Annotated in this window: 109 protein-coding genes, 6 tRNA genes and 1 pseudogene (2 of these 116 cut by a window edge); 72 read left to right on the forward strand and 44 right to left on the reverse strand. The window is 63.3% G+C overall.

Annotated features, from left to right (window positions below):
* The 6 genes from wecB (HU763_RS07170) to HU763_RS07195 all read left to right on the forward strand — a co-directional run.
* Positions 1-724, forward strand: the 3' portion of a protein-coding gene (gene wecB / locus HU763_RS07170) for a non-hydrolyzing UDP-N-acetylglucosamine 2-epimerase (protein ID WP_186688912.1). The gene continues 368 nt to the left of window position 1, outside the view; only the last 724 of its 1,092 coding nucleotides appear in the window; its start codon lies off the left edge, out of view; the stop codon is at positions 722-724.
* Complete coding sequence (locus HU763_RS07175; RefSeq protein WP_186688915.1) at positions 721-1,947, forward strand: glycosyltransferase family 4 protein; 1,227 nt, start codon at positions 721-723, stop codon at positions 1,945-1,947. The genes wecB (HU763_RS07170) and HU763_RS07175 overlap by 4 nt, the downstream gene beginning before the upstream one ends.
* Complete coding sequence (locus HU763_RS07180; protein ID WP_186688918.1) at positions 1,944-2,534, forward strand: sugar transferase; 591 nt, start codon at positions 1,944-1,946, stop codon at positions 2,532-2,534. The genes HU763_RS07175 and HU763_RS07180 overlap by 4 nt, the downstream gene beginning before the upstream one ends.
* A complete protein-coding gene (locus HU763_RS07185; protein ID WP_186688921.1) occupies positions 2,534-3,163 on the forward strand; it encodes an acetyltransferase in 630 nt (209 codons plus the stop codon). The genes HU763_RS07180 and HU763_RS07185 overlap by 1 nt, the downstream gene beginning before the upstream one ends.
* Before the next feature lie 73 nt (positions 3,164-3,236).
* Positions 3,237-4,415: a DegT/DnrJ/EryC1/StrS family aminotransferase gene (locus HU763_RS07190; protein WP_186688924.1), complete on the forward strand. Its 1,179-nt coding sequence runs from the start codon at positions 3,237-3,239 to the stop codon at positions 4,413-4,415.
* Between the two features lie 158 nt (positions 4,416-4,573).
* Positions 4,574-6,571 carry a polysaccharide biosynthesis protein gene (locus tag HU763_RS07195; RefSeq protein ID WP_186688926.1) on the forward strand — a complete coding sequence of 666 codons (1,998 nt, stop codon included), beginning with the start codon at positions 4,574-4,576 and terminating at the stop codon, positions 6,569-6,571.
* Between the two features lie 190 nt (positions 6,572-6,761).
* Here the strand turns inward: HU763_RS07195 and HU763_RS07200 are convergent, their stop codons facing one another.
* On the reverse strand, positions 6,762-7,343 hold the full coding sequence (locus tag HU763_RS07200) for a hypothetical protein (protein ID WP_186688929.1): 582 nt from the start codon (positions 7,341-7,343) through the stop codon (positions 6,762-6,764).
* A gap of 180 nt (positions 7,344-7,523) precedes the next feature.
* On the opposite strand from HU763_RS07200, the gene rfbB reads away from it, so the two are divergent.
* From rfbB to rfbC, 4 genes are read left to right on the forward strand one after another with little or no spacing between them, the layout of a single operon-like run.
* Positions 7,524-8,594, forward strand: a complete 1,071-nt coding sequence (rfbB, locus tag HU763_RS07205) for a dTDP-glucose 4,6-dehydratase (RefSeq protein ID WP_186688932.1) — start codon at positions 7,524-7,526, stop codon at positions 8,592-8,594.
* Positions 8,591-9,496 (forward strand): dTDP-4-dehydrorhamnose reductase, encoded by a 906-nt coding sequence (gene rfbD / locus HU763_RS07210; RefSeq protein WP_186688935.1) that lies wholly within the window; start codon positions 8,591-8,593, stop codon positions 9,494-9,496. The genes rfbB and rfbD overlap by 4 nt, the downstream gene beginning before the upstream one ends.
* 8 nt (positions 9,497-9,504) lie before the next feature.
* Positions 9,505-10,386: a glucose-1-phosphate thymidylyltransferase RfbA gene (gene rfbA, locus HU763_RS07215; protein WP_170028827.1), complete on the forward strand. Its 882-nt coding sequence runs from the start codon at positions 9,505-9,507 to the stop codon at positions 10,384-10,386.
* Positions 10,386-10,934, forward strand: a complete 549-nt coding sequence (rfbC, locus tag HU763_RS07220) for a dTDP-4-dehydrorhamnose 3,5-epimerase (RefSeq protein WP_186688937.1) — start codon at positions 10,386-10,388, stop codon at positions 10,932-10,934. Before rfbA ends, rfbC begins: the two co-directional genes overlap by 1 nt.
* A gap of 295 nt (positions 10,935-11,229) precedes the next feature.
* On the opposite strand, the gene wecB (HU763_RS07225) is transcribed toward rfbC, so the two are convergent.
* Complete coding sequence (gene wecB / locus HU763_RS07225; RefSeq protein WP_186688938.1) at positions 11,230-12,363, reverse strand: non-hydrolyzing UDP-N-acetylglucosamine 2-epimerase; 1,134 nt, start codon at positions 12,361-12,363, stop codon at positions 11,230-11,232.
* Between the two features lie 529 nt (positions 12,364-12,892).
* Between wecB (HU763_RS07225) and HU763_RS07230 the strand changes: the two genes are divergently transcribed.
* On the forward strand, positions 12,893-13,228 hold the full coding sequence (locus HU763_RS07230) for a ComEA family DNA-binding protein (protein ID WP_186688939.1): 336 nt from the start codon (positions 12,893-12,895) through the stop codon (positions 13,226-13,228).
* 102 nt (positions 13,229-13,330) lie between these two features.
* On the opposite strand, the gene HU763_RS07235 is transcribed toward HU763_RS07230, so the two are convergent.
* Positions 13,331-13,498 (reverse strand): DUF2897 family protein, encoded by a 168-nt coding sequence (locus HU763_RS07235; protein ID WP_186688940.1) that lies wholly within the window; start codon positions 13,496-13,498, stop codon positions 13,331-13,333.
* A 181-nt stretch (positions 13,499-13,679) separates the two neighbouring features.
* Between HU763_RS07235 and pyrF the strand changes: the two genes are divergently transcribed.
* Complete coding sequence (pyrF, locus tag HU763_RS07240) at positions 13,680-14,381, forward strand: orotidine-5'-phosphate decarboxylase (RefSeq protein WP_186688941.1); 702 nt, start codon at positions 13,680-13,682, stop codon at positions 14,379-14,381.
* Positions 14,382-14,510: 129 nt separating this feature from the next.
* Here the strand turns inward: pyrF and HU763_RS07245 are convergent, their stop codons facing one another.
* On the reverse strand, positions 14,511-15,512 hold the full coding sequence (locus tag HU763_RS07245) for an NADP-dependent oxidoreductase (RefSeq protein ID WP_186688942.1): 1,002 nt from the start codon (positions 15,510-15,512) through the stop codon (positions 14,511-14,513).
* 175 nt (positions 15,513-15,687) lie between these two features.
* Between HU763_RS07245 and HU763_RS07250 the strand changes: the two genes are divergently transcribed.
* Positions 15,688-16,449, forward strand: a complete 762-nt coding sequence (locus tag HU763_RS07250) for an SDR family oxidoreductase (protein ID WP_186688943.1) — start codon at positions 15,688-15,690, stop codon at positions 16,447-16,449.
* A gap of 166 nt (positions 16,450-16,615) precedes the next feature.
* Here the strand turns inward: HU763_RS07250 and HU763_RS07255 are convergent, their stop codons facing one another.
* Positions 16,616-17,773: an MFS transporter gene (locus HU763_RS07255; RefSeq protein WP_170028834.1), complete on the reverse strand. Its 1,158-nt coding sequence runs from the start codon at positions 17,771-17,773 to the stop codon at positions 16,616-16,618.
* A 208-nt stretch (positions 17,774-17,981) separates the two neighbouring features.
* Here HU763_RS07255 and HU763_RS07260 point away from each other — a divergent pair, with 208 nt between their 5' ends.
* The 3 genes and pseudogenes from HU763_RS07260 (at position 17,982) to HU763_RS25010 (ending at position 21,436) form a co-directional block, all read left to right on the forward strand.
* Complete coding sequence (locus HU763_RS07260; RefSeq protein WP_186688945.1) at positions 17,982-19,379, forward strand: aminotransferase-like domain-containing protein; 1,398 nt, start codon at positions 17,982-17,984, stop codon at positions 19,377-19,379.
* A gap of 668 nt (positions 19,380-20,047) precedes the next feature.
* A pseudogene (locus tag HU763_RS25005) lies at positions 20,048-20,530 on the forward strand (methyl-accepting chemotaxis protein); the annotation flags it as partial.
* Positions 20,531-20,731: 201 nt separating this feature from the next.
* Complete coding sequence (locus HU763_RS25010; RefSeq protein ID WP_372241565.1) at positions 20,732-21,436, forward strand: methyl-accepting chemotaxis protein; 705 nt, start codon at positions 20,732-20,734, stop codon at positions 21,434-21,436.
* A gap of 143 nt (positions 21,437-21,579) precedes the next feature.
* On the opposite strand, the gene HU763_RS07270 is transcribed toward HU763_RS25010, so the two are convergent.
* Positions 21,580-22,770 (reverse strand): benzoate/H(+) symporter BenE family transporter, encoded by a 1,191-nt coding sequence (locus HU763_RS07270; protein WP_186688951.1) that lies wholly within the window; start codon positions 22,768-22,770, stop codon positions 21,580-21,582.
* 146 nt (positions 22,771-22,916) lie between these two features.
* Between HU763_RS07270 and HU763_RS07275 the strand changes: the two genes are divergently transcribed.
* The gene (locus tag HU763_RS07275; protein WP_170028838.1) at positions 22,917-23,519 is read left to right on the forward strand and encodes a glutathione S-transferase family protein; all 603 of its coding nucleotides are present in this window, start codon (positions 22,917-22,919) and stop codon (positions 23,517-23,519) included.
* Positions 23,520-23,653: 134 nt separating this feature from the next.
* Here HU763_RS07275 and HU763_RS07280 read toward each other — a convergent pair whose 3' ends face one another.
* The 5 genes from HU763_RS07280 to HU763_RS07300 form a co-directional block, all read right to left on the reverse strand.
* Positions 23,654-24,025, reverse strand: coding sequence for a glutaredoxin family protein (locus HU763_RS07280; protein ID WP_186688954.1), 372 nt, complete (start codon positions 24,023-24,025; stop codon positions 23,654-23,656).
* 59 nt (positions 24,026-24,084) lie between these two features.
* Complete coding sequence (gene folE, locus HU763_RS07285) at positions 24,085-24,630, reverse strand: GTP cyclohydrolase I FolE (protein ID WP_186688957.1); 546 nt, start codon at positions 24,628-24,630, stop codon at positions 24,085-24,087.
* 70 nt (positions 24,631-24,700) lie between these two features.
* Positions 24,701-25,261 (reverse strand): Smr/MutS family protein, encoded by a 561-nt coding sequence (locus HU763_RS07290; RefSeq protein WP_186688960.1) that lies wholly within the window; start codon positions 25,259-25,261, stop codon positions 24,701-24,703.
* 215 nt (positions 25,262-25,476) lie between these two features.
* Positions 25,477-25,797: a hypothetical protein gene (locus HU763_RS07295; protein ID WP_186688963.1), complete on the reverse strand. Its 321-nt coding sequence runs from the start codon at positions 25,795-25,797 to the stop codon at positions 25,477-25,479.
* A gap of 52 nt (positions 25,798-25,849) precedes the next feature.
* Entirely contained in the window at positions 25,850-26,440 is a 591-nt protein-coding gene (locus tag HU763_RS07300; RefSeq protein WP_063911663.1) for a cysteine hydrolase family protein, read from the reverse strand.
* A 180-nt stretch (positions 26,441-26,620) separates the two neighbouring features.
* Here HU763_RS07300 and prmB point away from each other — a divergent pair, with 180 nt between their 5' ends.
* Positions 26,621-27,529: a 50S ribosomal protein L3 N(5)-glutamine methyltransferase gene (gene prmB, locus HU763_RS07305; protein WP_186688966.1), complete on the forward strand. Its 909-nt coding sequence runs from the start codon at positions 26,621-26,623 to the stop codon at positions 27,527-27,529.
* Positions 27,530-27,778: 249 nt separating this feature from the next.
* On the opposite strand, the gene HU763_RS07310 is transcribed toward prmB, so the two are convergent.
* Entirely contained in the window at positions 27,779-28,561 is a 783-nt protein-coding gene (locus HU763_RS07310) for a hypothetical protein (protein WP_186688968.1), read from the reverse strand.
* A gap of 65 nt (positions 28,562-28,626) precedes the next feature.
* A complete protein-coding gene (locus tag HU763_RS07315) occupies positions 28,627-29,586 on the reverse strand; it encodes an alpha/beta hydrolase (RefSeq protein WP_186688970.1) in 960 nt (319 codons plus the stop codon).
* Between the two features lie 188 nt (positions 29,587-29,774).
* Between HU763_RS07315 and aroC the strand changes: the two genes are divergently transcribed.
* The 3 genes from aroC to HU763_RS07330 all read left to right on the forward strand — a co-directional run bounded on the left by aroC (position 29,775) and on the right by HU763_RS07330 (position 32,692).
* On the forward strand, positions 29,775-30,866 hold the full coding sequence (aroC, locus tag HU763_RS07320) for a chorismate synthase (RefSeq protein WP_186688977.1): 1,092 nt from the start codon (positions 29,775-29,777) through the stop codon (positions 30,864-30,866).
* Between the two features lie 132 nt (positions 30,867-30,998).
* Positions 30,999-32,156 carry an MFS transporter gene (locus HU763_RS07325; protein WP_186688981.1) on the forward strand — a complete coding sequence of 386 codons (1,158 nt, stop codon included), beginning with the start codon at positions 30,999-31,001 and terminating at the stop codon, positions 32,154-32,156.
* Positions 32,156-32,692, forward strand: a complete 537-nt coding sequence (locus HU763_RS07330) for an oxidase (protein ID WP_186688984.1) — start codon at positions 32,156-32,158, stop codon at positions 32,690-32,692. Before HU763_RS07325 ends, HU763_RS07330 begins: the two co-directional genes overlap by 1 nt.
* 61 nt (positions 32,693-32,753) lie before the next feature.
* Here the strand turns inward: HU763_RS07330 and HU763_RS07335 are convergent, their stop codons facing one another.
* Positions 32,754-33,026 carry a DUF3509 domain-containing protein gene (locus HU763_RS07335; protein ID WP_170028849.1) on the reverse strand — a complete coding sequence of 91 codons (273 nt, stop codon included), beginning with the start codon at positions 33,024-33,026 and terminating at the stop codon, positions 32,754-32,756.
* A gap of 268 nt (positions 33,027-33,294) precedes the next feature.
* Here HU763_RS07335 and HU763_RS07340 point away from each other — a divergent pair, with 268 nt between their 5' ends.
* Positions 33,295-33,819, forward strand: a complete 525-nt coding sequence (locus tag HU763_RS07340) for an ankyrin repeat domain-containing protein (protein ID WP_186688987.1) — start codon at positions 33,295-33,297, stop codon at positions 33,817-33,819.
* Between the two features lie 59 nt (positions 33,820-33,878).
* On the forward strand, positions 33,879-34,409 hold the full coding sequence (locus tag HU763_RS07345) for a hypothetical protein (protein WP_186688992.1): 531 nt from the start codon (positions 33,879-33,881) through the stop codon (positions 34,407-34,409).
* Positions 34,410-34,515: 106 nt separating this feature from the next.
* On the opposite strand, the gene HU763_RS07350 is transcribed toward HU763_RS07345, so the two are convergent.
* A complete protein-coding gene (locus HU763_RS07350) occupies positions 34,516-35,454 on the reverse strand; it encodes a ZIP family metal transporter (protein WP_170028852.1) in 939 nt (312 codons plus the stop codon).
* Between the two features lie 125 nt (positions 35,455-35,579).
* Here HU763_RS07350 and HU763_RS07355 point away from each other — a divergent pair, with 125 nt between their 5' ends.
* From HU763_RS07355 to HU763_RS07370, 4 genes are all read left to right on the forward strand, one after another.
* On the forward strand, positions 35,580-35,771 hold the full coding sequence (locus tag HU763_RS07355) for a PLDc N-terminal domain-containing protein (RefSeq protein ID WP_170028853.1): 192 nt from the start codon (positions 35,580-35,582) through the stop codon (positions 35,769-35,771).
* Positions 35,772-35,911: 140 nt separating this feature from the next.
* Positions 35,912-37,987, forward strand: coding sequence for an LTA synthase family protein (locus HU763_RS07360; protein WP_186688995.1), 2,076 nt, complete (start codon positions 35,912-35,914; stop codon positions 37,985-37,987).
* Positions 37,988-38,202: 215 nt separating this feature from the next.
* Positions 38,203-38,439: a hypothetical protein gene (locus HU763_RS07365; protein ID WP_170028855.1), complete on the forward strand. Its 237-nt coding sequence runs from the start codon at positions 38,203-38,205 to the stop codon at positions 38,437-38,439.
* 175 nt (positions 38,440-38,614) lie between these two features.
* A complete protein-coding gene (locus HU763_RS07370; RefSeq protein WP_170028856.1) occupies positions 38,615-38,947 on the forward strand; it encodes a ribonuclease E inhibitor RraB in 333 nt (110 codons plus the stop codon).
* Between the two features lie 114 nt (positions 38,948-39,061).
* Here the strand turns inward: HU763_RS07370 and HU763_RS07375 are convergent, their stop codons facing one another.
* Positions 39,062-39,862, reverse strand: a complete 801-nt coding sequence (locus HU763_RS07375) for a cytochrome c (protein WP_186688997.1) — start codon at positions 39,860-39,862, stop codon at positions 39,062-39,064.
* A 527-nt stretch (positions 39,863-40,389) separates the two neighbouring features.
* On the opposite strand from HU763_RS07375, the gene HU763_RS07380 reads away from it, so the two are divergent.
* Complete coding sequence (locus tag HU763_RS07380) at positions 40,390-41,121, forward strand: amidotransferase (protein WP_186689000.1); 732 nt, start codon at positions 40,390-40,392, stop codon at positions 41,119-41,121.
* 31 nt (positions 41,122-41,152) lie between these two features.
* On the opposite strand, the gene HU763_RS07385 is transcribed toward HU763_RS07380, so the two are convergent.
* The 3 genes from HU763_RS07385 to HU763_RS07395 form a co-directional block, all read right to left on the reverse strand.
* The gene (locus tag HU763_RS07385) at positions 41,153-42,124 is read right to left on the reverse strand and encodes a magnesium and cobalt transport protein CorA (protein WP_186689003.1); all 972 of its coding nucleotides are present in this window, start codon (positions 42,122-42,124) and stop codon (positions 41,153-41,155) included.
* Positions 42,125-42,315: 191 nt separating this feature from the next.
* Positions 42,316-43,035 carry a lysophospholipid acyltransferase family protein gene (locus HU763_RS07390; protein ID WP_186689006.1) on the reverse strand — a complete coding sequence of 240 codons (720 nt, stop codon included), beginning with the start codon at positions 43,033-43,035 and terminating at the stop codon, positions 42,316-42,318.
* Positions 43,036-43,116: 81 nt separating this feature from the next.
* The gene (locus HU763_RS07395; RefSeq protein WP_186689009.1) at positions 43,117-43,806 is read right to left on the reverse strand and encodes a crotonase/enoyl-CoA hydratase family protein; all 690 of its coding nucleotides are present in this window, start codon (positions 43,804-43,806) and stop codon (positions 43,117-43,119) included.
* A 199-nt stretch (positions 43,807-44,005) separates the two neighbouring features.
* Between HU763_RS07395 and HU763_RS07400 the strand changes: the two genes are divergently transcribed.
* Positions 44,006-44,095, forward strand: a tRNA-Ser gene (locus HU763_RS07400).
* A gap of 85 nt (positions 44,096-44,180) precedes the next feature.
* Here HU763_RS07400 and HU763_RS07405 read toward each other — a convergent pair.
* The 4 genes from HU763_RS07405 to HU763_RS07420 all read right to left on the reverse strand — a co-directional run bounded on the left by HU763_RS07405 (position 44,181) and on the right by HU763_RS07420 (position 49,139).
* Positions 44,181-46,313 carry a TonB-dependent siderophore receptor gene (locus HU763_RS07405; RefSeq protein WP_186689012.1) on the reverse strand — a complete coding sequence of 711 codons (2,133 nt, stop codon included), beginning with the start codon at positions 46,311-46,313 and terminating at the stop codon, positions 44,181-44,183.
* 197 nt (positions 46,314-46,510) lie between these two features.
* Positions 46,511-46,891, reverse strand: a complete 381-nt coding sequence (locus tag HU763_RS07410) for a hypothetical protein (RefSeq protein WP_186677919.1) — start codon at positions 46,889-46,891, stop codon at positions 46,511-46,513.
* Positions 46,892-47,050: 159 nt separating this feature from the next.
* Complete coding sequence (locus HU763_RS07415) at positions 47,051-48,238, reverse strand: MFS transporter (protein WP_186689015.1); 1,188 nt, start codon at positions 48,236-48,238, stop codon at positions 47,051-47,053.
* A gap of 151 nt (positions 48,239-48,389) precedes the next feature.
* Complete coding sequence (locus HU763_RS07420) at positions 48,390-49,139, reverse strand: 3-oxoacyl-ACP reductase family protein (RefSeq protein WP_186677915.1); 750 nt, start codon at positions 49,137-49,139, stop codon at positions 48,390-48,392.
* A gap of 118 nt (positions 49,140-49,257) precedes the next feature.
* On the opposite strand from HU763_RS07420, the gene HU763_RS07425 reads away from it, so the two are divergent.
* Positions 49,258-50,196 carry a LysR family transcriptional regulator gene (locus HU763_RS07425; RefSeq protein WP_186689017.1) on the forward strand — a complete coding sequence of 313 codons (939 nt, stop codon included), beginning with the start codon at positions 49,258-49,260 and terminating at the stop codon, positions 50,194-50,196.
* Positions 50,197-50,383: 187 nt separating this feature from the next.
* On the opposite strand, the gene HU763_RS07430 is transcribed toward HU763_RS07425, so the two are convergent.
* Both HU763_RS07430 and HU763_RS07435 read right to left on the reverse strand, forming a co-directional pair.
* Complete coding sequence (locus HU763_RS07430) at positions 50,384-50,854, reverse strand: GreA/GreB family elongation factor (RefSeq protein ID WP_186689019.1); 471 nt, start codon at positions 50,852-50,854, stop codon at positions 50,384-50,386.
* Between the two features lie 2 nt (positions 50,855-50,856).
* The gene (locus tag HU763_RS07435; RefSeq protein ID WP_186689021.1) at positions 50,857-51,249 is read right to left on the reverse strand and encodes a hypothetical protein; all 393 of its coding nucleotides are present in this window, start codon (positions 51,247-51,249) and stop codon (positions 50,857-50,859) included.
* Between the two features lie 130 nt (positions 51,250-51,379).
* On the opposite strand from HU763_RS07435, the gene earP reads away from it, so the two are divergent.
* The gene (earP, locus tag HU763_RS07440; RefSeq protein WP_186689031.1) at positions 51,380-52,525 is read left to right on the forward strand and encodes an elongation factor P maturation arginine rhamnosyltransferase EarP; all 1,146 of its coding nucleotides are present in this window, start codon (positions 51,380-51,382) and stop codon (positions 52,523-52,525) included.
* 48 nt (positions 52,526-52,573) lie between these two features.
* Complete coding sequence (gene efp / locus HU763_RS07445) at positions 52,574-53,143, forward strand: elongation factor P (protein ID WP_170028870.1); 570 nt, start codon at positions 52,574-52,576, stop codon at positions 53,141-53,143.
* Between the two features lie 212 nt (positions 53,144-53,355).
* On the opposite strand, the gene HU763_RS07450 is transcribed toward efp, so the two are convergent.
* The 3 genes from HU763_RS07450 to HU763_RS07460 all read right to left on the reverse strand — a co-directional run bounded on the left by HU763_RS07450 (position 53,356) and on the right by HU763_RS07460 (position 55,392).
* Complete coding sequence (locus HU763_RS07450; protein WP_170028871.1) at positions 53,356-53,784, reverse strand: organic hydroperoxide resistance protein; 429 nt, start codon at positions 53,782-53,784, stop codon at positions 53,356-53,358.
* 139 nt (positions 53,785-53,923) lie between these two features.
* On the reverse strand, positions 53,924-54,379 hold the full coding sequence (locus tag HU763_RS07455; protein WP_186689036.1) for a MarR family winged helix-turn-helix transcriptional regulator: 456 nt from the start codon (positions 54,377-54,379) through the stop codon (positions 53,924-53,926).
* A gap of 59 nt (positions 54,380-54,438) precedes the next feature.
* Positions 54,439-55,392: a LysR family transcriptional regulator gene (locus HU763_RS07460; protein WP_186689039.1), complete on the reverse strand. Its 954-nt coding sequence runs from the start codon at positions 55,390-55,392 to the stop codon at positions 54,439-54,441.
* Positions 55,393-55,504: 112 nt separating this feature from the next.
* Here HU763_RS07460 and HU763_RS07465 point away from each other — a divergent pair, with 112 nt between their 5' ends.
* Positions 55,505-56,254, forward strand: coding sequence for a sulfite exporter TauE/SafE family protein (locus tag HU763_RS07465; RefSeq protein ID WP_186689042.1), 750 nt, complete (start codon positions 55,505-55,507; stop codon positions 56,252-56,254).
* A gap of 51 nt (positions 56,255-56,305) precedes the next feature.
* Here HU763_RS07465 and HU763_RS07470 read toward each other — a convergent pair whose 3' ends face one another.
* On the reverse strand, positions 56,306-57,157 hold the full coding sequence (locus HU763_RS07470) for a LysR substrate-binding domain-containing protein (protein WP_186689044.1): 852 nt from the start codon (positions 57,155-57,157) through the stop codon (positions 56,306-56,308).
* Positions 57,158-57,253: 96 nt separating this feature from the next.
* On the opposite strand from HU763_RS07470, the gene HU763_RS07475 reads away from it, so the two are divergent.
* On the forward strand, positions 57,254-57,472 hold the full coding sequence (locus tag HU763_RS07475) for a DUF1127 domain-containing protein (protein WP_186689046.1): 219 nt from the start codon (positions 57,254-57,256) through the stop codon (positions 57,470-57,472).
* 114 nt (positions 57,473-57,586) lie between these two features.
* On the opposite strand, the gene HU763_RS07480 is transcribed toward HU763_RS07475, so the two are convergent.
* Positions 57,587-58,933, reverse strand: a complete 1,347-nt coding sequence (locus HU763_RS07480; protein ID WP_186689048.1) for a class II 3-deoxy-7-phosphoheptulonate synthase — start codon at positions 58,931-58,933, stop codon at positions 57,587-57,589.
* 117 nt (positions 58,934-59,050) lie between these two features.
* On the opposite strand from HU763_RS07480, the gene HU763_RS07485 reads away from it, so the two are divergent.
* Positions 59,051-59,806, forward strand: coding sequence for a spermidine synthase (locus HU763_RS07485; protein ID WP_186689051.1), 756 nt, complete (start codon positions 59,051-59,053; stop codon positions 59,804-59,806).
* A gap of 423 nt (positions 59,807-60,229) precedes the next feature.
* Entirely contained in the window at positions 60,230-61,909 is a 1,680-nt protein-coding gene (locus tag HU763_RS07490; protein ID WP_186689061.1) for a DEAD/DEAH box helicase, read from the forward strand.
* 189 nt (positions 61,910-62,098) lie between these two features.
* Here HU763_RS07490 and HU763_RS07495 read toward each other — a convergent pair whose 3' ends face one another.
* Entirely contained in the window at positions 62,099-62,866 is a 768-nt protein-coding gene (locus HU763_RS07495; RefSeq protein WP_186689063.1) for a DODA-type extradiol aromatic ring-opening family dioxygenase, read from the reverse strand.
* A 101-nt stretch (positions 62,867-62,967) separates the two neighbouring features.
* Here HU763_RS07495 and HU763_RS07500 point away from each other — a divergent pair, with 101 nt between their 5' ends.
* Positions 62,968-63,618 carry a thiopurine S-methyltransferase gene (locus tag HU763_RS07500; protein WP_186689065.1) on the forward strand — a complete coding sequence of 217 codons (651 nt, stop codon included), beginning with the start codon at positions 62,968-62,970 and terminating at the stop codon, positions 63,616-63,618.
* Positions 63,619-63,680: 62 nt separating this feature from the next.
* On the opposite strand, the gene htpX is transcribed toward HU763_RS07500, so the two are convergent.
* Together htpX and HU763_RS07510 are read right to left on the reverse strand one after the other, a co-directional pair.
* Positions 63,681-64,568, reverse strand: coding sequence for a protease HtpX (gene htpX / locus HU763_RS07505; RefSeq protein ID WP_186689067.1), 888 nt, complete (start codon positions 64,566-64,568; stop codon positions 63,681-63,683).
* 254 nt (positions 64,569-64,822) lie between these two features.
* Entirely contained in the window at positions 64,823-66,034 is a 1,212-nt protein-coding gene (locus HU763_RS07510; protein ID WP_186689069.1) for a pyridoxal phosphate-dependent aminotransferase, read from the reverse strand.
* Between the two features lie 167 nt (positions 66,035-66,201).
* Between HU763_RS07510 and msrB the strand changes: the two genes are divergently transcribed.
* Positions 66,202-66,597, forward strand: a complete 396-nt coding sequence (msrB, locus tag HU763_RS07515) for a peptide-methionine (R)-S-oxide reductase MsrB (RefSeq protein WP_186689071.1) — start codon at positions 66,202-66,204, stop codon at positions 66,595-66,597.
* 14 nt (positions 66,598-66,611) lie between these two features.
* Positions 66,612-67,100 carry a glutathione peroxidase gene (locus tag HU763_RS07520; RefSeq protein ID WP_186677861.1) on the forward strand — a complete coding sequence of 163 codons (489 nt, stop codon included), beginning with the start codon at positions 66,612-66,614 and terminating at the stop codon, positions 67,098-67,100.
* On the opposite strand, the gene HU763_RS07525 is transcribed toward HU763_RS07520, so the two are convergent.
* A complete protein-coding gene (locus HU763_RS07525) occupies positions 67,090-69,447 on the reverse strand; it encodes a hybrid sensor histidine kinase/response regulator (protein WP_186689073.1) in 2,358 nt (785 codons plus the stop codon). The two genes, HU763_RS07520 and HU763_RS07525, sit on opposite strands and share 11 nt — an antisense overlap.
* A 200-nt stretch (positions 69,448-69,647) precedes the next feature.
* Here HU763_RS07525 and HU763_RS07530 point away from each other — a divergent pair, with 200 nt between their 5' ends.
* Entirely contained in the window at positions 69,648-70,538 is an 891-nt protein-coding gene (locus HU763_RS07530) for an ATP-binding protein (protein WP_186689076.1), read from the forward strand.
* A complete protein-coding gene (locus HU763_RS07535) occupies positions 70,535-71,017 on the forward strand; it encodes a GAF domain-containing protein (protein WP_186689078.1) in 483 nt (160 codons plus the stop codon). The genes HU763_RS07530 and HU763_RS07535 overlap by 4 nt, the downstream gene beginning before the upstream one ends.
* Before the next feature lie 129 nt (positions 71,018-71,146).
* On the opposite strand, the gene HU763_RS07540 is transcribed toward HU763_RS07535, so the two are convergent.
* Positions 71,147-71,914 (reverse strand): hypothetical protein, encoded by a 768-nt coding sequence (locus tag HU763_RS07540; protein WP_186689080.1) that lies wholly within the window; start codon positions 71,912-71,914, stop codon positions 71,147-71,149.
* A gap of 285 nt (positions 71,915-72,199) precedes the next feature.
* Between HU763_RS07540 and HU763_RS07545 the strand changes: the two genes are divergently transcribed.
* The 5 genes from HU763_RS07545 to HU763_RS07565 all read left to right on the forward strand — a co-directional run bounded on the left by HU763_RS07545 (position 72,200) and on the right by HU763_RS07565 (position 72,764).
* Positions 72,200-72,275 (forward strand) — tRNA-Glu (locus tag HU763_RS07545).
* A gap of 4 nt (positions 72,276-72,279) precedes the next feature.
* Positions 72,280-72,355, forward strand: a tRNA-Gly gene (locus HU763_RS07550).
* 92 nt (positions 72,356-72,447) lie between these two features.
* Positions 72,448-72,523 (forward strand) — tRNA-Glu (locus HU763_RS07555).
* A gap of 3 nt (positions 72,524-72,526) precedes the next feature.
* Positions 72,527-72,602 (forward strand) — tRNA-Gly (locus HU763_RS07560).
* A gap of 86 nt (positions 72,603-72,688) precedes the next feature.
* A tRNA-Gly gene (locus HU763_RS07565) sits at positions 72,689-72,764 on the forward strand.
* Positions 72,765-72,868: 104 nt separating this feature from the next.
* On the opposite strand, the gene HU763_RS07570 is transcribed toward HU763_RS07565, so the two are convergent.
* Both HU763_RS07570 and HU763_RS07575 read right to left on the reverse strand, forming a co-directional pair.
* Complete coding sequence (locus tag HU763_RS07570; RefSeq protein ID WP_186689082.1) at positions 72,869-73,282, reverse strand: PA2817 family protein; 414 nt, start codon at positions 73,280-73,282, stop codon at positions 72,869-72,871.
* Positions 73,283-73,372: 90 nt separating this feature from the next.
* Positions 73,373-75,820: an acyl-CoA dehydrogenase gene (locus HU763_RS07575; RefSeq protein WP_186689084.1), complete on the reverse strand. Its 2,448-nt coding sequence runs from the start codon at positions 75,818-75,820 to the stop codon at positions 73,373-73,375.
* A 221-nt stretch (positions 75,821-76,041) separates the two neighbouring features.
* Here HU763_RS07575 and HU763_RS07580 point away from each other — a divergent pair, with 221 nt between their 5' ends.
* The 3 genes from HU763_RS07580 (at position 76,042) to HU763_RS07590 (ending at position 78,519) form a co-directional block, all read left to right on the forward strand.
* A complete protein-coding gene (locus HU763_RS07580; protein WP_186680580.1) occupies positions 76,042-76,665 on the forward strand; it encodes a glutathione S-transferase in 624 nt (207 codons plus the stop codon).
* 145 nt (positions 76,666-76,810) lie between these two features.
* Positions 76,811-77,743, forward strand: coding sequence for an ABC transporter ATP-binding protein (locus HU763_RS07585; protein ID WP_186689086.1), 933 nt, complete (start codon positions 76,811-76,813; stop codon positions 77,741-77,743).
* Positions 77,740-78,519 (forward strand): ABC transporter permease, encoded by a 780-nt coding sequence (locus tag HU763_RS07590; RefSeq protein ID WP_186680575.1) that lies wholly within the window; start codon positions 77,740-77,742, stop codon positions 78,517-78,519. The genes HU763_RS07585 and HU763_RS07590 overlap by 4 nt, the downstream gene beginning before the upstream one ends.
* On the opposite strand, the gene HU763_RS07595 is transcribed toward HU763_RS07590, so the two are convergent.
* Complete coding sequence (locus tag HU763_RS07595; RefSeq protein ID WP_186689089.1) at positions 78,403-79,029, reverse strand: DUF2062 domain-containing protein; 627 nt, start codon at positions 79,027-79,029, stop codon at positions 78,403-78,405. The genes HU763_RS07590 and HU763_RS07595 overlap by 117 nt on opposite strands.
* A 142-nt stretch (positions 79,030-79,171) precedes the next feature.
* Between HU763_RS07595 and HU763_RS07600 the strand changes: the two genes are divergently transcribed.
* The 8 genes from HU763_RS07600 (at position 79,172) to murB (ending at position 86,379) form a co-directional block, all read left to right on the forward strand.
* Complete coding sequence (locus HU763_RS07600) at positions 79,172-81,385, forward strand: DNA internalization-related competence protein ComEC/Rec2 (RefSeq protein ID WP_186689092.1); 2,214 nt, start codon at positions 79,172-79,174, stop codon at positions 81,383-81,385.
* Between the two features lie 456 nt (positions 81,386-81,841).
* A complete protein-coding gene (locus tag HU763_RS07605) occupies positions 81,842-82,477 on the forward strand; it encodes a MotA/TolQ/ExbB proton channel family protein (protein WP_170028901.1) in 636 nt (211 codons plus the stop codon).
* A complete protein-coding gene (locus HU763_RS07610) occupies positions 82,474-82,908 on the forward strand; it encodes an ExbD/TolR family protein (RefSeq protein ID WP_170028902.1) in 435 nt (144 codons plus the stop codon). Before HU763_RS07605 ends, HU763_RS07610 begins: the two co-directional genes overlap by 4 nt.
* Entirely contained in the window at positions 82,908-83,909 is a 1,002-nt protein-coding gene (lpxK, locus tag HU763_RS07615) for a tetraacyldisaccharide 4'-kinase (protein ID WP_186689094.1), read from the forward strand. Before HU763_RS07610 ends, lpxK begins: the two co-directional genes overlap by 1 nt.
* A gap of 43 nt (positions 83,910-83,952) precedes the next feature.
* On the forward strand, positions 83,953-84,138 hold the full coding sequence (locus tag HU763_RS07620; protein ID WP_003247142.1) for a Trm112 family protein: 186 nt from the start codon (positions 83,953-83,955) through the stop codon (positions 84,136-84,138).
* On the forward strand, positions 84,135-84,899 hold the full coding sequence (gene kdsB, locus HU763_RS07625; protein ID WP_186689096.1) for a 3-deoxy-manno-octulosonate cytidylyltransferase: 765 nt from the start codon (positions 84,135-84,137) through the stop codon (positions 84,897-84,899). Before HU763_RS07620 ends, kdsB begins: the two co-directional genes overlap by 4 nt.
* Complete coding sequence (locus tag HU763_RS07630; RefSeq protein WP_186680300.1) at positions 84,899-85,363, forward strand: low molecular weight protein-tyrosine-phosphatase; 465 nt, start codon at positions 84,899-84,901, stop codon at positions 85,361-85,363. The genes kdsB and HU763_RS07630 overlap by 1 nt, the downstream gene beginning before the upstream one ends.
* Positions 85,360-86,379: a UDP-N-acetylmuramate dehydrogenase gene (gene murB / locus HU763_RS07635; RefSeq protein WP_170028906.1), complete on the forward strand. Its 1,020-nt coding sequence runs from the start codon at positions 85,360-85,362 to the stop codon at positions 86,377-86,379. The genes HU763_RS07630 and murB overlap by 4 nt, the downstream gene beginning before the upstream one ends.
* A 173-nt stretch (positions 86,380-86,552) precedes the next feature.
* Here the strand turns inward: murB and rne are convergent, their stop codons facing one another.
* Complete coding sequence (rne, locus tag HU763_RS07640; protein WP_186689098.1) at positions 86,553-89,855, reverse strand: ribonuclease E; 3,303 nt, start codon at positions 89,853-89,855, stop codon at positions 86,553-86,555.
* Between the two features lie 796 nt (positions 89,856-90,651).
* Between rne and rluC the strand changes: the two genes are divergently transcribed.
* The 3 genes from rluC to HU763_RS07655 are packed head-to-tail and all read left to right on the forward strand — an operon-like array spanning position 90,652 to position 93,282.
* Positions 90,652-91,608: a 23S rRNA pseudouridine(955/2504/2580) synthase RluC gene (gene rluC, locus HU763_RS07645; RefSeq protein WP_063911715.1), complete on the forward strand. Its 957-nt coding sequence runs from the start codon at positions 90,652-90,654 to the stop codon at positions 91,606-91,608.
* Positions 91,609-91,611: 3 nt separating this feature from the next.
* Positions 91,612-92,286 (forward strand): HAD family hydrolase, encoded by a 675-nt coding sequence (locus tag HU763_RS07650; RefSeq protein WP_186689100.1) that lies wholly within the window; start codon positions 91,612-91,614, stop codon positions 92,284-92,286.
* 6 nt (positions 92,287-92,292) lie between these two features.
* Positions 92,293-93,282 (forward strand): S49 family peptidase, encoded by a 990-nt coding sequence (locus tag HU763_RS07655; RefSeq protein WP_170028910.1) that lies wholly within the window; start codon positions 92,293-92,295, stop codon positions 93,280-93,282.
* 37 nt (positions 93,283-93,319) lie between these two features.
* Here the strand turns inward: HU763_RS07655 and HU763_RS07660 are convergent, their stop codons facing one another.
* Positions 93,320-93,898, reverse strand: coding sequence for a Maf family protein (locus HU763_RS07660; RefSeq protein WP_186689102.1), 579 nt, complete (start codon positions 93,896-93,898; stop codon positions 93,320-93,322).
* 97 nt (positions 93,899-93,995) lie between these two features.
* Between HU763_RS07660 and HU763_RS07665 the strand changes: the two genes are divergently transcribed.
* The 9 genes from HU763_RS07665 (at position 93,996) to mltG (ending at position 101,557) form a co-directional block, all read left to right on the forward strand.
* Positions 93,996-94,523, forward strand: coding sequence for a YceD family protein (locus HU763_RS07665; RefSeq protein ID WP_170028912.1), 528 nt, complete (start codon positions 93,996-93,998; stop codon positions 94,521-94,523).
* A gap of 13 nt (positions 94,524-94,536) precedes the next feature.
* Positions 94,537-94,719, forward strand: coding sequence for a 50S ribosomal protein L32 (gene rpmF / locus HU763_RS07670; protein ID WP_010223221.1), 183 nt, complete (start codon positions 94,537-94,539; stop codon positions 94,717-94,719).
* A gap of 3 nt (positions 94,720-94,722) precedes the next feature.
* Positions 94,723-95,733: a phosphate acyltransferase PlsX gene (plsX, locus tag HU763_RS07675; protein ID WP_170028913.1), complete on the forward strand. Its 1,011-nt coding sequence runs from the start codon at positions 94,723-94,725 to the stop codon at positions 95,731-95,733.
* Between the two features lie 252 nt (positions 95,734-95,985).
* Positions 95,986-96,924 (forward strand): ACP S-malonyltransferase, encoded by a 939-nt coding sequence (fabD, locus tag HU763_RS07680; protein ID WP_186689105.1) that lies wholly within the window; start codon positions 95,986-95,988, stop codon positions 96,922-96,924.
* Between the two features lie 15 nt (positions 96,925-96,939).
* Positions 96,940-97,680, forward strand: coding sequence for a 3-oxoacyl-ACP reductase FabG (gene fabG, locus HU763_RS07685; RefSeq protein WP_003247160.1), 741 nt, complete (start codon positions 96,940-96,942; stop codon positions 97,678-97,680).
* Between the two features lie 202 nt (positions 97,681-97,882).
* A complete protein-coding gene (gene acpP, locus HU763_RS07690) occupies positions 97,883-98,119 on the forward strand; it encodes an acyl carrier protein (RefSeq protein WP_016715141.1) in 237 nt (78 codons plus the stop codon).
* A 186-nt stretch (positions 98,120-98,305) separates the two neighbouring features.
* Positions 98,306-99,550, forward strand: coding sequence for a beta-ketoacyl-ACP synthase II (fabF, locus tag HU763_RS07695; RefSeq protein ID WP_170028915.1), 1,245 nt, complete (start codon positions 98,306-98,308; stop codon positions 99,548-99,550).
* Positions 99,550-100,365: an aminodeoxychorismate lyase gene (gene pabC / locus HU763_RS07700; RefSeq protein ID WP_186689107.1), complete on the forward strand. Its 816-nt coding sequence runs from the start codon at positions 99,550-99,552 to the stop codon at positions 100,363-100,365. Before fabF ends, pabC begins: the two co-directional genes overlap by 1 nt.
* Positions 100,366-100,369: 4 nt before the next feature.
* Entirely contained in the window at positions 100,370-101,557 is a 1,188-nt protein-coding gene (gene mltG, locus HU763_RS07705) for an endolytic transglycosylase MltG (protein WP_186689109.1), read from the forward strand.
* Between the two features lie 85 nt (positions 101,558-101,642).
* On the opposite strand, the gene HU763_RS07710 is transcribed toward mltG, so the two are convergent.
* The 3 genes from HU763_RS07710 to HU763_RS07720 all read right to left on the reverse strand — a co-directional run bounded on the left by HU763_RS07710 (position 101,643) and on the right by HU763_RS07720 (position 105,736).
* Positions 101,643-103,007 (reverse strand): MFS transporter, encoded by a 1,365-nt coding sequence (locus HU763_RS07710; protein ID WP_186689111.1) that lies wholly within the window; start codon positions 103,005-103,007, stop codon positions 101,643-101,645.
* Between the two features lie 99 nt (positions 103,008-103,106).
* Positions 103,107-104,690: an aldehyde dehydrogenase (NADP(+)) gene (locus tag HU763_RS07715; RefSeq protein ID WP_186689113.1), complete on the reverse strand. Its 1,584-nt coding sequence runs from the start codon at positions 104,688-104,690 to the stop codon at positions 103,107-103,109.
* Positions 104,691-104,791: 101 nt separating this feature from the next.
* Positions 104,792-105,736 (reverse strand): LysR family transcriptional regulator, encoded by a 945-nt coding sequence (locus HU763_RS07720; protein ID WP_170028920.1) that lies wholly within the window; start codon positions 105,734-105,736, stop codon positions 104,792-104,794.
* Between the two features lie 114 nt (positions 105,737-105,850).
* Here HU763_RS07720 and HU763_RS07725 point away from each other — a divergent pair, with 114 nt between their 5' ends.
* On the forward strand, positions 105,851-107,053 hold the full coding sequence (locus HU763_RS07725; protein ID WP_170028921.1) for a fumarylacetoacetate hydrolase family protein: 1,203 nt from the start codon (positions 105,851-105,853) through the stop codon (positions 107,051-107,053).
* A 97-nt stretch (positions 107,054-107,150) separates the two neighbouring features.
* Positions 107,151-108,938: an IlvD/Edd family dehydratase gene (locus HU763_RS07730; RefSeq protein WP_186689115.1), complete on the forward strand. Its 1,788-nt coding sequence runs from the start codon at positions 107,151-107,153 to the stop codon at positions 108,936-108,938.
* A gap of 114 nt (positions 108,939-109,052) precedes the next feature.
* On the opposite strand, the gene HU763_RS07735 is transcribed toward HU763_RS07730, so the two are convergent.
* Positions 109,053-109,889: a deoxynucleotide monophosphate kinase family protein gene (locus HU763_RS07735; protein ID WP_225931934.1), complete on the reverse strand. Its 837-nt coding sequence runs from the start codon at positions 109,887-109,889 to the stop codon at positions 109,053-109,055.
* Positions 109,890-110,066: 177 nt separating this feature from the next.
* Between HU763_RS07735 and HU763_RS07740 the strand changes: the two genes are divergently transcribed.
* On the forward strand, positions 110,067-110,597 hold the 5' portion of the coding sequence (locus tag HU763_RS07740; RefSeq protein WP_170034086.1) for a DNA polymerase III subunit delta'. Its footprint extends 456 nt past the window's final position; only the first 531 of its 987 coding nucleotides appear in the window; the start codon lies at positions 110,067-110,069; the stop codon falls past the right edge of the window.

A 110,597-nucleotide genomic window follows, 5' to 3' on the forward strand; every position in this document is an offset into this window, starting at 1 on the left:
ATTCAACATGGCCATGCCTGAAGAAGTGAATCGGATCCTCACTGATCGCGTATCCCGCTGGATGTTCACTCCAACCACTACTGCTGCAGATCACTTGAAATCCGAGGGTGTCAATTCAGCCAGTATTATTCCGGTGGGTGATGTGATGTACGATGTGGCCAAGTTCCACGGTGATCGTGTCGATGCCAGCGGGCGGATCATGGCCAAGCTTGATCTGAAGGAAGCCGGCTTTGTGTTGGCAACCGTCCACCGAGCCGAGAACACTGATGATCCTGCACGTCTTGCCGCGATCGTTGAAGCCTTCCGCGATCTGTCTACTGACTTGCCAATCGTTTGGCCTGTGCATCCGCGGACCAAAGCAGTTCTGCACAAGCGCGGACAACTGAATGATATGCCCGCGAACTTACATCTGATTGATCCAGTCGGTTATCTGGACATGGTTCAGCTTGAAAAGCATGCCGCTCTCATTGCCACAGATTCGGGCGGTGTCCAGAAAGAGGCATTCTTCTATGGAGTTCCATGTGTCACCTTGCGCGATGAGACTGAATGGGTCGAGTTGGTCGAGTCTGGCTGGAATCGACTGGTATCGCCGAAGTCAGCACAGGAAGTGGCATTAGCTGTTCGTCAGGCGCTGGGTAGTAAAGGCGAGGCAGTACAGCCTTACGGTCAGGGTAATGCAGCAGAGCTTATCATCCGACGCCTTGTCGAGGACCTTGCTGAATGAAGAACGTCTGGATTCTCAACCATTACGCCCAGGAGCCTGGTGGGGCCGGTGGTACCCGGCATTACCAGCTCGCGAAAAACCTGCCAGCATATGGTTGGGAGGCGTCAATTGTTGCTGCCAGCGTAGAGCACCAATCTGGTAGACAACGTCTAGCTGTCTCCGAAACTACCAGGCTCGATCAATACAGCGGTGTTCCATTCCTCTGGCTTAAAACGTCGGAATACAAAGGCAACGGCACCGCGCGTATGCGTAACATGCTGGAATACACTTGGCAGGTGATCAAACCCGGCAAGCTTGCTCCTTTAAAGAAGCCCGATGTCATTATCGGTTCGAGCGTCCACCCGTTTGCAGCGGCTGCCGGGGCAGTGCTCGCCTGGCGCTATAAGGTCCCCTTCGTTTTCGAGGTGCGGGATCTTTGGCCGGAAACGCTGATCGACATGGGGCGGTTGGAGCGTAACAGCTTCATTGCCCGCTCGCTTCGTGTATTGGAGAAGTGGCTATACAAGCGCGCTAAACGTATTGTAGTACTGCTTCCCAAAGCGCACGAGTACATAGTACCCATGGGCATCGATCCAAAAAAAATTGCCTGGATCCCGAACGGTGTTGATCTTCAGGACTTTCCGTGTCCAGCGGATAAAGTGTCGGAGGATGAATTTACGCTGATGTACTTTGGTGCGCATGGTCCAGCCAATGGGTTGGATAATGTGCTACGTGCACAGCAGATCATCGAGCAAAGACCGGAATTGTCCAACGTTCGCCTTCGGATTATTGGCAACGGCCCATGCAAAGCCGAGTTGATCACCATGGCTGAGCAGTTTGGTCTCAAGCGTGTCAGCTTCGAAGATCCCGTTCCTAAAAGGGAGATCCCGGCACTTGCAGCGCAAGCGGATGCATTTGTGTTCAATCTGATCAACGCCCCGGTCTTCAAATACGGTATCAGTTCGAACAAGCTGTTCGATTTCATGGCTGGGCAGCGTCCGGTCCTCTTTTGTTGTGATGCGGGTAACAACCCGATTGAAGATTCTGGGGCAGGATACACCGTTCAACCAGGTAACCCGGAGGCTTTGGCCGATGCGGTAGCTAGGTTGACCCGGTTGCCAAGTGAAGATAGGGCTGCAATGGGGCGTGCCGGCCGGCGCTATGTTGAAGTCGAGCACGGGTTCGACAAGCTTGCAGGTAGCTTGGCGGGTTGCCTCAACGAGGCTTGTGAGTCCAGCAGATGAAAAGAGTCATTGATTTCGCCGGGGCATTGATCGGCTTGGTCGTGTTGTCTCCGGTCATCCTGGTTGTAGCATTACTGATCAAGCGCAGGCTCGGGGGGCCGGTATTGTTCCGCCAGGTCCGCCCGGGGCTAGATGGCAAACCATTCGAGATGATCAAATTCCGCACCATGCGCGATGCCTGCGACAGCAATGGCGTTCCATTGCCGGATTCTCAGCGCATGACGCCATTCGGCAGCTTTCTGCGCTCCAGCAGTCTGGATGAACTGCCCGAGCTGTGGAACGTGCTCAAAGGTGAGATGAGTCTTGTTGGGCCCAGACCATTGTTGATGGAATATCTGCCACTCTATAACGAGAGGCAATACCTGCGTCATAAAGTTCGACCGGGGGTAACTGGCTGGGCTCAAATCAATGGGCGAAATACGTTGGGCTGGCCAGAAAAGTTTGAGCTGGACGTTTGGTATGTCGAGAATCGTTCGATTTGGCTGGACATCAAGATTATCGCTTTGACCATCAAGAAAGTTATAAAAAAAGACGGTATTAGCGCCAGCGGCGAGGCTACCATGTCGAAATTCACGGGCAACGAGTGATGAAAAGACTTGCCATCCTGGGTGCCAGTGGGCACGGAAAGGTAGTTGCGGATACGGCGGAGGTATGCGGCTGGACAGAGGTCTTGTTCTTCGACGACGTATGGCCTTCTCTCACCTCCAATGGCGTATGGGATGTAGTCGGCACAGGGCAAGATCTTTTTGAGAACGCTCACGAGTTTGACGGAGTCGTGGTTGCCATCGGCAATAACGCTATTCGCCAGGCGAAGCTCACAGCTTTGGTCCAACACGGGGCTACACTGGCTACCCTTATCCATCCGCAGGCTTACGTCAGCCTCCATGCCAATGTTGGGGCTGGAAGCGTAGTGTTCGCCGGAGCGGTCCTGAATGCTGGCGCGTCCGTGGGGGTAGGGGGTATTTTGAATACGGGTTGCAGCGTTGATCACGACTGCTTCCTTGCTGATGCTGTCCATATCAGCCCGGGCGCCCGGCTTGCAGGTGGCGTGACGATAGGTCAGTGCTCATGGGTGGGCATCGGCGCCTGCGTTAAGCAACTGATCAGCATCGGTGCAAATGTGGTTGTAGGCGCTGGTGCTGCAGTCGTATCCGATGTTGGGGAGGGGATGACGGTGGTCGGTGTACCTGCCCGGCCGCAGAATAATTCCACGTAATCAATAATGCGGCTGTAGACTGTGTGTACAGCCGTTTGCATGCTTGCCAGCTTAATGAATCAGGATTAATTCAATGCTGAACACCCCCTTTTCCCCATGGCCATCGTTCTCTGAAGAAGAAGCAAACTGCGCGCGTGATGTCATTTTGTCCAATAAGGTCAATTATTGGACAGGACAGGAATGTCGTCAGTTTGAACGTGAATTCGCTGCCTGGACTGAAACTAATTTTGCCGTCGCTGTTGCCAACGGCACAGTGGCGCTGGACCTCGCTCTGTTGGCCCTGGGGATCGGGACCGGTGACGAGGTTATCGTGACCTCTCGTACCTTCCTTGCCTCGGTATCCAGCATTATCAATGCTGGTGCTGTTCCGGTCTTTGCCGACGTAAACGCCGACTCCCAGAATATCGATGTATCTACGATCAGCGCGGTACTGTCCCCCCGCACCAAGGCCATTATCTGCGTACACCTAGCGGGTTGGCCATGTGACATGGACCCGATCATGGCTCTCGCGGCTGAGCATGGTATCCGTGTGATAGAAGATTGCGCACAGGCGCATGGCGCACGTTACAAAGGCCAACCCGTTGGGTCCATTGGCGATATCGGCGCTTGGTCGTTTTGTCAGGACAAGATCATGACCACTGGCGGTGAGGGCGGCATGGTCACCACGAATGATCGCGAGCTATGGTCGAAAATGTGGTCGTTCAAGGATCATGGTAAAAGCTGGGATGCCGTTTATGAGCGTGAGCATGCTCCTGGTTTCCGATGGCTGCATGAGAGTTTCGGTACCAATTGGCGGATGCTTGAAGTACAAGGCGGTATCGGCAGGATTCAGTTGAGGCGCATGCCTCAGTGGCATCAGTCGCGAGTGGAAAATGCTCATCGCATTTGGGATTGCGCCAAGGGCCTACCGGGGTTGCGGGTTCCTGAAATTCCGTCCGACTGCATCCACGCGGCCTATAAGTGCTATGTCTTTGTGGAGCCCGATCAGCTCGCCGAGGGTTGGAGCCGTGATCGCATTCTGAACGAAATAAATTCGTTGGGTGTGCCGTGTTTCTCAGGGTCATGCTCAGAGGTTTATCTGGAAAAAGCTTTCGATGACACTGGCTGGCGACCGCAGCAACGCTTGCCTGTGGCCCGTCAATTGGGCGAAACCAGCCTCATGTTCCTGGTCCATCCCACCTTGACGGAGGCAGAGATCGAAAAGAGTTGCGATGTCTTGATCACGGTCATGCAAAACGCTGCTCGCCGATGAAATCTTGGGGCTTCCACCTAAAGTCTTTACGCGGAACAGGTGGCGCCCTTATTGTGATTTTTTGTTTTTGGTCGGATCACCCGCCAATGGCAAGAAGCTCTTATGGAAAATGTGATAGGAAGGGATCTGGTTTGGTTCGGAATCAGGAGAGTAAGCGGATGACGGATAAGCTGCGTACGGGGATGCTGCTATTGCCCCGACGCTACAAACGCGCCCTTCAGGTCGTAACTGACGTAGTGTTGGTTTGGTTCGCCCTGTGGCTGGCGTTTCTGGTTCGTCTTGGAATAGATGAAATCTATCACCCGTTACGTTTGCACTACTGGTTATTCTTGGCTGCGCCAGTCATCGCTATTCCCATTTTCATCCGATTCGGTATGTACCGTGCGGTGATGCGCTATTTTGGCAATGACGCGCTAATTGCCATTGGCAAAGCGGTATCGCTATCCTCCTTGATTCTAGCGTTGGTTGTTTATTGGCACAGCAACCACACAGCAGTCGTTCCCCGCTCCATCGTTTTTAATTACTGGTGGCTAAGCCTGGTGTTGATCGGTGGTCTCCGCCTGATCATGCGGCAATATTTTCTGGGTGATTGGTTCGCTGCCAGACAGCATGTGCCGTTTACCAACCGTGACAATGGTTTGCCGAAAGTTGCGATCTACGGTGCAGGGGCTGCGGGGAATCAGTTAGTCGCGGCTTTGCGAATTGGTCGTATGATGCGTCCAGTTGCTTTCATCGACGATGACGAGAGTGTTGCAGATCGAATTATTTCTGGCCTTCAGGTATTTCGTGGCAATGATATTCAGAAAATGATCGATGCGACAGGAGCCGAGGAAATCCTTTTGGCTATCCCGTCCGCGAGTCGGGCACGTCGTCGTGAAATATTAGGGTTGCTCGAAAATTTCCCCCTGCATGTACGCAGTGTTCCTGGCTTCATGGACTTGGCCAGTGGTCGGGTCAAAGTTGATGACATTCAGGAGGTCGATATCGCTGACTTGTTGGGACGCGATGCTGTACCGGCCCAAGAAGATTTGCTTGCTCACTGCGTGACAGGTCAGGTGGTCATGGTGACAGGAGCAGGGGGATCGATCGGCTCGGAGTTGTGCCGTCAAATTCTCATGCTCGAGCCTAAAGCTCTACTGCTGTTTGAGCATAGTGAATTCAACCTCTACAGTATCCACGGCGAGTTGGAGCAGCGCATCCGGCGTGAGTCACTTCCTGTGCGATTGGTGCCGTTTCTGGGATCGATTCGAAACCAAAAACACTTGGTCGATACCATGACAATGTGGGGTGTGAACACTGTTTATCATGCAGCAGCCTACAAGCACGTTCCGTTGGTGGAGCACAACATCGCTGAAGGTGTTTTGAACAATGTGATTGGCACGTTGAATACGGCGCAGGCAGCGCTTCAGGCTAATGTGGCAAACTTTGTGCTGATTTCGACTGATAAAGCAGTTCGGCCAACTAACGTGATGGGAAGCACCAAACGTTTGGCTGAGCTCGTCTTGCAGGCTTTGAGCAAGGAGGTCGCACCCGTATTATTCGGTGATTCCGATAATGTTGCCAGAGTGAATAAAACGCGCTTCACGATGGTGCGCTTTGGCAATGTCCTCGGCTCGTCGGGGTCTGTAATTCCTCTTTTTCATAAGCAGATCCAAGCTGGCGGTCCGTTAACGGTTACTCACCCTAAAATTACCCGTTACTTTATGACTATTCCCGAAGCTGCCCAGCTGGTGATCCAGGCTGGGTCAATGGGGTTGGGCGGGGATGTATTCGTTTTGGATATGGGCGAACCTGTAAGAATTGCGGCGTTGGCAGAAAAAATGATCCATCTGTCGGGCTTGAGCGTAAGGTCCGAAAAGAATCCCCATGGTGACATCGCTATTGAATTTACCGGACTTCGGCCAGGGGAGAAGCTATATGAGGAGCTATTGATAGGCGATAACGTCTCTCCTACCCGGCACCCAATGATTCTGACTGCAAGCGAAGATTTTTTGGTATGGGACGTGCTCAAGGATCGCCTGACGCTACTACTCAAGGCAGTTGAAATCGAAGATTTCACTGTGGTTCGTCAACTCCTAAGGGAGCTAGTGAGCGGTTACACACCAGAGGGTGAGATTGTAGACTGGGTGTATCAACAACGTTTAAGAGATATCTGACTGTATTAGGACTAATCAGCATTTTTAAAATGCTGATTATTTTCTGCATCTGTGCTAATCGATGCTAAATATGAAGAAGCGGGAACGCACCAAGGTATATTCGATGCTTATGGTGCGTGCCAATCCTTACCTTGTTTGCTCGCATCGTTTTTTTTGCAGTTGCTTTTCTTCGGACTTACATGCTGTCAACTTACAGACTGGGGCTGTCAGTCGATGGCAAGACCTCGAGGTGGCCCACGTCTGCACCAAGCATCGAAGTCGAAAAAGTAACCGAATACTGGCCAAGATCACTAAGGTTTCGGCCAAAATCAACAGCTACCCCTTCAGAGTTCCACTTATAAACCTCAGCCTCATACGAAGCACCGGACTTTAACTTCACCCAATGAGTCCCGCTAGTCGCCGGCTGCCCAAGTTTATCTGTCAGCAGTTCTTTAACCAGATACAAATTATTCGCATTACCTGTCAATACCAACTGACTAACAGTCCCACCATCCACCGTTGCAAACAGCTTATACCCCGGCGAAATCGGCAGATACGGCAACCCCCGCACTTCGAAGCGTCCCGCCTTCTCTGTAGCTACGCGGCAGGGCTCGGCAGGACGTACATCCCCCTCCACACACTCCGGCACCTCAGTCAAAAAGTCCCCCTGCAGGTCCACCCCGAGAAACGCACTCGGCGTCACCACCCGGTCAGCAAGCTGCGTGGACTGTGCCCAGACAGGCGCGGAAGCAAACAAGGCCGCAACAGCGACCGAGGGAAAAACAGAAGGCATAGACACTCCCTGTGAGCCTAGATGGCTTTTCCTGAGAAGGGCTCGTATTTTGCCCCGCCGTCAACGCCCGAACAACTGTCAAAAGCGTGAACGGTGTCTTACCGCAACACACTGCCAGCGTTCCCGTCTAGAATTGCGCCAACAACACCCATCGACACTCTGCGAGAAGCGTTCAACCCTATGACAATCCTGGTAACCGGCGGCGCTGGCTTCATCGGTGCGAATTTCGTGCTGGATTGGGTAAGCCAGTCAGGCGAAACCCTCGTCAACCTGGACAAGCTGACCTACGCCGGCAATCTGCAGAGCCTGGCAAGCCTGCAAGGCAACCCGCAGCACGTTTTCGTGCAGGGGGATATCGCTGATGGGGCGTTGGTACAAAAGCTGTTGGCAGAACACCGCCCGCGCGCGGTGCTCAATTTCGCCGCCGAGTCTCACGTCGACCGTTCCATCCACGGGCCGCAGGCCTTCGTGGAAACCAACGTGGTGGGTACCTTCCAGTTGCTCGAAGCCGTGCGCGGCTACTGGCAAGCACTAGATGCGCAGGAGAGGGCGGTGTTCCGCTTCCTGCATGTGTCTACCGATGAGGTCTACGGTTCGCTCAAGGCCGGTGAGCCTGCGTTTACCGAGGCCCATCAATACCAGCCAAACAGCCCTTATTCGGCCAGCAAGGCCGCCAGCGACCACATGGTGCGCGCCTACCATCACACCTATGGCCTGCCGGTACTGACCACCAATTGCTCCAACAACTATGGGCCGCTGCATTTCCCCGAAAAACTCATCCCGCTGATGATCGTCAATGCGCTGGCTGGCAAACCACTGCCGGTGTACGGCGATGGCCAGCAGATTCGTGACTGGCTGTACGTCAAGGACCACTGCAGCGCCATCCGCCGGGTGCTGGAGGCGGGGCAGGTGGGTGAGGTGTACAACATTGGCGGCTGGAACGAGATGCCCAACCTGGGCATTGTCCAGCGCGTTTGTGCGCTGCTCGACGAGCTTCGCCCGCGGGCTGACGGTCAGCCCTATGCCAACCAGATCAGTTTCGTCACCGACCGCCCGGGCCACGACCGCCGTTATGCCATCGACGCACGCAAGATCGAGCGCGAGCTGGGTTGGAAGCCTGCCGAAACCTTTGAATCAGGTATCCGCAAGACAGTGGCCTGGTACCTAGCCAACCAGCAGTGGGTCGACGGCGTCATGAACGGTAGTTATCGCGACTGGGTTGCCCAGCAGTATGGGGTAGACCGCGTTTGAAGATCTTGCTGCTGGGGAAAAATGGCCAAGTCGGTTGGGAGCTGCAGCGCGCCCTCGCGCCATTGGGCGAACTGATCGCGCTCGATCGCCAGGGTGCAAGCGGCCTGTGTGGCGACCTGTCCAATCTTGAAGGGCTGGCCGCTACAGTGCGCTCGCTGGCCCCGGATGTAATCGTCAATGCGGCGGCCTACACGGCAGTGGACAAGGCCGAGAGCGAGCCTGCCCTGGCTGCCCGGATCAATGCCGAAGCGCCAGGTGTTCTGGCGCGGGAGGCCGCGAAGCTGGGCGCCTGGCTGATTCATTACTCCACAGACTACGTGTTCGATGGCAGTGGCCAGGGGCAGTGGCAAGAAGATGCCCCCAGCGCCCCGTTGTCTGTCTATGGCCGTACCAAGCGCGAGGGTGAGCTGGCCATCCAGGCCAGCGGTGCCGCTGCCGTGGTGCTGCGTACCAGCTGGGTATATGCTGCGCGCGGGCAGAATTTTGCCAAGACCATGCTGCGTCTGGCAGCCGAGCGCGATGTACTCAGTGTGGTGGCGGACCAGTTTGGCGCCCCTACCGGTGCAGAGCTGATCGCCGATGTCACCGCGCATATTTTGCATCGTCTCTTCCGTGCTCACGATGCGAGTCGCCTGGCAGGCACCTACCATCTCGCAGCAGCCGGTGAAACCAGCTGGCACGGCTATGCCCAGTTCGTATTGGCGCATGCCCGCCGTAGCGGGGTTGCCTTGAAGGTGTCAGCCGAGAAACTGGTCGCTATCAGTACCGAGGACTACCCGCTGCCGGCGCTGCGCCCACGCAATTCTCGGCTGGCGTTGGCTAAACTGGAAGAGACCTTCAATCTCAAGATGCCGCCTTGGCAACAGGGTGTGCAACGCATGCTGGACGAAATCCAGCGCTAGGAATTGTTATGGCACGTAAAGGACTCATTCTGGCGGGCGGCTCTGGCACCCGTCTGCACCCCGCCACGCTGTCCGTGTCCAAGCAGCTGTTGCCGGTATACGACAAGCCGATGATCTACTACCCGCTCAGTACGCTGCTACTGGCAGGCATTCGGGACATCCTGATCATCTCGACCCCCCAGGACACGCCGCGCTTCGAGCAATTGCTGGGGGATGGTAGCCGTTGGGGCATCAACCTCTCGTATGCCGTGCAGGCGAGCCCGGACGGGTTGGCCCAGGCGTTCATGATCGGGGCGGACTTTATCGGCAACGCCGCGTCCGCCCTGGTGCTGGGTGACAATATATTCTATGGCCACGACTTTCAGTCGCTGCTCCTTGACGCGGACCAGCAGCAGAGCGGGGCATCTGTTTTCGCGTACCACGTCCAGGACCCGGAGCGCTACGGTGTCGCCGAGTTCGATGACAAGGGTCGGGTATTGTCGATTGAAGAGAAGCCGAAAGCGCCGAAGTCCAACTATGCGGTCACCGGGCTTTATTTCTACGACAACCAGGTCGTGGACTTGGCCAGGCAATTGAAGCCGTCGGCACGCGGTGAGCTGGAGATCACTGACCTCAACAACCTGTACCTGCAACAGCAGCAGCTCCAGGTGGAAATCATGGGGCGTGGTTATGCGTGGCTGGATACCGGTACCCACGACAGCCTGTTGGATGCCAGCCAGTACATCGCCACCCTGGAGCGGCGCCAGGGGCTCAAGGTCGCATGCCCTGAAGAGATTTGCTATCGCGCGGGCTGGATCAACGCAGAACAGCTTGAACGCCTTGCCCAGCCGTTACTCAAGAATGGTTACGGGCAGTATTTGAAGAACCTGCTTGAAGTGAAGGTATTTTAATGCACGCTGTTCCATTGGCCATCCCTGAAGTGTTCCTGTTTAGCCCAACGGTTTTCGGTGATGAGCGTGGCTTTTTCTATGAAAGTTTTAATAAGCGTGTTTTCAATGAAGTGATTGGCCTACAGCCAGACTTCGTTCAAGACAACCACTCCCGCTCGGTGAAGGGTGTGCTGCGCGGCCTGCATTACCAGCTGCCGCCCCACGCACAGGGCAAGTTGGTGCGCGTGGTGCAGGGGGAAGTGTTCGACGTAGCCGTGGATATCCGCCGCAGTTCGCCCACCTTCGGTCAATGGGTGGGGGCGGTGTTGTCGGCGGAAAATCACAAACAACTGTGGATTCCACCGGGTTTCGCTCACGGTTTCGTGACGCTGAGTGCGACTGCGGAGTTTGTCTACAAGACTACCGACTTCTATGCGGCCGAGAGCGAACGGTGCATTGCCTGGGACGATCCGCAAATTGCCATCGAGTGGCCAATAGACTTCGAGCCTACGTTGTCCGCCAAGGACAAGCTTGGCAAGGCGTTGGGCCAGGCCGAGCTGTTTGACTGATGGGGGCTGTGGGGGCTTGAGAGGTTTGGCGCCTGTGAGATCGAGCGCCGCCCGCGCGGCGCATCGCGAGCTGCGCTCGCTCCTACGTTTGTTTCGGGCCAGTTATTCCTGGGGGATTTGCGCGCGTACGCTTTGGTGCATGACGGGATATCGCGCCGTACCAACCAGGCGGTCGCGCGCGCCTGTCACAGGTGTTACTGGCCCGAAACAAACGTAGGAGCGAGCGCAGCTCGCGATGCGCCGCGCGGGCGGCGCTCGGTCTCACGAACGACAAACATCTCAAGACCTGCGCCTGTCAGCCCAACCCCAATCTCGCCTCCAGCGCCTCGACAATTCGCCCACACGCCTTCCCATCACCATACGGGTTATGCGCAAAGCTCATCTCCCGATACGCCCCCTCATCGGTCAGCAACCTGGCCAGTTCCCCAACAATCGAACCAACCTCCGTGCCCACCAGTTTCACCGTGCCCGCCGCCACTGCCTCCGGCCGCTCCGTGGTATCACGCATCACCAGCACCGGCTTGCCCAGCGCCGGGGCTTCCTCCTGGATGCCGCCCGAGTCGGTCAAGATCACATAGGCGCGGCTCATCAGGTAAACAAAAGGCAGGTAATCCAGAGGCTCGATCAGGTGAATGTTGCTCACATCCGCCAGCAGCCGGTTCACCGGCTCGCGCACATTCGGGTTGAGATGCACCGGGTACACCACATCCACATCCGGAAACTGTCGTGCAGTCTGCACCAGGGCTTCGCAGATGCGTTCGAAACCGCCGCCGAAATTCTCCCGGCGGTGGCCGGTTACCAGCACCATACGGCGGTGGCCGGCCAGGTAATCGAACTGCTGTTCGAACTGCACTTTCAGCGTCGGGCTCTCCAGCTTGCGCACCACTTCCAGCAGGGCGTCGATCACGGTATTGCCAGTGACGAAAATGCTCGCCGGGTCGGTGCCTTCCCTTAACAGGTTGTCACGTGAGGTGGCGGTAGGGGCGAAGTGCAGCGCGGCCAATGTGCCGGTCAGGCGCCGGTTGCCCTCTTCTGGCCAGGGCGAATACAGGTTGTTGGTACGCAGGCCCGCTTCCACATGGGCGATCGGGATTTTCTGGTAATAGGCCGCCAGGCTGGTGGCAAAGGTGGTAGCGGTATCGCCATGTACCAGTACCAGGTCGGGCTTGAACTCGGCCAGTACCGGCTTGATGCCTTGCAAGATTTCCGTGGTCACGCCGGTCAGGTCCTGGCCGGGCTTCATGATGTTCAAGTCGTAATCGGGGGTGATCTCGAACAGGCCCAGTACCTGGTCGAGCATTTGCCGGTGCTGGCCGGTCACGCACACGCGGGATTCGAAGCGGGGGTCGCGGGCAAGCTGCAGGGCCAGTGGGGCCATCTTGATGGCTTCTGGGCGGGTACCGAATACGGTGAGGGTCTTGAGGGGCACGGCGAAGATCCTCTTGCTGGACAGGGGCCGCTGTCGGCCAGTGGGCCGGGCAGGGCAGGTGCGCAAACGCGGGGCAGCTGGACGGGCTTGGTGCGAGGGCGAGCGGCGGGGGTCAGGGTATGCTGCTTCGGTCCTTCAAGCAAACGGCGTCCATACGCTTAAAAATCTAGCAGTCGGGCCGCATGATGTCAGTTGGTGTCGGTAGTTTGGCCGATGGATTGTGCGGTTGAGTGCCCCTGTTCGCTGGGGGCTGTGGGAATAAGGGCGGCCTCCGCTGTGAAGGCAGTCACGGACCAGCAGGGTTTTGCCTACAGGCGATGGGGTACGCTGCCAATGCTATTGGGCCGCAGGCAAAGATGGCGAATGGTGATCGATTTTCGGGTTGGCGAAGTTGAGCCGGTGGCTGACTGATTTGGTAATCATTCGCTGCGGGTGGTAGCTGTTTTGGTCTGGGTTTCGCCGCTAGGGTTGATTGCACAGCCGAAGGAAAACGGCTGCTGGAAAATGACCAACCCAAGGAATCTTCCCCATGCGTAACAACGTTCTGTCGTACCTTTTGCTCCCCCTGTTCGCCAGCCTGTCCTTTTCCGTCAGCGCCGCCCCGGGCAGCGCCACGGCAATGCCCGAGCCGGTGCCGATGGTGAGCCAGCAACCGGCCCAGCAAGCGCAGCGGCTGAATTTGAATACCGCCGATGCGCTGACGTTGCAGAAGGAGCTGAACGGCATTGGCAAGGCCAAGGCCGAGGCCATCGTGGCCTACCGGGAGGCCAATGGGCCGTTTGCTTCGGTGGATGAACTGCTGGAGATCAAAGGCATTGGCAACGCCTTGCTGGAGCGTAACCGGGACAAGCTGATGGTGGAGTAGGCTTGGCAGCAGCATGAGCCTCTCGGCTTGAGCTGGCCTGCTGGAACCTGGGCTGCCGGTGCAGCCCGTCGCGATACAAGACCGCTCTTGGGCGTTGGCCCTTCAGCGGTCTTGCGCATCCTTGGCATCCGCTTCGGCGTTGCGCTCATGCACCTTGCGCAGCTGCTCTTCGGTCAGCGGCAGTTTCTTCGCCGTGTCGCGCAGCAGCATAAGCCCGCCGATGATCGAGCCAAGGGCTATGATGAGTATCAGCCAGGCATACCAGGGCATGGTCGTTCTCCTTTTACCGATGATGGGCAGCGCTTGTACGAATTTTGAGCAATTACCCGTTCCGTTGGTTCAATTATAGGAGCCAGGCCGTGCCGGGCCAATTCCGTGACTTGCGGGCCCCAAAGCCTGCGTCACATCGTTTACAATGCGCGCCGTTTTCGACTTGCCAAGAGACCCTGCCATGTCCGCCTGCCAGACGCCCCTGATCGTCGCCCTGGATTTCCCTACCCGTGAGGCCGCCCTGAAGCTGGCTGACCAGCTTGACCCTGCGCTGTGCCGGGTGAAGGTTGGCAAGGAACTGTTCACCAGCAGTGCTTCGGGCATTGTCGAAACCCTGTGCGACAAGGGCTTCGAAGTGTTCCTGGACCTCAAGTTCCACGACATCCCCAATACCACTGCCATGGCGGTGAAGGCGGCGGCCGAGATGGGCGTGTGGATGGTCAACGTGCACTGCTCCGGTGGCCTGCGCATGATGGCGGCCTGCCGTGAGGAACTGGCCAAGCGCAGCGGCCCGCAGCCGTTGCTGATTGGCGTGACCGTGCTGACCAGCATGGAGCGTGAAGACCTGGCCGGTATCGGCCTGGATATCGACCCGCAGGAGCAGGTGCTGCGCCTGGCCGCGCTGGCCGAGAAGGCCGGCATGGACGGCTTGGTGTGCTCGGCGCTGGAGGCCCCGGCGCTGAAGGCGGCGCACCCGGCGCTGCAACTGGTCACCCCGGGCATTCGCCCGGCGGGCAGCGCGCAGGATGACCAGCGCCGTATTCTCACCCCGCTCCAGGCCCTGGATGCCGGTTCGGATTACCTGGTGATCGGCCGCCCGATCAGCCAGGCCGCCGACCCGGCGCAGGCGCTGGCCGCGGTGGTGGCGGAGATTCGTGGGTAATAAGATGCCTGCCTGAGGTGCTCGCCTTGAGCGCCCTAGTGCCGGCGAAATCGAGCGCCGCCCACGCGGCGCTCGATCTACCCAGCGCTGATCCTCCCAAGGCCTACAGCTGCAAGCCCAACCCCGCAATCAAACCTTCAGCACCAACTTGCCAAAGTTCTCCCCACTGAACAGCTTCAGCAGCGTCTCGGGGAAGGTCTCCAGCCCGTCCACCACATCCTCCTTGCTCTTCACCTGCCCACTGGCCAGCCACCCGGCGATTTCCTGCGCGGCCTTGCCATAGTCCTTGGCATGGTCCATCACCACAAAGCCTTCCATGCGCGCACGGTTCACCAGCAGCGACAGGTAGTTGGCCGGGCCTTTCACCGCTTCCTTGTTGTTGTACTGGCTGATTGCGCCGCAAATCACGATGCGGGCCTTGAAGTTGATGCGGGTCAGCACGGCATCGAGGATGTCGCCACCCACGTTGTCGAAATACACATCGACGCCTTTCGGGCATTCGCGCTTCAGCCCAGCCAGCACGTCCTCGGCCTTGTAGTCGATCACCCCGTCAAAGCCCAGTTCGTCCTTCAGGTACTGGCACTTCTCGGCACCGCCGGCAATGCCGACTACGTGGCAGCCTTTGATCTTGGCAATCTGCCCGACGATGCTGCCCACCGCACCCGCCGCACCGGAAATCACCACCGTGTCGCCGGCCTTGGGCTGGCCGACTTCCAGCAGGGCGAAGTAGGCGGTCATGCCAGTCATGCCCAGTGCCGACAGGTAGCGGGGCAGGGGCGCCAGACTGGGGTCGATCTTGTGCAGGCCCTGGGCATCGCCGGTGAAGTAGTCCTGCACGCCCAGGGCGCCACTGACATGGTCGCCCGGCTTGAAGCCGGAGTGGTTGGACGCGACCACCTCGCCAACGCCCAGCGCTCGCATCACCTGGCCGAGGCCCACGGGCGGGATGTAGGACTTGCCTTCGTTCATCCAGCCGCGCATGGCCGGGTCCAGCGACAGGTACAGGTTGCGCACCAGTACCTGGCCTTCGCCGGGTTGTTCGGCAGGAACGGTCTCGAAGCTGAAGTCGTCACGGCGCACGGCGCCGACCGGGCGTTTGGCGAGCAGGAAGCGGCGGTTGGTCTGGGTCATGGCAGGTCCTTGTGGGCAGTGGAGGAATCGGGCGTTAAATCTACCTTGTTGATGGAGGCAGGTCCGTAACATCACTGACAAGCATGGTAGCCCAACCGGAGGGGTGATGATGCTGCCCGGCCAGACGGTGGCTGACTATGCTTTGCACCCCACCCAGCACTCTCAGGAGCACGCGATGAGCATGACCTTTTCCGGCCAGGTCGCCCTGGTTACCGGCGCTGCCGCCGGCATCGGCCGGGCAACCGCCCTGGCGTTCGCCCAGCAGGGCCTGAAGGTGGTGGTGGCCGACCTCGACGCGGTCGGCGGCGAGGCCACCGTGGCGTTGATCCGCGCTGCAGGTGGCGAGGCGCTGTTCATCGCCTGCGACGTTACCCGTGACGCCGAGGTGCGCCAGTTGCACGAGCGCCTGCTTGGCGCCTATGGCCGGCTGGACTATGCCTTCAACAACGCCGGTATCGAGATAGAGCAGGGCCGCCTGGCCGAGGGCAGCGAAGCAGAGTTCGATGCCATCATGGGCGTCAATGTCAAAGGCGTGTGGTTGTGCATGAAGTACCAGTTGCCGCTGCTACTGGCCCAGGGCGCTGGGGTGATCGTCAATACCGCTTCGGTCGCAGGGCTGGGCGCGGCGCCGAAAATGAGCATCTACAGTGCCTCCAAGCACGCCGTGATCGGCCTGACCAAGTCGGCGGCCATCGAGTACGCCAAGAAGGGCATCCGCGTGAACGCGGTGTGCCCGGCGGTGATCGACACGGAGATGTTCCGCCGCGCCTACCAGGCCGACCCGCGCAAGGCCGAGTTCGCCGCTGCCATGCACCCGGTAGGGCGTATTGGCAAGGTCGAGGAAATTGCCAGCGCGGTACTGTACTTGTGCAGCGACGGCGCAGCGTTTACCACTGGGCACTGCCTGACGGTGGATGGTGGGGCGACGGCGATCTGAACCGCTCTCGCAGGGCAATCACTGAGCGCAGCCATATCCCTGAACCCGGTTGTAGGAGCGGCCTTGTGTCGCGATGGGCTGCGCAGCAGCCCCGGCAATTCATACGGCAATTCATGCTACGAGGAAGGGGCGGCGCTGCGCCGCCTTTCGCGACACAAGGCCGCGCCTACACCGAGCGTGCCGCCTGTGCGGTTTTCACCGAACCGGACAGCAACGCCAGCCCAAGCGCCACACATGCCACTGTCAGTACCCCGCCAAACACCAGCAAGGCCAACCCCGACCCCAGCCGGTCACTCAGCAAGCCAGTGAAGATCACCGGCAAGCTGAACCCCAGGTAGGCCAGCAGAAAGAACCCGGCACTGGCCCGGGTTTTCTCGCTGCCGGCCAGCTGGTTCACCGCCGCCAACCCGCCCAGGTAGATAAACCCGTAGCACGCACTGCTGGCTGCTACCGCCCCCAGCAACACCGCCCCGAGCCTGCCGCTGTCTGCTCCCCAGGCCAGCACGGCATAGCTGCACGGCAATATCAACAGCCCCAGCAGCGTGGCCGTACGGCTGTCCAGGCGCCGCGCCATCGGCTGGAACACCAGCCCGCAACTGATCACGCAAAAGGTCGAGAAGCCCGACCAGACGCTTAGCCCATGTTGGCGCAGGATGCCCGGCAACAAGGCGATGACCAGCCCCGAGCAGGCCCATGCCAGCAGGATGGCCAGGCCATAGCCGACGCTGCCACGCGGGTAGCAAGGCAGGCGCAGCATGCGGGTGCGCTGTGCCGGGCGTGGGTCCGGCAGGCGCCATACCAGCGCCATGGCCACTGCCGCCAGCAGCAGTTGCCAGTAGAAGCTGCCCGGGGTCAGGCTGGGGCCACGCAGCAGGAACAGGCTGGTCAGCGCTGCACCCAGGCCAAAACCCAGCGAGGTGCTGGCGGTCACCCAGTTGGCGGCGCGAGGGCCATGCTCGCTGCCCATCAGTTCGCCCATGTAGGCGGTCGCCGTGGCGGTGGCCAGGGCGGTGCCGAGGCCCAGGCACGCCCGCGCCAGGCCCAGCGTGTGCAGGCTGGGGGCCAGCAGTAGCAGCCCCGTGGCGAGCATCGACAGGGCCAGGGCGGCCAGGATCAGCGGCCGGCGCCCGACCCGGTCGGCCAGGCCACCCAGGGCCAGCAACACGGGCAAAACGCCGAGCACATAGCTGGCGAATGCTACTGCCGTGGCACCGGCGCCCTGGCCGGAAAGGTCGGCGTAAGCGATATACAACGGGGCCGGCAGGTTGACAGCCAGGGTGATCAGGCAGAGGGCGAAGGCCAGGCGGGCCGGAGCGAAGGGCATGGGTTGGGTCCTGGTTTTGTAGTGTGTGTGCCGTCCTCTTCGCCGGTGAACCGCTCCCACAGGGTTCGCATCCAAACCCAAGAGCCGTGCACTACCCGCGAAAGAGCCAGCCCTGCCTACTCTGATGGGCGTCCATTCCACCCACCAGACACACCCTCAGCGCATTTATGCTTAACTGTTCGCTCAAAATCGGCAAACAGTTAACCTCATGCACCTGACCCTCGACCGCACCAGTGCTACGCCGTTGGTGCAGCAACTCACCGACCAACTGCAAACCTGGATCGACCGGCAACGCTTGCGTCCAGGCGCGCGCCTGCCGTCGATCCGTGCCCTGGCCCGCAGCCAGGCGGTCAGCGCGTCCTGCGTGATCGAGGCCTACGACCGGCTGGTTGCCAGCGGCTGGCTGGAGGCGCGGCATGGCACCGGCTTTTTCGTGGCCGAGCGCAAACCCGGCCTGGCCGCGGACGACACCCAGCCCTGGGGGGAAGCCGCAGACGGTAGCTGGCGGCAATTCCGTGAGGGTCATGACGAGCTGCTCAAGCTGGGCTGCGGTTGGCTGCCCAGCAGCTGGCGCCCCACCACCGAGCTGGCCCAGGCGGTGCGCCAGGTCAGCCGCGGCAACCCGCAGGACCTGTTCGATTACTGCCCGCCGCTGGGCCTGGCCAGCCTGCGCCAGCAGCTGCACAAGCGCCTGGCGCAGCAGGGCATTGTCGCCGGCCCCGAGCGCATCCTCACTACCCAGGGTGCCAGCCATGGCCTCGACCTGCTGGTGCGCACCTTGCTGCGCCCGGGCGACACGGTACTGGTGGAGAACCCCGGTTACTACAACCTGTACAACTTGCTGCGCCAGCACCAGGTGCACATGCTGCCGGTGCCCCGTGGTGCCGAGGGCCCGGACCTGGCGACCCTCGAAGCGCTACTGGCCAGGCACAAGCCGCGTTGCCTGTTCATCAACAGCCTGTACCACAACCCCACCGGCACCAGCCTGACGCCCAAGGTCGCCTACCGTCTGCTGGAGTTGGCCCGCGAGCATGACCTGCGCATCATCGAGGACGATATCTACGCCGATTTCCAGGAAGGACCGGCCACCCGCCTGGCCACCCTCGACAGTGAGCAGCGGGTCATCTACATGGCCAGCTTCTCGAAAACCCTCAGCAGCTCGCTGCGGGTCGGCTATCTGGTCGCCGACCCGGCATTGGTCGCGCGCCTGGCCGAGTTGAAGATGGTCAGCGGTATCGGCACCTCGCGTTTTGCCGAGCAGGTAGTAGGGCAGATGCTGGCCAATGGCAGTTACCGCAAGAGCATGCAGCGTCTGCGCGTACGCCTAGCGCAGCACATGGCGCGGTTGCTTGGCCAGCTGGAACTGGCGGGCTGGCAGGTGTTCTGCGAACCCTACGGTGGCATGTTCGTCTGGGCCCGCGTGCCGGGCCGCGATTTCGCCTGCCTGGAGCACCTGGCGCTGCAGCATGCGGTGCTGCTCACGCCAGGTAGTGCCTTCGATTACCAGGGCGCTGCCAGCGCTTGGCTGCGCATCAATGTCGCCTATGGGCAGGACGCCCGCGCCCAGGCCTTCCTTCAGCACGCAGGGCGACCTCCGCAAAGCTGATAGCGACACCGTCGTAGCTATTTGACACTATTCTGACGTCAGGCCCTTGTTCAGTGGCTGGCAACGTTGCCACCCTTGGCCTTCCAGATAACCTCGCCAGCAGAAGGGGAATCGGCATGGGCACGAGCAAGCACGGTGTGCTGGCCAACCTGGGCATGGCCCGCAAACTCAGCCTGGGCTTTGCCCTGGTGCTAGTGCTGACCCTGGCGGTGGCGGCCATTGGCATCGCTGCGCTGTACAGTGTCAGCCAGCGCTTCGACAGCTTGCGCCAGCTAGGCCAGTTCAATACCGACCTGCTGCGCCTGCGCCAGCACGAGCAGGCGTTTGCCCTGCGTTCCGACATACAGCAGGCCGAGGCCCTGCGCAGCGGCCTGCAGAGCCTGGTCGAACGCGCCCGTGGCCTGCCGGCGCTGGCCGCGACGGAAGCCGACCTGACCGCCTACGGGCAAGCGTTCGAGGCCTTTGTCGAGGCGGTGCAGGCCAAGGAGCTGGCACTGGACATGGCCAGCTGGTCGGTGTCCAGCGTGGCCAACAACCTCGATGTGCTGCAGGCCGGCCTGGCCGACGATGGCGTGTACACCCTCAAGCAGTCGCAAGGGCAGCAGGGCGGCGAGTTCCTGGAGCAGGCCGCGCAAGTGGCGCAGGTTTCGCGGCTGATGCTGCAGGCCATGGACGAAGCGCGGGTACGCCTGGAAAAAAGCCGCAAGGGTGAAGAAGGCGTCAGCCAGGAGCGCATTGCCCAGACCGTCGAGGCCGCCAGCCTGGTCGGCCAGCTGCAGGGCGCGGTCAGCGATGCTGGCTACCAGAGCGTGCTGGGCGAAGTGGCGGGGCACATCGGCAGCTTCTCGGAGAAACTCAACGAATACACTGACCAGCTGGCCCGCGAGCAGGGCCTGAAGGCGCAGTTGCAGGCCAGTGCCGAGCAGGTCACCGGGCGCGTCGACCAGGCCTACCTGGGGCAGGAGCAGGCGCTACAGGGCGAACTGCAGCGAAACGCCGTGGCCATTGGCGTGGCGACGGCGCTGGCGCTGTTGGTCGGTGTGTTGGCTGCCTGGTTGATCACCCGCGCCGTGGTCGGCCCGCTCAGGCATGTGATTGCCCGCGCCCAGCGCATTGCCGCCGGTGAGCTGGGCTTCGACGCCCAGGCGCCACGCCGTGATGAAGTAGGGCAGCTGATGCAGGCCATGCAGCAGATGGCCGAGGGCCTGTCGGGCATCGTCAGCGGTTTGCAGCAGGGTATCGAGCAACTGGCCGGTAATGCCCAGGCGCTGTCGGCGGTAACCGAGCAGACCAACCGCGAGGTGGGTAGCCAGAAGGACGAAACCGAACAGGTGGCGACCGCCATGCAGCAGATGACCGCCACCGTCCACGATGTTGCGCGCAACGCCGAGGAGGCGGCGCAGGCGGCCCAGGCGGCGGACGAAAAGGTCGATTCCGGGCAGCAGGTGGTGCGCCAGAGCATGCAGCGCATCGAGCAGCTGGCGGCGGCGGCGGAAACGGCCAGCGCCGGTATCGACAGCCTCAGTGCCGAGATTCACACCATTGGCGACGTGCTGGAAGTGATCAAGAGCGTGGCCGAACAGACCAACCTGCTGGCGCTCAATGCGGCTATCGAAGCGGCCCGTGCAGGTGAGCAGGGGCGTGGTTTTGCCGTGGTGGCTGATGAGGTGCGTGCGCTGGCGCGGCGTACCCGGCAGTCTACCGAGCAGATCGAGACCTTGGTTGCCAGCCTGCGCGGCAATGCCCAGCAGTCGGTGGCGCAGATTCGTGGTAGTACCGAGTTGGTGCGCCTGGCAGTTGCCGATGCATTGCAGACCGAAAGCGCGCTGGGCAGCATTGCTGCAGCGGTGTCGTTGATCCAGCAGATGAACCAGCAGATTGCCGCAGCGGCCGAGCAGCAGAGTTCAGTGGCCGAAGAGATCAGCCGCAGCGTCACGCAGATCCGCAGCAGTGCCGACCAGGCGGCCCTGGCAATGCAGGACAATGCCCGGTCGAGTGTCGAGCTGGCGCAGTTGGGCACCGACCTGAAGGGGATGGTGGGGCATTTCAGGTTGTGATCTGGGCCTGGGGCTTGTGTTGCCTGTACCGGCCCCTTCGCGGGTAAACCCGCTCCCACAGGAATACCACAATGCTGAATATTGTGTGATCCCTGTGGGAGCGGGTTTACCCGCGAAGAGGCCAGTACAGGCAACAAATACCGTCAGACCCTGCGCGGGTTCAGAATCATCAAGGTCAGTACCCCCGCCACAATCCCCCAGAACGCCGAGCCGATGGAGAACAAGGTCAACCCCGAAGCCGTGACCATGAAGGTGATCAACGCCGCCTCCCGCTCACGCGCCTCGCTCATGGCCACGGTCAACCCGTTCATGATCGAGCCGAACAGTGCCAGCGCCGCAATCGACAGCACCAGCTCTTTTGGCAGCGCCGCAAACAGTGCCGCCAAGGTCGCGCCGAACACCCCGGCAATGCCATAGAAAATCCCGCACCACACCGCCGCGGTGTAGCGTTTGGCCGGGTCTTCATGGGCATGTGGCCCGGTGCAGATCGCCGCGCTGATCGCCGCCAGGTTGACCCCATGCGAACCAAACGGTGCCAGCAGCAGCGAGGCAAAGCCGGTGGCCGAGATCAGCGGCGAGGCCGGCACCTGGTAGCCGTCGGCGCGCAGTACGGCCACACCCGGCATGTTCTGCGAGGTCATCGCCACCACGAACAGCGGAATGCCAATGCTGATGGTCGCCGCCAGGGAGAAGCTCGGCGTGGTCCACACCGGCGTGGCAGCCTCCAGGCGGAAGCCGCTGAAGTCCAGCAGGCCCAGGGCGCCGGACAATGTCGTGCCCACCAGCAGCGCGGCCAGCACGCAGTAGCGCGGCGACAGGCGCTTGACCAGCAGGTAGCTGAAGAACATGCCCAGCACCAGCAAGGTGCGGTGTTGGGCGGCCACGAAGATTTCGCTGCCGATCTTGAACAGGATGCCCGCCAGCAGCGCCGACGCCAGCGAAGCCGGGATGCGTTTGACCAGGCGCTCGAAGCTGCCGGTCAGGCCACAGATCAGCACCAGGACAGCGCAGGTGATGTAGGCGCCAATCGCTTCGCCATAGCTGACGCCACCCAGGCTGGTGATCAACAGGGCGGCACCCGGGGTCGACCAGGCCACGGTGATTGGCGTGCGGTAGCGTAGCGACAGGCCGATGCTGCACACCGCCATGCCGATCGACAACGCCCAGATCCACGAGGAAATCTGCGCTGTGGTCAGCCCGGCCGCCTGGCCAGCTTGGAACATCAATACCAGCGAACTGGTATAGCCGGTGAGCATGGCGATGAAGCCGGCGACGATCGCCGACGGGGAGCTGTCCGCCAGTGGCCGCAGGCGAGCGGAAGTGGCATCGGTCATGAACAAAATCCTTGTAAAGGTGTAAGCAGTTTTTTCAGACTACAGCGAGCAAGATTGATCCTTGCCATACAGCGGCCATTGCTTTTAGCCGTACAGTCGCCAACTATTGGGCGCAAATGCACAACTGCTTGGGGAGTGAAGGGGCGATGTACAAGGTCTATGGCGACTACCAGTCGGGCAATTGCTACAAGATCAAGCTGATGTTGAGCCTGCTGGGCCGGCCGTATGAGTGGCACCCGGTGGACATTCTCAAGGGCGAGACGGAAACGCCCGAGTTTCTGGCCATGAACCCCAACGGCAAGGTGCCGGTACTGCAGCTGGAAGACGGCAGCTACCTGTGGGAGTCCAACGCCATTCTCAACTTCCTGGCCGATGGCAGCGAGTTCCTGCCGGTCGAGCCGCGCCTGCGCACCCAGGTGTTGCAGTGGCAGTTCTTCGAGCAGTACAGCCATGAGCCGTACATTGCCGTGGCGCGTTTCATCCAGTTCTACCTCGGTTTGCCGGATGATCGCGTGGAGGAGTACCGCAAGCTGCACAAGGGCGGGTACAAGGCACTGAGGGTGATGGAGCGGCAGTTGCAGATGACGCCGTACCTGGTCGGTGAGCAGTACTCGATTGCCGATGTGGCGTTGTATGCCTATACCCACGTGGCGCATCAGGGGGGCTTCGACCTGGCCGATTACCCGGCAGTGAGGGCCTGGCTGGAGCGGGTCAGCAGCCACCCGCGGCATGTGCCGATGGTGGGTTGACCCGCGCTGAGGCTGTGCCTGCCCGTGAACTGCGGTTGGTGTCGCGAAAGGGGGGCGAAGCGCCCCGGGTTTGCAGCTTCGCCGCGTAAACTGTCGGGGCCGCTTTGCGGCCCTTTCGCGACGCGAGGCCGCTCCTACAGGGCAGCGAACCTCTCGTCCAGGTAGGCAATGATGGCCTTGGACTCATACATCCAGGTCACCTTGCCGGCTTCTTCAATGCGCAGGCACGGCACTTTCACTCGGCCGCCGCCTTCTGCCAGGGCCTGGCGGTGTACCGGGTCGTTCTTGGCATCGCGCAGCGCCACCGGCACGTTCAGGCGGTGCAGGGTGCGCCGGGTCTTGACGCAGAACGGGCAGGCATGGAACTGGTACAGCGCCAGGCCCTTGGCCGCCTGTTCGACGCGGGCCTGGGCGGCGGCGTCGCGCTTGCGCTTGGCTGGGCGGCTAAGCCAGTCGGCGAACACGATGAGCTGGCCGAGGCCAACCCGCAGGGCTTTGACGATCATGGGCAACTCCTGAACATGAAAAAGCCGACCCGCAGGGTCGGCTTGGGGACGGCAGCCAATCACTTGATCAGGCTGAGGAACTCGCTGCGGGTGGCGGCGTTTTCGCGGAACTCACCCAGCATCACCGAGGTGATCATGGTCGAGTTCTGTTTCTCGACACCGCGCATCATCATGCACATGTGCTTGGCTTCGATGACCACGGCGACACCTGCCGCACCGGTGACCTGCTGCACGGCCTCGGCGATCTGGCGGCTGAGGTTTTCCTGGATCTGCAAGCGGCGGGCGTACATGTCGACGATGCGCGCCACCTTCGACAGGCCCAGGACCTTGCCCTTGGGCAGGTACGCAACGTGGGCCTTGCCGATGAACGGCAGCATGTGGTGTTCGCACATCGAATACAGCTCGATGTCCCGGACCAGCACCATTTCGCTGTTGTCGGAGCTGAACAGCGCGTCGTTGGTGACTTCTTCCAGTGTTTGCTCATAACCGCGGCAAAGGTACTTCATCGCCTTTGCAGCCCGCTTGGGCGTGTCGAGCAGGCCCTCACGGGAGACGTCCTCGCCCAGCTGGCTGAGGATCTCGGTGTAGTTCTGTTCCAGGGACATGGATCTACCTGTGGGAAAAAATCGCAAAAACGAAGGGTACGGCGGCGAGGGCGGCGCTGCAAGCGCGGCGTTATTCGTCGCGGCCTTCGAGCATGGTTCGCTTGAGCATCACATACACCGCGCCAGTGCCGCCGTGGCGGGCGCTGCACGAGGCGAAACCCAGTACCTGCGGGTGCTGGCGCAACCAGGTGTTGACGTGGCTCTTGATCATCGGGCGCTTGCCGTCCAGGCGTGCGGCCTTGCCGTGGGTTACGCGTACGCAGCGCACTTCCAGCCTGGTGGCTTCGGCGATGAAGTCCCAGAGGGTTTCGCGGGCCTTTTCCACGGTCATGCCGTGCAGGTCCAGGCTGCCTTCGAACGGAATCTGCCCCAGCTTCAGCTTGCGCAACTGGCCTTCCTGCACACCGTCGCGACGCCACAGCAGTTCATCCTCGGCGCCAACGTCGATGACGAACTGGTCGGACATGCCGTCGATCACCAGGGCCTTGTCACTGCGCACCGTCGCCGCTTGGCGCAGGCCGGCCAGCTGCTGGCGGTCGGCCTTGGGTTTGCCGACTTCGGCGCGGTCGTGCTTGATCGGTTTCACACCGCGCACTTCGGCCTTGAACAGGGAAAAATCGTCGTCTTGCATGATGCCTCCACGTGGGCGGCGTAGTTTACGCGACTGCAGAGCGGTATGCAGCCATGTCGGGCCTGCCTGGCCTTTTGTGGGAGCGGCCTTGCGTCGGGAAGGGGGGCGAAGCGCCCCTCGGGAATCCAGCTTCGCGCTTACATCTGCGGGGCCGCGTTGCGGCCCTTTCGCGACGCAAGGCCGCTCCTACAAAGGCCGCGTACGTAGCGTAGCGGTCAATCGTGCTTTTTCATCAGGTGTGGCGCCAGGTTCAGCTCGCGCCCACGCCGCAGGCGAATGCGGCTGCGGCGCCAGAAGCGCACGCCCAGCCACAGCAACAGCAAGCCAGCCACGCTCAACACGCCGGACAACGGCTTGTTGGCATTGAGTTCCGCCAGGGCAGGGTAGTTGCCCAGCAGGCCGGCGACACCGGCCATTGCCAGCAGCACGCCCAGGGTGGCCAACAGGGCCGCCAGGCCAGCCGCCAGCCGCGCCCCCCAGTTGCGCGGTTCGCGCGGGCGCAGGCGCTTGGCGTCGAAACTGCCTTTGAGCTTCATTCCGCTCTCCTCTGTGGATATCCGGAATTCGACCTGGGGCCCTTTATCGCGTTCAGATCAGGCTGGCGGTAGGGGCCACGCAAGCGAAGTTGTCGGCCATCACGGCCATTTCGCACTGGTGAATCTGCGCGGCCGGGATCACCCCATCCTTGAATGCCAGGTCGCGGGTCGCCGAAGCATCTTCCACCAGGGTGCAGCGGTAACCATAGTCCTTGGCCCGGCGCACGGTGGTGCTGACACTGGAATGGCTCATGAAACCGCATACGATCAGGTCCAGGTGGCCCAGTTCCTGGAGGGTCTCGTGCAGCTTGGTGTTCTTGAACGCGTTGGGCATGCGCTTTTCGATGACGATTTCGCCTTCCAGCGGCTCCAGCCCCGGAATGAACTGGCCGGCCGGCCCCTGTGGGTCGAAGCGGCCACCGACGGTGCCCAGGTGGCGAACATGGATGATCGGACGGCCGCTCTTGCGCGCGGCGTCGAGCAACCTGGCGATGTTGGCCACGGCCTCGTCCATGCCCGACAGCGCCAGGGGCCCGCTGAGGTACTCCTTTTGCGCATCGATGATGATCAGGCTGGCGTGGCTCAGCTTGGCCGGCGGGTAATCGCGGCCAGTGAGGCGGAACATCGTGGTTGGAACGGACATCAAGGGCTCCTTGGATAGGGCTTTTGTATACCTATTCTCCCCTGCCTTGGCGCCAATGGGAATGGTTGACAATGTAAGCGGCATGATTACTGGCCTGTGGCCGGCCGGCAGGCGATCCAAGGGAACAAATGTGCGGTCGGGGCTGTTAGACTTTTGTCCGGTCTGAATTAGGAGTACCCCGTGATCACATCCCGTCTGCGCACGCTGCGCGACTACATCCGCTGGGCGGTCAGCCGCTTCCACGAGCACGACCTGTTCTTCGGCCACGGTGCCGACAACGCCTGGGACGAGGCCCGCCTGCTGGTGCTGGGCGCAGTGCATCTGCCGTGGGAGGTGGCCGACAGCTACCTGGACTGCCGCCTCGAGGACGATGAGCGGGTGCGCCTGCAGCACCTGCTGAAGCGCCGTATCGAAGAGCGCGTGCCGGCTGCCTACCTGCTGGGCGAGGCCTGGTTCTGCGGCATGTCGTTCATCGTCGACCCGCGTGTGCTGGTGCCGCGGTCGCCGATTGGCGAGCTGATCGAGAAACGCTTCGAACCGTGGCTGGCCAGCGAGCCGGCGCGCATTCTCGACCTGTGCACCGGTTCTGGCTGCATCGGTATCGTTGCCGCCGACGTCTTCCCCAACGCCGAGGTGGTGTTGGCCGACCTGTCGTTCGACGCACTTGAAGTGGCCAACCAGAACATCGAGCGGCATGGCCTGGACGGGCGCGTGTACACCGTGCAGGGCGATGGCTTTGCCGGTTTGCCAGGGCAGCGTTTCGACCTGATCCTGTCCAACCCGCCGTATGTTGATGCCGAGGATTTCGACGACATGCCGGCCGAGTACCACCATGAGCCCGAGCTGGGCCTGGCGTGCGGCAACGACGGCCTGGACCTGGTGCGGCGCATGCTGGCCGAAGCGGCCGACCACCTGACCGACAAGGGCTTGCTGATTGTCGAGGTGGGCAACAGCCAGGTGCATGTCGAGGCGTTGTACCCTGAGGTGGACTTCGCCTGGCTGGAGTTCGAGCGCGGCGGGCATGGGGTGTTCATGCTGACTGCCGAGCAGTGCCGCCAGCATCAGCAGCTGTTCAAGGCCCGGGTCTGATTCATTGGGGCTGCGTTGCAGCCCATCGCGACACAAGGCCGCTCCTACAGGGATACCGTCATCCCGGTGCTACGCGGTCTCCTGTAGGAGCGGCCTTGCGTCGCGATGGGCCGCAAAGCGGCCCAATTCCTCCTGCAGGGATACCGTCATCCCGGTGCTACGCGGTCTCCTGTAGGAGCGGCCTTGTGTCGCGATGGGCCGCAAAGCGGCCCAATTCCCACCGAGCGCCAAAGGCCAGGCGGCGCGCTGTCAGCGCGTGGCAATCCAGATCAGCAACCCCGCCTGGAACACCGCAAAGGCCACCAGGCAGGTGATGGTAAAGCGCAAGCCGCTGTCTTCGCGCTGGTACTTGGCAACGCGTTCGTCGCGCTCACGCAGTTGCGCTTCTTTTTCCTGCAACTGCTGGTCCGCCTGCTGCAGCAGGCTGGCCGCATCGAGGATCTCCACCCGCTGCACGTGCTCGCTGTTCCAGGCCCCCTTGAGCTGGCTCACCGTGGTTTCCACGGTACGGCCTTTCAGGTGCTGGCCGTCTTCATACTCCACCTCGATGCCGACCCCGCGCAGGCAGTGGTCGCGGCGCAGGCGCGAGTCTTCGTTCAGCGCATCCTTGCTCGGCAGCGCCATGCCCTCGACCCGGTAATGCGACCACTTGCGCTGCAGCCACTGCACGGCCTGGGCCAGCAGGAAACGGCCCAGGCCACGGTTCAAGGGTTCCAGTTGCAGGCCGGTTTCGGCACCAATGCGTACCAGTCGTTCGCCATGGTCGACGCGGATGTCCAGGCGGTTCTGTTCCTTGTGCACCTTCTGGCCTGGCAGTTTTATTTCCATGCGCAGCAGGCTGTGGGCCTTGTCGTGGCGCTCGGCATAGCCGAACTGCACGAAGCGCAGCGGCCGTGCGCCGGTGCTGCGATCGGTAGGCAGGGCAGCCAGGCGCAGCAGCTGGAAGTGTTCGACGCTCAGCTCGGCCCAAGGCAGGGCCGGGCTTTCCTGGGATTCTTCGGCCGGCTCTGCGGCGGCGGGGGTGGTGGTCATCAGGGCTTGTCCTCGGCTATGCCCGCTGTATCGGCAGGCATACCCGAGACCTGAGCCCGTTTACCTCACGCCGAAGGCAAATGCTGGATGAACGTCACGATCCGCTCACCCAGCTCGCGCGCCAGCGGCAGCTCGGGGTTGAGGTAGCTGTCGCGCTGCTGGCTCATGCCCTTGGGGCTGATGCGCAACATATGGTTCATGCCGTCGATCAGTACCAGCTGGGCATCCGGCTTGGCCGCCTTCAGCCGCTCGGCGTCGTCCACGTCCACCTGCACGTCGTTGCGCCCCTGCACGATCAGTGCCGGCATGGGCAGGCGGGCAAACGCCGCGGCCGGGCTCTGCCGGAACAGCGAAATCAGGTAGGGCTGCACGCTGGGGCGGAACACCTGGCGCAGCGGTGCCGGCACTTCCAGGCTGGTTTGCCCGGCCTGCAGGCGGTCGAGCAGGGCGCTGCCACCGGCCAGTTGCGCTGGCGGCAGGCGCTGGGCCAGCTGTTCGCGCAGCACTTCGGCCAGCGGCCGGCCACTGCCGGCCAAGGTAATCACCGCGCTGGCACCGGCCTGCTCGGCGGCCAGGCTGGCGATCAGCGCACCTTCGCTGTGGCCGACCAGGATCAGCGGGCCAAAGCGTGGGTCGGCCTTCAGCTTGTGGCTCCAGGCGACCACGTCGGCCACGTAGCGCTCCACGCTGAGGTCACGCTCGTCGGGGGTGGCCGGCTGGCTGGCAGCGACCCCGCGCTTGTCGTAGCGCACGCTGGCGATGTGTTCGTTGGCCAGCAGCAGGGCCAGGCGCTTGAGGTTGTCGACCCGGCCCGAGGCCGGGTTGTTGCCGTCGCGGTCGGTGGGGCCGGAGCCTGCGATGATCAGCACCACTGGCGGCGGGGTGGCCTGCAGTGGCAGCAGCAGGCTGCCGTGCAGCACACCCTGGCCGGTATCGAGGTCGATCGGGCGTTGCAGCACGGTGGGGGCGGCCTGGGCCAGGCTGGTGCACAGCAGGAACAACAAAGCGACGAGGCGCGACATCATGCGGTACTACAGTGGGGAGATGTCAGTTTGACCCTATGTCCACGGGAAGGTTCTCGGCCTGTGCAGGGCAGGCTCGGCCTCTTCGCCGGTAAACCCGCTGCCACGGGTTCACGATGCCCAGCACAGGCAGGCAATCCATCTGTATACTGCCGCTTTCGTTCACTTCAGGCAGATCTCGCGGAGCGTCCATGTCCGGCAATACCTACGGCAAGCTGTTCACTGTCACCACCGCTGGCGAGAGCCATGGCCCGGCGTTGGTCGCCATTGTCGATGGATGCCCACCGGGCCTGGAAATTTCCCTGGCCGACCTGCAGCACGACCTCGACCGGCGCAAGCCCGGCACCAGCCGGCACACCACCCAGCGCCAGGAAGCCGACGAGGTGGAGATCCTCTCCGGCGTGTTCGAAGGCCGCACCACCGGCTGCTCGATCGGCCTGCTGATCCGCAACACCGACCAGAAGTCCAAGGACTACTCGGCGATCAAGGACCTGTTCCGCCCGGCCCACGCCGACTATACCTATCACCACAAGTACGGCATCCGCGACTACCGCGGCGGTGGCCGCAGCTCGGCCCGCGAAACCGCCATGCGCGTGGCCGCTGGCGCCATCGCCAAGAAGTACCTGGCCACCCAGGGCATCATCGTGCGTGGCTACATGAGCCAGCTGGGGCCGATCGAGATTCCGTTCAAGAGCTGGGAGTCGGTGGAACAGAACGCCTTCTTCTGCCCCGACCCGAGCAAGGTGCCGGAGCTGGAGGCCTACATGGACCAGCTGCGCCGTGACCAGGACTCGGTAGGCGCCAAGATCACCGTGGTCGCCGAAGGTGTGATGCCGGGCTTGGGCGAGCCGATCTTCGACCGCCTGGATGCCGAGCTGGCCCACGCGCTGATGAGCATCAACGCAGTCAAGGGCGTGGAAATCGGCGCCGGTTTCGCCAGCGTGGCCCAGCGCGGTACCGAGCACCGTGACGAGCTGACCCCGCAAGGCTTCCTCAGCAACAACGCGGGCGGCATCCTCGGCGGCATCTCTTCGGGCCAGCCGATCGTTGCCCACCTGGCGCTGAAACCAACCTCCAGCATTACCACCCCGGGCCGCTCCATCGACATCGACGGCAACCCGGTGGACGTCATCACCAAAGGCCGCCACGACCCTTGCGTGGGTATCCGTGCCACGCCGATCGCCGAGGCGATGATGGCCATTGCGCTGATGGACCACCTGCTGCGCCACCGTGCGCAGAATGCCGATGTGAAGGTGAATACCCCGGTGCTGGGCCAGCTCTGATTCGCCAGTACCGGCCTCTTCGCGGGCATGCCCGCTCCCACAGGTTCATCGCCGCTTTCAGAGTCTGTGGGTTCCCTGTGGGAGCGGGCGCGCCCGCGAAGAGGCCGGCCCAGGTCCCCACAAGGGCATCCCATGCAGCAACCAATCCCCTACTGGCGCCTGTCCAGCTTCTACCTGTTCTACTTCGCCCTGCTCGGTTCCACCGCGCCGTTCCTGGCGCTGTACTTCGACCACCTGGGCTTCTCTGCGGCGCGTATCGGCGAGCTGGTGGCCATCCCCATGCTGATGCGTTGCGTCGCCCCCAACCTGTGGGGCTGGCTGGGCGATCGCACCGGCCAGCGCCTGCTGATCGTGCGCCTGGGCGCGCTGTCGACCCTGGCCACCTTCGCCCTGATCTTCTTTGGCAAGAGCTATGCCTGGCTGGCGCTGGTCATGGCCCTGCATGCGTTCTTCTGGCACGCGGTGCTGCCCCAGTTCGAGGTCATCACGTTGGCCCACCTGCACGGGCAAACCGCCCGCTACAGCCAGGTACGCCTGTGGGGCTCGATTGGCTTCATCCTCACCGTGGTCGGCCTGGGCCGGCTGTTCGAGTGGCTGAGCCTGGATATCTACCCGGTGGCCCTGGTCACGATCATGGCCGGGATCGTCGCCGCCAGCCTGTGGGTGCCCAATGCACAGCCGCTGGAGCAGGGCGAGCGCCGCAGCGCCGGCGGCTTCCTGCAGCAGTTGCGTGCCCCCGGGGTGATCGCATTCTATGCCTGCGTGGCGTTGATGCAACTCAGCCACGGGCCGTACTACACCTTCCTCACCCTGCACCTCGAACACCTGGGCTACAGCCGCGGTGCCATCGGCTTGTTGTGGGCCCTTGGCGTGGTGGCCGAAGTGCTGGTGTTCATGTTCATGAGCCGGGTATTCGCGCGCTTTTCCGTGCAGCGGGTGCTGCTGGCCAGCTTCGTGCTGGCGGCGCTGCGCTGGCTGTTGCTGGGTAACCTGGCCGGCGAGCCGGCAGTCCTGGTGTTCGCCCAGCTGCTGCATGCGGCCACCTTCGGCTGCTTCCACGCCGCCAGCATCGCCTTCGTCCAGGCCAGCTTCGGCGCCCGTCAGCAGGGCCAGGGCCAGGCACTGTATGCGGCACTGTCCGGCACTGGCGGGGCGCTGGGGGCGTTGTATTCGGGCTATAGCTGGAACCTGCTGGGGCCCACCTTCACCTTTGGTATGGCCAGTGCCGCAGCCTTGGCCGCAGCCGTTATCATTGCCTTTTGTTCGCAACCGACCAGGACCCGCCCCTGATGAGCATTCTCAGCGTTTTCTACACTTCCAGCCCGGAACTGCCGAACAAGGTGCTGACCCATCACGATGACATCGCCGCCACCCTGGCCGAACAGGGCGTGCGATTTGCCCATGCCGAACCTGGCCTGCGGGTGCGCCCGGGCTCGGCCCACGAAGAGGTGCTGGGCGCCTGCCGGGAGCACCTGGACCGGTTGATGACAGCGCATGGCAGCAAGGCCTTCGTGGTGCTCAACCGTGACGGTGCCGACCCGGCGCAGGTAGACCTACGCGTTGAACACGTGCATGACGCTGAAGAGGTATTTGCCGTGATCAGCGGGCGTGCCCAGGTTGGCCTGCGTGCGGGCGACTGGGTGTATTCGCTGCTGTGCGAGAAGGGCGACCAGCTGGTGGTGCCGGCGGGGATCCGGCGCTGGGTGGAACTGGGCGATACGCCGTTTTGCCTGGCGTTGCGCCTGTATGCCAGCGAGCAAGGTGCGCAGCCACGTTTTACCGGGGATGAAAGCGCCAGGGCGTTTCTTGGTATCGACGAGTTGTGAGGGTATTACCGGCCCGTTCGCGGGCTAGCCCGCGAAGCGGCCGGTAACGCCAACCCAAGACTCAGCGGTAAGTTGGCAAGGCAAAGCGCTGCTGGCTCTGCAGCATGGAAATCACCGGCAACTCGCTGGCCTGCTCGGCCAGGTCACGGCGAATGGCGCTGATCGCCCACGACAGCTGTTCGGCGCTATGCAGTTGGCCATAGGTCAGCACCCGACGGGTCACCTTGCCGTCGGCCGCGCGCAGGGTCAGCAGGATGCCGCCGTCCGGGCGGGGCTGGGTAGTGACCTGGTAGGCCGGAAATACCGAGACGAACTTTTCCTGGATGAGGTCCATATCAACTCCTGGCAGGTTTGGTAGCAATCGTGAACAGGTAGATTGCAGTGAGCGTGCCAAGAGTTTTGTTTTGGAAAAATCGTTTAAAATCAGAGGCTTAGTATAGTTGTGGAAGCGGTCGGCCGTGCAATCTGCAAGGTCGTGCATTTTGCACAGTGCATTTTGCACGGTGCGCCTGTTGCCTATCGGCTCGATAGAAACTGAACCTTTGACCGGCAACCGGGGCCTGACAAACACTTGGGCAATGTTTGATGCCAGGAGGTTCCCGATGTCCACCCAAACCGCACCCACCACCATGAGCGAAGACGAGGCGGCCGCATTCGCCGAGCAGGTATTCGACCGTGCCCGCCAGGGCGATGCCGACATGCTCGGGCGCCTGCTGGCCAGCGGCCTGCCGGCCAACCTGCGCAATCACAAGGGCGACACCTTGCTGATGCTGGCCAGCTACCACGGTCATCACGACGCCGTGCGGGTGCTGTTGGCACACGGCGCCGACCCGCTGATTGCCAATGACAACGGCCAGTTGCCCATCGCCGGCGCCGCGTTCAAGGGCGATCTGGCCATGATCCGCCTGCTGCTCGAGCATGGCGTGCCGGTGGATGCCGCCGCGCAGGATGGCCGCACCGCCTTGATGCTGGCGGCCATGTTCAACCGCGGCGAAATCCTCGATTACCTGCTGGCCCAGGGCGCCGACCCGGCGCGCCAGGATGTCCGCGGCGCCACCGCACTGATGGCGGCGCAAACCATGGGCGCAGTGGATACCGCAGCACGGCTGCAAGCGCTGGCCGGCTAACCGCAAGGGGGCGTTTGCGGCTATCCTTGGCGACTTTTCACCCGTCGCAGGCCCCTTTCATGAAAACTCAGTTGCTCGAATTCATCAGCCTCATTGGCGCTGGCTGCATGCGCGAGGAGGACATCGAGCGCATCGCCGACGAAGCCGCCCAGGCCTACGCCGACCCGGCTGCCTTCCTCGCCGCCAACCCTGACATCAACTACGACGACAGCTTCCCTATCCCGCTGGGCGAATGGGTGGTGCTGGGCAGCCTGCCGGACACCGTGGTGTTCCAGGCCGACAGCTACCAGGAGCTGTTCGAGCAGATCAGTGCTTCGTTCGACCAGAGCGTACCGTTCACCCTCAAGCCCAAGCAGCTGGCCCGCACCGAGCCGCTGACCGCGCTCAACCGTATCCAGGTGCAAATGGGCGCGCTGAACAAAGAAGCAGGGGGTTATGTACTGCTCAATTTCAGCCAGTTGCTGGATGACGAGCTGCAGATGGTGATGGTGGGGCAGAACGACCTGGCACGGGTGCTGGAGCTGGGGGCGGAAGTGGGCATCAAGGTCGAGCCAGCCCTGGAGGCGTTGAAGGTAGCGGTACACGTCTGATGGCACCTTTTGCCCCTTCGCGGATGAATCCGCTCCTGCAGGCCCGTTGATATCCTTGCAGGAGCGGATTTATCCGCGAAGAGGCCGGCCCAGGCCGCTGATGACTTCAGCCCAGCGCCGTATCCAGAAACATCATCACCGCAAACCCACCCATCAGCCCCAGGGTCGCCGTGGTCTGGTGCCCGTTGCGGTGGGTTTCGGGAATCACCTCATGGCTCACCACGAAGATCATCGCTCCCGCCGCCAGGCCCATGCTGATCGGGTAGGCCAGGGCAAAGCCGGTCGAGATGCCCAGGCCGATCACTGCGCCCAGCGGCTCCATCAGCCCCGACCCGATCGCCACCAGGGCCGCTTTCAGGTTCGACAAACCCGTGGCCCGCAAGGCCAGGGCCACGGCCAGGCCTTCGGGGATGTCCTGGATGGCGATGGCGGTGGTCAGCGGCAGGCCGATGTTCATGTCACCGTTGGCGAAACTCACGCCAATCGCCATCCCTTCGGGCAGGTTATGCAGGGTGATCGCCAGCACGAACAGCCACACCCGGCTGAACCGTTCGGTTTCCGGCCCGGCCACACCGACGCGCTCATGCTCGTGCGGAGTGAAACGGTCCAGGCCGAGCATCAGCAGCACGCCCAGGCCCATGCCCACCACTACGGTAAGGGCCGCAGCAGGGCCATTGCCGGTGATTTCCCGGGCAGCGTCCAGGCCCGGCAGAATCAGTGAGAACGAACTGGCTGCCAGCATCATGCCGGCGGCAAAGCCCAGCATCACGTCCTGGCTGCGCGTGCTGACGTCACGCAGTACCACCGCCAGCACCGCACCCAGGGCGGTCGCGCCGAAGCCGGACAGCCCGCCCAGCGCCGCCAGGTGCAGGTGCTGAGCATGGTCGCCGTGGATCGCGTTCCACAGGCTTGCCCCCAGCAATACCAGCACCGCCAGCAGGCTCAGCGCCAGGCCGGCGCCGACCCACGGGCTGTTGTTGATCTGCTGGCGCCAGGCACTGATGCCTGACGGCGGGACGATGCTGTGGGTGTGTGCGGGTGGCATGGCAACCTCGAAATCAGTGGATGGGCCAGTTTATGCAGTGACCCGCGCAAACGGCCAAGGATTCCCTTCTATCGACGTGATAGCTGGCTATGCTGTGCAGCAAAGCCTTTGACAGGAGTTTTGCCATGGGGTCGATGTTCAACAGCCTGGTCGGGCTGATCATCCTGGCGCTGGATATCTGGGCCATTCTCAATGTAGTCAGAAGTGCCAGCGAGGTGGGTATCAAGGTGCTGTGGATCCTGCTGATCGCCTTGTTGCCGGTAGTGGGGCTGGTGATCTGGGCGATAGCCGGGCCGCGGGGAAATGTGCGTATCTGAGCGCCGCAACGGACAAAACCGGCAACACCCCCGTGACAAAATTTTCACATTGGGTTAAACAGAATTCGCACCCGCACCATGCTGCGTTGGTTCACACCTGCGCCATCTCCGCAAACCGCAATCCTAGGACCTTCCCATTCATGGCCAACCCTGACGCCTTGAAGCAACGGGGCGCGCGAGCGCCGTTCCCGCCGACCCTGAAATCCCACCTGGCCTACACGCTGCTCAGCGGCCTGGTGATCATGCTGATGCTCAGCCTCGTGCGCCTGGCGCTGCTGGTCTACAACAGCGACATGATCGGCGAAACCCCATATGCGACTGTCGCCGAAGGCTTCCTCAACGGCCTGCGCTTCGACTTGCGGGTGGTGGTGTACCTGAGTATTCCGCTGCTGCTGGCCATCCTCAGCCCCTGGGCCATGGCCCGGCGCGGGGTGTTCCGCTTGTGGCTGACCATCAGCGCGAGCGTGGTGATGTTCCTCGGCCTGATGGAAATGGACTTCTACCGCGAGTTCCACCAGCGCCTCAACGGCCTGGTCTTCCAGTACATCAAGGAAGACCCGAAAACCGTGCTGAGCATGCTCTGGTACGGCTTCCCGGTGGTGCGCTACCTGTTGGCCTGGCTGTTCGGTACCTGGCTGCTGAGCCTGCTGTTCAAGGGCATCGACCGCATCACCCGCGGCGCTGGCAACGGCGAAGTCACCCTGCAGCGCCGCGTGGCACCGTGGTACAACCGCCTGGCCGTGTTCATGGTGATCCTGCTGGTGGCCGTGGTCGCCGCGCGTGGCACCCTGCGCCAGGGCCCGCCGATGCGCTGGGGTGATGCCTTCACCACCGATTCCAACTTCGTCAACCAGCTGGGCCTGAACGGCACCCTGACCCTGATCGATGCCGCCAAGAGCCGCTTCGGCGAGGACCGCGCCAACATCTGGAAGCCGGTGCTGCCGCAGGACGTGGCCACGCAAAGCGTGCGTGAGCAACTGCTGACCGCCAACGACACGCTGGTCGACGCCGACGAGGCTGCCATCCGCCGCGACTTCACGCCGCCGGCCGAGCGCACCCTGCCGATCAAGAACGTGGTGGTAATCCTGATGGAAAGCTTTGCCGGCCACTCGGTGGGCGCGCTGGGCAGCCCCAACAACATCACCCCGTACTTCGACAAGCTGGCCAAAGAGGGCCTGCTGTTCGATCGCTTCTTCTCCAACGGCACCCATACCCACCAGGGCATGTTCGCCACCATGGCCTGCTTCCCCAACCTGCCAGGCTTCGAATACCTGATGCAGACCCCGGAAGGCGGCCACAAGCTGTCTGGCCTGCCGGCCTTGCTCAGCGCCCGCGACTACGACGACATGTACGTCTACAACGGCGACTTCGCCTGGGATAACCAGTCCGGGTTCTTCGGCAACCAGGGCATGACCACCTTCATTGGCCGTAACGACTTCGTCAATCCGGTGTTCTCCGACCCAACCTGGGGCGTGTCCGACCAGGACATGTTCGACCGTGGCGCCGAAGAGCTGGCCAAGCACGACGGCAAGAAGCCGGTCTACGCACTGTTGCAGACCCTGTCCAACCACACACCGTATGCGCTGCCCAAGGACCTGCCGGTAGAGAAAGTCACTGGGCAAGGCCGCCTGGACGAGCACCTCACCGCCATGCGTTATTCGGACTGGGCGCTGGGCCAGTTCTTCGAGAAGGCGCGCAAGCAGCCGTACTTCAAGGAAACCCTGTTCGTCATCGTCGGCGACCATGGCTTTGGCAACCAGCAGCAGGTCACCGAGCTGGACCTGGGCCGCTTCAACGTGCCGTTGCTGCTGATTGGCCCGGGCATCCAGGAGAAGTTTGGCGCGGTCAACCACACCGTGGGCACCCAGGTCGATATCGTGCCGACCATCATGGGCCGCCTGGGTGGCCAGGCCCGCCACCAGTGCTGGGGCCGCGACCTGCTCAACCTGCCTGAGGGCGACCAGGGCATGGGCATGATCAAGCCATCGGGCAGCGAACAGATCGTCGGCCTGGTGCAGGGCGACCGCATCCTGATCGAGTCCAAGGACATGACCCCGCGCATGTACCGCTACCAGCTGGGGCGCGAGTTCAAGGCCGAGCTGATCGAAAGCCCGGATCAGCCGGAAATGCTGAAAAAGCTCGAGGCGTATATCCAGACGGCGACCAAGAGCCTGCTGGATAACACCGCCGGTGTAGTGCACGGCACCCCGAAGTAAGGCTGCAGTCAGGGCCGCCTTGCGGCCCTGTTCGCCGGCAAGCCGGCGCCCACCGGTACAGCGCATGGTGCGCAACCTGTGCACTCCCCCGGTGGGGGCCGGCCTGCTGGCAATGGCCCCGCCTCAAACCTCCCCGACTGAACATTCTTCTTGGCCCAAGGTCATTTATTCAGGCATCACACACCTGTGTTCCTTGAATTGAGAGGGCTCGTTCAATGAAAGAGTGGGAAGTCATCTTTGCCGACCAGAAAGGCGAACCGTCCTCGCTGGTGCTGCATGCCGAGCACCGTCCCAGTGAGGAGGACGCCGCCCGCGCGATACGCTCGCACCTGTTCCCGGTGATGGATGAGCTGGACCTCAACGACTTCCAGGACCGCACCATTTCTCCCACTGCCCGCTGGCTCAAGGAGCAGAGCGGCGTGACTATCACCAGTATCCACGAAGCGCCCTGACCTGTACGTTTGCGTGGTGCCGAGGCAGGCACTACGCTGGTGGAAGGTGCCTGTTGTTCCGCAGGTTGGCACCGCATCTCTTCGCGTCTTGCATCAGCTCGAACTGCCCGGCCGCTGCCGGCAGGTGCGTAGTGCACGGAAAGTCTATCCATCGCATTATTCAGGAGGACGATTCATGAGCAGCCAGAACGACGATATCAGCAGCAACGTCCTGCGCCAGATGAAAGCAGGCGGTTTCGACTTCACCCAGATCCACCCCATCGAGTTCTACGCGGTGTTCCCCGACGAGGCTGGCGCCCGTCGCGCCGCCGGCCAGTTTCGCGGCGAGTCCCTCAATGCCCAGGTGAAGGAACTGGACGACGGTGCCTGGCACCTGGAACTGAGCAAGGTCATGTATGCCACCCACGGTGGCATAGGTGACTTCGAAGAGGCCTTCGAGCAGCTGGTCACGCCCTATGGTGGCGAGGTGGAAGGGTGGGGGGTCAAGCAGGAGCGGGTCACCGCCTGAGCGTTCTGTGCTGCCTGCTTCGCGAGTGTGCCCGCTCAACCAGGGAGCTGGCCCGGGGCAATTCACCGGTCATCCTGTGCCAGCGGGCCAGCCGCGAAACCGTGTACGCCGCTCTCAAGGCTTGCGCTTGGCCATGTGCGCCAGATAGGCCAGCAGGCTATCCAGCTCTGCTTCGCTCAACACGCTTTGCGTAAACGCCGGCATCTTCGCCTGCGGCCACTGCCGCAGGCGCTGCGGGTCACGAATCAGTTGCCGTAGATACCCCGGCTGGAAATACTCGGTCGGGTTGTGCGGCACGTTTAAGTCTGGGCCCAGCTGCGCATCCCCGGCACCGTTGAGCCGGTGGCAGGCCAGGCAGTTTTGCTGGAACAAGGCAAAGCCCTGGCGGACCGGGCTGTCGGCCGGCAGCTTGGGGTCGGGCAGCAGCGCCGGAAAGCGCGCTTCGACAGAGGCGAGCTTGCGAATCGTGGCAATCTGGAACGGCCACTGTTCCGGGCGGATGCCGCTTGCCTGCGGTGCAGTCCACACCAGGTAGAACGGCCCAGCACTCGGTTTGCCCTGGCCCAGTGCCGGCCACGGCTTGCCCGGGTCTTCCACGGCCAGCCAGGCCTGTGCCGGCCCGCGCTGCAGCAGCGGCGCGGCGGGCATTTCGGCAGCAAAACCGTCCAGGGCCACCGCCTGCAGATGGTCGCAGGCGTTCACCCCCTCGAGCAGCACGGCCAGCGGCACCGCCCGATAATGCATGGGCCGCTGGTAGGACACGTCCTGGTCGATGCTGATCTCCCGAGCCTGCGGATGCGCCAGCAGCTCGGCACTGCTCCATTGGCGCGACGTGGAGCCCAGTTCAAGGTGCAGTTGCGCCGCCGACAGCGGCAGGCTCAGGAGTAACGCTAACAGTGCAAGGCAGTGGCGCATGGGTAATCTCCAACCATCAAGGCCAGCAGGTTACCTGTGCGTTGCCTGTTGACGCCACAGCGGCAATCAGCCAAACAAGCGTGTCAGGTTCGGCAGGATCAGCAGCAGAGTCGTGGCGAAGAGAATGAGCCCAGCTTGGCGAATTTTCGATTGTCTGAACATGGCGGACCGCCTTCTTGTTGTTATTCCTGAATACCCCTTGGCTTCCCTGTCGAGCTTCGGGCTGATCGCAGTGGCGTGGGTGGACGCCGGTACTGCCTGCCTCTTGAAAGTGGATATACAACCAACAGTAGGGTGTGCGTCATCCATGTTTGAGAACCCTTTGTTCTAACAATTGACGATATCGGTTTATCTGGCTATGAGGCCATGTGCCATCCGGCTGGCATCCTCTCGCTAGACAGTGGCGCAAGTGCCAGCAGCGCGCCGACGAAATGTGACCGTTCGTCAGTGCGCCCTACTTGCTTGTACGTGCCTTTCGCGTCAGTCTCTACAGCAGATTCCCACCTATGTCGTTCAGGACTATCCCTATGTCGTTACGCATCTGCATCCTTGAAACCGATGTCCTGCGACCGGAGTTGATCGCGCAGTACCAGGGCTACGGCAGGATGTTCGAGCAGCTCTTCTCGCGTCAGCCGATCGCCGCCGAGTTTCGTGTGTACAACGTGATGAATGGCGACTACCCCGCCGACGAGGAAGTGTTCGATGCGTACCTGGTGACCGGCAGCAAGGCTGATTCCTTTGGTACCGATCCGTGGATCCAGACCCTCAAGGCCTACCTGCTGAAGCTGTACGAGCGTGGCGAGAAGCTGTTGGGGGTGTGTTTCGGCCACCAGCTGCTGGCGTTGACCCTGGGCGGCAAGGCCGAGCGCGCCGAACAGGGCTGGGGCGTGGGCATTCATCGCTATTCGCTGGCGGCCCATGCGCCGTGGATGGACCCGGAAGTGTCGGAACTGACCTTGCTGATCAGCCACCAGGACCAGGTGACCGAGTTACCCGAGGGGGCCACGGTGATTGCGTCCAGTGACTTCTGCCCGAACGCGGCCTATCACATTGGTGACCAGGTGCTGTGCTTCCAGGGCCACCCGGAATTCGTCCATGACTATTCCCGTGCGCTGCTGGATGCGCGCCAGGAATACCTAGGGGATGAGGTGTACCACAAGGCGGTGGCCAGCCTGGCCACCGAGCACCAGGGGGACCTGGTCGGGGAGTGGATGCTGCGCTTCATCCAGCACCCGATCAGCAAGCACGACGCGGCGTAACGGCCGGGGGCCGCAACGCGGCCCCGGCTTTCTAGAGCCAGCCCGATTTCTTGAAGCTGGCATAGAGCCCGCTACAGCCCAAGCCGATCACGCCCAGCACCGCAAAATAGCCGTAGTGCCAGCCCAGCTCCGGCATGTTCTGGAAGTTCATCCCGTAAATCCCGGCAATCGCCGTAGGGAACGCCAGGATCGCCGCCCAGGCGGCGAACTTGCGCTGCACGATGCTCTGCCGCGACGATTCCAGCAGCATGCCGATCTCGATGGTCTGGCTGGCGATGTCGCGGATGCCGGCCAGGTCCTCCATCTGCCGTGTCACGTGGATCTGCACGTCGCGGAAATACGGGCGCATGTTCTTGTCGATGAACGGGAAGCTCAGGCGTTGCAGTTCCTCGCTCACCTCCACCATCGGCGCCACGTAGCGGCGCAGGCGCAGGATGTCGCGGCGCAGGCTGTGCAGGCGGCGGATATCGTCCTCCTGCAGCGAGCCACCGAGCACGCTCTGCTCCAGCTCCTCGATCTCGCCATGAATGGCCTCGCTGACCGGCTGGTAGTTCTCGGTGACGAAGTCGAGCAGGGCGTACAGCACGAAGTCTTCGCCGTGCTCCAGCAGCAATGGCCGCGCCTCGCAGCGCTGACGCACCAGGGCGTAGGATTTCGAGTGGCCGTTGCGGCAGGTGATGATGTAGCCGTTGCCGGCGAAGATGTGGGTTTCGATGAACTCCAGCTTGCCTTCGTGGCGCACCGGCGAATAGGTGACGATGAACAGGGCGTCGCCGAAGGTTTCCAGCTTGGGCCGGCTGTGCTTTTCCAGGGCGTCCTCGATGGCCAGTTCGTGCAGGTTGAACTGCCGCTGCAGGTTGGCCAGCTCCTCGGCGTTGGGCTCTTCCAGGCCGATCCACACGAAGTGCCCGGGCTTGCGTGCCCACTCGCTGCCTTCGTCGATGCTGATGTTGGTGACCTTTCTGCCGGCGCTGTACACCGCCGATGCCACGACTCGACCCATGGTTGTTCGCTTATTCCGGTTGGACACGACGTACAGCTTGGGCTGTACCTGGCGCAAGAGCAACCTGCAAGGCTGGAGTTGTTACTGGCTTCTTCGCGGGCCTGCTCGTTCCCACAGGATTACCACAGCTTCAGGCATTGTGGGTGACCTGTGGGAGCGGGCGTGCCCGCGAAGGGGCCAGTGCAGGCAACCTAGCCTTTGGCCAGTTCCCCTTCCATACGGTCGATGCAGTGCTGCATCTGTTGGCGGCACTGGTCGATCAAGGCTGGCAGGTCCTGCAGGGTCATGCCGGCCGTGGCGATCGGGGGGAGCGAGCGCACGATCACCGTGCGCTGGCGCCAGCTGTTCAGGGCCAAGCGCCCGGCGTAACGGCTGACGCACACCGGCACGATCGGTACACCGGCCTCGATGGCCATGTGGAACGCACCTTTCTTGAACGCCAGCAACTGCCTGCCAGCATTGCGTGTACCTTCCGGGAAGATCCAGATCGAGGTGTCGTCCTGCAGCACCCGAGTGGTCTTCTGCAGGGCCTTGCGTGCCTGGTAGGCGTTCTTGCGGTCGACCAGCACGTTGCCGCCCAGCCAGAACAGCTGGCCGAACAGCGGGATCCAGCCCAGGCTCTTCTTGCCGATGGCCACGGTGCGCTGGGGCACCACCTGGCCCAGCACGAACAGGTCGAAGTTGGACTGGTGGTTGGCGACGATCACGCAGCCGGGCGGCTGGTCCCACAGCGGGCCGACTTCGGCCTTGACCTTGAGCCGCATCAGCCAGGTGGCGGGCAGGCTGTAGAGGCGGGCGAATACGCGGCTGTTGTCGGGGTTGAACGGGCGGCACAGGCCAATGACCAGGCCCACCGCGCCAACCACAAGAAAATGCAGCGCCAGCAGGAACATGCGAAGGGAGTAGAGCATGGTACGACTCACACCAGACATTCGCCGCGCAGTGTACGGGTGTGCACTGGTCGCGGCAAACCCTGGTGTGAGCCAGTGCGGTCAACCCATGTGCTGCTGGTCCAGCTCGATCGCCTTGTCCAGCGCTTCCAGCAACCCTTTGCGTACCTTCAGCTTGGTGTTCTTGTGCGCCAGCATGTTCAGCTTCTTCAGCTCGCGCGCCGTCGCCAGTGCGGCCTCATGCAACTGTTCGGCAGGCACCACCTTGTCGAGGAAGCCGGCCTCTACCGCGCCTTGCGGGTCAAACACTTCGGCGTTGATCACCGCGCGATGGAAGGCCGAACGGCGCAAGCGGTCGCGGGCCAGCTCGATACCGGCATGGTGCATGGTCATGCCGATCTGCACTTCGTTCAGGCACACCTTGTACGGCCCTTCGACGCCGATGCGATAGTCGCCGGACAACAGCAGGAAGGCGCCCTTGGCCACGGCATTGCCCGGGCAGGCGACCACCACCGGGAACGGGTGCGCGAGCAGGCGGCGGGCGAGGGTGGAACCGGCGGTGACCAGGCTGATGGCTTGTTGCGGGCCGCTGGTCATTACCTTGAGGTCGTAACCGCCGGACAGAATCCCCGGCTGGCCGGTGATGATCACCACCGCGCGTTCTTCAGTGGCGCGGTCGAGCGCGGCGTTGAACGCGGCGATGACGTCTGGCGAAATGGCATTGACCTTGCCGTTGTTCAGGGTCAGGGTGGCGATGCCGTCTTCGGCGTGGTAGGTAATCAGCTCGCTCATGGCAGAGTCCTTTTGTTGGCGTGGCGACGACGTTACCCAGCGCCAGGGGCCAGGTAAAGCAGCAAGGCTGACCGGTCGGTCAGCGTTCGCCGGGGCTCAAATGCAAATGCATGAAAAAATTGAAAAAAATGCTTGCCAAAGGAAAGACCTTCCACTAAATTAGCGCGCCTCGACAGGCTGAAAGGCTTGAAGAGAAAACGGTGAAGTGTCCGAGTGGTCGAAGGAGCACGCCTGGAAAGTGTGTATACGAGAAATCGTATCAAGGGTTCAAATCCCTTCTTCACCGCCACATTCTACGAAGAGCCCCCGCGCTGAAAAGCCGGGGGCTTTTTGTTTTCCGTGAAAAATGGGGCCGCAACGCGGCCCCCCCAGTCTCAGAAACTCACCGAAGCCGAAAGGCGGGCGGTTCGCGGTGCCCCCTGGAACAAGTAATTGTCGCCCAGGTAGTCCCCCACGTCGCGCCAGTAGCGCTTGTCGAACACGTTATCGACTGTCAGCCGCAGCACCGTGTCGTACCCCCCGACCCGCAGGCGGTATCGGCTACCGAGATCGAACACGGTGTACCCGCCAACCTCCACGTTCCCCGCTTGGCTCGCATACTTGCTGGCGCTGTAGCGTGCGCCGCCGAGCAACGCCAGGCCCGGCACCGGCAGGGTGTATTCCGCCTGCAGCGCCGCCCGCAGCCTGGGCACGTTGATCGCCTGGTGGCCCTCATAGGCATCGGTACCACTGTTCTGTACCCGCGCACGTATGGCTGCGGCGCTGGCCTGCACCTGCAGGTTCGAAGTCACCCAGCCGCTGGCGCCCAGCTCCAGGCCGGTGTTCTTCTGCTGGCCTTGCTGGACGTAGGTGTAATGGCCGGTGCCATCCGGGCGTGCATATTGATACGCCTGGCGGATCTGGAACAGCGCGGCGCTGAGGCTCAGGCCTTGCCAGTCGTGCTTGAGGCCGAGTTCCAGCTGGTGCGACGTGGTCGGCGCCAGTATTTCGGCGGCGTTGTCGGCAAACCAGGGGGCTGTGCCTCCGGCCGACAAGCCCTTGGCGTAGCTGGCATACACCGTGGTCTCCGGCTGCGGCTTGTAGATCAACGCGGCATTGGGCAGCAACTGGTACTGGCGGGTATGGCGGCCCGCCACGCCGTTTTCGTCCCAGGTCTTTTCATCCAGACGCACTTCACGCGCGCCCAGCACGGTCTGCCATTGCTCGCTGAAGCTGATGCGGTCGCTGACGAACAGGCCGTACTGGCGGCTGTCCAGGCGGCGTTCGCTGGCGCCGATGGGTTTGTCGGACGGGGCGAGTACCGGGGTACCCGCATGGATGTTGCCGGTGCCTAGCCACTCGTTGTAATACGGGCGCTGATCAAGGGTGCGCCGCTGCGCACTGCTGCCTACGGTCAGGTCATGCGCCACGCCGAGCGCGTCGAAACGCCCATTGAGCATTGCCTGTGCTTCATCGGTGCGGCGGGTATCGTCGGGGCTGCGGAAGTCGTAGATATCGTAGTCGCCGTTGCTGCCGAAGAATGCGCCTTCGCTCGACCCCCAGGCAAACGAACTGTAGTCATCGATCACCACCTTGCTGCGCGAGGCACGCAAGGTTCCGGTCCAGGCCTCGTTGAGGTGGTATTCGAAACGCCCGCCCAGGTTCAGCGAGTCGTTCTGCACCGGCTTGGCCCAATGCTGGTAGGCCAGGCGGTCGTCGGGGTCGATGCCGTGGGGCACAGTGCTACCACCGAGCAGCTGATAGCCCGGTACCGAACGTTGCTCCCGGTGCTGGTATTCAGCATCCAGCTGCAAGGTTGCATCCGGGTTGAGCTGCCAGTCGAAGGCCAGCGAGGCGAAGTCGCGCTTGCCATCGGCGTGGTCGACATGCGAGCGGATGTCTTCATGGGCCAGGTTGGCGCGCAGGCCGAACTGCCGCTCGCTGCCGAACCAGCCGCCCAGGTCGGTGGCCAGATAGCGTTCGCCCTGTTCGTTGGTCGAGACGGTGACGCTACGCACGTCTTCGGCGCGCTTGGTCACGTAGTTGATCAGGCCGCCTGGCTCCGACACGCCGCTCTGCAGCCCCGACAAGCCTTTGAGCAACTCCACCTGCTGCTTGTTTTCCAGGGCCACGTTCTGCTCGCCGGCGATGGTCTGGCCGTTGATGCGGTAGCTGCTGGCCGCATTGAGCTCGAAGCCGCGGACATTGAAGTTTTCGTAGTAACCGATGGGGGCATAGCTTTCGCCCACCGAGGCATCGCTTTGCAGGACTTCGCTGAGCAGGCGTACCTGGCGGTCTTCGAGCAACTGCTGGCTGAACACGCTGACAGCGGCGGGGGTGTCGAGCAAGGGCGCGGGCTGGAAACCGCCCACTGCAGCCTCGCGTGCCTGGTAGCCATCGTTGGCATAGGTGTCGGACACCTGTACCGGGGCCAGCAGCACGCTGTCTTCGGCAAACACCTGTGGGCAATGCAGGGCCAGGCCCAGGCTGAGCAGGCTCAGGGGCAAGCGAGGGGGACGCGGGGGCATGCGGTGGGGCTCCTGGATGCGCACTCCTGTGTCGGCCTCTTCGCGGGTAAACCCGCTCCCACAGGGCAGTCACTACAACCGAGGCAGGTGATTTCACTGTGGGAGCGGGTTTACCCGCGAAGAGGCAGGCACAGGCCATGAAAAAGGCGGCATCTTACAGCCGCCTTCAGCATAAAACGATCCGCGCCCTGCGATATTCAGCCTTTGCCGCCCGGCCGCCGGTGCTGGCGCCAGTTGTCGTCGATCTTCGACCAGGTCTTGCCATCGGTACTGGCCATGAGCTTGCGCCCGTCCTTGAAGGTGGCCAGGAAGGTGGCTTCTTCTTCCTTGCCGCCCAGCCACAGCCCGGCCAACAGCCCTACCGGCCCGGCCACCAGGGCGCCGGCCACGCCCCAGCCCAGCGCGCTGCCCAGGCTACGGCTGGATTCAAGGCTGGCCAGCCGGAGATCGCTGATCCGTGCCAGGGAAATCCGCTCGCCCGGGGAGGGGCTGCGCGGGGTCTTGAGTGTGAGCGATCCGTTGCGATACTCGCCTTCACCTTGCAAGAAATCGCCGGATTGCACCGTGAGTCTTGTCATAACGTTGTCCTGTCAGGGAAAGGGCTTTGACCAACGCTTACTGAGCGCTGCCATGGCGGGCAAGTCAACGGCCAGACGACGGAGGGTAGTGCGGTAGGTTGTCGCCATGCCTGATGGCCTCTTCGCGGGCAAGCCCGCGAAGAACCCAACGCGCGCTTTTCAGGCCATCTGCAACAGCTGCCTGCGCTTGCGCTCGGCTGCCACCCACGCCAGCAATGCCAGCGCGCCAATCACCAGCCCGGCGACCACGATGCCCATCCAGCCCTGGTACTGGAACAATTGCGTGCCCAGCAACGACCCCAGCGCCCCGCCAATGAAGTAGCAGGTGATGTAACCGGCATTCAGCCGCGTCCGCGCTTCGGGGCGCAGGGCGATCACCGCGTTCTGGTTGCTCACGTGCACCAGTTGCACCGCCAGGTCGAGCATCAGCACGCCCAGCAGCAGGGCCAGCAACGACTGTTCGGCAAAGCCCAGCGGTACCCAGGACAGCAGCAACACCACCAGGCCCACGGTTGTGCCCAGTGCGCCCTTGCCCCGGTCGGCCAGACGCCCGGCCCAGTTGGCGGCCAGTGCACCCGCAGCACCGGCCAGGCCAAACAGGCCGATCACTGCATCGGAATAGTGGTACGGGTCTTTTGCCAACAAGAATGCCAGCGGCGTCCAGAACAGGGCGAACAGGCTGAATGCCAGCAGGCCGAGCAGCGAGCGCAGGCGCAGCACTGGCTCTTCCACGAACAGGCGGAACACCGAGCCGATCAACGCCGGGTATTTCAGCCCGGCATGGCTGTGGTGTTGCGGCAGGCTGCGGTACAGCGCCACGGCGGTGATGGCCATCAGCACGGCGGCCAGCACGTAGATGCTGCGCCAGCCGCCCAGCTCGGCCATGAACCCGGCGGCGGTGCGCGCCAGCAGGATGCCCAGCAACAGGCCGCTCATCAGCGTGCCGACCGCGCGCCCCCGCGAATGAGGCTCGCTGAGGGCTGCAGCCATGGGCACCAGGATTTGCGCCACCACCGAGAACAGTCCGGTCAGCGCCGTGCCGAGGATCAACCAGGGCAGGCTCGGTGCGCAGGCACTGATCACCAGGCCCAGGGTGGCAATCACGGTCATCACGGTTATCAACCGTCGCTGTTCGAACAGGTCACCGAGTGGCGCCAGCAGCAGCAGGCCGGCGCCATAGCTGAGCTGCGCGGCAATGACGATGCTGCCCGCGCTGGCGGTGCTCAGGCCAAACTGTTGGGCGATGCTGTGCAGCAACGGTTGCGCATAATAGTTGCTGGCCACGGCCAGGCCAGTGGCGGTGGCCATCAGCAGGATGAGTGCGCGGCTCAGGGTGGGGTTGTGCATGTGGTTCTCGTGGCAGTTAGGGGGAGGGGCAACCTGTACCGGCCCCTTCGCGGGCTTGCCCGCTCCCACAGGATTTTCACCGGGCCGGAGCCAGTGGGGTGCCTGTGGGAGCAGGCAGCCCGCGGAGAGGCCGGTACAGGCAACCGTTGGATCAGGCTGCAAACCCGCCATCGACAGTCAGGCTGGCCCCGGTAATGTACCCCGCCTCAGGCCCCGCCAGGTACGCCACGAAGCTGGCGATCTCGTCCGCCTCGCCATACCGCCCGATCGCCATCAGCGGGATCAGGCTTTCGGCGAATTCACCGCTGGCCGGGTTCATGTCGGTGTCCACCGGCCCGGGCTGCACGTTGTTCACGGTAATGCCTTTGGGTCCCAGGTCACGGGCCATGCCACGGGTCAGGCCGACCAGTGCCGACTTGCTCATGGCATAGGGCGCACCACCGGCAAACGGCATGCGTTCGGCGTTGGTGCTGCCGATATTGATGATGCGCCCGCCCTGGCCCATGTAGCCCGCGGCCGCCTGGCTGGCGACGAACACGCTGCGCACATTCACTGCCAGCATGTGGTCGAAGTCGGCCAGGTCGAACTCGGTCACTGGCGCCACCGCCAGCACGCCGGCGTTGTTGACCAGGATATCGAGCCGGCCGAAGGCCTTCACGGTGTCATCCACGGCCAGTTGTACCGCAGCGGCATCAGCGCTGTCGGCGCGCAGTGCCAGGGCGCGGCCGCCGTTTTCGGTAATTTCCCGCGCCAGTTGTTCGGCCGGGCCGGCAGAGCTCACATAGGTGAAGGCCACCTGCGCGCCTTCACGGGCCAGGCGCCGCACGATGGCTGCGCCGATACCACGGGAGCCGCCTTGCACCAGGGCCACTTTGCCTTCGAGGGTGTGTTGCTTGGACATGTTGATCTCCTGCTGGAAGCCAGGCCGGAATGCCTTGGATGGGCGCAGTATCGGCGCTTGATTACCCGCTGATAAGATGGCAATCACTATCAGCAGAGTAAACCTTTGGTTGCTAATCATGGCCATGGAATCGTTCAACGCTTTGGAGTGTTTCATCCGCAGCGCCGAGGTCGGCAGTTTTGCCGAGGCTGCCAGGCGCCTGAGCCTCACCCCGGCTGCGGTAGGCAAGCATGTTGCTCAGCTGGAAGCACGCTTGGGGGTGCGGTTGTTCCAGCGTAGTACCCGCAAGCTGACCCTGACCGAGGCGGGGCAGCGATTTCTTGGGGAGGTCAGTGACAGTTTCCGCACCATCCAGTACGCCGTGGCCAACCTGGCCAGTGCCGAGGGCCAGCCGGCCGGGTTGTTGCGGGTCAGCATGGGCACGGTGTTCGGCCGTTTGTACGTGCTGCCCCTGCTGGGCGAATTCCTGCGTCGTTACCCGGGTATCACCCCTGACTGGCATTTCGACAACCGCCAGGTCGACCTGATCGGCCAGGGCTTCGATGCCGCGATTGGCGGCGGCTTCGAACTGCCTCCAGGGGTGGTGGCGCGCAAGTTGACCCCGGCGCACCGGGTGCTGGTGGCGGCGCCGGCTTATCTGGCCCGCCATGTACCGGTCACGGAGCCACAGGCGCTGCAGCGGCATGACGGTATCCTGATCCGTTCGCCGCAGACCGGGCGCGTGCGCTCGTGGCCGTTGACCAGCCGCTGGCAGGAGCAGCAGCCCTTGGCGTTGCGTCAGGCGATGACCATGAGCGATTCGGACGCGGCGTGTGCGGTGGCCGAGCAAGCGCTGGGGATTGCCCTGGTGAGCCTGCCGTTTGCGGTACCGTACCTGGAGAGCGGGCGGCTGCGCCGGGTGCTGCCGGACTGGTATGTGGACGATGGGCATATCAGCCTGTATTTCGCCGAGCACAAGCTGTTGCCGGGCAAGACCCGGGCGTTTGTCGATTTTGTGGTGGAGCAGTTTGCCCACCAGGGCCTGGCGAGGCGGTTCGATGCCTTGCAGGCGCTTTGATGGTACTGCGCGGCTCCCAGGCTCGATGCGATCGTTGTAGGAGCGGCCTTGCGTCGCGATGGGCTGCGTAGCAGCCCCCGACTATTCATGCTGGCGCGCAGATCCTGGGGCCGCTGTGCGCCCCATCGCGACGCAAGGCCGCTCCTACAAAGCGACCGCATGTGGCCGCGCCGGGTGGCGGGGCAGCTCAGGCTATCTCGACAATCAACAACGTCTGCGACCCCAGCCGCACCTCATCATCCACGTGCTTGCCCATCAACTGCTGCCCCAGCGGCGATCGCGGGGTAATCACCGTGACCAGCCCATCCCCCTCACCAATCTTCAACCCTGCCGCCGCGGGCCCGAGGAACAGACGCCGTTGCCCGCCGTCTTCATCCTCTAGCGTCACCAGGTTGCTCATCTGCACCCCGCGTGCCGGGTCATGGTCGCGCAGCAGCAATTGCTGATAGGTCTGCAGCGCCGTGCGAATTTCCGCGCTGCGGCGGGCCTGGCCGGTAGCCAGGTACGAGGCCTCCAGGCCCAGGGTATCGTACTTGTTTTCGGCGATGTTCTCCTCGGCGGTGGCCGCTTCATACGCGGTCTGTGCTGCGCGTGTCAGCACGTCCAGGTCACGCTCGAGGGTAGCGACGATCTGCGCCAGCAGGCGGGGCTTGTCCATGGTCAGTAACAGAACTCCAGCACGTTGGCCTGGCTTTTGTCAGTGGGCGCGGTGCGATTCTGCTGCAACCAGAACTGGCATTTGGGGTTGTTCAGGTTGCGCGGGTTGCCCTGGGCGGCTTCGGCGGCCTGTTGCTGCTCCTGCTTGTGCAGGATGTCCTTGTAACGCTCGAACATCTCGGCCTGGCCGTCCGCCGCCGGGGCTGGCGCTGCAACTGGCCGGGCAATGCCAGGCGCCACCGCCTGGGCCAGCGGCTGCACCTGCTCTGGCCACAACTGCAGGGCCAGCCACAGGCTGGCGGCGATAGCCATGGCGCCCAGCCACAGGCCCAGGGCTACGCACAGGATCAACGGTAACGGCTTGAGGGTGATCTTCAGTTCACGGTGGCGGGGCATGGCACTGTCCTGGCAGGGTGGTTCGGGGTGCATTGTCGCATGCGTCCGGGCATTTTTCCGCGCCGGTGCTTTTGTCGGCGACAATTTATCCGCAGAATTCGCGGTTTTCCGTTGGGCGAGGGCAGGGCACATGAAAGCCACCTGGGATATCTTCTGCACCGTTGTCGACAACTATGGCGATATCGGCGTGACCTGGCGTCTGGCCCGCCAGTTGGTGGCCGAGCATGGCCTGGCGGTGCGCCTGTGGGTGGACGACCTTCGTGCGTTCGTGCGCCTGTGCCCGGGGGCCGATGCCGCACTCGACCAACAGTGGCAGCAGGGCGTGGAGATACGCCACTGGCCAGCCGACTGGCAGCCGGTGGCAAGCGCCGACGTTGTCATCGGAGCCTTCGGCTGCCGCTTGCCGGCGGGCTATATCGAAGCACTGGCCGCGCGACCGTCACCGGCGCTATGGCTGAACCTGGAATACCTCAGTGCCGAAGATTGGGTGGAGGGTTGCCACGGCTTGCCGTCGCCACAAGGCAACGGGTTGCGCACGGTGTTCTACTTTCCCGGCTTTACCGCCGGCACCGGCGGCCTGCTGCGCGAGGCACCCTTGCTGGCGCGCCGTGCCGCCTTCGAGGCCGACCCGGCGCAGCGCACTGCGTTTCTCGCCGGGCTCGGCGTACAGGTGCAGGACGGCGCGCGGCTGATCTCGCTGTTCGCCTACGAGAATCCGCACCTGGGTGGCTGGCTGCAGGCCCTGGCCGAAGATGCCCGGCCCAGCCACCTGCTGGTGCCGGAAGGGCGCATCCTCGGCGACCTGTGTGCCTGGCTGGGCGAGCCTGCGCTGCCGGTGGGGGCGGTACGCCAGCGCGGTGCGCTGACCGTGCAGGTGCTGCCTTTCGTCAGCCAGGACGATTACGACCGCCTGCTCTGGTGCTGCGACTTCAACGCCGTGCGCGGCGAGGATTCGTTCGTGCGTGCGCAGTGGGCAGGGCGGCCACTGCTGTGGCACATCTACGTGCAGGAAGAGAATGCACACTGGGAAAAACTCGAAGCGTTCCTGGCGCTTTATCGCCAGGGCCTGTCGGATGCTGCCGGCGAAGCCCTGGTCGATCTGTGGCGCGCCTGGAACCTCGACAGCCGCACGCAACGCGACATGCACGCCGCCTGGGGCGAGGTGCTGGCGCATTGGGACGAGCTGCAGGCGCATGCCCGCCACTGGTGTGCCAAACAGGCCGCTCAGCCGGACCTTGCCATGACGCTGGTACAGTTTTACCGAAATTGGCTATGATACGCGGCCTCGATTTTTATAAATCCATCCAGATTCGGATACTGCGTAATGAAAACTGGTAAAGAACTGAAACCCGGCACCGTACTGCGGATCGACAACGACCCGTGGCTGGTACAGAAAGCCGAATTCACCAAGTCGGGTCGCAACAGCGCGATCATGAAGACCAAGCTGAAGAACCTGCTGACCGGCTACAAGACTGAAACCGTCTACTTCGCCGACGACAAGCTGGACGACGTGATCCTCGACCGCAAGGAAGTGACCCTGTCCTTCATCAGCGGTGACGCGTACACCTTCATGGACACCACCGACTACACCATGTACGAGCTGAACGCCGAAGACATCGACGCCGTTCTGCCGTACATCGAAGAAGGCATGCAGGACGTCTGCGCCCTGACCATGTACGAAGAGAAAGTGGTATCGGTCGAACTGCCGACCACCATCAGCCGCCAGGTTACCTACACCGAGAACGCTGCTCGCGGCGACACTTCGGGCAAGGTCATGAAGCCTGCCAAGCTGGCCAACGGTACTGAAGTCCAGGTTGCCGACTTCATCGAAATCGACGAGTGGATCGATATCGACACCCGCGATGGCTCCTTCAAGGGCCGTTCCAAGAAGTAATTCTTCTTGTGAAACGCAAAAAACCCGGCCTTGGCCGGGTTTTTTCGTATCTGGATCGTTACCTGCAAACACTCGCCTGTGTAGGAGCGGCCTTGCGTCGCGATGGGCCGCGAAGCGGCCCCACAATCCCACAAAAATACTGGCTTTTGCAGGCCACTCCTGGGACCGCTTCGCGGCCCATCGCGACGCAAGGCCGCTCCTACAATCGAGCCTTAGACGGTCACATGCAGCCGTACGTCCACGTTATTGCGGGTGGCATTCGAGTATGGGCACACCTTGTGCGCCTTTTCCACCAGCCCTTCGGCCTCGGCCTGGGCCAGGCCCGGCAGGTTGATGTGCAGGTCGATGTCCAGGCCGAACCCGCCCGGAATCTGGCCGATGCCGACCTTCGCAGTGATCGAGGCCTCTGCCGGCAGGGCTTTCTTCTCTTGCCCGGCCACGAACTTCAAGGCGCCGATGAAGCATGCCGAGTAACCGGCGGCGAACAGCTGCTCAGGGTTGGTACCGTCACCACCAGCGCCACCCAGTTCCTTGGGGGTGCTGAGCTTGACTTCCAGCTTGCCGTCGCTGGAGCGGGACTTGCCGTCGCGCCCACCGGTGGAGGTAGCTTCTGCGATGTACAGCGGATTGACCTTTTGCATCTTGAGCCTCGCTAACGTGTTGTGCGCTTCCGTCTGCGGAAGGGCGCGGGTTGGTGTGGGATTTAAATTAGCGCGCAATTAGTTTGTGCGCAAGATAAATTATCGCCGTTCGTCCGGAGGCCATCCCTCAGCCAGATTGTCAGAGGTTCTTCTGCAGATTCTCGCGCAACGTCAGCAGGTCGGCCTGCAGCTGTTGCAGCTGTTCCAGGCTGCGGCCACTGGCCTTGAGGATGCACTGCGGCACCTCCCTGGCCCGCTGTTGCAGAGCGCGGCCTTGGTCGGTCAGTTGCACCAGCACCACCCGTTCGTCTTCGCGGCTGCGGTTGCGCTGCAGCAGGCCTTCGCTTTCCAGGCGTTTGAGCAACGGCGTCAGCGAGCCGGGGTCGGTAAGCAGGTGCTGGCTGATCTCGCCCACGGTCAGGCCATCGTGCTCCCACAGCACGAGCATGGCCAGGTATTGCGGGTAGGTCAGGCCCAGGGCCTGCAACAGTGGTTTGTAGACCTTGGTCATCAGCAACGAGGTGGAGTGCAGGGCGAAACAGACCTGGTTGTCCAGCAGCAGCTCGTCACAGGAGGCTTGGGTGTCGGCGTTCATGCAGGTCCTTGAAAGGTAATCAATGGGTAAGTCTGGCACGCTGATCATCAGTGCGCGCATTACTCGTGCAGTTCACTGCGCAAAGCCAGGTCCCATGGTGGAATCGGGCTGAAGCGGCTCTTGAGAAATTCGAGCAGCAAACGGCTGCGAGAGTTCGTTTCGTGTTCCAGGCGTAGCGCGTAGATACCGCTGGTTTCGGCTTGCGGCAAGCCGCCGTCGCAAAACAGTGGTACCAGCTCGCCGCGCAGCAGGTACTCGCTGATCAACCAGGTGGGCAGGTGGGCGATGCCCAACCCGGCGAGCGCCCCGAACAGCAGGGTCTCGGCGTTGTTCGCGGCCATGCGCATGCGTGCGGGGCGGTACAGGCGGGTTTGCCCGGCCACGTTGAAGCGCCAGGCAAAGGGCGGCGCCAGGCCGTCCCAGTCCAGGCCGTCGTGCCCGGGCAATTCGCTGGGGCAGGTGGGGATGCCGCGGCTGGCCAGGTAGGCGGGGCTGGCGCAGGCGATACGCACCATGTAGGCCAGTGGCGTGGCGACCAGCCGGGTATCGGCCAGCGGGCCGGCGCGCAGCACCAGGTCGACTTTGCCGAGGTGGCTGCCATGCAGGTCGACGAAGCTGTCGATCAGGCGCAGTTGCACGTCCAGGCCCGGGTAGGCCACCAGGAAGTCGGCAATGGCCGGCGCCAGGTGGCGGCGGCCGAATGCGGCGGGGGCGTCGATGCGGATCAGGCCTTCGGGGGCATTGCTCAGCGACACCGCTTCGGCGCGGGCCAGGCGCAGTTCTTCGATGATGCGCCTGGCCCGTTCGGCGAAGGCGTTGCCCGCGGGAGTGGCGCGCACGGCGTGGGTGCTGCGGGTGAACAGGCGGCTACCTACGGCGCTTTCCAGGCTGTCGATGCGCCGGGCTACGGCAGACGGGGTCAGCGGATGGCGGCGTGCGGCAGCAGAAAAGCTGCCGGTTTCCAGCACATCGAGGAACAGGCTCAACTGGTCGGTCAGGGTATCAGGGCTCATGGTTGCCTTGCTTATGCGGATGACGCACAGCCATTGTGCGCTGCTGTGCGTTTCCCCGCCAGCCCGCAGTGGCTAGCATGCTTGCATCGTGTGTACAGGCAGAGAGGCCCTGATGATCGAGTGGGTGTTGTATATCGTGCTGGGCGCTGCCCTGGGGACCATGGGTGGCCTGTTCGGCATTGGTGGCGGGTTGATCGCGATTCCGGCGCTGGGCGTGCTGTTTGGCCTGGACCAGCAGCTGGCCCAGGGGACGGCACTGGTGATGGTGGTGCCGAACGTGCTGCTGGCGCTGTGGCGCTACCACCAGCGTAACCGCATCGAACTGCGCCACGCCGTGCCATTGTCGCTGTGCAGCTTCGTGTTCGCCTGGCTGGGGTCGATCTGGGCGGTGGGGCTGGATGCGCACTCCATGCGCCTGGGCTTTGTCGGCTTCCTGGTCGCCCTGGCAGTGTGGAACGTGGCGCGGATGTTCATGAAAGTTGCGCCGCCGAGCGCCGAGCTGCGTCATCCCTGGCCATGGCTGGGCGTGCTGGGCAGCTTCGCCGGCACCATGGGTGGCTTGTTCGGCGTGGGCGGGGCGGTGGTGGCCACGCCGATCCTGACCAGTGTGTTCGGTACCACCCAGGTGGTCGCGCAGGGGTTGTCGCTGGCCCTGGCGGCGCCGAGTACCTTGGTGACCTTGCTCACCTATGGGGTGCACCACAGCGTTGACTGGAGTGTGGGCATCCCGTTGGCGGTGGGCGGCTTGCTCAGCATCAGCTGGGGCGTGAAGCTGGCCCATGCGTTGCCCGAAAAGGCGCTGCGGGCGATGTTCTGCGTGTTCCTGGTGGTGTGCGCGGTGATGCTCGGGTTTGAGCTGTGAGGGCTTTGCGGTCTTGTCGCGAGCAAGGCCGCTGCTACAGCAGCCCCGGGCTCACTTGAACCCTTCGATGATGTAATCGGCCATGCAATCGGTAATCGGCGACGCACTCTGCGTACTGCGCACCAGCATCACATTGGCCACCGGCAACTGCGGCAACCCTTCGTTCTCGCCCAGGATGCGCAGGTTCCCGCCAATCAGGCTCTGCAACTGCGCGGTTACCGCCAGCCCGGCCGTGACGATGGCAAAAATCGCCGCCAGGCTCGGGCTGGTGTAGGCGATGCGGTAATCGATGCCCTGGGCTTCCAGGGCATTGCAGGTCCAGGCCCGGCAGAAGCAGTCACTGTTGAACAACGCCAGCGGGATCGGCCGTTGCTCCTGCGGACAGAAACCTTCGGCGGCGGCCCATACCAGACGTTCCTGGCGCAACAGCTGGCCAATCTCGTTGCCCGGCTCGCGGGTAACGATGGTCAGGTCCAGGTCCTGGCGCAGCATCAGTTGTTTGGACGATTCGCAATGCACCTCTACCTGCACCAGCGGGTAGGCCTGGGCAAAGCTCGACAAGATGGTCGGCAGGAAGCGCATGGCGTAGTCGTCCGGCGTGCCGATACGGACCATCCCGACCATGTGCGGCATGCGTAGGGTATTGAACACTTCGCCGTGCAGCTTGAGGATACGCCGGGCATAACCCAGCAGCACCTGGCCTTCGGCGGTCAGCCGCACCTGGCGACCGTCGCGCTCGAACAGCTGGCGTTGCAGGATGTCTTCTTCCAGGCGTTTCATCTGCATGCTTACCGCCGACTGGGTGCGGTTGACCACCTCGCCGGCCCGGGTGAAGCCACCTTGCTCGGCGATGGCGACAAAGGTGCGCAATACGTCGGCGTCGAGGCTCTGGTACTGGGACATTGCATCAATCTCCGAGATGCATGGCATCAGAAACATTCGTTGGATTGATCTTATGCCTGACAGCAGACTGGAGCCATCAACACGGAGGGCTTCACGATGAAAGGTCATGTCAGCAGCATCCAGCAACCTGCCTTTTCCCTGAACCACCTGTGGCATGCGGCCGTCCACCAGATGGCGCGGTGGCTGCAGCTGTACCGCCAGCGTCAGCAGTTGGCCAGCCTCAGCGATGCGACCCTGCACGATCTGGGATTGAGCCGGGCCGACATCCAGCAAGAGGCCGAGCGGCATTTCTGGGATGACCCGCTGCGTAAGTGAGCAAGGGGGGGAGGTGCTTGGCTTGGGGTTTTCAGCGCCGGTGAGATCGAGCGCCGCCCACGCGGCGCTCGATCTCACCGGCAACCTGAACCCCAAGGCATACACCCACCCGCCTCAGCGCCGTACCTGCTTCAGCGTTTCGGCAATCAGAAACGCCAGCTCCAGCGACTGGTCGGCATTCATCCGCGGGTCGCAGTGGGTATGGTAGCGGTCCGACAAGGCATCTTCGGTAATTGGCCGGGCACCACCAATGCATTCGGTCACGTTCTGCCCGGTCATCTCGATGTGGATGCCGCCGGCATGGCTGCCCTCGGCCTGGTGCACCTGGAAGAACTGCTTCACCTCGTCGAGGATCTGCGCGAAGTCGCGGGTCTTGTAGCCGCTGCTGGCCTTGATGGTATTGCCGTGCATCGGGTCGGAACTCCACAGCACCTTGCGCCCCTCGCGCTCGACCGTGCGGATCAGCCCCGGCAGGTGGTCGCCCACCTTGCCGGCCCCCATGCGCACGATCAGGTTCAGGCGCCCGGGGGCGTTCGCCGGGTTCAGCGTGTCGATCAGGCGAATCAGTTCTTCTGGGTTCATGCTTGGGCCAACCTTGACCCCGATCGGGTTGTGCACGCCGCGCAGGAACTCCACATGGGCACCGTCCAGCTGGCGGGTGCGGTCGCCAATCCACAGCATGTGGGCCGAACAGTCGTAGTAGTCGCCAGTCAGGCTGTCCTGGCGCACGAACGCTTCTTCGTAGTTCAGCAGCAGTGCTTCGTGGGCGGTGAAGAAGCTGGTTTCGCGCAGTTGCGGCGCGCTGTCCAGACCGCAGGCGCGCATGAACGCCAGGGTTTCATCGATGCGGTTGGCCAACTGGTGGTACTTGTCCGCCAGTGCCGAGTTGGCGATGAAGTCCAGGTTCCATTTGTGCACCTGGTGCAGGTCGGCAAACCCGCCCTGGGCGAAGGCCCGCAGCAGGTTGAGGCTGGCGGTGGCCTGGTGGTAGGCCTGCAGCAGGCGTTCCGGGTCGGGGATGCGGCTCTTGGCGTCGAAACCGATGCCGTTGACGATGTCGCCACGGTAGGCCGGCAGGGTGATGTCGCCGATGGTTTCATCGCCCGAGGAGCGTGGCTTGGCGAATTGCCCGGCCATGCGCCCGACTTTCACCACCGGGCAGCCGGCAGCGAAGGTCATGACGATGGCCATCTGCAGCAGCACCTTGAAGGTGTCGCGGATTTTCGCCGCCGAGAACTCGGCGAAGCTCTCGGCGCAATCGCCGCCCTGCAGCAGGAAGGCGCGGCCTTCGGTGACTTCGGCAAATTGCCGGCGCAGCTCGCGTGCTTCGCCCGCGAACACCAGCGGCGGATAGCTGGCCAAGGTCTGTTCGATCTTCAGCAGGTGCGCGGCGTCGGGGTAGGTCGGTTGCTGCTGGATCGGCAGGGCGCGCCAGCTGTCAGGGCTCCACGGTTGGTTCATCTCGGGCTCGGTCTGGTCGGTTGTAGGCTATTGGGCCATGGTAACAGTTGGCGCCGTGCTTGTTGCAGCAAGGGTGTTGGCGGACAATGCGCGTTTTTGCGCGGTTGGGTGGTGAACATGACGACGGAACGGCAAGAGCGGCTACTGGCACGGGTGGAAGATGCCTTTGGCGTCATCAGCGTGTATGAAGTCGACGACTACCGCTTTCTGGAGTTTGGCGATGCGATCGAGCAGAGCTGCGTATTCACCGCCGACCCCAGCTGGCTGGAGTACGACTATACCCGCGCCATGCTGGTCGGGGCGTTGTGCCATGAACAGCCGGAAAGCGCGTTGTTTCTCGGCCTTGGCGCCGGCACGCTGACCCAGGCGTGCATGAAGTTCCTGCCGCTGGACGACATCGAGGCCATCGAGCTGCGCCCGGACGTGCCGCGCCTGGCCATGGAATACCTGGGCCTGGATGACGACCCGCGGTTGTATGTACGCATCGGGGATGCCCTGGAGCTGCTGCCCACGGCGGAAAAGGCCGACCTGGTGTTCGTCGACCTGTACACCGACCATGGGCCGGGGGTAGGGCACCTTGCGTGGAACTTCCTGGAAAGCTGCCAGCAGCAGCTCAACCCCGGCGGCTGGCTGGTGATCAACCAATGGGCCACCGACGACGGCAAGCCGCTGGGTGCGGCGTTGCTGCGCGGGTTGTACCACCGGCATTACTGGGAGTTGCCGGTGAAGGAGGGCAATGTGATCCTGCTGGTACCGGCGGACTTGGAGCAGACGCTGGAACTGGATGGGCTGAAAGCCCGGGCAGAGGCGCTGGCGCCGCGCCTGGGGTACAGCCTCGAGGGGCTGATCCGCGAGATTCGGCCGGCTACCTGAGTTGGCTTCTTCGCGGGCACGCCCGCTCCCACAGGAATATCACTGTGCTCAAGGGTGGTGAGTATCCTGTGGGAGCGGGCATGCCCGCGAATCAGACGACGCGTTATCGCAGACAGGAATCGTTTCAGCCGCACATTGCTGATGGCCCGACACTGGCCAGGCACCCTGAAAATTTTCCTCACGTCTTTGCACCATTTCGGGTATAGTACGCGCCGGTCTTTTAGCGGACCTCAAAATCAGGTGGTGCAAACCCTCCGAGTCCAGCTTCGGCTGCGCGTCCGCTAGGCGGACTTTCCCAAGTTTTCTTTTTCAATCGTTTTCGCAAATCCCCGCCGCCAAAGCTGCCTGGGTGACCTGTCGGTCTTTCATGGCTTGTGCAGCTTTGGAGCATGGGTCTTTGCGGATGCACCTAGAGGCAGACCCATGACCCAGGAAACCGGCGGCTTCGCCGCTCTCGATCTCAATCCGAACATTGTTGCTGCCGTTCTGGCGACCGGCTACGAAGAGCCGTCCGCCATTCAGCAACAATCGATCCCGATCATCCTCGCCGGTCACGACATGATCGGCCAGGCGCAGACGGGCACCGGCAAGACCGCTGCCTTCGCCCTGCCGATCCTCAACAAGATCGATGTGAGCAAGCGCGAACCGCAAGCCCTGATCCTGGCGCCAACCCGTGAGTTGGCGCTGCAAGTTGCTACCGCTTTCGAAACCTACGCCAAGCAGATGCCGGGCGTGAACGTGGTCGCCGTCTACGGTGGTGCCCCGATGGGCCCACAACTGCGAGCGATCCGCAATGGCGCGCAAATCGTCGTGGCCACCCCGGGCCGCCTGTGCGACCACCTGCGCCGTGACGAAAAGGTGCTGTCCACCGTGCAGTACCTGGTCCTCGACGAAGCCGACGAGATGCTCAAGCTGGGCTTCATGGACGACCTCGAAGTGATCTTCGATGCCATCCCGGCCAGCCGCCAGACCGTGCTGTTCTCCGCCACCCTGCCGTCGTCGATCCGCTCGATCGCCGAGCGTCACCTGCGCGAGCCCAAGCACGTCAAGATCCAGAGCAAGACCCAGACCGTCACCGCGATCGAGCAGGCCCACCTGATGGTCCACGCCGACCAGAAGATCCCGGCTGTGCTGCGTCTGCTGGAAGTGGAAGAGTTCGACGCGCTGATCGCCTTCGTGCGTACCAAGCAAGCCACCCTGGACCTGGCCGCCGCGCTGGAAGCCAAGGGCTACAAGGCTGCCGCGCTGAACGGCGATATCGCCCAGAACCAGCGTGAGCGCGTCATCGACTCGCTCAAGGATGGTCGCCTGGACATCGTCGTCGCCACCGACGTTGCCGCCCGAGGCCTGGATGTACCGCGCATCACCCACGTGTTCAACGTCGACATGCCGTACGACCCGGAGTCCTACGTACACCGCATCGGCCGTACCGGTCGTGCCGGTCGCGATGGTCGCGCACTGCTGCTGGTGACTCCGCGTGAGCGCCGCATGCTGCAGGTCATCGAGCGTGTTACCGGGCAGAAGGTGGCCGAAGCGCGCCTGCCGAATGCCCAGGCCGTGCTGGATGCCCGCATCAAGAAGCTGACTTCGAGCCTGGCGCCGTTGGTAGCCGAAGCCGAAGCCACCCATGGCGAGCTGTTCGACCGCCTGACCAACGACCTGGGTTGCAGCGCGCGTGCCCTGGCTGCCGCCCTGCTGCGCAAGGCCACCAATGGCCAGGCGCTGGACCTGGCTGCAGTGGAGCGTGAGCAACCGCTGGTGCCAAGCTTCACCCCGCGTGAGCGCAGCAGTGAGCGTGGTGAGCGTGGCGAGCGCCCGGAGCGTGGTGACCGCGAGCGCCGTGCGCCGATGCCGCTGGCCGAAGGCCGCGTGCGTTGCCGTACCGCCCTGGGTGCCCGTGACGGCATCGCTGCCAAGAACCTGCTCGGTGCGATCCTCAACGAGGGTGGCCTGGCCCGTGACGCCATCGGCCGCATCCAGGTGCGCGACAGCTTCAGCCTGGTCGAGCTGCCGGAAGACGGCCTGGAGAAGCTGCTGTCCAAGCTCAAGGACACCCGCGTGGCTGGCAAGCAGCTGAAGCTGCGCCGCTACCGCGAGGATTGATCCTGGCGCAATGAAAAATCCCCGGCCCAGGTCGGGGATTTTTTTGTCTGTGCCATTTTGCGGCTGCTTTTGCAGCCCATCGCGACACAAGGCCGCTCCTGCAAAGGATCGCGTACTCCACGGTAGCGCGTAACCCTGGTAGGAGCGGCCTTGTGTCGCGACAGGGGCGCAAAGCGCCCCCGGCTATCTTCAGTCGAACCGATAGATGTCCATCCCCAACGCCCCGAGGGTAAACCCTTGGTGCTCCACGCCAAATTTGCCCCCCGCCCCAAGGGCAAAGAACAGCGGCAGCAAGTGCTCATCGCTGGGATGGTTACGCACTGCATTCGGTGCCTGTTGCCGGTAGTCCAGCAACGCTGCCTGGTCATCGGCTTGCAGCTTTTCCACCACCCAATCCCTGAATGCCAGCGCCCAAGGTTCGATCGCCTCCGGCCCGGCGTGCCAGTCCAGTTCGCCCAGGTTGTGGGTGATGCTGCCCGAGCCGATCAGCAGCACCCCTTGGTCGCGTAGCCCCGCCAGCGCCTGGCCCACCTTGAGTTGCAATGCCGGCCCCAAATGGCTGGGCAGCGAAACCTGCACCACAGGGATGCTCGCATCCGGGTACATCAGCCACAACGGTACCCAGGCGCCGTGGTCGAACGGGCGTTGCGGGTCCAGCCGGGCCGGCAGCCCGGCAGCGCTCAGCAGGGCGCTGACCTGCCCGGCAAGGGCGGGCTCGCCCGGCGCAGGGTATTGCACTGCATACAGCGCCTGCGGGAAGCCATAGAAGTCATGCCACGTCTCGGGCCGTTCACTGCTGGTCACCAGCAGTTCGCGGCTTTCCCAGTGCGCCGATACCACCACGATCGCTTTCGGCCGCGCCAGGCTATTGGCCAGCCCGGCCAATGCCGGCCCGCTGGCCCCGGGTTGCAGGGCAAGCATGGGGGAACCATGGGAAATGAACAGGCTGGGCAACATGGCAGAGTCCTGGCGGTTAAGATGTGTTCATCTTCGAACAACTACACATCGAAATCCAAACCAAGTTTTACCGGTAAACCATCTAAAAATCGGGAGTGATCATGGAGCCAGCGTTCTGGCAGCAGCGGTGGGCCGACAACCAGATCGGTTTTCATCAGGCGCAGGTGAACCCCTACCTGCAAAAGTATTGGGCGCAGCTGCAGCGGCAGCCGGGTAGCCAAGTGCTGGTGCCGCTGTGCGGCAAGAGCCTGGACCTGGCCTGGTTGGCCGGGCAGGGGCATCGCGTGGTGGGCATCGAGCTGTCGCGGCGGGCGGTGGAGGATTTCTTCCGCGAGCATGGGCTCGATGCCGAGGTGCAGCAGCGCGGGGCGTTCGAGGTCTGGCGCAATGGTGATCTGCAGCTGTGGTGCGGTGATTTCTTTGCTCTGCAGCCGGAGGATATCGGCGACTGTACAGGGCTGTATGACCGGGCGGCGGTAATCGCGCTGCCGCCGCAGATGCGTGCGCGTTATTTGCAACGATTGTCGGCGTTGCTGCCAGCGGGGTGCCGCGGGCTGATGGTAACCCTGGATTACGACCAGGCGCTGCTGGACGGGCCGCCGTTCTCGGTCGGTGATGAAGAGCTGCGTCTCGGCTTGGCCGGGTGGCAGGTGGACGAGCTGGAGGTTGCGCAAGTCATCGAGCAGAGCCCGAAGTTTGGACAGGCGGGAGTTACCAGCCTGTTTGAGAGGGTGTACCAGGTAAGCCGCTGAATGCGGTGTTGCCGTGCACAAAAAAGGGCGACCGAAGTCGCCCTTTCCTGTCACTGGGTGAATCAACCGCGACGGCGCAGGGCCTCGATGCGGTCTTCCAGCGGCGGGTGGCTCATCAGCAGGCCAGCCAGGCCGTGCTTGAGGCCGCCATTGATGCCGAAAGCCTTCAAGGTGTCAGGCATGTGCACCGGCAAGCCTTGCTCCACACGCAGGCGTTGCAGGGCGCCGATCATCGCTGCGGTACCGGCCAGCTGTGCACCGGCTTCGTCGGCGCGGTATTCGCGGCGGCGCGAGAACCACATCACGATCATGCTGGCCAGGATGCCGAGTACCAGTTCGGCAACGATGGTTGCCACGTAATAGGCAATGCCCTGGCCTTCTTCGTTCTTGAAGATGACCTTGTCGACGAAGTTGCCGATGATGCGTGCGAAGAACATCACGAAGGTGTTGACCACGCCCTGAACCAGCGCCAGGGTGACCATGTCGCCGTTCGCCACGTGGCCGATCTCGTGGGCCAGTACCGCGCGCACCTCATCGGGCGAGAAGCGCTCCAGCAACCCCTGCGACACCGCGACCAGCGCGTCGTTGCGGTTCCAGCCGGTGGCGAAGGCGTTGGCCTCGTAGGCCGGGAAAATGCCCACCTCGGGCATCTTGATCCCGGCCTCGCGGGACAGTTCCTCGACCGTTTGCAACAACCACTGCTCGTGGCGGGTGCGCGGCTGGCTGATGATCTGGGTGCCGGTAGTCATCTTCGCCATCCACTTGGAGATGAACAGCGAGACGAGGGAGCCGGCAAAGCCGAACACGGCGCAGAACACCAGCAGGCTGCTGAGGTTCAGGTCGACCCCGTTGGCGGCCATGAACCCGTTGAAACCGAACAGGCTCAGGGTAATGCTTGCAACCAGCACCACCGCAAGGTTGGTGGCTACAAACAACAGAATGCGCATCATGGTTGTTACGTTCTCCTGACGGATGAGTTGTCGCTTACTGCGGGGTATATAAGGTGCCGGCCGTGCTGATTCAATCGGGTGACTATTTCAAACTGTGTACGGCGGAGTATGGCAGAGGATGGCAGGAGGGCTGTGGGATAGAGCGTTGCAGGATGTAAGAAGCGGCTCATGCCTGGAGATCTACGGCGGCGTTGAGATCGAGCGCCGCGCGGGCGGCGCGCGATCTCGGCGCCTCCCCAGATCCTCGGTCGAACCTACTGCGAATAACCCTTCAGGAAACTGCCAATCCGACCGATCGCCGCTTCCAGGTCATCCACCCGTGGCAAGGTCACCACGCGGAAGTGGTCCGGCCATGGCCAGTTGAACGCTGTGCCCTGCACGATCAGCAGCTTTTCCGACAACAGCAGGTCGAGCACGAATTTCTCGTCGTTGTGGATCGGACATACCTTCGGGTCGATCTTCGGGAACGCATACAGCGCGCCCATCGGCTTCACGCAGCTCACCCCGGGGATATCGTTGAGCAGCTCGTAGGTGCGGTTGCGCTGTTCCAGCAGGCGGCCCGGTGGCAGTACCAGGTCGTTGATGCTCTGGTAGCCGCCCAGTGCGGTCTGGATCGCATGCTGGGCCGGCACGTTGGCGCACAGGCGCATGTTGGCCAGCATGTCGATGCCTTCGATATAGCTCTGGGCGTGGTGCTTGGGCCCCGAGATGATCAGCCAGCCGGAACGGAAGCCCGCTACCCGGTACGACTTGGACAGGCCGTTGAAGGTCAGGCACAGCAGGTCGGGGGCCAGCGAGGCGGTGCTGATGTGCACGGCTTCGTCATAGAGGATCTTGTCGTAGATCTCGTCGGAGAACACCACCAGGTTGTGCTGGCGGGCCAGCTCGAGCATGCCCAGCAGCAGCTCGCGGGAATAAACTGCGCCGGTCGGGTTGTTCGGGTTGATGATCACCAGCGCCTTGGTATTCGGGGTGATCTTGGCCTTGATGTCGTCAAGGTCGGGGAACCAGTCGGCCTGTTCATCGCACAGGTAGTGCACCGGCTTGCCGCCGGCCAGGCTCACGGCAGCGGTCCACAGCGGGTAGTCAGGGGCAGGGATGAGCACTTCGTCGCCGTTGTTCAGCAACGCCTGCATCGACATGACGATCAACTCGGACACCCCGTTGCCGAGGTAGATGTCTTCGATGGTGACGCCTTCGATGCCTTTCTGCTGGCAGTACTGCATGACGGCCTTGCGTGCACTGAACAGGCCCTTGGAATCGCTGTAGCCCTGCGCGGTGGGCAGGTTGCGGATCACATCCTGAAGAATTTCGTCAGGCGCCTCGAAGCCAAACGGCGCCGGGTTGCCGATGTTCAGCTTGAGGATGCGGTGGCCTTCCTCTTCCAGGCGCTTGGCGTGCTTGAGCACTGGGCCGCGAATGTCATAGCAGACATTGGCGAGCTTGTTCGATTTGCTGAACTGCATGATGGGATCCCGATTGAGAAAACGCGCTACGCCCCGCCGAAAGGTTTGAAAGGGCAGGAAGCGGGTGCCAGACTGAACGCCTGGCACACGAAGCCAACTAATATACGTGCCACCCGCGCCCCGGAAAAGACGGTGCACAGTGAAATTCAGCCTGCCGAGGTCCCTACATGCAAAAGATCGAGAAAACCCTGGAACAATGGCGCTCGATGCTCGACCCCGAGCAGTATCAGGTATGCCGTCTCAAAGGCACCGAGCGGCCATTCAGCGGCAAGTACAACAGCGAGCGCCGTGACGGCATCTACCACTGCATCTGCTGCGGCCTGCCACTGTTCGATGCGCAGACCAAGTTCGATTCCGGCTGCGGCTGGCCGAGCTTCTATGCCCCCATCGAGGACGGCGCGATGATCGAAATCCGCGACACCTCCCACGGCATGATCCGCACCGAGGTCACCTGCGCCCGCTGCGATGCGCACCTGGGCCATGTGTTCCCGGACGGTCCGCCACCGACCGGCCTGCGTTACTGCATCAACTCGGTGTGCATCGACCTGCGCCCGCGCGACTGACCGGAGCCCGCTACATGGCTGAATCGATGCTGGATATCAAATGCGTGACCTTGGGCGGCGAGCACAAGACGCTCGGTGACTTCCCGGGCAAGGCCCTGTTGGTGGTCAATACCGCCAGCCAGTGCGGTTTCACCCCGCAATACAAAGGCCTGGAGCAACTGTGGCAGGCCTACCGGGCACGTGGCCTGGTGGTGCTGGGCTTCCCCTGCAACCAGTTTGGCAAGCAGGAGCCGGGCGATGCGCGGGAAATCGCCCAGTTCTGCGAGCGCAATTTCGGCGTGAGTTTCCCCTTGTTCCGCAAGGTCGAGGTCAACGGCCCGGGAGCCCACCCGCTGTTCGTCGAACTCAAGCAGCGTGCCCCAGGCCTGCTCGGTTCGCAGAAGATCAAGTGGAACTTCACCAAGTTCCTGGTCGATCCGGCCAGCGGCCAGGTCAGGCGCTATGCCCCCACCACCAAGCCGCAGGCGCTGCAGGCAGACATCGAGCGCCTGCTCAGCCGTTGACCGGCACCCAGTGGTCGATGAGTGCCAGCAGCTCTTCGCGGCGGAATGGCTTGGCCAGATAGTCGGTCATGCCCGCCGCCCGGCAGCGCTCGCGCTCCTCGGGCATGGCATTGGCGGTGAGGGCGACGATCGGCAAGTCGGGCCAGCGGCCGCTCTGGCGGATGCGTCGGCTGGCCTCGTAGCCATCCATCACCGGCATGTTGCAGTCCATCAGCACCAGGTCGAAGGTGTCCTGCTCGAGCATTTCCAGGGCTTCGGCGCCCTGGGTCGCCAGTTGTACCTGGCAGCCCAGCTTGGCCAGCATGCCCTTGGCTACCAGCTGGTTCACCGGGTTGTCCTCCACCAGCAGGATCCGCGCGCGGCCTTGTTCCAGGGTGATGGCCGGGCTGGCGAGCGGGTGTTCGGGTTCGAAGCCTTGCAAGGTGCGGCGCAGGGTCTGGTACAGGGCGTTGCGCGCCAGGGGGCGGGCCAGTTGATGCAGCGGGGCGAGGGCGACCGATTGTTCGCTGGGCAGGAAGTTACCGTAGGCGGTCACCAGCAGGATTGGGGTTTTCAACGCCGGGCGCAGTTCGAACAGGCGGTCGAGATCATCGGTGATCAGCAGGTCGATGGCGGCGGCATCCAGCGTGGCGCTGCTGTCATGGCGCTGATACGCCAGCCCCCAGGCGGGCAGCAGGTCCTGGAGCAATTCATCAAGCCCGCTGCCGGCCATGGTCAGTGCCGCCACCCGTCCTTGTAGCGGGGGCGGAGCGATGGCCTCGGTGTGCACGGCCAATGGCAGCTCGGCACTGAAGCGGCTGCCAAAGCCCGGCTGCGAATCAATGTAAAGGCGGCCCTGCATGGCCTTGCACAGGTTGTGCGTCAGCGCCAGGCCCAGGCCGGTGCCGCCAAACTGGCGGGTGATGCCGGCGCCGGCCTGGGTGAATGGCTGGAAGATTCGTGCCTGGGCTTCTTCGGGGATGCCAATACCGGTATCGCGCACTTCCAGGCGCACGCCGCCGACAATGGTGGTCAGGCGCACATCGACGCGGCCGAAACGGGTGAATTTGAGGGCGTTGGACAGCAGGTTGCTGACCACCTGGCGCACCCGTGTGGGGTCGCCCAGCACACTGCTGGGGAAGTCGCGGGCGATCAGGCAGGTCAGCTCGACACTCTGCGCAGTGTTCTGTGACAGCAGGTTGGCGGTGTCTTCGACCATCGAGCCCATGTCGAACGGGATGTGCTCCAGCTCCAGCTGGCCGGCATCGAACTTGGACAGATCGAGGATATCGTTGAGCAGCTCGACCAGTACCTTGCCTGAGTCATGGGCAATCGCCAGCTGCTGGCGCTGTTCGCTGGGCAAGGGGCTGTCCAGGGCCAGGGCGATCATGCCGAGCATGCCGTTGAGCGGGGTGCGGATCTCATGGCTCATGTTGGCGAGGAAGGCGGAACGCGCCTGGGCCATGTCCAAGGCCCGGCGGCGGGCCTCTTCCAGTTCCTGGTTGGAGCGGCTCAGGCTGTTGTTGCTGGCTTTCAGCTCATTGGTGCGCGCCGAGACGATGTCTTCCAGCTCGTTGAGGTACTGGGTCAGGCGGTTTTCCGCGTTGCGGCGCTGATCGATCTCGGTGGCCATGCTGACGAATTGCTGGTTGGCGACTTTCACCAGCACCCCGATTTCATCGTTTTCGTGACCATGCGGGCAGTCCAGGCGGGTTCGCCGAGGCTTGCGTGGGTCGCGACCACTGAGCGCGCCGATCACGGTTACCAATGGCTTGGTCAGCATCATGTAGAAGAGCGCCAGCAGGATGCCGGTCAACACCAGGCTGCGCGCGAAGCCGTTGACCAGGGTGACACCGGCGCGGTCGAGGAAGCGGGCGCCGAAGGCGTAGGTGTCCACCTCCAGGTACAGGTTGCCGAGGTAGTCGTCGGGCATGTGGGTCAGGTACAGGCGATCCTCGAACTGGCGCTGCTCGCCGAACAGGAAATCGCTCAGTGACCGATAGCGGTCCTGCATGCGCGGACGCTGGACATCGGCCAGCACCATGCCGTTGTTGTCGCTCAGCCGTGCGCGGATGACCGCCGGCGATTGCAGCAGGCCGCTGGTCAACTCCAGGGCCAGCTCCGAGTCGATGTTGTAGGCGATGCGCGAGGCCGGGTTGTGGCTGATTTTCAGCAAGTCGCGCACTTCTCGGTTGATGGACGCGTCTTCGCTGGCATAATCGATGCCGATCTGGATGAGACTGAGCAATGTTCCCAGGATGAAGCCGACCAGGACTGTCAACCGGGCTTGCTTGTATGACAGGCGATTGGTGAACTTTATATCCATGAGTGCCGAGCCGGTTCCACGTTCCTTGCGCAGCGCAAGCATAGCCGATCAACCCCGGCTGCTGGTGGGTCTGTCGCACATTCAGCCTTGATTGATTTACTGGCTGTGCCGGCCTCTTCGCGGCTAAAGCCGCTCCCACAGGTACACCAAAGGTCTCAAGGGCGGTGATAAACCTGTGGGAGCGGCTTTAGCCGCGAAGAGGCCAGCACAACAACCCCGAATCTGAATTTGCAGGAGCCCTGATGGACGCTCGCTTGATTGCTTTCCTGGACCGCGCCGAATCGGTACTGGCGCGCCTCGAACCTCTGTTGCCGGCAACACGTCCGAACATCGACTGGGCCACCACCCTGGCCGCGCGCTGGCAGCGCGACGGCCGCAGCGGCTATCTGCTGCCGCTGCAGGTCAGCCTGGACATTCGCCTCAGCGACCTGATCGGCGTCGACCTGCAGCGTGACCAGCTGGGCCGCAACACCCACCAGTTCATCAACGGCCTGCCCGCCAACCACGCATTGTTGTGGGGTTCGCGCGGTACTGGCAAGTCGTCGCTGGTGCGGGCCCTGCTGGCCGAACACGCTAGTGCCGGTTTGCGCCTGATCGAAATCGAACGTGATCACCTGGCCGACCTGCCACGCGTGGTCGAGCAACTGCAGAAGCTGCCGCAGCGCTTCATCCTGTTCTGCGACGACCTGTCGTTCGAAGCCGGGGAGGGCGACTACCGGGTGCTCAAGAGCGTGCTCGATGGCTCGCTGGAACAGGCCCCGGACAACGTGCTGCTGTACGCCACCTCCAACCGCCGCCACCTGGTCCCGGAAAAACAGAGCGACAACGAAAACTGGAAAATGGTCGACGGCGAACTGCACCCCAACGAAGCGGTGGAGGACAAGATTGCCCTGTCCGACCGTTTTGGCCTGTGGCTGTCGTTCTACCCTTTCAGTCAGGAACACTTCCTCAACGTGGTCGAGCACTGGATCGGCCAGCTGGCACGCCCGGCCGGCTTGCGCTGGCAGCGTGACGAAGCCCTGGACATCCTCGCCGTGCGCTGGGCCACCGGCCGCGGTAACCGTAATGGCCGCTGTGCCTATCAGTTCGCCCGCTACTGGGTCGGGCTGCAATTGCTGGAGCAAAGTAAATGATCGACCTCAATGCCAGTGGCGCCGGACTCGACGGCTACAACCTGCTGGCGGCGCAAGTGCAGGCGCTGTTTGCCGACGAGCGTGACTTCATCGCCAATGCCGCGCAGTTCTCGGCGTTTCTGTACAACCAGGTGGACGCCCTGAACTGGGCGGGGTTCTACCTCAACCGCAACGAAGAGCTGGTGCTCGGCCCGTTCCAGGGCCAGGTGGCCTGCGTGCGCATTCCGTTCGGCAAGGGCGTGTGCGGGGCGGCGGCGGCAACGCGGCAGACCCAGCGAGTGGAAGACGTGCATGCGTTTCCGGGGCATATCGCCTGTGACAGTGCGTCGAACAGCGAGCTGGTGATTCCGCTGGTGAAGGAGGGCAGGTTGATTGGTGTACTGGACCTGGATAGCCCGAAGATCGGCCGTTTCAGCGAGGCGGACCAGCTGGGGCTGGAGCGCTTGGCGGCGCTCTTTCTGGAGTTGACTGACTGCTGATTGTGGTTGCCTGCACGGGCCCTGTCGGCGGTAAGCCCGCATCCACAAGTCCAACACCGGTTTGCACTTGTGCAGTAGCTGGGCGGATTTGCCGGCGGCAGGGCCGTCAAACCCGCAACAGTTTTCCGATCAGTCGTAGATCACCCGCTTCTTCCAGGTCTCTTCGTCATCGGTCTTGAGCCCCTGGGTCAGTTCGTTCTGCTCGTTTTCCGCCGGCTCCATCTTTTCCAGCACCTGGGCATTGGCCCGGGCCAGCAGTTTCTCCAGGTAGGTCAACTGCTCTTCATAGGCCTTCGGCTCCGGCTGCTTGCGCAGGTACTGCACGCCGCGCTCGAAGGCCAGGCGCGCCTGGCCCGGCTGGCCATTCTGCAGGGCCTGCTGGCCCAGGTTGTTGAAGAACTCGATATGCAGCAGCACCAGCACATGCCGGATCTCCCTGACCCAGTGCTTGGCCTCGATTGTGGGCAGGAAGCCCTCCTGGGCGGCGCGGGTCACCTGGCTGTGCAGCGCCTCCAGCAAAAAGCGCACGTCCTTGGCCTTGACCTCGGTCTGGATCGGGCTGGGTGGGTTGTTGACCGGAATCTTCCCGCCCAAGGCAATCAGCCCCTCCAGTTCGGCAATGCGTGCCTTGATTTCGGCGCTGTGCTTGTCCAGCGCCAGCTGGCGCTGGTTGAGGTTGAGTTCCAGGCGGGTCAGCAGCAGCTTCAGCGCCGGGGTCATGAACTGGCCGGGGAAGGTTTCGGTGATTTCGCCACAACGGCGCAGGCGGTCGGCCAGCTCGACTTTCAGCCGGGCGCGCTCGAGCTTGTTGTTCTCGACAACATTGTTGAGGTAGCCGATCACGATCAGCAACGCGATACCCGCCACGATGAGCAGGGTGATCAGAAGTGGAGTCACCGTTAATGCCTCGTTGAAGAAGAATCACACCCTTGAGTGTAGTAAGTTCGCCTGGGAACGAACAGCCGCCGTGTCCTCTGCCGGCGCGCTTCGCGGGCAGGCCTTCTTTATATCGGCCGCCGCCTGCGGATCTGCACCCCACACCCGGAAGTCGTTGATTTAAATAAATTTCTACAAAGGGGTTGACGCCTCTACGAAGCCTCCATAGAATGCGCGCCACTTGCAGCGTAAAGCACACAGCGAAACGCGGCAGGGAGTGAAAGCAGGCAGCGATGCCAGCAGCGTGTCCCCTTCGTCTAGTGGCCTAGGACACCGCCCTTTCACGGCGGTAACAGGGGTTCGAGTCCCCTAGGGGACGCCAAATTGCGGGAATAGCTCAGTTGGTAGAGCACGACCTTGCCAAGGTCGGGGTCGCGAGTTCGAGTCTCGTTTCCCGCTCCAGTTTATCCGGCAGCGCCTTGCGGCGAGGCAGGAAAAGAAAATCCAGGCTGAATCGTGAGGTTCATGTTCTGGTGCACTGAAAAGTGTTGTGTGTCCCCTTCGTCTAGTGGCCTAGGACACCGCCCTTTCACGGCGGTAACAGGGGTTCGAGTCCCCTAGGGGACGCCAAATGCGGGAATAGCTCAGTTGGTAGAGCACGACCTTGCCAAGGTCGGGGTCGCGAGTTCGAGTCTCGTTTCCCGCTCCAGTTTAAATACTGTGGCGTTCGCACGGTGCAGTGGTGGTGAAGGTCGTAAAGGCGCTTCACGCCGTTTAGCGGTAAAGCTTCAAATTGCGGGAATAGCTCAGTTGGTAGAGCACGACCTTGCCAAGGTCGGGGTCGCGAGTTCGAGTCTCGTTTCCCGCTCCAATTCAGAAAACGCCATCTCTTGTGAGGTGGCGTTTTTTTTCGTCTCTGGAAAATGTTGCGGGTAAACAGGCCGCGCATGTTTCATCGCAGCCTGTGCGTTGCGGTCAGTGCGTGCTGGCGGGGCCTTGCTGGGCGCCCAGCAGCTGCTTTTCCAGGTTCCAGTCGAACGGCTCGCCGGCCTGCTCGGCTTCGTAGCGGCGCTCTTCCAGTTGTTGGTACAGCTCCAGTTCTTCGTCAGGCATGAAGTGCAGGCAGTCACCGGCAAAGAACCACAGCAGGTCGCGGGGTACCAGGTGGGCGATCTGCGGGTAGCGCTGGATCACCTGGCAGATCAGGTCCTGGCCCAGGTACTGGCTTTGCAGTGGGTCTTGCGGCAGCAGGGTCAGCAGTTCGTCGAAGCGTTCGAGGAACAGGGCGTGGCTTTCCTCCGGTACCTGATCCGCTTCACCCAGGGCGACCAGGATGGTGCGCAGGTGGTTCAGCAGTTGCAGGTGGTATTCCAGATGGGGGTTGGCCATGGTGGCGGTCCTCGGTGTGGTCGAAACGGGCGCGGAGTATACGCGGGATGGGGAAGGGGCCGCAAAGCAGCCCCTTTCTGGCAGTGCCGATCAGCGAACCTTGCCCGGTTCCGCCAGCAACTGGGCCTTGTCGAAGGCATCGACATCGATCACTGCGCGGCGTGCCTGTTCCGCTGCTTGAAGGCGTTGCCCTTCGCCTGGCTGCAGCACCGCGCTGTCGACCGCTGCGTCGATCGCCGACTGGCCGGGTGCGGGTTGCACTCGGCCTTCCTTGATCGCCTGATGCAGCGCCTTGTACAGCGGGGCGGTCTCGTCCAGCAGGTCGCTGGCCCGTTGCAGCGCCGCCACCGGGTCGCCGTCGGCCTGTGGCCTGAAGCAGCCGGCAAGCAACTCCTCCAGTGCCGGGTCGCCTTTGTTGCGGCCGATCAGCGCGGCAATTTCGGCATCCAGCTCGTCGCTCGGCCCGGTATGGCGGCGGCCGAAGGGGAACACCAGTACCCGCAGCGCACAGCCGACAAAGCGGTTGGGGAAGTTGTCGAGCAGGCGGTCCAGGGCGTGTTCCGCCTGACCCAGGCTTTCTTCCATGGCCCAGCGCAGCAGCGGCTGCATGTGTTCCGGCGCGCCCAGGTCGTGGTAGCGCTTGAGCGCGGCACTGGACAGGTACAGGTAGCTCAGCACATCGCCCAGCCGTGCGCTCAGGCGCTCGCGGCGCTTGAGTGCGCCGCCCAGCAGCATCATCGACAAGTCTGCCAGCAGCGCAAAGGCCGCGGCCTGGCGGTTCAAGGCACGGAAGTAGCCTTGGCTCAGGGTGTCACCGGGCACGTTTTCCAGGCGCCCCAGCCCCAGGTTGAATATCAGTGTGCTGGCCGCGTTGCCCGCGGCGAACATGATGTGCTGCATCAGCAGGTCGTCGAATTCCTGCAATGCCTGGTCGTGGTCCTCGCGCCCGGCCAGGGCCATTTCCCTGAGCACGAACGGATGGCAGCGGATGGCACCCTGGCCAAAGATCATCAGGTTGCGTGAAAGGATATTGGCCCCTTCTACCGTGATGAAAATCGGCGCGCCTTGCCAGTTGCGGCCCAGGTAATTGTTGGGGCCCATGATGATGCCCTTGCCGCCATGCACGTCCATGGCGTGCTGGATGCATTCGCGACCGCGCTCGGTCAGGTGATACTTGAGGATTGCCGACAGTACCGATGGCTTTTCGCCCAGGTCGACGGCCTTGGCGGTCAGCAGGCGGGCGCTGTCCATCAGCCAGGCGTTGCCACCGATGCGCGCCAGCGATTCCTGAATACCCTCGAAGGCCGCCAGGGGCACATTGAATTGTTCGCGGATGTTGGCGTACTGGCCGGTGACCAGGCTGGTGTACTTGGCCGCGCCAGTGCCCACGGCGGGCAGGGAGATGGAGCGGCCGACCGACAGGCAATTCATCAGCATCATCCAACCTTTGCCGAGCATGGCCTGGCCGCCGATGAGGAAGCTCAGCGGCACGAATACGTCCTTGCCGCTATTGGGGCCGTTCATGAACGCGGCGCCCAGTGGCAGGTGCCGCTTGCCGATGTCCACGCCGGGGGTGTCGGTCGGGATAAGTGCCAGGCTGATGCCGAGCTCTTCCTGTTCCCCCAGCAGGTGGTCCGGGTCGTAGGCCTTGAATGCCAGGCCCAGCAAGGTCGCGACCGGGCCGAGGGTGATGTAGCGCTTTTCCCAGTTGAGGCGCAGGCCGAGGACTTCTTCACCCTGCCACTGGCCCTTGCACACCACGCCGCTGTCGGGCATGGCGCCAGCGTCGGAGCCGGCCAGCGGGCCGGTCAGGGCAAAGCAGGGAATTTCCTCGCCACGGGCCAGGCGTGGCAGGTAGTGGTTGCGTTGCTCGTCGGTCCCGTAGTGCAGCAGCAGTTCAGCCGGGCCGAGGGAATTGGGCACCATCACCGTGGACGCCAGGTCGCCACTGCGGGTCGCCAGTTTCATCGCCACCTGCGAGTGGGCATAGGCCGAGAAGCCTTTGCCGCCATATTCCTTGGGGATGATCAGGGCGAAGAAGCCATGTTGCTTGATATGCGCCCAGGCTTCGGCTGGCAGGTCCATGTCCTGGCCAATCTGCCAGTCGCTGACCATGGCACACAGTTGTTCCGTCGGGCCGTCGATGAAGGCCTGTTCTTCTTCGGTCAACTGCGCTGCCGGGTAGGCAAGCAGGGTGTGCCAGTCGGGGCGGCCGCTGAACAGCTCGCCGTCCCACCACACGGTGCCGGCGTCGATCGCTTCGCGCTCGGTCTGCGACATTGGCGGCAGGGTGCGCTGGAACCAGTTGAATACCGGGCCGGTGAAAACCTTGCGGCGCCATTCCGGCAGTGCCACCAGGGCAATTTTCAGGGCCAGCACGAGCCAGATCAGGGTCAGCAGCCAGCCGGGGGCCGGGCTGAAAATGCTCATCAGCAGCACGTAGGCCGCCATGATGCCGAGAATCTGCAAGGGCGCCAAGCGCCGGTGCGTGAGGTACGCTGCGCCGACCACCAATACCACCAACCACAACAGCAACATAATCGGTCCTCCTTGGAACCAGGGGCTTGAGCCGTCCCGGATAGCTTAGACGCAACGCTGTGGACGACAGGGTCAGAACAGTGACAAGGGTGGGGCGCCGGGAGTTTCAGCGCGCCTTGTCCTGTACCGGCCCAATCGCCGGCAACCAGCGATTGGGCCGGTACAGGCAACAAAACTCTGGAGTAGACTGTGCCACCTCCGCATTTCATAAGGACGTTGCCATGCTGAAGATCTGGGGCCGCAAGAATTCGAGCAATGTGCGCAAGGCGCTGTGGATCGCCCACGAGCTGGGCCTGGACTTCGAGTCCATCGACGCCGGTGGCGCCTTCGGCGTGGTCAATGAGCCGCACTACCGGGCCCGCAACCCCAACGGCCTGGTGCCGATGCTCGAAGACGCTGACCTGACCCTGTGGGAATCCAATACCATCGTCCGCTACCTGTGCGCCGAGTACGGCGCGGAGCAGGGCTGGTATCTCCAGGACCCACGCCAGCGCGCCCTGGCCGACAAGTGGATGGATTGGACCACCTCGTCCTTCGCCGGCCCGTTCCGCCCGTTGTTCTGGGGCCTGCTGCGCACCCCCGAAGACCAGCGTGACTGGGTGGCGATCAATGCCGCGCACAAGCAATGCGCTGCATTGCTGGCCATCGTCGACGACACCTTGGCCAAGCAGCCATACCTGTCCGGAGAGCGCATCGGCATGGGCGACATCCCACTGGGCAGCTTCATCTACGCCTGGTTCGAAATGCCGATCGAGCGCCCGCCCATGCACCACCTGCACGCCTGGTACGAGCGCCTCAAGGCGCGCCCGGCCTACCAGGCCGCAGTGATGACAGCGCTGACCTGATCGAACACCACGCATGCTTCGATAGTCATTATCAATACATGTGACTGTACTTGTGCGGCCAGGCCAAGCACCATTGGCCGCACTCACTGCGCCAGTGACTTTGCCTGGCGTGTCCTGCACCTTTTTTTCTGGTAAGTGACCCGCTATGAGTTCCGCCCTGTCGATCCGACAGCTGACCAAGACCTACGGCAACGGCTTCCAGGCCCTCAAGGGCATCGACCTGGATGTTGCCGAAGGCGATTTCTTCGCCTTGCTCGGCCCCAACGGCGCCGGCAAGTCCACTACCATCGGCATCCTCTCGACCTTGGTCAACAAGACCAGCGGGACGGTCAACGTTTTCGGCCATGACCTCGATCGCGAACCTGCCGCGCTCAAGCGCTGCCTGGGCGTGGTGCCGCAAGAGTTCAATTTCAACCAGTTCGAGAAGACCTTCGACATCGTCGTGACCCAGGCCGGGTACTACGGCATCCCGCCCAAGGTGGCTAAGGCCCGCGCCGAGCAGTACCTGACCCAGCTGGGCCTGTGGGACAAGCGTGACGTGCCGTCGCGGTCGCTGTCCGGCGGCATGAAGCGCCGCCTGATGATCGCCCGTGCACTGATCCACGAACCGCGCCTGCTGATTCTCGACGAGCCCACTGCCGGCGTGGACATCGAACTGCGCCGCTCGATGTGGAGCTTCCTCACCGAGCTGAACCAGAAAGGCATCACCATCATCCTCACCACCCACTACCTGGAAGAGGCCGAGCAGCTGTGCCGCAACATCGGCATCATCGACCACGGCACCATCGTCGAGAACACCAGCATGCGCCAGCTGTTGGGCAAGCTACATGTCGAAACCTTCGTCCTCGACCTCAAGCACGACCTGGCCACGGCGCCAGCGCTGCAGGGCTACCCCTGCCGCCTGCTGACCCCGCACACCCTGGAAGTGCAAGTGGACAAGGACATCGGCATCACCGCCTTGTTCGGCCAGCTGGCGCTGCAGAACATCGAGGTGCAAAGCCTGCGTAACAAGACCAACCGACTCGAGGAGCTGTTCGTGTCCCTGGTGGAGAAAAACCTGTCGAAGGTGGCAGTATGAATGTGGAACTGCGCACCAACTGGGTCGCCCTGAACACCATCGTCTACCGTGAAGTGCGGCGCTTCCTGCGCATTTGGCCGCAGACCCTGCTGCCACCAGCGATCACCATGGTCCTGTACTTCGTCATCTTCGGTAACCTGATCGGCCGGCAGATCGGCGACATGGGTGGCTTCAGCTACATGGAGTACATCGTGCCGGGGCTGATCATGATGTCGGTTATCACCAACTCCTACGGCAACGTGGTGTCGAGCTTCTTCGGCAGCAAGTTCCAGCGTTCGATCGAAGAGCTGATGGTATCGCCGGTATCGCCGCACACCATCCTCATCGGCTATGTGCTGGGTGGGGTATTGCGTGGCCTGGCGGTGGGGGTGATCGTGACCTTCCTGTCGCTGTTCTTCACCCACCTGCAGGTGCACCACCTGGGCGTGACCGTGGTCGTGGTGCTGCTGACCGCCACCATCTTCTCGTTGCTGGGCTTCGTCAACGCCGTGTTCGCGCGCAACTTCGACGATATCTCGATCATCCCGACCTTCGTACTGACACCGCTGACCTACCTGGGCGGGGTGTTCTATTCGATCAACCTGCTGCCGCCGTTCTGGCAGACCGTGTCGCTGGCCAACCCGGTGCTGCACATGGTCAACTCGTTCCGCTACGGCATCCTAGGGGTGTCGGACATCAGCATTGGCACGGCGATTACCTTCATGCTGGTCGCCACCGCGGTGCTTTACCTGCTGTGCGTTCGCCTGCTGGTCAGCGGCCGCGGCATGCGTGCCTGAGCACCTGAGCTTGCGCCGGCGCCATTGCCGGCCAATCCACCAGCGCCAGTACAGCAGGGTAGTGAAGTAGGCGACGATGCCCAGCACCACCCCGCAGACTAGAGAACCCAGCAGGAATGGCTGCCACAGCGTGGCCAGCTGGTCGCTGATCCAGGCGAAGGTCAGCTCGTCGGGCAGGCTGCGCGGCGGAACCTGCATCAGCCAGGCGCCGGTCATGTAGGTGACGAAGAACACCGGTGGCATGGTCAGCGGGTTGGTCAGCCATACCAGGCTGACAGCGATCGGCAGGTTGCCGCGCACCGGAATCGCCAGCGCCGCCGCCAGCAGCATCTGCATGGGAATGGGTATGAGGGCCGCGAACAGGCCGACCCCCATGGCCCGGGCTACCGAGTGCCGGTTCAGGTGCCAGAGGTTCGGGTCGTGCAGCAGCTTGCCAAAAAAGCGTAAGGACTTGTGTTCGCGAATGCTGGTCGGATCCGGCATGTAGCGTTTGAACAGTCGGCGCGGCATGTAGGCTCCCGGAGCGTTGATCCGGGCAGTATGCCCTGATTCCCGATCAGCCTTGTTTAGAGTTTGTGACAATTGTTGAGCAAGCGCTGCCAGCAATTGGGCTATGCCTCAGAAGGTGATTTTGCTTCTGGAGCTCTACCTCATGCGCACAGGGATGTTTGCGCTCGCGCTCGGGCTGTTGTGTCTGGGCTTTTTCCCCGCGTTGCCGTCGGTCGGATGGCTGGTGCTACTGGCCGTTGGCGCTGGCGTCTGCCTGTTCACCCGCTTGTGGCCGCTGGGTTGCTTCCTGCTGGGCCTGTGCTGGGCGCTTGGCTCGGCGCAGCTGGCTTTGGATGACCGCCTGGCGCCCGGGCTGGAAGGCCGTACCCTGTGGCTGGAGGGTCGGGTGGTCGGCCTGCCGACCCGCACCGCGCAAGGGGTGCGCTTCGAGCTGCAAGAGGCCCGTTCGCGGCGCGCCGATCTGCCGCAGCGCCTGCAGCTGAGCTGGTTCGACGGGCCAGCGCTACGCGCAGGGGAGCAGTGGCGGCTGGCGGTGACCCTGCAGCGCCCGGCCGGGTTGCTCAACCCGCATGGGCCGGACCTGGAGGCCCAGTTGCTGGCGCGGCGCATCGGTGCCACCGGCTCGGTCAAGGCCGGGCAACTGCTGGCACCGGTTGCCGGCGGCTGGCGTGACCGCCTGCGCCAGCGCCTGCTGGCGGTTGACGCTCATGGCCGTCAGGCGGCGTTGGTAGCCCTGGTGCTCGGCGACGGCACGGGCCTGGCACGGCACGACTGGCAGACGCTGCAGGCTACCGGCACGGTGCACCTGCTGGTAATTTCCGGGCAGCACATCGGCCTGGTCGCCGGCTTGCTGTACGGCCTGGTCGCCGGGCTGGCGCGTTGGGGGCTGTGGCCGGCACGGCTGCCCTGGTTGCCCTCGGCGTGTGGCCTGGCCATGGCGGCGGCGCTGGCCTACGGCTGGCTGGCCGGGGCTGGCGTGCCGGTGCAGCGTGCCTGCCTGATGCTGGCCGTGGTGCTGCTCTGGCGCCTGCGCTTTCGCCATCTTGGCGCGACCTTGCCATTGCTGCTGGCGCTGGTTGCGGTGTTGCTGATTGAGCCGCTGGCGGTGCTGCTGCCCGGTTTCTGGTTGTCGTTTGCGGCGGTGGCCACGCTTGTCTATTGCTTCAGCGCGCGGCTGGGCGGCTGGCGGCCGTGGCAGGCCTGGACGCGGGCGCAATGGGGCATCGCCATCGGCTTGCTGCCGGTGCTGCTGGCCACCGGCTTGCCGGTGAGCCTGAGTGCGCCGCTGGCCAACCTTGTGGCGGTACCGTGGGTCAGCCTGGCGGTACTGCCGCTGGCGTTGCTGGGCACGCTGCTGTTGCCGCTGGGTGGGGTAGGCGAGGCACTGTTGTGGCTGGCGGGTGGCTTGCTCGACGGGTTGTTCCGGCTGCTGGCGCTGGTGGCACAGCAGCGCCCGGCGTGGCTGCCGCCGGCGTTGCCGTGGTGGGCCTGGCTGCTGGTCTGTCTGGGGACCTGGCTATTGCTGCTGCCCCGTGGGGTGCCGTTGCGTGGCTTGGGTGGGGTGATGCTGCTGGCATTGTGGGTACCTAGGGCGACGGTGCCATTCGGGCAAGTCGAAGTCTGGCAGCTGGATGTCGGTCAGGGCCTGGCGGTGCTGTTGCGCACGCGGCATCACGACCTGCTGTACGACGCCGGGCCGGCCAGGGGCGACACCGACCTGGGTGAGCGGGTGGTACTGCCGACCCTGCGCAAGCTGGGGGTGCGCCGCCTGGACCTGCTGCTGGTCAGCCACGCCCACGCCGACCATGCCGGCGGTGCTGCGGCGATAGCGCGTGGTTTGCCGGTACGGCGCGCCATCGGTGGTGAAGCGCTGCAAGATCTCCAGTTGCAGCCGTGTGCCAGTGGCGAGCAATGGGCATGGGATGGGGTGCATTTTTCGCTGTGGCGCTGGGCTGACGGGCAGAGCAGCAATGACCGGTCCTGCGTGTTGCTGGTCGAGGCGCAGGGCGAGCGTTTGCTGCTGGCAGGCGATATGGAGGCCGCTGCCGAACAGGCTTGGTTGGCGGCCACCGACACACCCCGTATCGATTGGTTGCAGGCGCCGCACCATGGCAGCCGGAGTTCTTCCACCGAGGCTTTCATCCGGGCCACGGCGCCGCGTGGGGTGCTGGTGTCGCGAGGGCGTAACAACAGCTTCGGGCACCCGCATGCGCAGGTGGTCGAACGTTATCGGCGGCATGGGGTGATGGTGCATGACACGGCGGTGGAGGGGGCATTGCGGTTGGTGTTGGGGCGTCATGGGGCGGTTGAAAGTGTGCGGGAGCAGCGACGGTTTTGGCGGGATTCGGCACAGTAGGGTGCAGTGGCTTGCAGGTGCTTGCCTTTAGATTTTCAGCGCCTGTGAGATCGAGCGCCGCCCGCGCGGCGCATCGCGGATAAATCCGCTCCCACATTTGTTGCAACGTGCCGAACCTGTTACGCCATGGTTGCCTGCCTTTGTACATGTCTCAAGGCAGGCGAGGCGGCATCAATGCCCACCCAAAAATCCCGTGATGCCAACCAGGCTGACAACCATGGCCTCACAGGCATGGCCACGTTGCAACAAATGTAGGAGCGGATTTATCCGCGATGCGCCGCGCGGGCGGCGCTCGATCTCACAGGCGCTGCATCTGTGATGGCGAGCACCTGTCCGCCCTGATGCCGAACCAAGGCATCCCCCTCTGGCCCCAGCGCCAATTCCCTGACCTCCGGCAGATGAGCCCCCGGCGCGCCTATGGTAGAGTGGCGGCCTTTTTCCGAGGGGGCGTTTACTGTGTGGGAATTGGTCAAGTCCGGTGGTTGGATGATGCTGCCGATCATTCTGAGCTCCATCGCCGCCATGGCTATCGTCGTCGAGCGCCTGTGGACCCTGCGCGCCAGTCGCGTCACCCCGCCGCACCTGCTGGGCCAGGTCTGGATGTGGATCAAGGACAAGCAGCTCACCAGTGACAAGCTCAAGGCCCTGCGCGCCGATTCGCCGTTGGGCGAAATCCTTGCTGCCGGGCTGGCCAACTCGCGCCATGGCCGCGAAATCATGAAGGAATGCATCGAGGAAGCTGCCTCGCGCGTCATCCACGAGCTGGAACGCTACATCAGCACCCTCGGCACCATCGCTGCCATGGCTCCGCTGCTCGGCCTGCTGGGCACCGTGCTGGGCATGATCGACATCTTCAGCGCCTTCATCGGCTCGCAGATGACCGCCAACGCAGCCGTACTGGCGGGCGGCATCTCCAAGGCCCTGGTCACCACCGCGGCCGGCCTGATGGTCGGTATCCCGGCGGTGTTCTTCCACCGCTTCCTGCTGCGCCGTATCGATGAGCTGGTGGTCGGCATGGAACAGGAAGCGATCAAGCTGGTGGAAGTGCTCCAGGGTGACCGTGAAGTGGAAGTGGCCGGAGGCAAGGCGTGAAGTTCCGGCGCAATCGCCAGCGGGAGAACGTCGACATCAACCTGGCGTCGCTGATCGACGTGGTGTTCGTGCTGCTGCTGTTCTTCGTGGTCACCACCACCTTCACTCGCGAGACCCAGCTGCGCGTCGAGCTGCCCGAAGCCACCAGCGCCGAGCCGACGCCGGCCGACCAGGGCAAGCTGGTGGAAATCACCATCAGCGCCGAAGGCGTGTACTCGGTGAACAACCACCTGCTGCCCAAGAGCGACCTGGCCACCCTGAGCGAAGCGATCGAGCGCGAATCGGGTGGCGACAACAAGCTGCCATTGGCCATCAGCGCCGATGGCAGGACCCCGCACCAGGCTGTAGTCACCGCGATGGATGCCGCCGGCAAGCTCGGTTTCAGCCAGCTGCGCATGACCACGGTCGAGGCGGCCCAGGGTACGCCTTGATGGCCTTCGCCGACCGATTGCTCGCGGCCTGGTACGCCGGGCACCCGGCCCTGGCACTATTGCGCCCGCTGGAGGCGCTGTACCGCTGCGTGGTCACCCGCAAGCGGGCGCGTTTCGTGCGTGGCGAAAGTACCAGCTACCGGGCCCCGGTGCCGGTCATCGTGGTCGGCAACATCACCGTGGGCGGTACCGGCAAGACGCCGATGATCCTCTGGCTGATCGAGCACTGCCGCCGCCAGGGGCTGAAGGTCGGGGTAGTCAGCCGTGGCTATGGCGCCAAGCCGCCGCAGCTGCCATGGCGCGTGCGGGCCGAGCAGCCTGCCGAGCAGGCCGGCGACGAACCGCTGCTGATCGTGCAGCGCAGCGGCGTGCCGCTGATGATCGACCCCGACCGCTCCCGCGCGGTACAGGCATTGCTGGCCAGCGAATCCCTCGACCTGATCCTCTGCGACGACGGCATGCAGCACTACCGCCTGGCGCGTGACCTCGAGCTGGTGCTGATCGATGCCGCCCGCGGCCTGGGCAATGGCCGCTGCCTGCCGGCGGGGCCGTTGCGTGAGCCGGCCGAGCGCCTGCACGATGCGGATGCGGTACTGTTCAACGGTAGCCGCGACGACCGCGCCGATGGCTTCGGCTTCTGCCTGCAACCGTCCGCCCTGGTCAACTTGCGCAGTGGCGAGCGCCACGCGCTCGATCACTTCCCCGCTGGCCAACGCCTGCATGCGGTGGCCGGTATCGGCAATCCACAACGTTTCTTCAATACCCTGCTAGGGCTAAACTGGCAGCCGGTGCCGCATCCCTTTGCCGACCATGCGCAGTTCAACGCCGCAAGCCTGGCCTTCAGCCCACCGCTGCCACTGGTCATGACCGAGAAGGACGCGGTGAAATGCCGGGCCTTCGCCGCTGACGACTGGTGGTACCTGGCTGTCGACGCACAGCCCACGGCGGCTTTCAGCACCTGGTTCGACAACCAGTTGCAACGCTTGCTGCGCAAGCCCTGAGCCCGTTATCAATTTCCGGCCACCTGGCCTAAAGGAAGCTCCAATGGACACCAAACTGCTCGATATCCTGGCCTGCCCGATCACCAAAGGCCCGCTCAAGCTCAGTGCCGACAAGACCGAGCTGATCAGCAAGGGCGCAGGCCTGGCCTACCCGATCCGCGATGGCATCCCGGTGATGCTGGAAAGCGAGGCACGTACCCTGACCGACGACGAGCGTCTGGACAAATGAGCCTGAACTTCACCGTGGTGATTCCTGCCCGCCTGCGCTCCACGCGCCTGCCGGGCAAGCCATTGCTGCCGATCGCCGGCAAGCCGATGGTCCAGCATGTGTGGGAACAGGCGCGCAAGAGCAGCGCCGGCCGCGTGGTCATCGCCACTGACGATGCCAGCATCGTCGAGGCCTGCCAGGCCTTTGGCGCCGAAGTGCTGCTGACCCGTGCCGACCACGAATCGGGCACCGACCGCCTGGCCGAGGTGGCCGCGCGCCTGGGCCTGCCAGCCGATGCCATCGTGGTCAACGTGCAGGGCGACGAGCCGCTGATCCCGCCAGTGATCATCGACCAGGTGGCGGCCAACCTGGCCGCGAACCCGCAGGCTGGCATCGCCACCCTGGCCGAGCCTGTGCATGAGCCGGAAACCGTGTTCAACCCCAATGCGGTCAAGGTAGTCAGTGACAAGCATGGCCTGGCCCTGACCTTCAGCCGCGCGCCGTTGCCCTGGGCGCGTGACGCGTTCGCCACCGACCGTAACCAGCTGCCGGCGGGCGTGCCTTACCGTCGCCACATCGGCATGTACGCCTACCGTGTCGGCTTCCTGCAGGACTTCGTCAGCTGGGGACCGTGCTGGCTCGAGCAGACCGAATCGCTGGAGCAGCTGCGGGCGTTGTGGCACGGCGTGCGCATTCACGTCGAGGACGCCATCGAGGCGCCTGCCGTGGGCGTGGATACTCCGGAAGACCTGGAGCGCGTACGGCGCTTGCTGGAGGCCTGATGCGCATTCTGTTCGTCTGTTTGGGCAATATCTGCCGCTCGCCCACGGCCGAAGGCGTGCTGCGCCATCAACTGCAGGCTGCCGGGCTAGCCGACAAAGTGCATGTGGCTTCGGCCGGCACGGGTGACTGGCATGTCGGCAAGGCCCCCGACAGCCGTACCTGCAAGGCGGCGCTCGCGCGTGGCTATGACCTGTCGCAGCAGCGCGCCCAGCAGGTCAAGGCGGCGCATTTTGCCGAATACGACCTGATCCTGGCCATGGACGAGAGCAACCTCAGCCATCTGCGTGCCTTGCGCCCGCACACGGCAGTGGGGGAGCTTGACCTGTTCCTGCGCCGCTATGGCGCAGCGCTGGATGAAGTGCCAGACCCGTACTACGGCGGTGCCGACGGCTTCGAGCAGGTGCTCGACCTGGTCGAGGCGGCGTGTCAGGCGCTGGTGCTGGAAATCAAGGGGCGGCTATGACACTGCAGTGGCAGGAGCAGGTATCGCTCAAGCCTTACAACACCTTTGGCATCGACGTGAAGGCGCGTTATTTCAGCCCGGCCCATGACGACCAGGAAGTGCGCCAGGCCTTGAGCCAGGCGCAGCAGCATGGCTTGCCGGTGCTGGTGATTGGTGGTGGCAGCAATCTGTTGCTGACCAGGGATATCGACGCATGGGTATTGCACATGGCCAGTCGTGGCCGGCGTGTACTCAGTGACGACGGCGAACGCATCGTGGTCGAGGCCGAAGCCGGTGAGCCCTGGCACCCGTTCGTGCAATGGACGCTGGCGCAGGGCTATTGCGGGCTGGAGAACCTCAGCCTGATCCCTGGCACGGTTGGCGCCGCGCCGATGCAGAACGTCGGCGCCTACGGCGTGGAAATCAAGGATGTTTTCGTCGGCCTGACCGCCCTCGACCGTGAGACCGGCGCATTGCGTGACTTCGGCCTGGCGGAGTGTGCCTTTGGTTATCGCGACAGCTTGTTCAAGCGCAACCCTGGGCGCTGGTTGATCCTGCGGGTGCGCTTTGCCTTGAGCCGCACCTTGCACGCCCACCTGGATTACGGCCCGGTGCGTCAGCGCCTGGCCGAGCAGGGCGTGAGCGAGCCGACCGCGCAGGCGATCAGCGAAGCGATCTGCAGCATTCGCCGCGAGAAGTTGCCAGACCCGGCACAACTGGGCAATGCCGGGAGCTTCTTCAAGAACCCGGTGGTAGCGGCGGCGCAGGTCGAGCGTATTCGGGCCCAGTACCCTGGCGTGGTGGCTTATCCTCAGGCCGACGGGCAGGTGAAGCTGGCCGCTGGCTGGTTGATCGAGCAGGCCGGCTGGAAGGGCTACCGCGAGGGCGATGCCGGGGTGCATCGCCTGCAGTCGCTGGTGCTGGTCAACCATGGCCAGGCGAGCGGGGCGCAGATGCATGCGCTGGCGCGGCGGATCCAGGCCGATATCCTGGAGCGCTTTGGCGTCGAGCTGGAGATGGAGCCCAACCTCTACTGATAGGCCTGGCCCTGTCAGGCCCACTGATTACCCCTGTGTAGTAGCGGCCTTGCGTCGCGAAGGGCCGCAAGGCGGCCCCGGCAATTCATGCTGCGAAGCTGAGATGCAACAGTAGCCCAAGAAAAAGCCCCGCCAGTTCGCACTGGCGGGGCTTTTTCATTCAGCCTTGGCTATCAACCGTGATGAGGTTTTTGCTCATCGGTGGATTCCAGGGCGGGTTCCTCGGCCGCTGCTGCAGCTTCCTGTGCGGCTTTGGCGGCAGCCTCGGCCTCACGCTTGCGGCGGCGCACTTCACGCGGATCGTTCGGCGCACGGCCGTTGGCCAGCATGACAGTGGCAGGTTCGGCAACCACAGGGGCTGCAACCGGGGCAGGCTCGACGACTACCGGCTCGACGACCACCGGGGCAGGCTCGGCGGCAACCACTTCTGGCTGGGCCTCGACAACCGGCGCAGGCTGTTCGGCAACCGCGGCGGTTTCGATCACGGCCGGGGCCTGTTCGATTTCACCGGCCTCGACGGCAGGTGCTTCGGTCGCAGCTTCGCTAGCCACGGCTGGCTCGGCGGCTGGTGCCGCTTCAACCACGGGCTGCGGTGCGACTTCGACCACAGGCTCGGCGCTTGCCTCGACTGCGACCACAGGCTCGCTGAACGGTTGCTCGACCACCGGTGCCACGGCAACTTCTTCCGCCTTGGCGGCTGCTTCGGCCTGCTCTACAGGCTGGGCGGCTTCGCGGTCGCCGGTTTCTGCAGCAGCGACTTCAGCGGTAGCCTGCTCGGCCTGCTGGTTGGCCTGGGCTTCGGCTTCGGCGCTGATGTTGCTGCTGGCGACAGCCGCAGTCACGGCCAGGCCCGCAGCCAGTTCGGCACCCAGCTCGGTGGCTTGGTGCTGTTGCGGCTGCTCTTCGTTGCCTTCTTCGTCGCTGCCTTCGATCAGCTCGCCATTGGCGTTGCGCTGACGCTCACGACGGTTGCTGCGACGACGCTGGCCACGGGAGCGGCGGCGTGGGCGCTCGCCATCGGTGCCTTCCTGTTCGTCCTGCAGCAACTCTTCGCTCGGCAGTTGCTCTTCGGCCAGTTCGGCAGCCTGCACGGCCGCTTCTTCGGCTGCGCGTGGCTGGCGCTCTTCTCGCGGTGGGCGCGGGGCACGTTCTTCACGGGGAGCACGCTCTTCGCGAGGGGCGCGTTCTTCACGAGGAGCACGTTCTTCGCGAGGGGCGCGTTCCTCACGAGGAGCACGCTCTTCGCGCGGGGCGCGTTCTTCGCGAGGAGCACGTTCTTCGCGCGGGGCGCGTTCTTCACGTGGAGCACGCTCTTCACGCGGAGCACGTTCCTCTCGCGGTGCACGCTCTTCGCGGGCTACACGCTCTTCACGCGGCTGACGCTCCTCGCGCTCGGCAGGGGTGGCGTCCAGCGGCTCACGCAGTTCACGCACGCGCTCTTCGCCACGGTTGCCGCGGCGGTCTTCGCGTGGCTGGCGTGGGGCACGTTCTTCACGCGGTGCACGCTCTTCGCGTGGGGCGCGTTCTTCACGTGGCGCACGCTCTTCGCGCGGTGCACGCTCCTCGCGTGGCTGGCGCTCTTCACGTGGTGCACGCTCGGCACGCTCTTCGCGTGGCTTGCGTTCCTCGTCGCGGCGGCCGTTGCGGTTGCGGCTCTGCTGGCGGCCGTTGCGGCGTTCTTCGTTGCGCGGGCTGCGTTCGGCAGCCGGTTTTTCGGTGGCAGTGACGACCGGCGCGGCGGCAGGTTCTTCCTTGCCGGCGAACAGGCTGACCAGCGATTTCACCAGGCCCTTGAACAGGCTCGGCTCCGGCGCGCTCGGCGCAGGGGTGGCCGGTGCGGCTGGCTGCTGCTCTTCAACGGCGGTCGGAACCGGCGCATTGGCACGGGCCGGGGCGGTCTTCACCGCGGCTTCCTGGCGAACCAAGGTGCGGGTGGCCGTTGGCTGCGGTGCTTCTTCGGCTTCGGCGGCGGCGATTTCGTAGCTGGACTGGTTGCTCAGCACTTCCGGGTTGTCGTCGCGCAGGCGCTGGACTTCGAAGTGCGGGGTTTCCAGGTGGTCGTTCGGCAGGATGATGATCCGTGCACGGGTGCGCAGTTCGATCTTGGTGATCGAGTTGCGCTTCTCGTTGAGCAGGAACGCGGCTACCGGGATCGGCACCTGGGCGCGCACTTCGGCAGTGCGGTCTTTCAGGGCTTCTTCTTCGATCAGGCGCAGGATGGCCAGCGACAGCGACTCGACGTCGCGGATGATGCCGGTGCCGGAGCAGCGCGGGCAGACGATGCCGCTGCTTTCGCCCAGCGATGGACGCAGGCGCTGGCGGGACATTTCCAGCAGGCCGAAGCGCGAGATGCGGCCGACCTGGACGCGGGCGCGGTCGGCTTCCAGGCATTCGCGGACGCGTTCTTCCACGGCACGCTGGTTCTTCGCCGGGGTCATGTCGATGAAGTCGATGACGATCAGGCCGCCGATGTCACGCAGGCGCAGCTGGCGGGCGATTTCCTCGGCCGCTTCCAGGTTGGTCTGCAGGGCGGTTTCTTCGATGTCGCTGCCTTTGGTCGCACGCGCCGAGTTGATGTCGATGGACACCAGGGCCTCGGTGGGGTCGATCACGATCGAGCCACCGGACGGCAGGTCGACCACGCGCTGGAAGGCGGTCTCGATCTGGCTTTCGATCTGGAAACGGTTGAACAGCGGCACGCTGTCTTCGTACAGCTTGACCTTGCTGGCGTACTGCGGCATCACCTGGCGGATGAAGGTCAGGGCTTCTTCCTGGGCATCGATGCTGTCGATCAGCACTTCGCCGATGTCCTGGCGCAGGTAGTCGCGAATGGCGCGGATGATGACGTTGCTTTCCTGGTAGATCAGGAACGGTGCGGCGCGGTCCTGGGACGCTTCCTTGATGGCGGTCCACAGTTGCAGCAGGTAATCGAGGTCCCACTGCATTTCTTCGCTGCTGCGGCCAAGGCCGGCAGTGCGCACGATCAGGCCCATGTCGCCCGGCACGGTCAGGCCGTTCAGGGCTTCGCGCAGTTCGTTGCGTTCCTCGCCTTCGATGCGGCGGGAGATGCCACCGGCACGCGGGTTGTTCGGCATCAGTACCAGGTAGCGGCCGGCCAGGCTGATGAAGGTGGTGAGGGCGGCGCCTTTGTTGCCGCGCTCTTCCTTCTCGACCTGGACGATGACTTCCTGGCCTTCGCTCAGCACTTCCTTGATGTTGACCCGCCCTTCGGGGGCTTTCTTGAAGTATTCGCGGGAGATTTCTTTCAGCGGCAGGAAGCCGTGACGTTCGGAGCCGAAGTCGACGAAGGCGGCTTCGAGGCTGGGTTCGATGCGGGTGATCTTGCCTTTGTAGATGTTGGCCTTTTTCTGCTCACGCGCGCCGGACTCGATGTCCAGGTCGTAGAGACGTTGGCCGTCCACCAGGGCTACACGCAACTCTTCGGGTTGAGTTGCGTTAATCAGCATTCTTTTCATGTTGTACCGTCGGTTTCCGGGCTGCCGGAAACGGCGTTCGGCACACACGACGTCTCATGGTCGGTGCCAAGGTGCGCAAAGGGTGGCCGGGCCACCCCCGTGTCGAGCAACGTTCGGCACCAGCCGGTTGCCCAGCCTGCCGTTGTCGCGACGACGCGTCCTGTTTGCTGCGGTGCCAACAAGGCCCCGGTGGCTTCGAATTGGAATCCGAATCAACCAAGCGGGCCTTGTGCACTCAGTCAGGAGGAGGAATCAACCGTCAGCCGTGGACGCCCGGGGGCATCTGTTCAGGACCTTATCCGCTCGCCAGCCGTCAGTGGGCTGGTGGCCGGACGCGGTGCTACACGGTCCGAGGGCTGTGCATCTCCACCCTGCACGTATCCCTGATAATTCGGGTGCTGCCGCGCGCTGAATCCGCAACGGGTTGCATTTTTCGCCAGCGCAGGTTCTGCGCTGGCGCCATTCATGTCCAAGGCAGGTATTTCCGAAGCATTCGCCGGGCGTTGCGTGGAAGCGACGGGCGGGCAGAGGTGCAGCGAAAAGAATCGGGTAAGCAGGTGAAACACCGCACTTGTCGTTTTTTTTCGGTCTTCTCTACACGGCGCTGGTGGCGATTCCAGGCAATTCGGTAAACTGGCGAAAACCCCGTAGGACGGCCTCGCGTCCTGGAGAATTGCGTTGGTCAGGGACCGGCTAGGAGCCTGGTGCCACTGGCCTGCCGCTTTTGGCGGCGTTCGCGACTATAGCAGCAATGATTAAGTGCTTCAATTCCATAAAAAATTGTTATGATCCCGTAATGACGACCAATACCCCCCCGACTTCCGGCGTTCAGCTGATCGAAGTCGCGCCGGAACTTGCCGGCCAACGCATCGACAATTTCCTTATCACGGCCCTCAAGGGCGTGCCCAAGACGCTGGTCTACCGCATCCTGCGCAAGGGTGAAGTGCGGGTCAACAAGGGCCGCGTCAAGCCGGAATACAAGATCCAGGCTGGCGACATCGTGCGGGTACCGCCGGTCCGCCTGCCCGAGCGCGACGAGCCGGCTCCGGTGGCCCAGGGCCTGCTGCAGCGCCTGGAAGCTGCCATCGTCTACGAAGACAAGGCGCTGATCGTGATGAACAAGCCGGCCGGCATCGCCGTGCATGGCGGCAGCGGCCTGAGCTTTGGCGTGATCGAGGCGCTGCGCCAGCTGCGCCCGGATGCCAAGGAACTGGAGCTGGTGCACCGCCTGGATCGCGACACCTCCGGCCTGCTGATGATTGCCAAGAAGCGCAGCATGCTGCGCCACCTGCATGCTGCGCTGCGCGGTGATGGTGTCGACAAGCGCTACATGGCGCTGGTGCGCGGCCACTGGCCGACGTCGAAGAAGCAGGTCAGCGCGCCGTTGCTCAAGAGCAACCTGCGTTCCGGCGAGCGCATGGTCGAGGTCAACGATGAAGGCAAGGAAGCCTTGACCCTGTTCCGCGTGCTGCGCCGCTTTGGCGAGTTCGCCACCATTGTCGAGGCGCGCCCGATCACCGGCCGTACCCACCAGATCCGCGTGCACACCCTGCATGCCGGGCATATGATCGCCGGCGACAGCAAGTACGGCGATGAAGACTTCAGCCGCGAAATTCGCGAGCTGGGTGGCAAGCGCCTGTTCCTGCATGCCTACGCGCTGACCGTGCCGCTGCCGGACGGCGGCGAGCTGAAGCTCGAGGCGCCGGTGGATGAGGTGTGGGCGAAAACCGTTGAGCGGCTGAGTGCATCCTGACCTATGAAAAAGGGCTATGAGCTACTGATCTTCGACTGGGATGGCACGTTGGCCGACTCCATCGGGCGCATCGTCGAGGCCATGAACGCCGCCGCCGAGCGTGCCGGCGAGGGGCAAAGCAGCGATGATGCGATCAAGGGCATCATCGGCCTGGCCCTGGGCGAGGCGATCCACACCCTGTACCCGCACCTGGCGCCTGCACAAGTCGAAAGCTTCCGTCAGCACTATGCCGATATCTACATGGCCCTGGATCAGCAGCCCTCGCCGCTGTTCGATGGCGTGGTGGAGTCGCTGGATGCCTTCCGTGCCGAGGGTTACCGCCTGGCGGTGGCCACCGGCAAGGCACGCCGTGGGCTGGACCGGGTGCTCAAGGCCAATGGTTGGGAGCAGTTCTTCGACATCACCCGCGCCGCCGACGAGACCCGTGGCAAGCCGCACCCGCGCATGCTCGAGGAAATTCTCGGTCATTGTGGTGTCGAAGCGGGGCGTGCGCTGATGATCGGCGATTCGGCGTTCGACCTGCAGATGGCCAGCAATGCCGGCATGCATTCGGCGGCCGTGGGCTATGGTGCCATGTCGCTGCAGGCGCTGGCCGAGTTCGGGCCGCAGGTATGCATCGATCACTTTTCCCAGTTGCGCGAGTGGCTGGGCGGTTCCGCAATTCCTTTTCCAAGGTAGGTAAGCATGGCAGACGAATGGAAAGCCCCTGAGACCGAACCCGACGAGCGCGAAGCGCGCAACAGCTGGCGGCTGCTGGAAAAGACCCTGTTGGCGAACGTCCAGGAGCATCGCCGGACGCGTCGCTGGGGGATCTTCTTCAAGCTGCTGACCTTCGTCTACCTGTTCGGCATCCTGGCGTTGTTCACGCCGCTGATGGACATGGACAAGGCCGCGTCGCGCAATGTCAGCCATACCGCGTTGGTCGAAGTGCGCGGCATGATTGCCGATCAGGAGTCGGCCAGCGCCGACAACATCGTCAAGGGCTTGCGCGAGGCGTTCAAGGACAGCAAGACCAAGGCGGTAGTGCTGCGTATCAACAGCCCGGGTGGCAGCCCGGTGCAGGCGGGCTACGTGTATGACGAAATCCGCCGCCTGCGCGCCGAGTATCCGGCCATCAAGCTGTATGCGGTGATCACTGACCTGGGCGCTTCCGGTGCTTACTACATTGCCAGTGCGGCGGACGAGATCTACGCCGACAAGGCCAGCCTGGTGGGCTCCATCGGCGTGACGGCGGCGGGTTACGGCTTTGTTGGCACCATGGAGAAGCTGGGCGTCGAGCGGCGGGCCTATACCTCGGGCGAGCACAAGGCCTTCCTCGACCCGTTCTCGCCGGAAAAACCTGACGAGACCCGCTTCTGGCAAGGTGTGCTGGATGTCACCCACAAGCAATTCATCGCCATGGTCAAGCAAGGGCGCGGCGAACGCCTGAAGGACAAGGACCACCCTGAGCTGTTCAGTGGCCTGGTCTGGTCGGGTGAGCAGGCCAAGGAGCTGGGCTTGGTCGATGGGCTGGGCAGTGCCAGCTACGTGGCGCGGGAAATCGTTGGCGAAAAAGAGCTGGTGGATTTCACCGTGCAGGAATCGCCGCTCGATCGCTTCTCCAAGCGCGTAGGGGCCAGCGTGGCCGAGCACCTGGCCATGTGGATGGGGTTCCAGGGGCCGCAGTTGCGCTGAACCGAGATTGCCGGGGCCGCAACGCGGCCCTAGGGTCTCAAGGGATGGCCATGCCTTCCCTGGTCAGCATATCCACCAGCCGAATCAAAGGCAGCCCGATCAGGCTGGTCGCATCGCACCCGTGCGTGCTCTGGAACAGGCTCACCCCCAGCCCCTCCGCCTTGAAGCTGCCAGCGCAATCCAGCGGCTGTTCTGCCGCCACATAGCGCTCCACCTGCTCGCGGCTCAGTTCACGCAATGTCACGGTAAACGGCACGCAATCCACCTGGCATTGCCCGGTGGCGCTGTTCAGTAGTGCCAGCCCGGTCAGAAAACTCACCTGTTGCCCGCTGCACTCCAGCAATTGCTCGCAGGCGCGCTCGAAGGTGTGCGGCTTGCCCAGTACCTGTTCGCCCAGCACCGCAACCTGGTCCGAACCAATGATCAGGTGTGCGGGGTGGCTGCTGGCCAGCGCTTGTGCCTTCTGCCTGGCCAGGCGCCGCACCAGGTCCGCTGCTGGTTCGCCAGGCAGGCGCTGTTCGTCTATGTCAGGGCTTGCCCAGCTGAAGGGCAGGCGCAGCCGTGCGAGCAGTTCGCGGCGATAGGCAGAGCTGGAAGCCAGTAACAGAGGAAGCATGGTAGACTCCTGGATCGGTTGAACCAAATTCTATCACGCACGATGCCGCCGAATTTCCTTTGACAGGGGCGGGGGGCATCCCTAGAATGCTGCGCCTATGTTGAATGACCCGATTCCACCTCACGTTGACCCGCGCAAATTGGCTGATCGCGGCGTAACCATCAACGGTTCGCTGCAACTCGCTGATTTGGAAAGACTCTGCGACCCGCTTTCCGACAATGTCGGTACGGTGCAGGCGAAGTTCGATTTTGAACGAGATGAACAGCACGTAGTGGTTATCCACAGCGAGCTGGACGTCGAGGTCAAGATGGTTTGCCAGCGTTGTCTTGAGCTGGTCACCCTGCCGATCCACAGCGAATGTACATACGCCGTGGTGAAGGAGGGTGCGAATACCCAGTCGTTGCCGAAAGGCTATGACGTGCTGGAACTGGGCGAAGATCCATTGGATCTGCAGGCATTGATCGAGGAAGAGCTTCTGCTCGCCTTGCCGATCGTGCCTGCTCACCATCCGGAAGAATGCCAGCAGCCGGCGGGCGCAGACGAGCCCGAATCGAGCAAGGACGAGGTATCGCGGTCCAACCCGTTCAGTGTTTTGGCGCAGTTAAAGCGTGACCCAAACGTTTAGGAGTTAATCAATTATGGCTGTTCAGCAGAACAAAAAATCCCGCTCTGCCCGTGACATGCGCCGTTCGCACGACGCCCTGTCGGAAAACGCGCTGTCGGTAGAGAAAACCACCGGTGAAGTACACCTGCGTCACCACGTTTCGCCAGAAGGCGTATACCGTGGTCGCAAAGTGATCGACAAGGGCGCTGACGAGTAATCCTTGTCCGCTCAGATCATCGCGATCGACGCAATGGGCGGGGACTTCGGTCCCCGCAGCATTGTCCAGGCTAGCATTGCCTGCCTTTCGGCTACTCCCTCGCTGCACCTGACCCTCGTCGGTCAACCCTCCCTCCTTGAAGATCTTGTCAGCGGCCTTGCGGCTGCGGATCGCGCGCGCCTGCAAATTGTGGCCGCCAGCGAGGTGGTCGGCATGGATGAGCGGCCGTCCCAGGCGCTGCGTGGCAAGCCCGACTCGTCGATGCGCATCGCCCTCGAACTGGTGCGCGATGGCAAGGCGCAGGCCTGTGTCAGTGCCGGCAACACTGGTGCGTTGATGGCGCTGTCGCGGTTCGTGCTCAAGACCCTGCCGGGTATCGATCGGCCGGCCATGGTGGCGGCGATCCCGACCCAGTCCGGCTATTGCCAGCTGCTCGACCTGGGGGCCAACGTCGACTGCAGTGCGGAAAACCTCTACCAGTTCGCCGTGATGGGCTCGGTGGCTGCGCAAGCCCTGGGCGTGCACAGGCCGCGCGTGGCGCTGCTGAACATCGGCACCGAGGACATCAAGGGCAACCAGCAGGTCAAGCTGGCGGCCAGCCTGTTGCAGAACGCTCGCGGGCTCAACTATGTGGGCTTCGTCGAGGGCGATGGGTTGTATCGTGGCGAGGCGGACGTGGTGGTTTGCGACGGCTTCGTCGGCAACATCCTGCTCAAGTCCAGTGAGGGCCTGGCAACGATGATCGGTGCGCGCATCGAGCAGTTGTTCAAGGGTGGCGTGTTGGCGCGGATGGCCGGGGCCATGGCGATGCCGCTGCTCAAGCGTCTGCAGGCCGACCTGGCGCCAGCGCGGCACAATGGGGCGAGCTTCCTCGGGTTGCAGGGCATCGTCATCAAGAGCCATGGCTCGGCGGGCGTGCAGGGCTTCCAGAGTGCCATCCAGCGGGCGTTGATCGAAATCCAGGAGAACCTGCCGCAGCGTTTGCATGGGCGGTTGGAGGATTTGCTCCTGTAGCTGTGTCGGCCCCCTTCGCGGGCTTGCCCGCTCCCGCAGGATTGCCAGAGGGCTGAAGATTGTGGGGCGTCTGTGGGAGCGGGCAAGCCCGCGAAGGGGCCGACACAGGTAAACAAAGACTTTAGGCATATCGCCGATGAAGTGCTTAAATGTGACCGCTCAGGTGGAGTCTCCATCCAAGCTTTCAGATTCCGCGCCTGGCCCAGGGCCTGGCGCACCCTATCCGACGACAAGATCATAAGGGCTTGTTCAATGTCTGCATCTCTCGCATTCGTCTTTCCCGGTCAAGGTTCCCAGTCGCTGGGCATGCTCGCCGAGCTCGGCGCCGAGAAGCCAGTGATCATCGAGACCTTCAAGGAAGCCTCCGAGGCGCTCGGTTACGACCTGTGGAAGCTGGTCCAGCAAGGCCCGGAAGAACAGCTCAACCAGACCGACAAGACCCAGCCGGCCATCCTCACCGCCTCCGTCGCGCTGTGGCGCCTGTGGCTGGAAGAGGGCGGTGCGCGGCCGGCGTTCGTTTGCGGTCATAGCCTGGGCGAGTACAGCGCCCTGGTTGCCGCTGGCAGCATCAGCTTGAAGGACGCCGTACGCCTGGTCGAACGCCGTGGCCAGCTGATGCAGGAAGCCGTGCCGGCCGGCCATGGTGCCATGGCTGCCATTCTCGGCCTGGATGACGACGTGGTGGTTGCAATCTGCGCCGAAGCGGCTGAAGACCAGGTGGTCAGCGCGGTCAACTTCAACTCGCCAGGCCAGGTGGTCATCGCCGGCAACAAGGCCGCGGTAGACCGTGCCATGGAGCTGTGCAAGGCCAAGGGTGCCAAGCGCGCCCTGCCGCTGGCGGTCAGCGTGCCGTCGCACTGCGCGCTGATGAAGCCGGCTGCCGAGCGCTTTGCCGAGTCGGTCAACGCCATCGAGTGGAAGGCCCCGCAGATTCCGGTTGTGCAGAACGTCACCGCCGCCGTCGCCGCTGACCTCGACGCCCTCAAGCAGGACCTGCTGGCGCAGCTGTACCAGCCGGTGCGCTGGGTCGAGTGCGTGCAGACCCTGGCGGCGAACGGTGCCGTCAACCTGGTCGAGTGCGGCCCAGGCAAGGTGCTGGCCGGCCTGAACAAGCGTTGCGCCGATGGTGTTACCACCTACAACCTCAATACCCCTGACGCCGTCGCCGCCACCCGTGCGGCGCTGGCCTGATTTGGAGAAGCTTGCATGAGCCTGCAAGGTAAAGTTGCATTGGTCACCGGCGCCAGCCGTGGCATTGGCCAGGCCATCGCCCTCGAGCTGGGCCGCCAGGGCGCGACCGTGATCGGTACCGCCACTTCGGCTTCCGGCGCCGAGCGCATCGCCGCCACCCTGAAGGAGCACGGCATCACCGGCACCGGCATGGAGCTGAACGTGACCAGCGCCGAATCGGTCGAGGCCGTGCTGGCCGCCATCGGCGAGCAGTTCGGTGCCCCCGCCATCCTGGTCAACAACGCCGGTATCACCCGTGACAACCTCATGCTGCGCATGAAGGACGACGAGTGGTTCGACGTGATCGACACCAACCTGAACAGCCTCTACCGTCTGTCCAAGGGCGTGCTGCGTGGCATGACCAAGGCGCGTTGGGGTCGTATCATCAGCATCGGCTCGGTCGTCGGTGCCATGGGTAACGCCGGCCAGGCCAACTACGCGGCCGCCAAGGCGGGCCTCGAAGGTTTCAGCCGCGCCCTGGCGCGTGAAGTGGGCTCGCGCGGTATCACCGTCAACTCGGTGACCCCGGGCTTCATCGACACCGACATGACCCGCGAACTGCCGGAAGCGCAGCGTGAAGCGCTGCAGACCCAGATCCCGCTGGGCCGCCTGGGCCAGGCCGACGAAATCGCCAAGGTGGTTTCGTTCCTGGCATCCGACGGCGCAGCCTACGTCACCGGCGCTACCGTGCCGGTCAACGGCGGGATGTACATGTAACACAGCAACTCAATGTGACGGATTTCGTAAAAAAAGAGTCATACTGCGAGCCTAAAATCCGTTATAAAGCTGCAACCAGATTCCAGGCAGTGGGTACGGTGACTGGCCTGAAAGTGCGTTTAGCTTGAAAAGCGAACGTCTTTCTATAAAATTAGCCACCGGCCAGCTGCCTGACATATATCCATTAGGAGTAAACCTAGGTATGAGCAACATCGAAGAACGCGTCAAGAAAATCGTCGCCGAGCAACTGGGCGTCAAGGAAGAGGAAGTGACTCTCGAGAAGTCCTTCGTCGATGACCTGGGTGCCGATTCGCTTGACACCGTTGAGCTGGTGATGGCTCTGGAAGAGGAATTCGAGACCGAAATCCCTGACGAAGAAGCCGAGAAGATCACTACCGTTCAAGCTGCCGTAGACTACGTCAAAGCCCACCAGGCCTAAGACGCTCCAGTCGACGCTACTTGTCGGGGAAAACCGCACTGCCTTCGCCGGCGTGCGGTTTTTTCTTTGCGAGCGCCCGTATTTTCCAGGCTGCCTCGTTCACCGCGTACCAAGAGCCTGTTGCCATTTCATTCCTGCGCTTGAATGCAATGGCAAGAGACTCTGTTATTAGAAAAGGAGAGTACTGTGTCGCGTAGACGCGTCGTGGTCACCGGTATGGGTATGCTATCGCCACTGGGTACCGATGTACCGAGCACCTGGCAGGGCATTCTGGCTGGCCGCAGTGGCATCGGTCCGATCGAGCATACGGACCTGTCTGCCTACTCCACCCGTTTTGGCGGCTCGGTGAAAGGCTTCGAGGTCGAGCAATACCTGTCGGCCAAGGAGGCCCGCAAGCTCGACCTGTTCATCCAGTACGGCCTGGCGGCCGGTTTCCAGGCGGTGCGTAATGCCGGCCTGGAAGTCACCGACGCCAACCGCGAGCGGATTGGCGTAGCCATGGGCTCGGGTATCGGCGGCCTGACCAACATCGAAGAAACCAGCCGCACCCTGCACGATTCGGGGCCGCGTCGCATTTCGCCGTTCTTCGTGCCGGGCTCGATCATCAACATGATCTCCGGCTTCCTGTCGATTCACCTGGGCCTGCAGGGGCCGAACTATGCCATCGCCACGGCGTGCACCACCGGCACCCACTGCATCGGCATGGCCGCGCGCAACATCGCCTACGGTGAAGCTGACGTGATGATCGCCGGTGGCGCCGAAATGGCTGCCTGCGGCCTGGGCATGGGCGGTTTCGGTGCCTCGCGTGCACTGTCCACCCGCAACGACGAGCCAAGCCGGGCCAGCCGTCCGTGGGACAAGGGCCGTGACGGCTTCGTGCTGTCCGACGGTGCCGGTGCCCTGGTGCTTGAAGAGCTGGAGCACGCCAAGGCGCGTGGTGCCACCATCTATGCCGAGCTGGTCGGCTTCGGCATGAGCGGTGATGCCTACCACATGACATCGCCGCCCGACACCGGTGAAGGCGCTGCCCGCTGCATGGCCAACGCCCTGCGCGATGCCGGCATCCAGCCGGAAGAGGTCAGCTACATCAACGCCCATGGCACCTCCACCCCGGCGGGCGACATCGCTGAAGTCGCAGCGATCAAGCGCGTGTTCGGCGAGCATGCCTACAAGCTGGCGGTCAGCTCGACCAAGTCGATGACCGGCCACCTGCTGGGCGCTGCCGGTGCGGTGGAAGCGATCTTCAGCGTCCTGGCCATCAACAGCCAGATGGCGCCGCCTACCATCAACCTGGACGAGCCGGACGAAGGTTGCGACCTCGACTTCGTGCCGCACCAGGCGCGCAGCATGCCGATCGACGTGGTGCTGTCCAACTCGTTCGGTTTCGGCGGTACCAACGGTTCGCTGGTGTTCCGCCGGTTCGCCGGTTGATGCACAGCTGGATCGACGGCCAGCCAGCGGCTGCAGTCAACCTGCAGAACCGCGGTCTGGCCTACGGCGATGGCCTGTTCGAGACCATCGCCGTGCGTGGCGGCCGGCCCAGCCTGCTGGACGGCCACCTCGCCCGCCTGGCGCTGGGTTGCCAGCGCCTGGCGATCGATGCCGACCTGGCACTGGTGCGCGACGAACTCCTGCGCTATGCCAGCCAGCTCGGTGATGGCGTTGCCAAACTCATCATTACCCGTGGTGACAGCCAGCGCGGCTATGCGCCGGTTGCCGGTGCCATGCCGCGACGTATCCTGCAGGGCGGCCCGTTACCCAGCTATCCTGTCGAACATGCCGAGCGCGGCGTGCGGCTGTTCCTGTGCCAGACCCGGCTTGGCGAGCAACCCCTGCTGGCCGGGCTGAAGCACCTCAACCGCCTGGAGCAGGTGCTGGCCCGTGCCGAATGGCAGGACAGCGAACATGCCGAAGGGCTGATGCGCGATGGGCAGGGCAGGCTGATCGAAGGGGTGTTCAGCAATCTGTTCCTGGTGCGCGACAGCAAGCTGTTCACGGCTGACCTCAGCCGTTGCGGCGTCGCTGGCGTGATGCGCGCGGCGTTGCTGCAACAGGCGGCGCTGCAGGGCATCCCGCTGCAGGTATGCGACCTGCCGTTCGAGGCGCTGGAACAGGCCGATGAAGTATTTGTTTGCAATAGTGTCTACGGTGTCTGGCCCGTGCGTGGCATCGCCGCGCTAAACTGGTCGCCGGGCCCGCTCACCCGTAAACTGCAGGCCGTTGCCCGTACGTTACTGGAAACCTGAATTCGTGAGACGCAAATTCCTGCTGCTGCTGGAAATGAGCTTGATCCTTGCCGGCCTGGCCGTTGGCTGGTCGGCCTGGAAGGTCAACTCGGTCCTGCAGCAGCCCTTGCACGTGACGCAGGAACGCCTGCTCGACGTGCCCAATGGCACCAACCCCAACCGCATGTTCTATCGCATGCAGAACGAAGGGTTGCTGGACGACGCTGTCTGGTTGCGCCTGTACTGGCGGTTCAATATGGCCGGTACGCCCCTGCACACCGGCGAGTACCGCCTGACCCCCGGCATGACCGTCGAGCAGCTGTTCGATGCCTGGCGGCGGGCCGACGTGGTGCAGTACAACCTCACCCTGGTCGAGGGCTGGACCTTCCGCCAGGTGCGGGCTGCCGTGGCCAGGCATGAAAAGCTCAAGCACACCCTGGACGGCCTGTCGGATGCAGAGGTGATGGACAAGCTCGGCCATACCGGTGTGTTCCCCGAAGGGCGCTTCTTCCCCGACACCTACCGCTTCGTGCGGGGCATGAGCGACGTCGAGCTGCTGCAGCAGGCGTACATGCGCCTGGATGAAGTGCTGGCCAAGGAGTGGGCGGAGCGCGCCACCGACCTGCCGTACCGCGACCCGTACCAGGCGCTGATCATGGCCTCGCTGGTGGAGAAGGAAACCGGTATTCCCCAGGAGCGCGGGCAGATCGCCGGGGTCTTCGTGCGGCGCCTGCGCCTGGGCATGATGCTGCAGACCGACCCGACGGTGATCTACGGCATGGGTGAGCGCTACAACGGCAAGATCACGCGTGCCGACCTGCGCGAGCCGACGCCGTACAACACCTACACCATGACCGGGTTGCCGCCGACGCCGATTGCCATGGTCGGCCGCGAGGCGATTCATGCGGCGCTCAACCCGTCGGATGGCACCAGCCTGTACTTCGTCGCCCGTGGCGATGGCAGCCATGTGTTTTCCGACGACCTCGACGACCACAACTCGGCGGTGCGCGAATTCCAGCTCAAGCGCCGTGCGGACTACCGCTCCAGCCCCGCGCCACAGCCCCAGCCGGGGGCCAACGCGGGCGCGTCGCCTGAAGCGCCAGCGGCGGATGAGCCGGCCGAGCAGCCCGCGCCCGATCAACCGCCTGAGCAGGACGCCCCGGTCGGCGGCGCGCAAGCAGCCGAACGGCCGAAGCCTGACGAACAACCTTGAGGGCTGCCGGTGTGCCAGGCGAGCCGATGTTCGCGCTCGTCGAGCGCCGACATCGGCAGCGCCTGGCGCAGGCTTGCGCCTTCGCTCATGCTACCTCCAGCAACTGCGCGCGGGGCTGCGCGTCGGGCCGCTTCAGCATCACCGCCGGGATCGCCATGACCAGTGCGCCGCTGATGAACAGGCACAGGCCTAGCACATAGGTGCCGTTGTTGATGTCGCCGGTGAGGTTCTCTGCCACGGCTGTGATCATCGAACCGGTGAAACCGGACAGGTTGCCGAAAGCGTTGATCATGCCAATGCCAGCCGCAGCAGCGACACCTGAGAGCACTGTGCCCGGCAGCGTCCAGAAGATAGGCATCAGGCTGAGCACCCCTGATGCAGCGACGGTCAGGAACAGGATTGAAAGCACGACGTCATGTGCGAAGGCTGCACTGAGGATCAGTCCGCAGCCACCGATGAACGCCGGGATCGCAGCATGCAGCCGCCGTTCGCCAGTGCGGTTGGAGTGGCGTGCGTTGAGGAACATGGCAATTACCGCCACGCTATAGGGGATGGCGGTCAGCAAGCCGATTTCCAGGCTGCTGGTCACTCCCGCACTCTTGATGATCGATGGCATCCAGAAGGCCAGGCCATAGAAGCCTGTGTTGAAAGTCAGCAGGATGAATACCAGCAGCCAGACTCGTGGGCTGAAGAAGGCATCCTTCAGGCGCGAAACCTTGCCGTGCGCATCTTGCTTCAGGTTGGCCTTGAGCAGTTCCTTTTCTTGCTGGGACAACCAGGCAGCCTTGTCGATGTTGTCGCACAAGCAGCCAAAAACGATTGCCGCCATGACCAGCGATGGTACGCCCTCGATCAGCAGCATCCACTGCCAGCCGGCCATACCGTGCCAGCCGTCCATGCTGGTCATCAGCCACCCCGACAAGATACCGCCTAGCGTCAGGCTGACAGGCAGTGCCATCAGGAACCCAGACATCACTCGGCTTTGGCGATGGGTGGGGAACCAGTAGTTGAGGTAAAGAATCACGCCTGGGAAGAAGCCGGCCTCACAGATGCCGAGCAGGAAACGCAGCACGTAGAACATTGTGCTGGACTCGACGTGGAAGAACGAGGCGAGGGGTTGGGTAAACGCGACAGCCATGGAGACGATGGCCCAGCTCAGCATGATGCGGGCAATCCAGAACCGGGCGCCGTATCGATGCAGCAGCAGGTTGCTCGGGACCTCAAACAGAAAATAGCCCCAGAAGAAAACGCTGGCGCCGAGGGCATAGACGGTATTACTGAATTGCAGATCCTCCAGCATGCTCAGTTTCGCGAACCCGATATTCACCCGGTCGAGATAGGCAGCCATGTAACACAGCAACAGGACCGGCAGGATGCGGACGATTACTTTGCGATAGGTGCGATCCTCGAAAGCCTGATCGCGCACGGGGTCGACAACTTGATGATCCATAACCAGCCTCTTGGCATGTCGTGCATGCCTGATTGTTGTTATTGAAAGAGCACCGGGCACGACCGCACCCGGTGGTGTTGCGCCTGTGAGTAACAGTGTTCAGTGAATCGGTTCGCGGGTGGGCTGGCCATCGACCAGTCTCAGCAGCCTCAGTGGGTTGGCGTCGCGCAGTGCCTCGGGAAGCAGTGCGTCGGGAAAATTCTGGTAGCACACCGGACGCAGGAAGCGCTCTATCGCCAGCGTGCCGACCGAGGTGCCACGGCTATCCGAGGTGGCCGGATACGGGCCACCATGAACCATCGCCTCGCATACCTCGACGCCAGTCGGGTAACCGTTGACCAGCACCCGGCCAACCTTCTGTTCAAGCACCGTTACCAAAGACGCGGCTTGCGCCAGGTCGCCGGGCTCGCCAATCAGCGTGGCGGTCAGTTGGCCGCCAAGTGCGTGCAACGCTGCGACCAGCTGCTCTTGATCAGCCAGTTCAACCACCACCGTGGCCGGGCCGAAGATTTCTTCCTGCAGCAGCGGTTCACCGTCCAGCAGCAATTTCGCATCGGCCTGGAACAGTTGCGGCCAGGCCTGATTACCCTGCTGCTCGGCCCCGGCAAGCAGGCGGATGCCGGCCCGCGCCTTGAGGGTGGCCACACCCTGGGCGTAGCTGGCCAGGGTGCCGGCGTTGAGCATGGTTTGCGGCGCCTGTTCGGCCATCTGTGCGCTCAAGTGCTCGACGAAGGCGCTGAACTGCGCTGAGCGTACCCCCAGCACCAAGCCAGGATTGGTGCAGAACTGTCCACACCCCAATACCACCGAAGCCGTCAGTTCACGCGCCACGGCCTCGCCGCGAATCGCCAGTGCCTGGGGCAGGACCAGTACCGGGTTGATACTGCTCATTTCGGCGAATACCGGAATAGGCCGAGGTCGCGCCGCGGCCATATCGCACAAGGCCCGTCCGCCCTTGAGCGAGCCGGTGAAACCAACGGCCTGAATGTCCGGGTGCCTGACCAGCGCCTCGCCGACCCTGCCGCCAAACACCATGTTGAATACACCAGCCGGCATCGCGCAGCGCTCAGCGGCGCCGACGATGGCCTCGGCCACCCATTGCGCCGTGGCCATGTGGCCGCTGTGTGCCTTGAACACCACTGGGCAGCCAGCGGCCAACGCTGCGGCGGTGTCGCCACCGGCCGTCGAGAATGCCAAGGGGAAGTTGCTGGCGCCAAAGACGGCGACCGGCCCCAGGCCCATGCGGCATTGGCGGATGTCCAGGCGCGGCAGGGGCAGACGCTCGGGTTGTGCACGATCAATGCGAGCGCCGGTGAAATCACCTCGGCGCAGTACCGTGGCGAACAGCCTCAGCTGGCCGCTGGTGCGCGCCCGCTCGCCCTGGATACGCGCTGGCGGCAAGGCCGTTTCACGGCATACGGTTTCGATGAAGTCATCCCCCAAGCCATCCAGTGCCTCGGCGATCGCATCGAGGAACTCGGCGCGCCGCTCGGCGGGCAGCGCCCGGTAGACTGGATAGGCTGCAGCCGCCGCACGGGCAGCGGCGTCCACCTCCTGTTCAGTGGCTTGATAAAACGCACCGGGCAGCGCCTGTCCGGTGCGCGCATCGATGCTGTAGAGGGTCGCCTGGCCAGTAGCGCGGCGGCTCCCGCCGATGAATTGTTGGCCTGCGTGTAGCGTCATGGATGATTCCTCGGCGTTACGGAAGACATGGGGCGCTAATCTAGGTGGCTCAGTGATTCTTGCCCAATGGCTTTTAGGGATCATCCGATAACGGAAGGTTATCAATCCTCCGAAACGCGACGCGCATGTGTCAGGAGAATCTCGGCGAACTCCAAGGCCGCGCCGCTCAAGGGCTCGCCTTTGCGGGTGAGAATGCCGTAGTCCTGGGGCGTCAGGTGCAGTGGCGTGTCAAGGTTGACCAGTACGCCACTGGCCAGGTGCGGCTCGACCATCGCCTGCGGCAGCATGCCGATCATTGGCCCGCCCAAAAGCACCTTGAGGAAGGTCTGCATGGAAATGGTATCGATGGTATTGCGCGGCACCGCTACGCCCGCCTGGGCGAAGGCCCGCTCCATGCGCCCGCGGATGGGCGTGCCCTTGGGGTACAGAATCCACGGCCACTCCAGCAGCTGCGGCAAGGTCACAGGCCCGGCATTGCTCAATGGGTGCTGGTCATTGACCACGAAGCAGAAGGGTTCTGGCGCCAGTGGCTGGAAGTCGAAGCGCTGGTGCTGCGACACGTCGGTGAAGCGGGCCACGGCCAGGTGCAGGATCTTGTCCTCGAGCATGGCCATCAGGTGATCGCTGGTCTGCTCCACCACCTCGATCGACAGCAATGGCTTGCGCTGCTTGATCTCGACGATGGCATCCGGCAGCGCCACGGCGGTGGCAGCAAAGATGCCGCCCACCTTCAAATGGCCGTGCCCCCCTTGGCGCAGGCTGTCGATCTGATCGACGAAGTTGCGCGCATCGTTCAGGGCGACCTGGGCATAGCGCAATACCTGCTCGCCCAACGCGGTGGGTGGCATGCTGCGTGGCAGGCGGTCGAACAGGGCGAAACCGAGCAAATTCTCGATTTCCTTGAGCATCTTGCTGATCGCCGGCTGGGTGAGGTTCATCTGCTGCGCCGCCAGGTGCATGTTGTGGGTGCGCCCAAGCGTGTCAATCAGCAACAGGTGGCGGAACTTGAGCCAGTTGCAGACGTGGGAGAAAGACAGGTCCGACATGTGATCCACCTTGTTGCAATAACCCAGTGTTATCGAATAGTGAAAAGATGCCATTGGAGTTTATCGCCTGGCATGCCTAGCGTGCAGTTTTCCTGTGCCGAGAGATTTGATGCCATGCCAATGACGCTCACCCCCGCCAATACCCTGCCCGAGGATGGCCTGACCGGCACCCTGATCGGTCGCGCCTGGACCCCCGGCGAACCTGGGGGCCCTTCGCTGATCACCTTGCGCACCGACGGCGTGTTCGATCTCTCCGAGCGTTTCGCCACCCTTAGCCAACTGCTCGAATGCGAAGACCCCGTGCAGGCCGTGCGCAGCACCCCGGGCCGCTTCCTGGGCAGCGTCGAAGCCTTGTTGGGCAATAGCGGCGCAGCGTTCGACGGCAACCAGCCCTACCTGCTTGCACCGGTCGACCTGCAGGTAATCAAGGCGGCAGGCGTGACCTTCGCTGCCAGCATGATCGAGCGGGTGATCGAAGAGCAGGCCGGTGGCGATGCCAACAAGGCCGAGGCCGTGCGTGCCACGGTGCGCTCGGCGATCGGCGACAACCTGCGGGCGGTGCGCCCAGGTTCACCGCAGGCCATGGCGCTCAAGGCGCTGTTGATCGAACAGGGCATGTGGTCGCAGTATCTGGAAGTGGGCATCGGCCCGGATGCCGAGGTGTTCACCAAGGCCCCGGTGCTGGCCGCGGTAGGCAGTGGCAGCGCCATTGGCGTGCACCCGCATTCGGCCTGGAACAACCCCGAGCCCGAGGTGGTGCTGGCGGTGGACAGCCGCGGCCGCATCCACGGCGCGACCCTGGGCAACGATGTCAACCTGCGCGACTTCGAGGGGCGCAGCGCGCTGCTGCTGAGCAAGGCCAAGGACAACAACGCCTCGTGCGCGGTGGGCCCGTTCATTCGTTTGTTCGACGAAACCTTCGACCTGGACGCGGTGCGCCGCTGCGTGGTCGACCTGGAAGTCGTGGGCAGCGACGGCTACCGCCTGGTCGGCAGCAGCTCGATGGACCAGATCAGCCGCGACCCAGAGGATCTGGTCCGGCAAACGCTCAATGAAAACCACCAGTACCCCGACGGTTTCCTGCTGTTCCTCGGCACGCTGTTCGCCCCGACCGAGGACCGTGACCTGCCGGGTGCGGGTTTCACCCACAAGCCTGGCGACCAGGTGCGCATCGCCAGCCCCTTGCTGGGCCAGTTGCACAACCAGGTCACCACGAGTGACAAGGCCCGCCCCTGGACCTTCGGCCTCGGCGCGTTGATGCGCAACCTGGCTGCCCGAGGGCTGCTGCACCGCTCTGTCGGGGAATACCGCCCTTGATGACGCGGTTGGCAGCGGCGCCTCAGTGGTGCATTGCGCTGCACATGCCAGCGTGTTGCAACGCTGACGGGTACCCATAAATACAAGAGAGAACGACATGACCGATACCGCGAAACGCCCGCTGCGCAGCCAGCAATGGTTCGACGACCCGAGCCACGCCGACATGACCGCGTTGTACGTCGAGCGCTACATGAACTACGGCCTGACCCGCGACGAACTGCAATCGGGACGGCCGATCATCGGCATCGCCCAGACCGGCAGTGACCTGACGCCCTGCAACCGCCACCACCTGGAACTGGCCCAGCGGGTCAAGGCGGGGATTCGCGATGCCGGCGGCATCCCCATGGAGTTCCCGGTGCACCCGATCGCCGAGCAGAGCCGCCGGCCAACCGCTGCGCTGGACCGCAACCTCGCCTACCTGGGCTTGGTGGAAATCCTCCACGGCTACCCGCTGGATGGCGTGGTACTGACCACCGGCTGTGACAAGACCACCCCAGCCTGCCTGATGGCCGCTGCCACCACGGACATGCCGGCCATCGTGCTGTCCGGCGGCCCGATGCTCGATGGCCACCACAAGGGCCAGCTGATCGGGTCGGGCACGGTGTTGTGGCATGCGCGCAACCTGATGGCCGCGGGCGCAATCGACTACGAAGGCTTCATGGAGATGACCACTGCCGCGTCGCCGTCGGTCGGCCATTGCAACACCATGGGCACGGCACTGTCGATGAACGCCCTGGCCGAGGCCCTGGGCATGTCGCTGCCAGGCTGCGCGAGCATCCCCGCGCCGTACCGCGAACGCGGGCAGATGGCCTACGCCACCGGGCGGCGCATCTGCGAGCTGGTGATGCAGGACGTGCGCCCGTCGTCGATCATGACCCGCGAGGCGTTCGAGAATGCCATCGCCGTGGCTTCGGCCCTGGGCGCTTCGAGCAACTGTCCACCGCACCTGATCGCTATCGCCCGGCATATGGGCATCGAGCTGTCGCTGGACGACTGGCAGCGCATCGGTGAGAACGTGCCGCTGCTGGTCAATTGCATGCCGGCGGGCAAATACCTGGGTGAAGGCTTCCACCGCGCGGGCGGCGTTCCGGCGGTGATGCATGAACTGCGCAAGGCCGGCCGTCTGCACGAGGAATGCGCGACGGTCAGCGGCAAGACCATCGGCGAGGTGGTTCGCGACGCAGTCACCAGCAATCGCGAGGTCATCCTGCCGTTCGATGCGCCACTCAAGCACAACGCCGGCTTCATCGTACTCAGCGGCAATTTCTTCGACAGCGCGATCATGAAGATGTCGGTGGTGGGCGAAGCCTTCCGCAAGACCTACCTGGCCGAACCGGGCAAGGAAAACAGCTTCGAGGCCAGGGCCATCGTGTTCGAGGGGCCGGAGGACTACCACGCGCGCATCGACGACCCCGCACTGGACATTGATGAGCGTTGCATCCTGGTGATTCGTGGCGCCGGCACCGTGGGTTACCCAGGCAGTGCCGAAGTGGTGAACATGGCGCCGCCGGCGGCACTGATCAAGAAAGGCATCGACTCGCTGCCGTGCCTGGGCGATGGCCGCCAGAGCGGCACCTCGGCCAGCCCTTCGATCCTCAACATGTCGCCGGAGGCGGCGGTGGGCGGCGGCCTGGCATTGCTGCAGACCAACGATTGGCTGCGCGTGGACCTCAACCAGCGGCGGGTCGACCTGCTGGTGGACGACGAAGAGGTGGCACGCCGACGTGCGGCCTGGAAGCCGAGCATCCCGGCCTCGCAGACGCCCTGGCAGGAACTCTATCGGCAACTCGTCGGGCAGTTGTCCACCGGCGGCTGCCTGGAGCCGGCGACGCTGCATATGCGTGTGATCGCCCGTGAAGGGGGGATGCCGCGGCATTCCCATTGAGTGGCCTTGCGGGGCTTGGGCTGCCTCCATGCCGAGCAACGGTGGCAGTCCACCCTGCAGCCATTTGCAGTGCAGCTGCCGGCATGGCTGGGTCGCGATGGTTCGGTATCTCGTTCATTGCCTCGCAGGCGACTTCTGACAAGCCCTTGCGGGCTGGCTTTGCTGCCATGCGTGCTGCACAGCTGCCTGCAGGTCACCCAGAGAACCCGCGTTGGTGATCAGCAGGTCACCGGGTGCCTGGGCAATGCCGTGTTCAGATGAATGCGCGTTCACCTTCGGAAGGTTTGGGCGAACGATGTGCCAGATCAGGCCGTTGTGGTGGCGAAGAAAAGCGGCTTCGTTTTCAAAGCGGATGTCCTTGAAGATCACGGTCGTGGCATCAGCAGGGATCTTGCTGCGCGGCTTCAGCTGTTCGAGAGGGCGCTTGGCACGACGGGTGTCATAGTCCGGGTACAAGGCGTATGCGTGGCGTTTGAGCAGATCGATGGCTTGCGCGGGAGAAAGACCCCAGGTGGGGTCCTGGCGGGCCAGCAGCTGCGGGTCTGACAGCTGCTCGTCCGTGAAATCAAAGATGGCTTGGGCGGCCAGGGTAAATGGAGTGTGGTTTGGCTTGGCAGGTGCGGCCTTGCGCGTACCGCTCCGTGCGGCCGCAGGTGGATTGATTTCGCGTTCCGCTCGGATCAGCCAGTGGTCTGGGTTATGATTGCGCATCCATTCGGTACCAACCGTCTGGAAGAATTCTCTTGGAGAGCGAGCCCACAGATCAATGGGCTGCTCCTTGATGTCATCGCACCATGTCTCGTCTTCGGTGAGACCAAACAGCGCCTGGCAGCCAAGCTTGAGAGGATCGGCAAGTGCGTAGGCAGCAACCCCCGGGTAGCTCAGCAGCATCGAAGCTACGGTGTCCTTACCTGACCGAGCCAGGGCTGCAAGGCCGATGATTGTTCGCATGTCGTACTCCCCGTTTGCTGCCCGAACTCCTGTATTTACTGGGCTTCAAGGGCGTTTACGTTTTCGAGAAAGGATTGTAACCCACAGTGTTTACGTTTGGTGAAACCCGAAAACATGATGCCACCCATGCCTGCCAAGGCGGCGGGCGCGGTTTGCCTGGCGACGGTATTGGCACCCGTGGCTGAGGTCTTCCCCTGGCAGCAGGCCCTCTGGCAACAACTGGCCGGCCGCAGCCAGCACGCGCATGCCTACCTGCTGCACGGGCCGCAGGGTATCGGCAAGCGGGCCCTGGCCGAGCGCCTGATGGCGCGCCTGCTGTGCCAGCAGCCCCAGGGCCTGGAGGCCTGCGGCGGGTGCAAGTCCTGCCTGCTGCTCAAGGCCGGCAGCCACCCGGACAACTTCGTTCTCGAACCCGAGGAAGCCGACAAGCCGATCAAGGTCGACCAGGTGCGCGAGCTGGTGGCTTTCGTGGTGCAGACGGCGCAGCTGGGTGGGCGCAAGGTGGTGCTGATCGAGCCGGTGGAGGCGATGAACGTCAACGCTTCCAACGCCTTGCTCAAGAGCCTCGAAGAGCCTTCCGGTGATACCGTGCTGCTGTTGGTCAGCCATCAGCCCAGTCGCTTGCTGCCGACCATCAAGAGCCGCTGCCAGCAGGTGGCCTGCCCGCAGCCCAGCCTGGCCCAGAGTCGGGCCTGGCTGGCAGGCGCG

It is taken from the genome of Pseudomonas anuradhapurensis, from assembly GCF_014269225.2.
Lineage (GTDB): Bacteria > Pseudomonadota > Gammaproteobacteria > Pseudomonadales > Pseudomonadaceae > Aquipseudomonas > Aquipseudomonas anuradhapurensis.

Excerpts from the sequence above, each read along its gene's own strand:
- HU763_RS07175 (WP_186688915.1), top strand. The coding sequence starts at position 721 with ATGAAGAACGTCTGGATTCTCAACCATTACGCCCAGGAGCCTGGTGGG.
- HU763_RS07180 (WP_186688918.1), top strand. The coding sequence starts at position 1,944 with ATGAAAAGAGTCATTGATTTCGCCGGGGCATTGATCGGCTTGGTCGTG.
- HU763_RS07185 (WP_186688921.1), top strand. The coding sequence starts at position 2,534 with ATGAAAAGACTTGCCATCCTGGGTGCCAGTGGGCACGGAAAGGTAGTT.
- HU763_RS07190 (WP_186688924.1), top strand. The coding sequence starts at position 3,237 with ATGCTGAACACCCCCTTTTCCCCATGGCCATCGTTCTCTGAAGAAGAA.
- HU763_RS07195 (WP_186688926.1), top strand. The coding sequence starts at position 4,574 with ATGACGGATAAGCTGCGTACGGGGATGCTGCTATTGCCCCGACGCTAC.
- HU763_RS07200 (WP_186688929.1), bottom strand. The coding sequence starts at position 7,343 with ATGCCTTCTGTTTTTCCCTCGGTCGCTGTTGCGGCCTTGTTTGCTTCC.
- rfbB (WP_186688932.1), top strand. The coding sequence starts at position 7,524 with ATGACAATCCTGGTAACCGGCGGCGCTGGCTTCATCGGTGCGAATTTC.
- rfbA (WP_170028827.1), top strand. The coding sequence starts at position 9,505 with ATGGCACGTAAAGGACTCATTCTGGCGGGCGGCTCTGGCACCCGTCTG.
- rfbC (WP_186688937.1), top strand. The coding sequence starts at position 10,386 with ATGCACGCTGTTCCATTGGCCATCCCTGAAGTGTTCCTGTTTAGCCCA.
- HU763_RS07230 (WP_186688939.1), top strand. The coding sequence starts at position 12,893 with ATGCGTAACAACGTTCTGTCGTACCTTTTGCTCCCCCTGTTCGCCAGC.
- HU763_RS07235 (WP_186688940.1), bottom strand. The coding sequence starts at position 13,498 with ATGCCCTGGTATGCCTGGCTGATACTCATCATAGCCCTTGGCTCGATC.
- pyrF (WP_186688941.1), top strand. The coding sequence starts at position 13,680 with ATGTCCGCCTGCCAGACGCCCCTGATCGTCGCCCTGGATTTCCCTACC.
- HU763_RS07245 (WP_186688942.1), bottom strand. The coding sequence starts at position 15,512 with ATGACCCAGACCAACCGCCGCTTCCTGCTCGCCAAACGCCCGGTCGGC.
- HU763_RS07250 (WP_186688943.1), top strand. The coding sequence starts at position 15,688 with ATGAGCATGACCTTTTCCGGCCAGGTCGCCCTGGTTACCGGCGCTGCC.
- HU763_RS07255 (WP_170028834.1), bottom strand. The coding sequence starts at position 17,773 with ATGCCCTTCGCTCCGGCCCGCCTGGCCTTCGCCCTCTGCCTGATCACC.
- HU763_RS07260 (WP_186688945.1), top strand. The coding sequence starts at position 17,982 with ATGCACCTGACCCTCGACCGCACCAGTGCTACGCCGTTGGTGCAGCAA.
- HU763_RS25010 (WP_372241565.1), top strand. The coding sequence starts at position 20,732 with ATGACCGCCACCGTCCACGATGTTGCGCGCAACGCCGAGGAGGCGGCG.
- HU763_RS07270 (WP_186688951.1), bottom strand. The coding sequence starts at position 22,770 with ATGACCGATGCCACTTCCGCTCGCCTGCGGCCACTGGCGGACAGCTCC.
- HU763_RS07275 (WP_170028838.1), top strand. The coding sequence starts at position 22,917 with ATGTACAAGGTCTATGGCGACTACCAGTCGGGCAATTGCTACAAGATC.
- HU763_RS07280 (WP_186688954.1), bottom strand. The coding sequence starts at position 24,025 with ATGATCGTCAAAGCCCTGCGGGTTGGCCTCGGCCAGCTCATCGTGTTC.
- folE (WP_186688957.1), bottom strand. The coding sequence starts at position 24,630 with ATGTCCCTGGAACAGAACTACACCGAGATCCTCAGCCAGCTGGGCGAG.
- HU763_RS07290 (WP_186688960.1), bottom strand. The coding sequence starts at position 25,261 with ATGCAAGACGACGATTTTTCCCTGTTCAAGGCCGAAGTGCGCGGTGTG.
- HU763_RS07295 (WP_186688963.1), bottom strand. The coding sequence starts at position 25,797 with ATGAAGCTCAAAGGCAGTTTCGACGCCAAGCGCCTGCGCCCGCGCGAA.
- HU763_RS07300 (WP_063911663.1), bottom strand. The coding sequence starts at position 26,440 with ATGTCCGTTCCAACCACGATGTTCCGCCTCACTGGCCGCGATTACCCG.
- HU763_RS07310 (WP_186688968.1), bottom strand. The coding sequence starts at position 28,561 with ATGACCACCACCCCCGCCGCCGCAGAGCCGGCCGAAGAATCCCAGGAA.
- HU763_RS07315 (WP_186688970.1), bottom strand. The coding sequence starts at position 29,586 with ATGATGTCGCGCCTCGTCGCTTTGTTGTTCCTGCTGTGCACCAGCCTG.
- aroC (WP_186688977.1), top strand. The coding sequence starts at position 29,775 with ATGTCCGGCAATACCTACGGCAAGCTGTTCACTGTCACCACCGCTGGC.
- HU763_RS07325 (WP_186688981.1), top strand. The coding sequence starts at position 30,999 with ATGCAGCAACCAATCCCCTACTGGCGCCTGTCCAGCTTCTACCTGTTC.
- HU763_RS07330 (WP_186688984.1), top strand. The coding sequence starts at position 32,156 with ATGAGCATTCTCAGCGTTTTCTACACTTCCAGCCCGGAACTGCCGAAC.
- HU763_RS07335 (WP_170028849.1), bottom strand. The coding sequence starts at position 33,026 with ATGGACCTCATCCAGGAAAAGTTCGTCTCGGTATTTCCGGCCTACCAG.
- HU763_RS07340 (WP_186688987.1), top strand. The coding sequence starts at position 33,295 with ATGTCCACCCAAACCGCACCCACCACCATGAGCGAAGACGAGGCGGCC.
- HU763_RS07345 (WP_186688992.1), top strand. The coding sequence starts at position 33,879 with ATGAAAACTCAGTTGCTCGAATTCATCAGCCTCATTGGCGCTGGCTGC.
- HU763_RS07350 (WP_170028852.1), bottom strand. The coding sequence starts at position 35,454 with ATGCCACCCGCACACACCCACAGCATCGTCCCGCCGTCAGGCATCAGT.
- HU763_RS07355 (WP_170028853.1), top strand. The coding sequence starts at position 35,580 with ATGGGGTCGATGTTCAACAGCCTGGTCGGGCTGATCATCCTGGCGCTG.
- HU763_RS07360 (WP_186688995.1), top strand. The coding sequence starts at position 35,912 with ATGGCCAACCCTGACGCCTTGAAGCAACGGGGCGCGCGAGCGCCGTTC.
- HU763_RS07365 (WP_170028855.1), top strand. The coding sequence starts at position 38,203 with ATGAAAGAGTGGGAAGTCATCTTTGCCGACCAGAAAGGCGAACCGTCC.
- HU763_RS07370 (WP_170028856.1), top strand. The coding sequence starts at position 38,615 with ATGAGCAGCCAGAACGACGATATCAGCAGCAACGTCCTGCGCCAGATG.
- HU763_RS07375 (WP_186688997.1), bottom strand. The coding sequence starts at position 39,862 with ATGCGCCACTGCCTTGCACTGTTAGCGTTACTCCTGAGCCTGCCGCTG.
- HU763_RS07380 (WP_186689000.1), top strand. The coding sequence starts at position 40,390 with ATGTCGTTACGCATCTGCATCCTTGAAACCGATGTCCTGCGACCGGAG.
- HU763_RS07385 (WP_186689003.1), bottom strand. The coding sequence starts at position 42,124 with ATGGGTCGAGTCGTGGCATCGGCGGTGTACAGCGCCGGCAGAAAGGTC.
- HU763_RS07390 (WP_186689006.1), bottom strand. The coding sequence starts at position 43,035 with ATGCTCTACTCCCTTCGCATGTTCCTGCTGGCGCTGCATTTTCTTGTG.
- HU763_RS07395 (WP_186689009.1), bottom strand. The coding sequence starts at position 43,806 with ATGAGCGAGCTGATTACCTACCACGCCGAAGACGGCATCGCCACCCTG.
- HU763_RS07405 (WP_186689012.1), bottom strand. The coding sequence starts at position 46,313 with ATGCCCCCGCGTCCCCCTCGCTTGCCCCTGAGCCTGCTCAGCCTGGGC.
- HU763_RS07410 (WP_186677919.1), bottom strand. The coding sequence starts at position 46,891 with ATGACAAGACTCACGGTGCAATCCGGCGATTTCTTGCAAGGTGAAGGC.
- HU763_RS07415 (WP_186689015.1), bottom strand. The coding sequence starts at position 48,238 with ATGCACAACCCCACCCTGAGCCGCGCACTCATCCTGCTGATGGCCACC.
- HU763_RS07420 (WP_186677915.1), bottom strand. The coding sequence starts at position 49,139 with ATGTCCAAGCAACACACCCTCGAAGGCAAAGTGGCCCTGGTGCAAGGC.
- HU763_RS07425 (WP_186689017.1), top strand. The coding sequence starts at position 49,258 with ATGGCCATGGAATCGTTCAACGCTTTGGAGTGTTTCATCCGCAGCGCC.
- HU763_RS07430 (WP_186689019.1), bottom strand. The coding sequence starts at position 50,854 with ATGGACAAGCCCCGCCTGCTGGCGCAGATCGTCGCTACCCTCGAGCGT.
- HU763_RS07435 (WP_186689021.1), bottom strand. The coding sequence starts at position 51,249 with ATGCCCCGCCACCGTGAACTGAAGATCACCCTCAAGCCGTTACCGTTG.
- earP (WP_186689031.1), top strand. The coding sequence starts at position 51,380 with ATGAAAGCCACCTGGGATATCTTCTGCACCGTTGTCGACAACTATGGC.
- efp (WP_170028870.1), top strand. The coding sequence starts at position 52,574 with ATGAAAACTGGTAAAGAACTGAAACCCGGCACCGTACTGCGGATCGAC.
- HU763_RS07450 (WP_170028871.1), bottom strand. The coding sequence starts at position 53,784 with ATGCAAAAGGTCAATCCGCTGTACATCGCAGAAGCTACCTCCACCGGT.
- HU763_RS07455 (WP_186689036.1), bottom strand. The coding sequence starts at position 54,379 with ATGAACGCCGACACCCAAGCCTCCTGTGACGAGCTGCTGCTGGACAAC.
- HU763_RS07460 (WP_186689039.1), bottom strand. The coding sequence starts at position 55,392 with ATGAGCCCTGATACCCTGACCGACCAGTTGAGCCTGTTCCTCGATGTG.
- HU763_RS07465 (WP_186689042.1), top strand. The coding sequence starts at position 55,505 with ATGATCGAGTGGGTGTTGTATATCGTGCTGGGCGCTGCCCTGGGGACC.
- HU763_RS07470 (WP_186689044.1), bottom strand. The coding sequence starts at position 57,157 with ATGTCCCAGTACCAGAGCCTCGACGCCGACGTATTGCGCACCTTTGTC.
- HU763_RS07475 (WP_186689046.1), top strand. The coding sequence starts at position 57,254 with ATGAAAGGTCATGTCAGCAGCATCCAGCAACCTGCCTTTTCCCTGAAC.
- HU763_RS07480 (WP_186689048.1), bottom strand. The coding sequence starts at position 58,933 with ATGAACCAACCGTGGAGCCCTGACAGCTGGCGCGCCCTGCCGATCCAG.
- HU763_RS07485 (WP_186689051.1), top strand. The coding sequence starts at position 59,051 with ATGACGACGGAACGGCAAGAGCGGCTACTGGCACGGGTGGAAGATGCC.
- HU763_RS07490 (WP_186689061.1), top strand. The coding sequence starts at position 60,230 with ATGACCCAGGAAACCGGCGGCTTCGCCGCTCTCGATCTCAATCCGAAC.
- HU763_RS07495 (WP_186689063.1), bottom strand. The coding sequence starts at position 62,866 with ATGTTGCCCAGCCTGTTCATTTCCCATGGTTCCCCCATGCTTGCCCTG.
- HU763_RS07500 (WP_186689065.1), top strand. The coding sequence starts at position 62,968 with ATGGAGCCAGCGTTCTGGCAGCAGCGGTGGGCCGACAACCAGATCGGT.
- htpX (WP_186689067.1), bottom strand. The coding sequence starts at position 64,568 with ATGATGCGCATTCTGTTGTTTGTAGCCACCAACCTTGCGGTGGTGCTG.
- HU763_RS07510 (WP_186689069.1), bottom strand. The coding sequence starts at position 66,034 with ATGCAGTTCAGCAAATCGAACAAGCTCGCCAATGTCTGCTATGACATT.
- msrB (WP_186689071.1), top strand. The coding sequence starts at position 66,202 with ATGCAAAAGATCGAGAAAACCCTGGAACAATGGCGCTCGATGCTCGAC.
- HU763_RS07520 (WP_186677861.1), top strand. The coding sequence starts at position 66,612 with ATGGCTGAATCGATGCTGGATATCAAATGCGTGACCTTGGGCGGCGAG.
- HU763_RS07525 (WP_186689073.1), bottom strand. The coding sequence starts at position 69,447 with ATGCTTGCGCTGCGCAAGGAACGTGGAACCGGCTCGGCACTCATGGAT.
- HU763_RS07530 (WP_186689076.1), top strand. The coding sequence starts at position 69,648 with ATGGACGCTCGCTTGATTGCTTTCCTGGACCGCGCCGAATCGGTACTG.
- HU763_RS07535 (WP_186689078.1), top strand. The coding sequence starts at position 70,535 with ATGATCGACCTCAATGCCAGTGGCGCCGGACTCGACGGCTACAACCTG.
- HU763_RS07570 (WP_186689082.1), bottom strand. The coding sequence starts at position 73,282 with ATGGCCAACCCCCATCTGGAATACCACCTGCAACTGCTGAACCACCTG.
- HU763_RS07575 (WP_186689084.1), bottom strand. The coding sequence starts at position 75,820 with ATGTTGCTGTTGTGGTTGGTGGTATTGGTGGTCGGCGCAGCGTACCTC.
- HU763_RS07580 (WP_186680580.1), top strand. The coding sequence starts at position 76,042 with ATGCTGAAGATCTGGGGCCGCAAGAATTCGAGCAATGTGCGCAAGGCG.
- HU763_RS07585 (WP_186689086.1), top strand. The coding sequence starts at position 76,811 with ATGAGTTCCGCCCTGTCGATCCGACAGCTGACCAAGACCTACGGCAAC.
- HU763_RS07590 (WP_186680575.1), top strand. The coding sequence starts at position 77,740 with ATGAATGTGGAACTGCGCACCAACTGGGTCGCCCTGAACACCATCGTC.
- HU763_RS07595 (WP_186689089.1), bottom strand. The coding sequence starts at position 79,029 with ATGCCGCGCCGACTGTTCAAACGCTACATGCCGGATCCGACCAGCATT.
- HU763_RS07600 (WP_186689092.1), top strand. The coding sequence starts at position 79,172 with ATGCGCACAGGGATGTTTGCGCTCGCGCTCGGGCTGTTGTGTCTGGGC.
- lpxK (WP_186689094.1), top strand. The coding sequence starts at position 82,908 with ATGGCCTTCGCCGACCGATTGCTCGCGGCCTGGTACGCCGGGCACCCG.
- HU763_RS07620 (WP_003247142.1), top strand. The coding sequence starts at position 83,953 with ATGGACACCAAACTGCTCGATATCCTGGCCTGCCCGATCACCAAAGGC.
- kdsB (WP_186689096.1), top strand. The coding sequence starts at position 84,135 with ATGAGCCTGAACTTCACCGTGGTGATTCCTGCCCGCCTGCGCTCCACG.
- HU763_RS07630 (WP_186680300.1), top strand. The coding sequence starts at position 84,899 with ATGCGCATTCTGTTCGTCTGTTTGGGCAATATCTGCCGCTCGCCCACG.
- murB (WP_170028906.1), top strand. The coding sequence starts at position 85,360 with ATGACACTGCAGTGGCAGGAGCAGGTATCGCTCAAGCCTTACAACACC.
- rne (WP_186689098.1), bottom strand. The coding sequence starts at position 89,855 with ATGAAAAGAATGCTGATTAACGCAACTCAACCCGAAGAGTTGCGTGTA.
- rluC (WP_063911715.1), top strand. The coding sequence starts at position 90,652 with ATGACGACCAATACCCCCCCGACTTCCGGCGTTCAGCTGATCGAAGTC.
- HU763_RS07650 (WP_186689100.1), top strand. The coding sequence starts at position 91,612 with ATGAAAAAGGGCTATGAGCTACTGATCTTCGACTGGGATGGCACGTTG.
- HU763_RS07655 (WP_170028910.1), top strand. The coding sequence starts at position 92,293 with ATGGCAGACGAATGGAAAGCCCCTGAGACCGAACCCGACGAGCGCGAA.
- HU763_RS07660 (WP_186689102.1), bottom strand. The coding sequence starts at position 93,898 with ATGCTTCCTCTGTTACTGGCTTCCAGCTCTGCCTATCGCCGCGAACTG.
- HU763_RS07665 (WP_170028912.1), top strand. The coding sequence starts at position 93,996 with ATGTTGAATGACCCGATTCCACCTCACGTTGACCCGCGCAAATTGGCT.
- rpmF (WP_010223221.1), top strand. The coding sequence starts at position 94,537 with ATGGCTGTTCAGCAGAACAAAAAATCCCGCTCTGCCCGTGACATGCGC.
- fabD (WP_186689105.1), top strand. The coding sequence starts at position 95,986 with ATGTCTGCATCTCTCGCATTCGTCTTTCCCGGTCAAGGTTCCCAGTCG.
- fabG (WP_003247160.1), top strand. The coding sequence starts at position 96,940 with ATGAGCCTGCAAGGTAAAGTTGCATTGGTCACCGGCGCCAGCCGTGGC.
- acpP (WP_016715141.1), top strand. The coding sequence starts at position 97,883 with ATGAGCAACATCGAAGAACGCGTCAAGAAAATCGTCGCCGAGCAACTG.
- pabC (WP_186689107.1), top strand. The coding sequence starts at position 99,550 with ATGCACAGCTGGATCGACGGCCAGCCAGCGGCTGCAGTCAACCTGCAG.
- HU763_RS07710 (WP_186689111.1), bottom strand. The coding sequence starts at position 103,007 with ATGGATCATCAAGTTGTCGACCCCGTGCGCGATCAGGCTTTCGAGGAT.
- HU763_RS07715 (WP_186689113.1), bottom strand. The coding sequence starts at position 104,690 with ATGACGCTACACGCAGGCCAACAATTCATCGGCGGGAGCCGCCGCGCT.
- HU763_RS07720 (WP_170028920.1), bottom strand. The coding sequence starts at position 105,736 with ATGTCGGACCTGTCTTTCTCCCACGTCTGCAACTGGCTCAAGTTCCGC.
- HU763_RS07725 (WP_170028921.1), top strand. The coding sequence starts at position 105,851 with ATGCCAATGACGCTCACCCCCGCCAATACCCTGCCCGAGGATGGCCTG.
- HU763_RS07730 (WP_186689115.1), top strand. The coding sequence starts at position 107,151 with ATGACCGATACCGCGAAACGCCCGCTGCGCAGCCAGCAATGGTTCGAC.
- HU763_RS07735 (WP_225931934.1), bottom strand. The coding sequence starts at position 109,889 with ATGCGAACAATCATCGGCCTTGCAGCCCTGGCTCGGTCAGGTAAGGAC.